The organism is Spirosoma horti, from assembly GCF_054776595.1.
On sequence record NZ_BAAHBQ010000007.1, the window covers coordinates 57,672 to 173,014 of the forward strand.

Sequence of the window (115,343 nt, forward strand, 5' to 3'; positions counted from 1 at the left end):
ATTTAATCAATCAGGCTGGTAATCACTTGGGCTCCATCGATGTCGCTCTCGAAGTTGACAACGAACAGGCTAACTGGTATCTGTATTACCAGCACCCTTTCGAAGATAAGTCGGGCGTGGCTTTCCAAAATATGCCCGATGGTTTGTATGGCGTTCGCTGGAAAAACAAGAAAAACGACGCCTACACAGGCTTCCGGCTTATGCAGGTCACGGCCGAATTTCTGACCACCATGAATCAGACTGACTTCAATTTTGAGATTGGTAGCCGGCTGTATAATGGAGCCGATGACTACTTCAACAACTACCAGTACGTGGATGGGTGGACACACCGCCAACGCGTTATTGGTACGCCTTTTCTGACTCGCTGGCAGGATTCGCGCGAAGATTTGCACAACCTAAAAGGAGGGTTCAAGAATCACGGGCTTATGGCCATCAGCAATAATCGCGTGCAGGTCAGCCACCTTGGCTTGCTGGGCCAGTGGCCTTCCGGTACGCAACTACGGGCGCTGCTCTCGTTTAGCCGAAACTTCGGACGGCCGATCACGAGTGATCCACGGGCGCCTTTTTCCCAGTTTTCGGGTATGGCCCAACTGTCTTTGCCTGTAAACTGGCTGGGCGGCTCCCAACTCAATATGGCCCTGGCCCTCGACCAGGGCCAATGGCTGACCAACAACGTAGGTGGCTGGCTGAGTCTGCGAAAAGTTATTCAGAGACGCTAATAAGAACGCATATACCTCATCTAAATGGTTCCTCATCCAACAGCCTCTAAAGCATATGCCTGGTCTGAACCCCAATGGACGCTGCTCATCAGCGCTGGCCTGCTCCTTGTTCTGGTGTCGCATCTGGGATTTATGCCGCTCGATACGGGCGACGAAGCCCGCCGTGCTCTGGTTTCTCTGGAAATGATGCTCTCCGGGGATTATATAACCCCTACCCTGCATGGCGAACGCTACTTCAACAAACCGCCCCTGTATAACTGGCTGATTATTGGCTCCTACCGCCTGTTTGGCGATTATTCGTCCTTTGCCCTGCGGTTTCCCATGCTTGTTTCGCTGGTACTACTCGGGGTGACCATGTTTGTTTTTGTTCGCAAATACACTAACTCAACGGTTGCCTGGGCCGCAACCCTCATGACACTGACGAATGGCCGGGTACTGCTTTATGACTCCATGCTGGGGCTGCTGGAAATTACGTTCTCGCTGGCAACCTATACGGCCATGATGCTGGTGTATTATTACGACCGCAAGCGTAATTACTGGCTGCTCTACCTCACAACCTATGCCCTCACGGCCGTTGCCTTTTTGCTGAAAGGCTTACCCCCACTCGCGTTTCAGGCATTGACGCTCCTGGGCTGGTTTATCTATACGCGTCAGTTCAGGCTGCTTTTCCACCCGGCTCACGTCGTTGGTATTGGCGCCTTTCTTCTGATTACGGGAAGTTACTATCTGGCTTATTTCACCCGAAACGCCATACCCTTTCAGGATGTAGCAGGTGTTTTGTTTACTGAAAGCGCCAAACGAACGGGCCTTGCTTTCGGTTGGGGGCCAACGCTCCTGCACCTGCTCACGTTTCCGTTTGAGTTCATTTACCACTTCGCTCCATACACCTTGCTGCTTGTCCTGTTCATCCGCCGGGGTATCTGGACAATTTTGACGAGAAGTTCCTTCATTGTCTTTAACGCGCTGACCTTCAGCCTTACGGTGCTCATTTATTGGACATCGCCACAGGCCTATGGCCGCTACCTGATCGGTCTGGTACCGCTTTTCTTTACTGTACTGGCTTATTTATACCACGAACACTCCAGCCCGGCAGATCGGGGGCGCTGGTGGGTGGAGCGGGTCTGGCTGATCCTGACCGTTGTGCTGGCGATTGGCACCTGGACGGCCGTTTTTTACCCAACCACACGGGTTCTACCCGCAGCCTTCTGGAAAACGGCCTTTCTGTCGGGGCTATTTATCGGTTTAGCCTGGCTTATGAGCCGTCCGTCGACAAACCGGCTTGGGCTGTTGATCGCGGTTCTTGTCGTTGTCCGGCTGGGCTTCAACTGGCTGGTCCTGCCGGGCCGGGCCACCAAACGGCAGTTTTATCAGGAGAGTGCCACACAGGCCGCTCTCCTCACGCTCGGACGACCGCTCTACGGTTATAAAACGACCGTGGGCGATGGGCCCGCTACCGACGTTAGCTCGTTTCATATAACAGCCACTCGGGGAGAAATACTGCGCAAAACCAGCCAGAAACTACCGGGTGCTCTTTACATCGGCGATTCGCTCACGCTAGCCAGCGAGCGCTATAAAACGGTTGGCAAACTGGTGCTGTTCGACCGGCACCCAGCCTCTATTGTTCAATTTGAGTAAACTATTCTCACAATGACAATCCTGATCACGGGCGGAGCAGGCTTTATTGGCCATACGCTGACCAACTATCTGCTGAACCAGGGGCATACGGTGCTGTTGGTGGATAATTTTAACGATAGCTACGACCCCGCTATCAAATGGCAGCATATCGAATCCCTCAGGCATTTGCCCAACTGGTCGTTGCTTCAGGGCGATATTCGTGATAAGCGATTTATGCGCCAGGTTTTTCGAACGTATCCCATCGACAGCGTTATTCACCTGGCAGGTCTGGCGGGTGTACGGGCCTCGTTGCAGAATCCGGCCGCCTATTTTGACCATAACGTAACCGGTACCGGCGTGCTCCTGGACGCCATGCGTAACGCGGGCGTCAACCGGCTGGTTTTTGCGTCGTCTTCGTCAGTTTATGGCGTTCGGGCGGGGGGAACCTTCCAGGAAACCGATTCGGCAGAAGACTCGGTGTCGCCCTATGCGCTATCCAAACGGGCGGCCGAGCGATTGTGCCAGCAACACCATCGCCTGTACGGCCTGAATGTCTTTTGCCTGCGCTTTTTCACCGTATATGGTCCGCAGCAACGCCCTGATATGGCGATCTCGCGCTTTATTCACCAACTCCATACGGGCCAGCCCATTTGCCTCTTCGGTGACGGGCGAAGCCAGCGCGATTATACCTATGTCGACGATATTGTCATGGGCATTGCCCGGTCGGCGGAGCGGGTAAACGGCTTTGAAATCATCAATCTGGGCGGTGCCAATCCCGTTACCCTACTCGAACTCATTGCCCTGCTCGAGCAGCAAACCAAACGGCGTGTTCCGCTCAACTGGCTCACGGATCAGCCGGGCGATGTGCCCTATACGCACGCTGACATCCGGAAAGCCCGCCAGCTATTGGATTATCAACCGACCACCGATCTGGCAGAAGGCCTGCGCCGGATGGTCATTAGCTACCAGCAAAACCATGTCTACCTACCAGCCCTTGACTAATCAGCCGATTACGGACCATCCGTATGTATCGGTCGTTGTTTGTGCTTACAACGAAGCTGGCAATAGCAAACCGCTGGTTGCCCAGATAACGTCGGCGCTGCAAACGCTCGACTATGAGATCATCTACGTCAATGATGGGTCAACGGATACGACGCTGGCAGAGCTACTCGCAATTCGGCACGAACGACTGACAGTCCTCGACCTGCAGAAAAACTATGGCCAGAGTGCGGCTCTGGCAGCGGGCATCAGCGCGGCCAGGGGCCAATTCATTGCCACGATGGATGGCGACCAGCAAAATGACCCGCTCGATATCATTCCTATGCTTCAGGTGGCCGAGGAACGCGATGTGGATCTGGTCGTAGGTCATCGGCATAATCGGCAGGACAACGCCTGGCTGCGTCGCTTGCCCAGCCGACTGGCCAATAGCCTCATCCGGCGAGCCGTTGGGCTACCCATCAGCGACAATGGCTGCGCGCTTAAGATCTTTCGGGCCGGCTTTGCCAAACGAATTGGTTTATACGGCGAACTTCATCGGTTCATCGCCATACTGGCTCACTTCGACGGTGCTCGGATCGTTCAGGTTCCTGTGCGCCATCATCCCCGCCGGATCGGTCAGTCCAAATACGGATTGGGCCGCACAGGTCGGGTTTTGAGCGATCTGTTGCTGCTGCTATTCCTCAAACGTTATCTCAACAAGCCCATGCACCTGTTTGGCGGACTGGGCCTTTCCCTGCTGGCGAGTGGTCTGTTTCTGGCGATGCGTTTTTTGTGGGTTACGGACCCAACCGTTACCGGGATGGATCGGTTTGCGGTCGGCATTGTCTGGTTACTGGCTGGTCTGCAATTCCTGGCATTCGGCCTGGTCCTCGATCTCCAGATGCGCACCTATCACGAATCGCAGGGCAAGAAGAACTACATTATTCGGCGCACATACCGTACATCAATATTAACTGATTCCACAGCGCTGTATTGATGATCAATAGTGCTCAGCATCCATTTATAGCTTTGGAACGGCTTCAGAGTAGGTCTGTTAGCCTGCTTTTACCATAGCTAAACGACGTAACACTCGGCCCAAAATAGCTAATTAACATAAATTATACATATAGTCCATTTTTACTTATTTCATGTTACTAATAATTATAATTTTAAACAAATAGTTATTTTTATAAATCATTAGACTATATATTAGCAGTATAAACGGGTGATACACTTGCTATTACTAAGTGTCAGTTGCCCCAGGTGTGCCGATTGTCAGGACAAAAATCTTTGACTCAGCCTGTATATGGCCTCGGTACATCCGTCTTATCAACGCTATTTATTCTGTAATCAGATCGGTCTTTTTCAACCTGCCTTTGACATAACTATGACTAAACAGTTCGCCACAACGCCTTTATTCGGCATCTCCTACGCGTCGGTTGACTATGCATCGGCGACAGACATCATTATTCAGAATGCCGAAAAACGAACAAGTTTCGGCGTATCAGCGCTGGCCGTTCATGGCTTGATGGAATCGAAGCGCAATGAAACAATTAGTGGACACGTATCCCGCATCAACATGGTCGTTCCAGACGGAAAACCTGTTCAATGGGCGCTCAATGCGTTTAACAAAGCAGCGCTAAAGGACCGCGTATATGGCCCTGACCTTACGCGACACGTATTAAAAGCAGCTGGCGAAAAGCAACTCCGGGTTTATCTGTATGGCAGTACGGCCTCAACACTTGACAAGCTCAGTGAATATATACCACGCGTGTTTCCAGGCGTAACGATTTGCGGCATTCATGTAGATCGCTTCCGGGATGCAACACCCGAAGAAAAAGCGGAAGACATAAAAAAAATCAATGCGTCGGGTGCGCATATCGTTCTGGTTGGTCGTGGTTGTCCCCGTCAGGAGATCTGGGTATCCCAGCATTTAGGTGAAGTCAATGCCGTTATGATGGCCGTTGGTGCTGCCTTCGATTACTTCGTTGGTAACATTAAACGCCCCCCTGTCTGGATGCAGCAATCTGGTCTGGAATGGCTTTTCCGTTTATCGCAGGAGCCTCGCCGATTGTTCAAACGATACGCGGTTACAAACTCCTTGTATATTTATTACGTCATGCGCCAGTTTATAACCCAGCGGACGTCTGCGGTCAGCGCTCAGGCATGATCAGCTAACAGTAAAGCTTAAGAACCTAGCGTCACAAACAAATTAAAAAGGTTGGTCGGAGTAAGAACATGTTCTTACTCCGACCAACCTTTTTTTAACGGCATTTTTACACGCTATACGGCTTGTTCCAACCGGGCAACCATGCTATCGTGTATCTGTACCATGGTCTGGTTCAAATCATAGTTCCAGGTCCAGTCTGGATAGTGACTTTTAAATTTATTCAGGTTCGATATATACCAGATATGATCACCGATGCGGTTTGTTTCAGAATAGGTATAATTCATTTTGTTACCCGAAATCTGTTCACACAGGGCAATTGCTTCCAGCATCGAACAGTTTGCATGACGCCCACCACCCGCGTTATATACCTCGCCAACCCGGGGATTCTGGTAAAAATGCCAGAACATATTGACCAGGTCGTAACTATGGATATTATCGCGAACCTGCTTACCCTGATAACCGAATACGGTATACTGCGTTCCTGTAATAGCACATTTCATCAGATACGATAAAAATCCGTGCAACTGCGCTCCTGAGTGATTTGGGCCCGTCAGACACCCTCCTCTAAATACGCCGGTTTTCATACCGAAGTAACGCCCATATTCTTGCACCAGAATATCAGCCGCTACTTTGGAAGCGCCAAACAACGAATGTTTGGTATGATCGATACTCATAAATTCGTCGATGCCATCCTGAAAGTAAGGGTGGCTCTCATCGATCTCCCAGCGCGTTTCCGTCTCAATCAACGGCAGGTAATTTGGGTTGTCGCCATAGACCTTGTTCGTTGAGGTGAAGATGAAAACGGCCTCCGGACAATGCTGACGAGTCATTTCCAGCATATTGAGCGTTCCATTCGCATTCACAGTAAAATCGGTGAAGGGTTCACGGGCGGCCCAGTCGTGGCTGGGTTGGGCAGCGGTATGAACGATCAGCTTAATATCCGTACCGAATTCCCGAAATATGGGATCAAGCTGGCTCACCTCCCGAATATCGGCGGGGCGATGTGTATAGTTTGTGTGAGCTTCCTGCAAACGGTTCTGATTCCACTCGGTCGAGGCATCGGCACCAAAAAAGTACTGGCGCATGTTGTTATCAATACCAACGACTAAATCAAACTTATCAGCAAAAAAGGCAACCGATTCGCTGCCAATCAATCCGGCGGAGCCAGTTATTAGAGCAATACGCATAGATAAATAAATGTTGAGGTTGAACTGAGGAATTTACGGCTAAAAGCGCTTACTGTCGTTTGCAAATTGACCAGTTATGGATTCGGTCCTACCAGCATAACTAACCAAACTTAATAAAAATATTGTTACCATATTTAAAAAAGATAAATTTTAAGTATAATAAAATACATAATAAGATATTTATAGTATTATTTAGACATTATACTGTCTTTAAGCTAGCCCGTGTCTGGGATCTTACTTACAAAACTGCATCACCTGTTATGAAGTAAATAAATGATAAGGAATTAAAAACCATATAAAATTAGTACTGGCCTAAATCAAAGCGTTATAGAACCACGTTCCTATAACAAGCCCAGCCATGGCCGTATCCTTATCTCCTAGAAATTGGGGCACACAACACAATATATACTTAACCTGTTGTTTACTATTTGCAGAAAACTTACAATAATGCAATTTTCGAAAACTACTCACTATCAAGCAAAATGGTAAAAAGTCCGAAAACCGAAAAAATTTGATTCTTATCAGAAAAACCGCTGATCTAGGTCATTCATCGAAAATGGCCAATTTAGGGGGGTGTAGCAGGCGAGATTTGATCATCGAATCAAAAACAACTCGCCCAAATGTTACGGTCTTCTACTTCGAGCAACCAAGTTTCTTCAACTTCTACCTATATCACCCTTATGATTTCTATCATAATATCTGCCCTCCTATCGGCTTGTAGCCCCCAGGATAGCACTATTGCACCAAAGCAAGATAGCTATAGGTATGCCTACATAGAACCTCAACTTGATAGTATAGCAATTGACAGTAACGGTACATTCAAATCTGTAGCTACTTTCCCAGTTGGAATAGCTACTGGGTCGTGGCTACAAAGAAAGTCGCCTAAAGGCTTCAAACAATTAGAGAATCAGTTTAGCTCTAAAACAGTGTACGCCTACATGAATATTGAAGTGTCCCGCGGAAAGTACAATTTTGGCGAGTCTGATTATTGGGTCAAATGGGCGGAAACACACCCCGTAAGGTTACACGGCCATTGCTTAGTTTATCATCAAGCAGCTCCTGAATGGTTGCTTAGCTTTAAAGGTAGCACAACTGAATTTGAACAAATTATTAAGGATCATATCCAAACAGTCGTAAGCCGCTATAAGGGTAGGATTAAAAGTTGGGATGTAATCAACGAAGCTTTTTCAGCCACAACCGGAGGAGTAGCTGGAACTCCTTTCCGTAAGCTATATGATAGCGATGCTTCATATTTAGAATTCGTAAAACGTTGCTTTAAGTGGGCCCACGAAGCAGATCCTGATGCTCTCTTATTTTACAACGATGGTAATTTAGAAAATGTACCATCAAAATTAAATAGCGTAGTTCAGTTTGCTAATAATCTAAAGGCGAATGGTATTCCAATCAATGGTATAGGCTCACAGACGCATATTAGTATTGATACTCCTAACAGTGAAATCAGCAACTTGTTACAACGCTTAGTAAGCACGGGACTTCTAGTCCACATCTCTGAACTAGATATGAGAATAAATCCAGATAAAATACCTGATTTAGTTTTTACTAACCAGTTGTATAAGGCTCAAGGTATGAAACTTCAAACTGTTGCTAAATTATATAAGCAGCTTGTTCCTAAACACCAACAACACGGTATTACATTTTGGGACATCAGTGATGCTGACAGCTGGATAGTTGTACAAATGCAACGGCACGATGCGCCTTGCTTATTTGATGGCTCTTTCAACAAAAAAATGGCATTCTACGGGTTTCTACAAGGCTTGAAATAGCTGCTTATTTAAGTAATTACAGTAAAGGCGGATAGATGACCATCAGCATGGTCATCTATCCGCCTTTACTGTAATTACTTAACAACTACCGTAGTATTTCGTCTTAAGTATGGTTCATATATAGTCCTGCAATACAGCCTATATTATAATTACTTAACAACAAGCGTTGTACTACGCTCTACTACTTCTTCGTAAATAGACAGTAAACGTTCATAGGACTGCTGAGGTGTATAATACCTTTCATAAAAAGCACGCGCACACTGGTGTAATCCATCCATCAACAATTGTTGCTGATCAATTTTACTTATCAATTCGGCTAATGCCTTACCATTACCGACTGGAAATAGAAAGCCTGTTTGTCTATCTTTTACAATTTCATTTAAATTAAGTTGGTCAGAGCAAAGTACAGGAGTGCCTGTCGAATATGCTTCTAATATTGTAGTTGGTAAACCTTCATACCACAAAGAAGGAACAACTAACGCTTTACAGCGCTTTAGCTCTTCAGCAATAACATCTCGAGAGCAGGGCCCTAAGTACTGAATTGTCGGCATAGTAGCGGCTGCTTCTTCAACCTTTTTGCGTAATGGCCCTTCACCAATAAGAGTTATCTTATAAGGATAATGCTTTAATGACTCTAGTAAGACTTCGATACCTTTCTCTGTAGTTAATCGCCCAACAAAAAGAAAATTTTCACCACGTGATTTAGAATCAGCATAGCCCATATCAGAAATGGCATTTGGCTTAACAACAACTTGGTCAGAACGCAGTTGTAGGGATGAGTTTAAGAATCGACTTCGAGCAAATTCTGTAAGTGCTATATATCTATCAACGTGTTGCCATGTACCAGCTAACTTATGCCATGAAGTAGTCATTGTAAGCTGCGCAGACTGTAGCCGAGAATTACGATGGCAGCTGTGACGAATACCAGAAAGCGGTATAATTTTATTTACACATTCTTCACAGGGAATAGCCCCTTCACGCATTAAATAGGTACCAGCACAGAGTAATCTATAATTATGAAGTGTCATCACAACTGGAACCTTCAATTCGCGAATAGCTGTAAGAATAGCAGGCGAAGCTACATAAAACAAATTGTGAACGTGAACAACATCAGGCTGAAAAGTATTTATAACCTCTTTAACTCTCAACACAGAAGTAGAGTTATGAAAGGTCTGATAAATCAATTGAAAGCGAGACAATATCGACTCACCAATTGTATCATTATTAAATAGTAACAGTTCGACCGTATGTCCTTTTTGGTGTAAAAGCTCTTGTTCTTGCTTCACAATAGCATCTTCACCACCAGCTAATTTATATGTATTATGAATTAATAAAATACGCATTTACAAAATAATATAAGGGAAACTTGATTAAAACAACTTTGCAATTATCAATCCAATGAAACAAGTCCTCGAACTAAGAATTATAAATAACATGAAAGTGTTATATTTTCCTAATAATCTTTGCGGGATTGCCGACCACAACCGAATTACTAGGAACATCTTTCACAACTACGGAACCTGCGCCAATAACAACGTTATCTCCAATGGTTATTGGGCCAATAAGGCATACATGGGCTCCAATATCTACATTATTTCCTATTATAGGACATTTCGAAAATGAGCCATCTGAATTTTGTTTATTACCTATAGTAGTACAATGGCGAAGCGTACAGTTACTACCAATCACAGTACCATCGTTAACCACTAAAGACTGACCATGATAAATTACCAATCCCCTATTAATTTTCGTCTTATAAGGTAACTCGATTCCTAATACCCATTCTACTAAAAATCTATACAAGATTAAATAAGGCAGAAGTATAAAAAAAATTAATTTATTCTGCCTTGCACTAGAAGCAGCTCTGAATAATGGTAAAACTATACGGCCTTTTAAACTATTGTGGTTGCGTTTCCAATCTTGGAATATATACATCTTTATTAACCTTAACTTGATTAAAATTAACTATATTCATTTCACTAAAAATAGAAAAAATACCTAAAATATAAACATAAAACATACAATCAAAGTAAATAAATACATTATCAGTAAGAAGTAAAATAAATAGAAAGAAAAAAAGCAGGAGAGAGAAGTGTGTTTTTAGGGAATTTTTAAAAAAAACATACATCCAAATAAAATAAGAAAAAATCCCCGTTTCGAGAAACCATCTAAGTAACTCAGAGTGAAGATTTGCACTATTACCCACGTCTTCACTATGCTTAACTAACAAATTATCTATTGATCCAATTCCTGAACCAATAAACATATTATTATTATTTTTTATAGCAATCTCATAAAATACCTGTCTACCCTGTAGTAAAGCATTAGTATAAAGACCAAACTTACTATATAAATAATCATCAAAATAGCCATTCGCGATATAATAATATAAAGTTATAATTGCTAATGCAAAGCAAGAGAAAGCAAAAGAAGAAGCATTAGGAAATCTTATAGCCTTTGAATATAAATATGGAACAATACGTAAACACATAAACATAATTATTCCTAATATTACAATTCTTTTAAATGAGAGCAATACAAAGAAAAGAATGATCAACGTTTGTATCCACGAAAATTTGTAATAAAAGGAATACAGAAAAATGAAGGCCAAAAGAAAAGGATATATATTACTTTCACTAGCTACTGATGAATCTTCTAAGCCTAACAAAAGCTGTTTCCAGTTTAATACGGTCATCAATATGGAATCATGTTTTTCAATTATATAACCAAGAACTGTAAATAAACAAATAAATTTAAAATAATAATTTATTTTTTCTAACCTAATAAATGGAATTATAAAATATACAAATAAAGCTGGCAGAAGAACGAAAAAGCAATTAGCAAAGAATCTAAACGAAAGAGTATATTGAGATATTTGTATTAAAAAAAAGACTAAAAATATGATACAATAAAATTTCAAAAAAAAAGATATATATTTATTTGATATGTCATTATAAATATCCATCGCATTACCAGTCCTGTATAAAAAAAAAGCCCCTGAAACCGCAGGTAGGGCATATTTTAAATATCTTAATTCTACGTAAAATAACGACAAATATGACATAATAAAGTATATACTCAATAAGAGTAATACAATATCAAAACTGTTTTTCTTGTAATAAATTTGCCTTTCCATTTTACTATCCAATAATAGTTTATCAATATTTAATCTTTCTTCCCAACAAAATACGATTTAAATAGAAGCCCCTTATTTCTTTTTTTCATATTTGCAAATACTTTAAATGCGTTTTCGTATTTCTTCAAAGACAAAAAATACAAAAATGTTCTTTCATTAAATAAATAATTAAAATATGACACATCAAAATTATTACTTAGTTTATTTGATATTGAATAGTTAATGAATTGAAGGTACTTGGGATCAAACTCTGTGTTTAATTTATATCTAATATTAGTTGATATTATACTTAATACATCTATCTCTTCTGAAGACAATTCAACAGACATATTAAATGCAAATAAACCTAAAAGTTTTTGTATGTAATTGTGATCTAAAAGTACATTATCATAATAAGTAGATGTCACATTAGTTGCGTGTCTCCTATATTTTAAAAGGACATTATTTAAGTTATAAATCCCTATTTCTTGACACATACTTATCCAAAGATGATAATCTTCATACTTAGGAAATTCAGCCGAATAATATTTGTTTAGCTTTTCAGTTCTCAACATCACTGTTGGATGGGAGATTGGGTTATAAAATAGAAATGTGGATATTATACGATTAGATAGCTGCGGCCTATATATTATTTTTCTTCTAACACCTTCGCCAAACTGATCCATAGCAGATCCTAATAAACTTATTTGTTTATTCTTTTGTAAAAAGTCATACTGTACCTGAAGTCTATTCGGCATTGATATATCATCAGCATCCATACGAGCGATATATGTGCTGTCACGAGATAACTCCAACCCTTTATTTAATGCATTAATTAGACCTTCGTTCTTTCCATTCTGTACAACTCGAAGCCTTTTATCATTAAAATCGTTTAGAACACTTACTGTTCTATCATTAGAGCCATCATCTATAACGTACAAAACGAAATCCGTAAAGGTTTGATTTAACATACTATTTACAGATTCTTTTATGTACTTTTCTCCATTGTAAACTGGAAGTATTATATTAATCGCTGCCATTATAGTTTTACAAAGCTTTAGCAAATTTACAAATAAACTACTCAGCTATTAATCTAAACTACTTCAGACCTTTGATCGATAGCGAAATATTCCATCTCGAATAAGCCCAAAGCTCCCAGATATTTGAAGTAGTTTAGTCTTCAGTTATACAAGAGATGAATTTTCAAAATTTTTCATCCAAGTATTATAAAGCCTACTGTTCTTACCATAAGAATTATCGATTAAGTGAGCTTTCTTATTCAGAAGAATTGCTAATATATAAGTATGAAGTCTGGTTGAATAAATTTCATCGTATTCATTTATAAAAGAAACACCCATGCTCACGTAATTCTCCCAACTTTTATTCTTATACAAACCATACCTAGAATCAGCTAATTTATCAAGAAGTGGAAGCCTTAGGAGCAGCCAAGCTAATCTTTTTTGCATAGAATATAACTTTTGTTCTACCCACTCTTCTGCAATTCCTATATTAAAAGGTGGCCAATCCTTCACATCAATTTGTAAGCTTTTGTGTTTCAAAATTTCATATATTTTATTACTATTTTTATTCAGCTCTTTATCTTTCCTCTTCAAGAAAAGAACTTTATTTGTCGCTGGTTTAGATTGATAATTCTCGAAATCTAAACAAAACGCCATATCAGGAACTAATAAAATTTTATTTTTCGCAAAATGCTTTTTAAAAAATTCAAAAGAGATAGAGTCCCTGGCACAGATTGTTAAATCAGGATGCTGATTGAATATTTCGGCATCATGATTCAATAATTCATCATTCTCATAATGAACAGTTTGAGGAAATATTATAATTTTGTTCTTCTTAAAATTATTAACTATACTATTTCTAAACTCTTGAACAATTCGCCACAAATCCCCAAAATTACCTCCTCCGTGTAAAAGTATAAGGCTACCATCTTTAACTTTATTTTTTTGAAATAAATGTAGATTGGAAGTATATAGCATTTTGTATGGCAATCTCGACAAATAGTTCAATTCACCGGCCCAAATTAAATTATCACCAATGTTTTTGTGATCAGGTATATCTAACAGGCAATAATCAGAGTCTATTATTGGGTCTAAATTTTCGAAAATAATCTTTCGCAAGCCAAGTATGTTCTCAGTGTTATTCATTGTGTAAAATATTATTTTTAAAAAACAATTTGCTTTTTGCCAAATATTTTGTATTTAGTTTTTATATATTTAAACAAGAACCCTATAAGCTCTTTATTCAAATATGTAAAAAATATTATTGCTGAAACTATCAAAAATAAATCTACACGCCCATCACCTTTAAAAGATAAATAGCAATAAACAAACGTGAGTAATAACAAAGCTATCAAAGTTACGGCGTTAATTTTGATAGGAAAAAAAACTTTTGTTTGATATATTCTAAAAATCCATACACAAATAAATCCTGCTAATGTACCAACAGCAGGGGCGTATAAGCCGATTTTGCTAATTAATATATAAGAAATTACTAAATTAACTACTCCTCCAATTAAGGTTGTATAAAAGATGCCTTTCGTCTTTTTTTCTCTAATATATCCAGTACCTAAAAAAGCGCAAAACGAAGAAAAGGCAACAGATATATATAATAATGGCATGTATTTCCATGCGTCATAAAATTTAGGATCAACTATTAACTTCAATAAATATCTTGACATAGATATCATTATAAAAATTACAGAAAATTCGAACCTTACAAATAAATCAAATATTTTATCATAGTTTACCTTCTTATTACCAACCTCTGCTATCACCTGATCTTGAAATGCTAACATAAAAATCGTATTAACGATTAGTATTATTGACGGAAACCTATTAGCTATAGCAAAGATTCCATTCATTTCTACATTAAGGAAAAGTAATATTAGAAACCTGTTTGAAGCATTTATCATCCACCAGCTGACGGCATTTGGAATAAGTGGCCAAGCGTAATTTAACATATCTTTCAATGTAGACAAAGACACTTTTGAAAGATATACCAATTTATACAATCTTATTTTACAAATTAAAAATATTGCAGTTATAAAATTAGAAATTATAGTTGCAATTAAAAGGCCCTTTAAACCTAGGCTAAAAAAATACAGAAAGCTTACAGAAAATATCAATAAAGTTAATGCATTTATTATACCAGACAAAGAAAAAGAATAGTTGTCACCCAGTCCTCTAGCAGACTGTTGTAGATAAGGTATTAAACAAGAAAGTAATAAGATAAATAAAAAATATATTGCATAATCAACATTTTTAAACTGAATTATAATTACATAGATACAAACAAAAAATATTTCACTTACTAATAGAAATATAAAACTGTTACTGATAGCCAATTTTTTGGTCTCATGATTATTTTCAGAATCCATTAGCCAACGGTAGCAAGCTTCAGAAATCTGTAATGTCACTATTGGAACCAACAAACTTACGAAAGTTAATAATACGTCATAATAACCTAATTCTGACTTGTTCAAAAAAAAAGAATACAACGGAACCATGAAAAATGCAAGAAACTTTGACCCAAGGTTTCCAATTGAATAAATTAAGGTATTTTGTAAAAGTTTATTAGGAGTATTCATTTATCGCAATAAATATTTTCAGATCAATAAGACTTTTAATCTCCGCAACTTATAAAATTTCCCAAAATAATGAACGCTTTAACAACATTATATAAATCGTACAATTTAACAATTAATATACTTGTCTGTAATGTTTATATTATTTCTCATCATACCAGATCAAAAACATTATCAATAATAATATTTTATAAACTGCGCTGATTTTTCTAAAGAGAAATCAAATTTTCGGCTTAAAGCCTAAAAGGATTAAACGATTTTAGGCTTTATTCCTTTTAAGCTTTACCAGGCTTTTGAATCACCCTGCAGCGTCTTAGCTACTGTCCACCAACAGATTTTTAAGTCCAGCCCTATAGACCTTTTGGCGATGTACCAGCGATCCAGGCGAACGCGGTGCTCCATTTTCTGAAGCGTATCCGTTTCACCCCGGCAACCGCGTACTTGAGCCAGGCCCGTTATGCCTGGCTTCACCGCGTAACGTTCCGGGTAATTGGGGAGAGTATACCAGTGCTTAGCATCCAGCGGAATGGGGTGTGGACGGGGCCCGACCACACTCATATCGCCAAGCAATACATTCAAAAACTGGGGCAGTTCGTCCAGATTCGTTTTGCGAAGCACCTGCCCTAATTTGGTAATTCGAGGATCGTTTTTGGTGGCTTGCTGAAACTCCGTTTCCGGGCGGCTGACCATTGTCCGGAGCTTGAAGCACCGGAACTGTTGGCCCCTACGCCCCGTACGCAGTTGAACAAACAAAATTGGCCCGGGCGAATTTAGTCGAATAGCCATCCCCAACATGGGGATGAGCCACGACAAGACAAAAAGACAAATCAGGAATGAAAACCCAATGTCAAACAGACGTTTACCCAGCATATTCTGCTCAGCGGCTGACGTTACTAAAACGTCGTCCTCAGAGTCGATAAATGGCTTGGTATTGGAAAGAGAGGCATTACTAAGCATACTAGTTTCTGGATTTGCTTTTCATGAATACATTCTTGAACTAAGACAGTGCTTTGCGGGCTTTTTTGTCCGACTTATCGTCTTCATAATAGCCACCGTAGCTATAGCTGTAGTAGTAAGATTCACCGTCACCTACGGCATTCAGAATGACGTTGAGGTTATGAAACCGGTTTTCTTTATACAGCGAATCAACCATTTTCAGGTACGTTTTTGGCGTTATGTCATGTCGAACCATATAAAGCGTCGCATCGGCATAAGGGGCTATTACCTGCGCGTCCGTTACCAGTCCGATTGGGGGCGAATCGACAATCACATATTCGAACCGGGCGCGCAATTCCTCAAATAGCTTGGCCAGATAGGGACCATTGAGCAACTCCGACGGGTTTGGCGGCAGCGGGCCGCTACTGATCAGGAAGTAGTTGGGGAATCCCTCAATCGGTTGTAATACATCATCCAGCGTAGCCTCACCAATGAGGTAGTTGCTGATACCAACCGCATTGCGCATACCTAATGACATATGAAGTTTCGGCTTCCGCAAGTCCATCTCCAGGATTACCGTGGGTCGGTCGACAAGGGCTAAACTGGCCCCTATGTTCATCGACATGAACGATTTACCTTCGCCACTGATACTGGAGGTGAACAACAATACCTGGCTGCCATTCGGATTACTGCGCAGGAACTGCAGGTTCGTACGAAGTGCCCGTATCTGTTCGGCAATGACCGAACGACTCTTTGATACCACAACCAGTGCTTTCTTACCATCTGACTGAACAACCTCGCCGAGAATGGGCACTCTGGAGACATCTTCTACATCCGACCGGCGAACGACCCGGTTGTTCAGCATATCTTTAGCCGCTATTGCCCCTACAGGTAGGAGTAAACCAATCAGGCCGAATAACATGTATGTCATTTTGCGCACTGGTTTGATCGGATCTTTTTCATGACGGGGCAGATCGACCGTGCGGCTATCGGGTAGCGTAGATGCGTAGGAGAGTGCGGTTTCTTCCCGTTTCTGCAACAGGTATGTATACAGGTTGTTTTTGATAGCCTGTTGCCGGGTGATGTTCAACAGTGCCCTCTCTTTATGAGGCACGGTGCGAACCATGCTTTCCAGTTTCCGGTTTGTTGAGTTCAACTGGTTTTTCGTACTGCTCAACTGTTGTTTTATCGTCTGGATGTTTTCAGAGATGCTTTCTTTGGTCGACTTGATCTGGCTATCCAAGGATTGCAGAAGCGGGTTACGATCCGAGGTGGTCCGGGCCAGCATATCGCGCTGAAGTTCCAGCTCCGATGTCTTCGTTACTAAACCTAGTAAAACAGGGTCGCTTAAGCTAAGTGTCGCTGGCGTTGTACCCCGGCTGTCAGACTTGCTGTTCACATACCGCTCGATGTCGTTTAACGAGCTAAGCTGAATGTTTACCTGGTTAAGCTGAGCATCGTTGGCCTGAACCGTTTGCAGAAAAGTTTGGGCCTGTACGCTCAGATCCGTAATTCCCTCGCTTGTTTTATACGATTCGACATCTTTCTCTACGTTCGTCAATTCACCTGAGATCAGCCGGAGCCGCTCTTCAATAAAATCGAGCGTGCTGGCCGCAACCAGATTTTTATCGACAACAGCAGCCTGATTATATTCTTCGATCAGTTGCTTTAACAACGCTTCACCTTTAGCCGGTACGGCTTCTTCGAGCGCTATCTGCAGAACGGTCGATGCTTTACTGGTTGTTTCGACGGTCAGTTTTTTAAGGTAACCATTTACCGTTTCGGTACGGGGAGATACAGCCACTTTAATCGGCTCCAGTGACGCTTTTAATGGCTGGCGGGCAAAAATGCGCAGACGACCATAAGGCGTTTTAACGGATTGATTGACCGGGTAAGTCTTATCATTGATTCGTACATGACTGCCGTCTACGAAGCTGAGCTGTAACTTATCGTCATACAGCGATGATAATGGCCGCTCAACGATCAACCGAACCGGTAACTCGCCATATACTTCCTCATCGACGGTTTTGGTTGGTCTGAAGTATTGTACATCCAGATTGAGGTGATTGACCACCTTATCCATCAAAGTATAGGACTTGATGATTTCAATCTCATTTTCGACCGTTTTCTTCGGTTTCAGAATATCCATCTCTTTCAGGATATTCTCGCCGTCGAGCCCCTTTTTGTCATCTTTAATGAGCAGGCTGGCCTGAATTTTATAGATGGGCGTTTGGTAGATTAAATAGATATAGGCTCCGGCCCCAGCCAGTAACAATGACAAGACAAACCACTTCCAATGCTTCAGATACCGAAGCAGTATAACACGCAGGTTGGGCTGATTTTCGGCGCCATAAACCTGATAGGGCGTATATGAGTAGGCATTTTCAGACATATGAGTACTAGTTATAACGACTAAAGATGATAGCTAGAAAAGAAAGCGCACTTAAAGCAATGGGTAATAATTGATAGGTTCGATCGGCAGTGGCGACACGCGCCCGGCCGGGCTCAACATAAATGACGTCGTTGGGATGCAGGTAGTAATAAGGAGAACGAAACAGATCACGGCTCGTCATATCGATGCGCGTGAAGGTTCGCTGGCCGTTTACTTCCCGGATAAGCAGCACGTTATCCCGTCGACCGTAGATGGTAATATCACCGGCCAGACTAAGGGCTTCCAGCATCGTAATCTTCTCATTCGGAATGGTAAAGAGCGATGGCCGGGCCACTTCGCCCATAACCGAAACCCGGAAATTCTGATTTCGAATGTTAACGGTCGGCTCCTTTAAATAGATTTTAAGCTCTTCCCGGATCCGGTCGCTGGCCTGGGCCGTGCTCAATCCACCCACTTTTACTTTTCCAATTAAAGGCAACTCGAGCGTGCCATCCGGATTAACCAGATAACCCGTCAATTCTGGCAGAGCGGTCATGGTTGGCGTCATCATCCGGTCAATCTGCATGGTTGCCGATGGCGGATTGAAAAACGACGTAGCCTCCGGGCTCAAGCTACTTACCCGAACGGTTATAATGTCGCCCGGCTGAATCGTTGGCATGTACCGATCCGTTAGCTTGATTGAATCGGCAGTGGTTGGCTGGCCCTGAAAGTAGACCAGTTTTTTCGATGAAACACATCCCGACACAAGTGAAATGAAAACTAGCCCAATCAGTATAGGTAGCTTTTTAACATACGTGAATGAAACCATAGATGGCAAGCGTAATTAAGAAACGCGGAGTAAAGCAATAGTAAACGATTAAACAGATAAGTATCCAAATTTGGCAGCTGATCGGAGCACGTCCGGTTCAAGTCAGCTAACGGCTCGTATTATTAGTACATCGACCATAAATAATTGATTTTGCTCTTATTTCATTGTTATCACTTTTCAAATATATCTTATCTGAACTGTAGTAGCAAGAGATTATGGTATATATTATATTAACACTTTAAATAAAACATAAACTAATAAGATATTATACTCAAATTTGTGTGTAGGTATCTATGTGTACTGTCTTTACATTCAAGTAGTTACAATTTATCCCCGTATACAGACGCATACTACTTACCATTTGATAGGTATTGTCAATACCTACTTCATAGGTTAGCACCCCAAATAATATAAAAGCTGCATGGGTGTACAGATTTTATATTATTCAGGGAAATTATAATATATAATAAATATCCTATAAAAGAGCCGGTGGGCCAGTTTCAAAAAGTTGCATATTTGCAAAATCCATAAAATATATACTATGAATTTACAATCTTCGATAGATATATTACAAAATAGAAACTGGTCTTTAGTGCACCAGACTAGATTGTGCTGTATATATAGAAGTGAAAAGCAACACTTGCTGCTGCCGCTGAAAAGTGTGGGGAAGATTCCTTCAGGCACATTGGAGGCTATGTTCCGATCACCTTACACACAGAAAGAACCAGCGGCTCCTGGTGAGGCCCCCCCGGTCATCAATGTGATTCTTGAAAAGCAGAGTAGTCAATCCTGGGGCCGGATTGAATGGCAAGGCATGATGGCGATTGCTTCGGGGAACAGCGCCGAAATAGTAACGAAAAAATTAACCGCTCAGCTAAAGGAGTTTGTGACGTATACACGTACGGAATATCAGGGCCATCAAGGGTTCCCCACTGCGTACGTTTTCAATTATCAATATGACCTGACGCGGGTCAGGGAGCTTTTTCAACAATTCAGAATTACCAGTCTGGCCGAACAAACGACGATTTCGCAGGAATTACTCAGCCAGTTTATGACCAACAAACGCTATCCTACTGACCAGCAGGCGCGCCAGATCGAGTCATTGATTCAGAAACTAGGCCGGGAACTGCTCAACTTCTCTCTTCTTTAAGCAGGGGGCCGGCGCAGTCGATAACGCACTGAATAGGCAGCATGGGATATAAAAAAAGCTTCCATATAAGTTGGAAGCTTTTTTTATGCATAGCCATCAAGCATAGACAGAGGTTTTACCATTGACTTGCAGGTTGGGCTTTCGCCTGAGCGCTCAGTTTTACAGCTTGCGAGTCAACGGCCATTTTATTCAAAGCCAGATAAATTACTTTAACCGCCCCCTCAATACGTTGCCATCCCTGTTCGCTTCGCAGGTCGATACCAACCATTGTGTGGTTGTTCTGGGCCTGAATAGTCAAATAGGACAAGGCACCCAGCATTACCGCCGAAACAGCCTGAATGTCCGGCCCTTCAATAAACGAAAGCTGGTTAACCAACCGCATCAGTTCATCGTCCTGTGCTTTGCTGATCACATCGGCCGTTGGATCGTTCTCAACGACATTCGCTTTTAATACTTCACGGGCAGCCTTCGATGTCCGCATGTAACGAAACATCTGAATAGCCTGCCGATACCACACCTTCGCCAGATCATCGTGATGAATCGGGCGAATTTGATCCAGCATAGCTGGTGTGAACTGTGGGAACATCCGCCCCATACGCACGTAATATTCCATTAATCCATCTAAACCACCAAAATAACGGTAGATCAGCACTTTGCTAATACCCGCTTTTTCGGCGATCTGATTGATTCTGGCCCCTTCGAGACCCTGCTCAGCCAATACATCCTCGAGGGCATTTACAATACGCTGTGTGGTTTCTGCGCGGTTTCTTCTAATTTTTTCCATCTATAATCGGAGGCAACATTAGATACTTACTGCTAATGTAGAATTTATAGTTAACAAAAAGTCACCTTAAAACAACTATTTATTTTAAGTACATAACTATAATTAACAATGAACCAACGAATTTAAAGCATTTTTTTAGCATTTATACTCATTGTTTTTGGTATTTTACCGTGGTCACAGGAAAGCCTATAAGCACAAATTTACACAGCGAAACGGTTGCATTTCATTGTCGTATACACCGTTTCGTTTACCTGACGAACAAAGCCAATGCATAAAGAAATGAATTAAAAACGGCCTTCATTCACTCAAAATAGCCATTTCTCCAGTTAATTTCACGAAGGACAAACAACCGTTTTGTTAATTCTTCTGGCAGGGCGTACTTTGAAACCCGTTTCATTTTCAGGCTTATGGCGCTTATTCTTTCCCTCGATACATCCACTACAGTTTGTTCGGTTGCTCTGCATCATCAGAACGACTCATCGGTCAACGCATTGCTCGGCTGTTACGAACTATTTATCGAACGGACCTCTTCCGCAATGCTGACGACCCTGATCAACGACATCGTCAACCAGGCCGGTTTCGCCTTACCTGAACTGGATGCCATCGCGGTAGCCAAGGGGCCAGGTTCGTATACGGGTTTACGCATTAGCGTCTCCACAGCAAAAGGCTTGTGCTTTGCTTTAAACAAGCCCCTGCTGGCTATAAATACGCTGACGGCCATGACTGAACAGGTTCGGCCGTACGTCCTGGAGCATCACTTGCTCTGTCCCATGATCGACGCCCGACGGATGGAGGTTTACTGCGCGCTCTATACGGCTAGTGGACAAGAAGTTCAGCCGACGAGCGCAACGATCATTGACGATCAATCTTTTGCCGACTTGCTGGCCCAAAGGCCAATCGTTTTCTTTGGCGATGGGGCCGCAAAATGCCGTTCCGTGCTGGGGGTTCATCCGAATGCCATTTTCCCCGCATCTACAGTCCTTCCTTCTGCCCGCACGATTGGCAACTTGGCGATGGACGCCTTCGAACAGGGCCTGTTTGAGGATGTGGCTACGTTTGAACCGTTTTATCTGAAAGATTTTATGGCGATAAAGCCCAAAAAGCCGATGTTTTGAGTCGTCAATGGCCTTAAGGAAATGAATGACGGCATCAATAAGGTGTGAATGTGCCGTTTTTCCCCTTATTTCGCCCCGATAACTACTCCCATCACTCCCATCGCTCGTGCAGATTATCGTTGATATTGGCAATACCGATGCCGTTTTCGGATTATATATCCAACCTACCTGGCAGCACATCTGGCGGACACCCGCCCGACGCGATGAGCCCGCACAGGCCTATGAACGTCGGCTTCGGCTGTGGCTGCTCGAAGCAGGGATTCCGCTCAGTGCCATCCAGACAACGGTTCTGAGCAGCGTAGTGCCCGATCTGACGCCAACGATGCGCGCCATGCTGGCCGACTTGTTCGGGTATGATCCTGTTGTTGTCGGGCCGAGCGTTTATCCGCTTTTACCCATTGACATCCTGCGACCGCATGAAATTGGGGCCGATTTGGTTGCCAATGCTCTGGCAGCCTATACCCGCTACCAGCGAACGTGCGTTGTCGTTGATTTCGGAACCGCCCTGACCTTTACGACTGTGTCGGGCGAAGGGAAACTATTGGGCGTCGCCATTGCACCCGGCTTAAAAACCGCCATCCGATCTTTGTTTGCCAATACGGCACAACTCCCCGAAGTGCCCATCGACGTGCCTTCGTCGGCGCTCGGTACCAGCACGACCCACGCCATTCAGGCAGGCGTTGTGTTAGGCTATGAGGGACTGGTGCGTTCGCTTGTTGGCCGGATTCAAACCGAACTTCACGGCGACTGTATTGCCGTCGCCACGGGTGGCTTGTCGGGCCGGATTCCCTCGTTGCGGAACGTGTTCACGGATATTGTCCCGTCGCTCACATTGGATGGTATACGCCTGATTGGCGAGCTGGTAACCGCTTCCCAGTCGTAACCTGGCCGAAATTCGCTAGTCCTCAGCTTCAGCTGGCGGTGTCGTATCCGCTCTGCCCGCTTTAGGTTTCTTGCGCTTACGCAAAGCCTCGTTCAGCAAATACTCAATCTGGCCATTTACGCTCCGGAACTCATCCTGTGCCCAATGCTCCAGTTCCTTCAACGTTTCGGGTTGAATGCGCAAGACAAATGCTTTTTTCTCAGCAGCCATTTTTTTGAGGAACGAGGAGCGAGGGGTAAGAAGCGAGGAGCCATCCGGCAGCTCTCATGCGCCGGTAACTCCTCGCTTCTCACCCCTCGCTCCCAGTAGGGTCTAATTATACAACGTTCCCGCATTGACAACCGGGCTTACCGATTTCTCACCGCAAAGGACAACCAGCAGGTTACTCACCATAGCGGCCTTCCGTTCTTCGTCCAGCGCAATAACACCATTTTTTTCCAGACGCTCCAGCGCCATTTCGACCATACCGACTGCCCCCTCCACAATTAGCCGACGAGCAGCAATCATGGCCGACGCCTGTTGACGCTGTAACATAGCCCCGGCAATTTCGGAGGAATACGCCAGGTGACTGACACGGGCTTCAATAATATCGACGCCCGCCCGTTCGAGCCGTTCGTTCAGTTCTTCTTCCAGAAACACATTGATCTGGCCGGTGCTGTCGCGCAGGGTAACCGATGAAGTTTCATCTTCCATGTGGTCGTATGCGTAGGAATTGGCCAACTTTCGCACGGCGGCTTCGGACTGGATCTGCACGAAATTCACGTAGTTATCTACCTCAAATAACGCTTTGGCAGTGTCTTTTACCTGCCAGACAACCACAGCGGCAATCTCGACGGGGTTACCCATCTTGTCATTGACTTTCAACGTCTGCCCGTTCAGATTGCGGGCCCGCAGGCTGATTTTGACTTTATTATAGAGTGGATTTACCCAACGCAGCCCGGTTTCTTTAATCGTACCGACATAATCACCGAAGAAGGTAGCGGTCATTCCTTCCTTCGGATAAATGATAACGATGCCCTTCAGGATAAAAACACCGACCAATCCCAGCAATATGGCCGGTATTGGACCATAGCTCTGGAATAGCTTAAAGAAAGCAACTCCAGCTAACGCAAAACACAAAAGGGCAACCAGTAAAAACAGGTACCCGGAAACAGACGTAAGCTTTTTCTCCTGCATGACCGTAAAAGTTAGTTCAATAAGTCGATATCATTTTGATATCACAATGATAGATAGTATTCTATTCTCTTTCCAAAAAATTATGGGAATGGTCGGGCAAGTCCATCAGCGGTTTTTCCAACCTATGAGCTTCATTTTTTGGTTATTCAACAAAACGTATTGGTGCCCCTTTCTCGGCCATCACTATAAACGCCAATCCTTTTCACTATTTTTGCCCCTCAAAATACGGGTTAGCTTATTGGCTAACCGACTCATTGACGATCATGCTGCTGAGTGAACAGGAAATAAATCGCCGACAAAAGCGCGAAGAATTGATGCGGATGGGCATTGACCCCTACCCCGCCGAGTTATTTGACGTAAACACAACCATTGCCGATATCCGGGCGGCTTTCCAAACGGACGGTCCCGGCACAGAGGTTGCTCCCGAACAGGATTTTTCCGGCGACGAACGCTGGGGTAATGTTCAGTTAGCGGGCCGCCTGATGGTGTTCCGAATAAGCGGCAGTGCATCATTCGTTGAAATACAGGATTCTACCGGACGAATGCAGTTTTATTTTCGACGCGACGACATCTGCCCCGGTGAGGATAAGACGCTTTATAACACGGTCTTCAAGAAGTTGCTGGACATTGGCGATATCATTGGGGTTCGGGGGCATGTGTTTACCACAAAAACCGGCGAATTGTCGGTCTATGTGAAGGAATTCAAAATCCTGAACAAATCGTTGCGGCCGCTGCCAGTCGTGAAAGAAGTGGTCAATGAGCAGGGTGAAAAAGAAACCTACGACGCGTTTACCGATCCCGAACAGCGCTATCGCCAGCGCTATGTAGACCTGATCGTGAACCCGCAGGTGCGCGATATTTTCGTAAAACGAACGAAACTGGTTAACTCGATCCGGCAGTTTCTGAGCGAAAAAGGGTATCTGGAAGTTGAAACGCCCATTTTGCAACCCATTCACGGGGGAGCAGCTGCACGTCCCTTCCGAACGCACCACAACTCGCTCGACATGACGCTGTATATGCGGATAGCCAACGAGCTATACCTGAAACGGCTGATCGTGGGCGGGTATGACGGCGTATTTGAGTTTGCCAAAGATTTTCGGAACGAAGGCATGGACCGTACGCATAACCCCGAGTTTACCCAGGTCGAGTTTTACGTTGCCTACAAGGATTATCTCTGGATGATGGACACCATTGAGGAAATGGTGGAAAAAGTAGCGCTCGACGTGGCAGGCACCACCAAGGTGACGGTTGGCCAGAATGTAATCGACTTCAAACGACCCTGGAAACGGCTGACTATGTTCGAAGCCATTCAGGAATATACGGGCGTGGATGTGTCGGCCATGGAAGAAGCGGAACTCCGGCAGGTAGCCGAAGGCCGGGGAATCAAGGTAGACAGCACCATGGGTAAGTCGAAGCTCATCGACGAGTTGTTCGGCGATGCCTGCGAGCCCAACCTGATTCAACCCACGTTCATTACGGATTACCCCGTTGAGATGTCGCCGTTGACCAAGAAGCACCGGAGCAAAGCGGGTCTTGTCGAACGCTTTGAAGCCATCTGCAACGGCAAAGAGATCGCGAATGCCTATTCTGAGCTAAACGACCCCATCGACCAGCGGGAGCGGTTTGAGGAGCAGTTGCGCCTGGCCGAACGCGGTGACGAGGAGGCCATGGCACTGGATGAGGATTTTCTGCGGGCGCTCGAATACGGCATGCCACCAACGGCGGGCGTAGGACTGGGCATCGATCGGCTGGCCATGATCATGACCAATCAGGCGTCTATTCAGGATGTGCTGTTTTTCCCACAAATGCGCCCTGAGAAGAAGCAGGAGCAGTCGGACGAAAGCGATTTCGTTTCGGCAGGTGTTCCGGCCGAGTGGATTCCGGCCGTACAGAAACTCGGTTTCATGACGGTAGACCAACTTCAGGCCGCTAATCCCAATAAACTGTTCAACGATTTGGGGGGCGTTCGCAAGAAGCTGAAGTTAGAGGCTAAAATGCCCACGCTCGATGAAGTCAAGGGTTGGCTGAGCCAGAACTAGGCCGTTTCGTTAGTAAAAATCTGACCATAAAAAACCCTCATCTGATATCAGGTGAGGGTTATACGTTTCTGTAAAGACGCGCTATAGACTTAATAATCTGAATCTATCTTTTTCACCTTTACGGCGTTTAGTCCTTTTTTGCCGTCAACCACTTCAAACTGTACCCGATCTTTCTCGCGGATGGTAACCCCATTGAGGCCGGTGATGTGGACAAAAATGTCCCGGTTGGTATCGTCTTCAACAATGAATCCGTAACCCTTACTTTCGTTAAAGAATTTTACTACACCTGTTTGCATAAAACTTAAACAATTTAACAATTAAAAACTTAAAGGGTCAGTAACTAACAAAACCGCCAACCAAACATCAGGATATCTAAATTATTTAGATACATTGTTAAAAATCAACGAGATTTGTCGTCGCAAAAACGGAAATAGCTCGTGAGAACCACCGACGTCGTTACACTACAAAGAAAAGAAAAATGTTCCGACTTCAAGTAGATTTCACCCTTTTTTTAGCTATTTTCACTGCGTTTGTATTGACATTTTGTGTAAACGGCAAACATTCTATCAAGGGTTCTCGTTAATTTTCCTGAATGACGATAAATAACTTTATATAGACTTCGCAAACTAAAGGCATGGATAAAATCAGGTATTTCGTTGAAAGTCAGGCGTTTGGCGTCTGTTCACGGCTGGGCGAGAAAATGAACATTTCGGCCAGCAGTATTCGATTGTATTTTATTTATACCTCGTTCCTTACCCTGGGCTCTCCCGTCATTTTATACCTGATTATGGCTTTCTGGATGGAAATGAACAAGCACCTGCGTCGGCACGCCCACCCGACCATCTGGGAACTGTAAACAAATAATAAAGTATAGATGATAAGTAATGAATAATAGTCAGGACAGAAACCATTACTGGCTTATAAGCTAATTCATCGTTCATCATTCATCATTCTCCTAAATGTTTTCTTGTTTTCGGCGAAGTACTGCCAGACAATACTGTGCGGATAGAGAACAACCTCCGTCGTCTGCTGGCTTTTCAATGCTTTTCGCTGCTGGTGAAGACGCGGCAACTGGCCATAGAAAGCAAAGTGGGCGCGGATAATGGCCCAGATGTCGGGCCACTGCCCAACCTTCAGGAACAAGAGAGAAGATAACCCGTCGAGGATTAACCGCAGCATGATTTTTGGCCATAACCAGCCATCGGCAGGCCAGTTTTTATACAACATAAAGAGGCTGTTGCGGTAATTGAGGTAAGTTTTTTGTGGATTCGATTTGTGGAGCGTTCCTCCGCCCACATGGTAAACTGTCGATTGACCACAGGCCCACACTTCGTGGCCCAGCCGTTGTATACGCCAGCACCAGTCAATTTCTTCCATATGGGCAAAAAAGGATGCATCGAATCCCCCGGTCTGGTGAAACACGTCTGCCCGCATGAACAGGCAAGCCCCCGTGGCCCAGAACACCCGTCGATTGTCGTCGTATTGGCCGATATCGGCTTCAAACGTGGCAAAGACCCGTCCCCGGCAAAATACGTAGCCGAGCCAGTCGACAAACCCACCGGCAGCGCCTGCATGTTCAAATAAGGTGCGCTGGTCGTAGGATCGGATCTTGGGCTGGCAGGCAGCAATTCGTGGGTTGGCCTCCAGCAAGGCTAACATGGGCGATAACCAACCCGGTGTTACCTCAACGTCAGAATTAGGAAGAACGTAGTAATTAGCCCCCCCATATTGCGTTCGAATAGCTTCGAGAGCCAGGTTGTAACCACCTGCATAACCTTCGTTTCGGGGAAGCTCGATAACGCGGACATCGGGAAAGTTGGCGCGCAGAAATGAAACGGATGAATCTGTAGAAGCACTGTCGGCTACATAAACCGGGTGACCATCGGCATTGGCAAGTACCGTGGGAAGAAATTTAGCTAAAAACGGTTGCCCGTTGTAATTAAGGATGACAATGGCAAGGGTATCCACGGAACGGGTTTGTCGTTTATACGTTACGGTTTACGGTTTCTGGTTGGCTGTCGGACCAAAAACCGTAAACTATAAGCCGTAAACTTACAAACACTTTCCTACATTAACCCATCCAGGTTCAGACCGGGAATATTTGGCAGTAGTCCTTCGGTAGCCTGTTTCAGGTGTTCGCGCGCTTTTGTTTCCACATTAGCCATCGCTTTATTGGTAGCTGCCACGATTAGATCCTGCAGCATTTCTCGGTCGGCGGGCGCGTTCGATTTAATCAGGTCAGGGTCAATGTCAATCTTCAGGACATTTTTCAGCCCGTTTACGGTCACCTTCACCAGACCTGCGCCCGATTCGCCCGTCTCAGTAACCGCACTGAGCGTTTCCTGGGCATCTTTCATTCGAGACTGAACTTCCTTCATCTTCCCGAACATATCCATCATATTCATACGCGTATTGGGTTAAGTATAGAGGTGTAAGCTGGCAAGTTAACCACCATTTGCCTAACAACTTATTCCTGCTTCATCGTATCAATAACAACGCACCCGTACGAACAGTTTTCAGCCCCGTCAGGTCTATCAGTTCAATGCGATACATGTATTGACCCGTTGCGGCATTCTGTCCGCCGATTTTGCCATCCCAGCCCTGGCTTTTGTTCGTCGTGCTATACACCACCTCGCCCCAGCGACTATAAATGTTCATGGTGAACTGATCGACATAAATACCCTTCGGCAGAAACTCGTCGTTCATTCCATCGCCATTAGGCGTAAAGGCATCTGGAATGAGGATACGGGCTTCCCGACGAAACGTGTAATAGTTGGAATAACTAATGGTTCCGCCATCGGAGACAGCAATGACGCGGTATTTCTGCGATTGCAGATTTGGGTCATTGGGATCAGGTTCGTAATGGGTATTGCTGCCGAGCTGAATTTCCTGTTTTGTTCCGTTCAGCGAGTCGATCACCTCCAGGGTATAACTGGCCACGGTTTCGGGCGTAAAGGGCGAATCTGTATTCCAGTCAATTCCCGTAGTTGATTTTGCCTCCAGAAACACCGTACAAACGGGCGTCGATGGTTTCGACTGCAGGCCACAACTGTTCTGATACGTTACCTGATAACAATATGAGCCCGCCGACGGGTCAGCGCTTTCGTCCGTATAGGTACTTTTCCGGTCAAGGGTGGCAATGGGCTGAAAATTGCCCGACGAACCCGATGCCCGGCTGACAATCATGGTAAAGCTGTCTGCAGGCCCAATTTCGGTGGGTGGTATGGTAATTAATCGTGGGTGACCATCTTCAATGGAGACAACAGCCGTACTGACATCGCCCGGCACATCGCCGTTGACGCCGTTCACACAAATGGGTGCCGATGTAACAATCGTTTGACCAGCCCCCGAAATCGTAGCGGCAATTGAATAACAGTACTGGGTTCCGCAATCAATAGCCGACGCATCCGAATATGTACTGGTGCGTGGATCGGTTATCGTGCCCCCCAGGGGTGCGTTGTTTCGCAGAATGCGGTAGTAGCGAAATTGTGAGGTTCCCGACAGGGTTCCGGTATAGGGTTTCCAGGTCAGGTTATTCTGTTTATTGGCCGCCTTCACATCCAGAACCAGGCTACAGACTTCATCTGATTTCTGAGAAGCACTGCTGTTACAGGCATCCTGCGTGACGAGCTGAAAACACTGTGCCTGTTTCGCATCCGTCTGAACGGTAAATGTGCCAACGTCCGAACCCTTCTGACCCGTGGCGGTATAGGTCCCGTTTACTTTCTGGTAAAGCTGGACCGAACTTCCTGTGCTGGTCTGATACTTGATCTCAATCGCTTTGTCGCCAGTGGTCGTCAGGGCGGTGATCACCGGCTGGGTTGCGGCTGCTAGCAACGGAATTGGCTGGCTGGTTTGTGGACCATTACAGAGCGGGGATGCAATAGAGCCATATACGCCTTCTACGGTTATGGTAGGTGAAGCCGATGCGCCACTATTATAGGTGTGAGATGGGTTAGCCTGCATCTCGGCCCGGCTTTTTTCATCAGCTACGCCATCGCCCCACCGAATGATGTAGCTATCGTATTGACCTAATGATGAAGGATCTACGGTTACAGTTGCTCTACGGCCAAGACACGCCTGAACGCTAAATTTAACAGGGTCAAGAGGCAGCACAGTAACGATCCTACAGGCCAATGCTCTAGTCCCATTGATGGTACCTACCTGTAAAATAGTGTAAGAACCAGGTTTTGTATATTGAAAAATAGGCCCTGCTTCGATTTCGGCGGTTGGAATTCCTTTCCCATTATATTCTTTTATATAGCCGATATTCTGCATGCCGGAGGGAACACCACCCGTAACCCGAACGGCCGTTCCAATACAAACTCTAACTTTATCAAGTGTAAATCCACCCGTAGCAGCCCCTTGAGGATCTACACAATAATTATTAGTAGGATCCTGGGCAAAAACTAATTCAGTTGGGAAGGAGAAAAGAATAAAGAAAGCCACTAAAAAACCAGCTAACCCGCTAGCCTTCACTCTTGCTCCAAGCAGCCACAGTCGTAAAATTCGCACGAAGAGTAAATTTTTATCGTTCGTATAATAAGTCGGTTCTATACCTGAAAACGGCTTCAGTCGACATTTTCGCATCCCGCGAAACGTATCTTTCTTAAAATCAGTTTTCCATTCAAAATCAAGTGGAATCACTGCACCTCAAAGATACCTGCATAGACACGCATCAACCAATAAGATGAGCAATAATAGTACCAACTCTGAAACCACCGCCCAAAATCCGGGAAATACCATCGAGCCAAATCCTATTCGGCTGGATCGTATCGAAGACGCCATTGCCGATATCAAGGCAGGTAAGATTATCCTGGTGGTCGATGACGAAGACCGCGAAAATGAAGGTGACATGATCTGCGCGGCCGAGATGATAACCCCCGAAATGGTTAATTTCATGGTTCGCGAGGCCCGCGGTCTGATGTGTGCTCCCCTCACCCAGGAACGCTGCGACGAGCTGGGATTAGATATGATGGTGACCAGCAATACGTCGGTGCACACAACGCCGTTTACGGTATCGGTCGATTTGCTGGGAAATGGCTGTACAACCGGCATTTCAGCGTCAGATCGCTCCAAGACCATTCAGGCACTGGTAGACCCCAACACAGCACCCGACGATTTGGGCCGTCCCGGTCATATTTTCCCGCTGCGCGCCGTAGAAGGGGGCGTTATCCGTAGGGCGGGGCATACCGAAGCCGCTGTCGATTTGGCCCGGCTGGCTGGTTTATCGCCGGTGGGCGTGTTGATTGAAGTGCTGAACGAAGACGGCACCATGGCCCGCCTGCCGCAGCTACGCGTTCTGGCCGACCGCTTCGGCATGAAACTCGTCAGCATTCAGGATTTGATTGAATACCGGCTCCGCACCGAAACGTTGATCCGTCGTGAAATCGGTGTCGATATGCCAACCGAATGGGGCCATTTCGATCTGATTGCCTATAAACAAAGCAATACCGGCGACACCCATCTGGCGCTGATAAAAGGCAGTTGGGAACCCAATGAACCGGTGCTGGTGCGTGTGCACTCGTCTTGTGTAACGGGCGATATTTTCGGTTCGTGCCGTTGCGATTGCGGCCCACAACTGCATGCCTCCATGAAAATGGTCGAAGCAGAAGGGAAAGGCATCATCGTGTATATGTTTCAGGAAGGTCGTGGTATTGGTCTGATCAATAAGCTGAAAGCGTATAAGCTTCAGGAAATGGGTCGCGATACCGTTGAGGCCAACCTCGATTTAGGCTTGCCGATGGACTCCCGCGATTATGGCGTAGGCGCGCAGATTCTGCGCGATCTGGGTGTTCGTAAACTCCGGCTTATTTCAAACAACCCGAAGAAACGGGCAGGTTTGATGGGCTACGGACTGGAAATTGTGGACACCGTGCCCATTGAAATCCAGCCGAATCCGCACAATGAACGCTACCTGCGAACAAAACGCGACAAAATGGGGCACACAATTATGAATGAGCCCGTAAACGAAGAACAGTAGATCCGTTTGTGGTTTACGATTTGTGGTTGGCTGACGCGCCCGTTAAGCGAAAAACCGAACGATCCTTTATGAACAAGCAATCATTTAAAGAGCTTATCAACGGCGATAAACCAGTATTGGTTGACTTTTACGCCGATTGGTGCGGGCCCTGCAAGCAACAGGCTCCCATTTTAAAACAACTGACCGAACGCTCCGGCGATAAAGTACGCGTTGTTAAAATTGACGTCGATAAGGCCCAGGCGGCCGCCCAGCAATATCAAATTCGGAGTATTCCGACCATGATCATGTTCAAGGACGGCAAGATCGTCTGGCGCCAGTCGGGTGTTCAGTCGCTAACTACGCTGGAAGGCCTGGTCAGGCAGTTCGGTAGCTAATCTCTCAATCTTAATACAGACAAGCCCTGTCAGCTGTTAAACAGCCGACAGGGCTTGTCTGTATCAGTTGCAATCCTATTATTTTGAATTTTGTGCCAGCCCAAAGTTTTTGAGGTTGGTGAGCGCCGTGACGTTAATAATTTTCCACTGGCCATTAATTTTTTCGACTGTTCGCGACTCTTTCGATGTCGTTTTTCCGTGGCTGTCCACGAGCGTCTGGTCGTAGGCAACAAAGGCCATATTTCCGTTCTGGTGAATGGTGTAGTTCGAATTTTGCACAGTCACCTTATCCGATACTTTAGCGCTTTTGAACTGGCTGGCAAACTGCTTCTCCAACTTATCCCAGCCTTTCACCAGCATAAAATCGCCCCCATACAAATTGGCCGCAAAATGAATGTAGGGCGTATGGGCCCAGGCATTCGACCACTCTGTTTTATCGCGCTTAAAAAAGCCTTCCGTTTCACTACGCAACACATGTTTAATGGCATCGTCGTCAGCCTGAGCCAACACACACACATCGGAACCAAGCAACAGGGCAGTTACCAAAAGGAGCGTTTTCATGACCAGTAAGTGTTTAGTTATCAGTCAAGTTATAGAACTGCATTAAATTATACAAGTATTATTTTGTACTTTTAGCATACACCAAAAAAACTAAGGCTGATTACTTATTAATGCGTCAATTGCCAGTTCAGGTGCTCCGACCTGCATTGGCACCAGTAAAACAGCTGAAAATACGCTGGCCCGACTAGCCATTACCTCGACCAGTTTCTTAATCAGTTTTTATGGAAAGTAGGGAAACACTTGACCTGGTGAATAAAGAAACTCCGTGACTTATTCGCCTTTTCTCGTCTATGAACCTACAAAATCGGATGGATACTTATCCTGCCCGAATGTTTCACTAAATATTCTGATTAATGAAAAAGTTGATTTTCAGCCTGTTACTATCAGTAGCAGGATTAGCTGGTGTGCAAGCGCAAAGTAATACGTTGCTGGTCTATGGAACAGTCAATTACACAACCACGAAAGTAGATGGTAGTAAGAGCAACAATTTCAGTCTTTCACCAGGTGTAGGGTATCAATGGAATGACAACTGGACAGGTGGTCTGAATCTTAGCGTAGGTAGCGCAAAAACAGACATGGATAAAGAGAGTTCCTTTTCTGTTGGTCCCTTCATCCGTTACACGCAGCCGTTGGCGGGTGTTTTTGCCATTTATGGTCAGCTCAATACCAACTATCTATCGGGCAAAGTCGGAAATGTGAACTACAATGGTTTTGGCGCCACCTTATTTCCGGCAATCGGCGTGAACCTGAAAAATAACTTCGCTCTGAACTTCACCTTTGGGTCAATAAATTTCTCGTCTCAGACATTCGATGGAAGCTCCTCAACAGCTACCAACTTTGGCATCGCGTTTGGCAGTGGCGCCGGATTTGGTATTTCGAAAAACTTCGGCTTGAGTAAATAACAGGTTGTAAGCCATTCGTTCACAGATTTCTTAATTAACGTGAACAATGAATTAATGGATTGGCTAATCCCGCTAGGGATGACCTGTTAATAGTTAGTATAGCTTATGTCTTGTCTGAAGCGCCGTAGGTGCGACCTACTCTTGTCTATCTAGGCCGCACCTACGGCGCTTTATATAAAGCTCACTTTCGCTTTTATAGTAACAGGTCGCCCCTGACAGGGCTTTCTGTAAGAAAAAAGACGTGTATGCGCCATAGGGTTAAGGGCCCCATCCACACTTAACCTCATTATTCACGTTAATCAAATGAATGGGTGATAAAGAGCTAGCTTATAAACTAACGTGTAAGTGGCTGATGCACTTGCATTTGTGATGTGTCAGCTACTTACTTGTCACCTACTTCTCGATCAACCTGTCCAGCCGCCGAATGGACTGGACCATCGACCGAACGGTATGGTAGTTAATTTTCCAGGAGTGACTCATGTGCGTCCAGATCGGCACTCCCTGGCGCGTCATTAACGGCCACCACTCCCCCACCTCGTGGTTCACCATTTTATCCAGTACAAACCGGTGGACATTCTCGTAGGCTCTCCAGTATTTTTCGTCTCCAAAAATGCGATAGGCATCTAGAAACCCGATGAGCACTTCGGCCTGCTGCCAGAATTCTTTTTCCCGGTCATACACGGTTCCACTGTGTGACCCTTCGACGAAAACACCCCCAAACTCCCAGTCTACGCCATAATCAGCGGCATGCGATAGGGCTTTGTGCAATTTGTTAAAGTAGGTTTCGTAGGGAATGTCGAGGACGTCGAGCGCGTGAATCAGTAACCAGGCAAACTCCGCATTGTGTCCATAGCTGGTATTATCTTCGGCCTCCCGCTTGACGCCATCTTCGGTAAAACGATCCCATCCCCAGATAACGTCGAATTTGATCTGGGGCGCTACCCGCCAGTCGGCCCAGAACTGCGGCACACCCGTACCATACACGGGATGCATAATTTTTCCAACCAACAGGCTAATCACTTCCAGAAGCTTCCGGCGATGAATGGGCTGACGTGTGCATTCATATAAACTGGTAAAGGCTTCCATGAGGTGCATGTGTGCATCGAGCGTTTTCCGATTTCCCCCGGCGGCACCTGGCCCTTTGAGCGTCCAAGCGCGGTCGAACATCTCAAAATAGCCACCATAACAGGTGTCCGACGCGTATTTCTGAAGCAAATCAAATACTTTTTCGGCGTACTCAACCCCGCGCGAATCGCCCGTTGCCAGCGTGTATTCGCTCAGGCAATAGATGGCAAAGCTCTGCCCATACACGATTTTCTGATCGTTTAACACCTCGCCCTTTCGGTTGGTCATCCAGTAGAATCCACCATGTTCCTCGTCCCACATGCGCGTCAGCAGGTAATCGACGCCATGCCGGGCCAGATCGGCAAGCGAGCCCTGCTCAGATTCACCCCCGCTATAGCCTGCCCGGTGTGCCGACGAATAGGTGTAAATGGAGCGGGTTTGGGCAATCAGGGATTTTTCGTCTTCCCCCGAATCATGCCCATGCTGATCGAAATGGGTAATGAAGCCTCCGTTTACATAATCGGCGGTTCGGGCTGTCCAAAACGGTAACAACTCGGAGGTGAGGTGGGTGTGCAGTTCCTGACGACACTGCAGTAGGGTTTCTTTAGTCATGGTTCGAATGTGTGGCGTGCAACGCCAGAATTTCGGATAAGCTGGCGGTGCCTGTCTGGTTTAGTTTCTGAACGGTTACACCAGCTGCCAGGTTAGCGATTTGACTGGCTTGCGTGGGTGTGGCTCCGGCTCCCAGGCAAGCAGCCCAGGTGGCAACCACGGTATCACCTGCGCCAACGGTATCGAGTTCACCCGCGAGCGGCAAGCCAGCTGCCAGCTGCATCTCGTGTCGGTCCAGGTAAAGTATACCCGCCGGGCCACGTGTGATGAGCAGCGGCCCACCCGACCGCTCCCGAAAGGCGTTCCCGTGTCGAACGCACCAATCCAGATCTGGAAATTCAGGCACATTGATCTGTAGAAAATTAGCCAGTTCGGTGGTGTTCACTTTCAGGGTGGCTCCCCGAACCTGGGTTCCCACATCGCGCATGTCAGCCAGAAACCGAACGGCCGGAAAACGAGCGATTAGGTCATTGATCACGGCCATCCGGCGTTCAGTCAGGAGTGGGCTGGCAAACTGCTGGTTGATCACAACGACATCCAGATCGGCCAGAGCTTCCTCCAGCCCGGTAATCAGTTTAGCGAAAAGATCATCAGCGAGTTGGTTAGCAACGCCAAAATCAATCCGGTTCGCTTCCTGCCCATTCACATTCGGCTTGGTATACAGACACGTGTCCCATCCGGAAGGAACGGTATGCAGGTGTTTCGTATCGACGCCGAGGGCATTAAATAGGTAGTGCATTTCCCGACCAAACAGGTCATTTCCCACACAACCGATCACCCGGCAATTGGCTATACCCAGCGCCATTAAGTTCTGTACAACATTTCCCGCAGCGCCAAGGGACGCCCTGGGATAACTCCCCCAAAATACATCCCGCTGGGTTTCCAGCGAGCGCTCACCAGTTTGGGTTTGCAGGGTAAAATAAAGATCGAGGGCAAAGTCACCGATAACCCCTACCCGTATGGTCGAAAATCGTTGAAAAAGCGCCGTTATGTCGGAAGCAGTCATTCGTTCAGGCCTTGATGTAGCTAGCCGCTATAAAACCAATTTATGTGCCTTGGCTACTCACCATGGCACGATTTGCCGGGCCCAACCGTTATAATCGCCAACTTTATCCCCTAAAAAGCCGTTTCTATTGCTTGATGAAATCATACGAAATCAGGCTCTTTCCGTTGGGCATCCGGTAGGTTTGCCGTCCCTCGAAACGCAAAGCCGGTGCCGTATGGTGTAATAAGGTTTCTTCGGCTATCTCGTGCGCAATGGCAGCTACCGGCTGAAGCGTCGTTACACCCGTGTTGCTCACCCAACCGCTGTCGTTACTTCGTTGAAGCACCACGTTTAGCAGACCTCCCCGCCGGAGCGTTTGACGGATACTGGCAAACGTTCGGTCCAGATCAACATACTCCAGAAACAAATGGCAGATAATCAGGTCGACCGAGTCAGGTGGAATAGGTACGGCATCCTGATTGATATCTGCCTGCACCAGAACCAGCTGATTCAGGATGGGTTCGTAGCGCTCATAGCAAATGGCCAGGTACGTGGAATTGATATCTACGGCATACACCGTCCGGGCCTCCACAAAATGGACGAAGCCGTTACCGGTGCAGGCACCATAAACGGCCACCGTTTGCGGATAACGCTGCTCGACTTTCTCTTTTGTGATCTCGCTCATCAACGCCAGTTGCCCAACCGTCTCGTGGTTCATATGGCGTTCGTAATCAGCGGAAGGAACCTGGTTCCAGGGATTCATAAGTTTTTGTTAATAAAGGGTACGCAGGCCGTAAATCACCTAAGTGGTGTTGCGGTTATTTTCTCAACTTTTACTCAACTGGCGGCCAATTTGTTAAATTATCCACTTAGTTTAGCAGTAAACCCCTGAGACTTTTGCCGTAAGATTGCCATGCCGGCCATTGGAAGCGTAGCAAGACTTACCGTTGAAGCCCTATTCCTATAACCATGAAAAAAAGAACCTTTCTTAAACTGTCGTCTACTCTTTTGGCAACTCCTGCATTATCTCCACTCGTTGGGCTGGTCGCCGACGAAAAGTTGAAAAACTGGGCCGGTAATTATGAATACAGTACCGACCGGCTCTATTCAGCCAATTCAATTGGGCAAGTCCAGGAACTTATCAAGAAATACCCGAAAGTAAAAGTGCTGGGCACGCGCCACTGTTTCAACGGGATTGCGGATAGCAAAGACAACCTGCTTTCGCTCAAGGCCATGGATGACGTGGTTTCCCTGGATACAAAAGCCCATACCGTATCGGTCGATGCCAGTATGAAATACGGCCAACTGGCCCCTTACCTGGATGGAAAAGGGTTTGCCCTGCATAACCTGGCGTCGCTGCCCCATATTTCCATTGCCGGTGCCTGCGCGACGGCAACGCACGGGTCTGGTGTGAAAAACGGGAACCTGTCGACGGCGGTATCTGGCATGGAAATTATTACCGCTGCGGGTGAAGTACAAACATTAACCCGCGCCAAAGACGGTGATGCTTTCCGGGCAGCCGTTGTCCACCTGGGCGCGCTGGGCGTTGTGACGAAGGTTACCCTCGACATTCAACCTACGTTTTTGATGCGTCAGTATGTGTACGAAAACCTGCCCACGTCGCAACTCAAAGACCATTTTGAGACTATTGCGTCGGCAGGCTATAGCGTGAGCCTGTTTACGGACTGGCAAAAGGGCCGTGTCAATGAAGTATGGATCAAACAGCGCATCGACAAGGGCGACAAGTCTGCACCCGCAGCTTCAACGTATTTTGGGGCCACGCTGGCCAAAAAGAACGTGCATCCCATTGTCGAGCTTTCGGCGGTGAACTGCACGGAGCAACTGGGCGTGCCCGGCCCTTGGTACGAACGCATGCCCCACTTCCGCATGGGCTTTACGCCCAGCAGCGGCAAAGAATTACAATCCGAATATTTCGTTCCCCGGAAAAATGCAGTCGACGCCATCCTGGCTGTTGAGCGGCTGCGGGATCAGGTAAGTCCGCACCTGATGATTTCAGAACTACGCACCATCGACGCCGATACGCTCTGGATGAGTCCCTGTTACAAACAACCCAGCCTGGCCATTCACTTTACCTGGAAACAGGACTGGGCCGCCGTGCGGAAGGTCTTGCCGCTGATCGAAAAAGAATTGGCCCCATTTAACCCACGACCACACTGGGGTAAGTTGTTCACGATGGCTCCTGCACAACTTCAGTCACGCTACGAAAAGCTACCGGCGTTTAAGCAGATCGTGCAGGAATATGACCCAAAGGGCAAGTTTCGCAATGCCTTTCTGAGCACGAATCTGTACGGGGTTTAGGCCTGCCCCGCGAACTCACAAACGATCATTACCAACAGTGAACCTCTTTGACTGAAGAGTTAACACCACTTTATCGACCATCGTATCGATGCGCCTGCGCCGATCAGCCAATGCCACCTCTCATGAGAGGTGGCATTTTCTTTTATTGGCCAACTACAGTCACATCAGTTAGTGGCTACTCATCAGCAATCTACACAGGGAAGACAGTTAACGCTACAAAAAAACGCGTTTTTCGTTTGCACTATTTCAAGACAAGGGGAAGCGACCCTATAAATTATGGGCCGTAAAATAAATAGGCGTTTTAGCCTCTGTCTACTCTGAAAACAGAAAAATACAACTCTACTTTCTTCTTCTCCTGTCAATTCTATTCCATCCAGATATAATGAAAAATTAGAAATAGGACAATTTTTTAGCACAAAACAAGGCATCCACTAATCTATTATATTGAAACAAAGGCCAGAACGTCTACCTGGAAACTAAGGGGTGGTTTTTGCGCAATTTCAGTTATACAACCTAAACATTGAGCAGTATGAAAACAGTATACACGTTCATATTTTCGGCATTTTTTGTACTTTTCTCACTTACAAAGGCCAACGCATTTTATCCGAAAGTCATCTGGCATACGGGCCATATCGAGCTTTGGGATAGAACCGACCTAGAGGGTGACTTATCCTATAACTGGGCCGCCGAAATGGTGTCAATCCGTCAGGAAGATGGCCGCATTCGTACCTTCTCCGCCAATCAGGTGGCCCGGTTCGGGTGGTTCGATTATTCACAGCATAAACTGAGAAATTTTATTTCGCTGGTAAAACCCGTTGATAAAGACGTTACTAATCAGGCATTTTATGAAGTCTGCATGGATGGTTCATTAACCGTCATTCGTCGGCTACGCCAGTCGCATGGATTATTGAAACGTCTGCTCAGCCATCCGGCCCACGCGACCGATCAGCCCAGCCTGTCGCAGGATATGGACCACTTTGACTACTTCGTTTATGATGCCGGTCGGCTGCTGGCCTTGAATCGGTTTTACATTGACATTTATGAGCCCCTCATGACGACGTATAAGAAAGAACTGAGCCAGTATGTTCAAACCCATAATATAAACGACCGGTCACTGCCGGGACGCCTGGTGTTGATCGATCGCTACAACTGGTTTGTACAGCACGATTCGAAAGCCGCTTCGGCCAAGGGCATGGCATATGCCCCTAATTGATCAGGTTGTGATGTAGAAGTTCACCGTGGTTCATGAGGACACGAACTACATTCGCGTCAGCAGAACCGGCCAATCAAGTAATGGAGAAGATGCAGACCGGGGACTAGAGAAACTGCCCTCAAAAACACTATTTAAGAAACCGCTAGTATCTTTGGCGTTCCCCGAACTGGCTAATTCGGTCAGTAAACGTAGAACGAAAATGCTCAACACCCCTCAACTCGATCTGGCCCCTATTACGCGACATCTACGGGCTATGTATGGCTCACGCTTATTAGTTGCCGCCGTTCACCACCTGCATGTGTTCGATCAGTTAAACGATGAGCCGCTTTCTTTGGCAGAAATCAGCCATCGACTCGGCCTGCGTGAACGCCCGGCCATGGTTCTCTTTCCAGCCCTTTGCGCCATGGAACTTCTTGCTTACGACGAAGCTGGAAAATTATCCATTACTGAATTGGGCCGTTACCTGACGCAATCGCAAACGCCTAACCTAACGGGTTACACAGGCTTGGAAAAAGACGATACCGGTGTTGTAGAAATGGCCACCCGGCTCCTGAACGACGGGCCAATGGATGCACCAGAGGGCATTTCATTTGTAAAAGAAGGAGAAGGCCCCTCTCCTATGGACGATCCGGAACTGGCCCGCAAATTCACGCTGGGTCTGGCCGGACGGGCCAGACACCTGTCGCCGATTGTGGCGTCAAAGCTCACAAAGCGCGAAGGGCATTTGCTCGACGTCGCTGGGGGAACGGGCTTTTACACCTACGAATGGCTATTGGCCAACCCCAACTCAACGGCAACTATATTCGACCGGCCAGCCGTGCTGGCCGTAGCCGCCGAAATACTGGCCGAATTTAGCCGCAGCGGCCGTCCGGGAGCTGATAACCTGTCGGATCGGGTACGCTTTCTGCAGGGCGATATGCTAACCGACGAGCTTCCGCAAACGGATATTTTATTGGCCGCCAGCCTCTTCCACGACTGGCCTACGCCAACCTGTCAATCGCTGGCGCATCGCTTTGCGTCGGCCCTGCACGCTGGTGGAGAATTGTGGGTACACGATGCCTTTCTGAACGATACACTCGATGGGCCGCTGCCCGTAACCGACTATTCTGCCCAACTTTTCTGGGGAACCAAAGGCCGCTGCTACAGCCGGGCCGAATACAGAGGCTGGCTCACCGAAGCGGGCCTAACCCCAACTGCTGAAAACATCCCGACGCAAATGGATTATGGGCTGATCTGGGCGAAGAAATGAAGCCATTCCTCAATGATCCTTCCCGAACGTCTTCTCTCCGGCTTCAACGGAAACCGTCAGCAGGTTGTTTTTGGGCGGGATTGGGCACGGATACCCCTCCTTGAAAGCGCAGTAGGGATTGTAGGCTTTGTTGAAATCCAGCGTCACGCGGCCGTTCTGAATATCGCCTGTGCGTAAATCAAGGTAACGACCGCCCCCGTAGGTTTCTTTTCCTGACGTAGCGTCCTTAAAGGGTAGAAACAGGTAATCGCGAAATTCCGGTATTCGGATGACATTCAGGTTCCGGTAAAGCGTCAACAGCTGCGGCTTCCCATTGAGCACGAATGACAGCAAGGCATAAGCCACATGTGGCCTCGTCTTGCCATTATAAGTTGGCATCTCGAAAGGTTCTGCATTCGGAATTCGTTCGACCGTAGCGGTTACGCGATAGGTGGAGTCGGCTGCGTAAAACTGGACATACGCTAGATCGGCCTCGGCGGTTAGTGGTCCACCCGCAGAAGCCATAAGGTCTTTTTTATAGGTCTCCCGGTGTTTGGCAAGCGCGTCAGCGAAAGGGGTTTGCCCCATCGCTACTCCGGTTAACAGACTAACCAGCAGAATAACTAGAAGACGCATATAGAATTCAGTCAGGAAGTAAAAACGGGCGATTTACTGCCCACTATTCTGACCAAAGATACGGAATGATCGGGAAGGTCAGCCGAATAGCTTTGTGGCTAATCGGGCTGACCTTCCCGATTTTTATTGTTTAAGTAGTTTCAGACTGGACATGTGTCGGCCATCGGCCTCTATCCGCAACAAGTACAGCCCCGTCTTGAACTGGCTAACATCAACTTTAAGCTGGTTTGCCACTGTGGTATAGCTCAGCGATTGTATCAGTCCATCCATGGTAGCGATACTTACCGTCAACTTCGCTTTCTGATAGGCAGCCGGGATAGTCACCAGCGCATAATCAGTCGTTGGGTTGGGAAGCAGCCGCCAGGCCAGCGCTTCTTCTTCGGCCGATAAGGTAGCCAACCGGGCACCGCCATTGCAGTATACGGTCGTGGTCTGGAACGGATTGCCCGCACCAACAATCTGTAATACAACCTGATGCGGACCAGCGTTTGTCAGATTACCCGGTGCATCGTAACTAAACGCATGTTGCCCATTATCACCAAAAGCCGTTGCCAGATCCTGGCGGTAGGTATTTGCGGTCAACGTTGTTACCAGCGTTCCATCCCAGCTGACGTTCACCTGCACCGGAGCATTGGGCGTGCCGGCATCCCTGGCCCAGCCATACTGCCGGTTGCAGTCCGAAATATCGACCCAACCCTGTGGGCTTACCAGCGTCGTGGGAGCGGGTGTAGGCGTAGGGGCCGGTGTGGTGGGGGCGGGCGTAGTTACAGGGGGCGTTGGTGGTGTAGGATCGGGCGTGGTGGTCGGGGGCGGTACAGCATTTCCGGCACAATTAAGGGTAAATGTACCGCCGTTCAACACATAACTGCTGTTCTGAACGCGCACCATCACATTAATATCACTACCGGTTTTCAAGGCAGCGGGTGTATCAAAATTATATCCGTGGTAGCCATTGCCTTTCCCGGCCGCAACCAGATCGGACCGAAATTGAGAAGCAGTTTGCGTAGAAATAACCCGCCCGCCCGCAACGACCTCAAGAACAACGGCGTCATTGGCCGCTGAACTATTATATACCCAGCCATTTAAGGTAGAACATCCCTTTCCGTCCACATACCCTTCATACGTGCCGTTCGCCGTTATCTGCCCGTCACTAACGACTAATGTCGCTGTTGTTTCCGCATACAGATTGCCGGGGTCAGTGGCGCGGATCCGTATGGTGTAGGTTCCGGTCTCGGAGGGTGTCCCGCTGATGGTCAGACCTGATGCCGACAAACCAGCCGGTAAACCACTGATCGTATATACCAGGGCTGCATTTTCAGGATCGGTAAACGTGTTGGTTGGAATCGTTACGTCATACCGTTGATTCCGCGTTGCAACGCCCAGGTTCACCGAAGCAGTCACCGCTGGGGCCTGGTTCGAGGAGGGGGGCGGTGTTGGGTTTGTTGGGTTCTCCGATGGTCTGTCACCGGTTTTGTGCGCCGTAAATAGTTCCGAGAATTCACCCGTCCAGGCGGGTGAGCTGGATTTTACCCGCACCTTCACCCGGCCATCTGCCCAAACCGGCAGCACAAAATCCAGCACATTACCGACCTGACTGGCGGGTACGTTACCCACCAAATCGCCCCCTTCGGTATACACGTCTATGGTGTACTGATTGCCGGAGTTGATGGGTGCCGTAACCATGTAGGGGAGTTGAATATGCTCACCGCCATTGCGATTGATCGGAAATACATAACCCGCCGTAATGCTGGGTGTGGTGGAAGGTTGGCTTGGCTGGCATTGCGAAAAGAATGAATCGGAAAGCGCCTGATTCCACCAGTCAGCGACCTGAGGGTAGACCGAATCTTTAAAGTGCAACCCATCCGACCGCCAGTCGGGCCCCGTAAAGCCATCTGTCGATATGCCCGGAAAGCAGTTATTGATCTGACCGATAAGCTGCTCCTGGGCGTTGATTATGTTTTGATCGTAGTCATGCCCATTTCCAGGGAAGTACGATACCTTGGAAATGACCCAGCTCAGGGCACCCATACCCGACTGCGACCGGCTCTTGTTAATAACGGTTGTCAGGTTATTGACGTATTCTCCCTGCGAACTGACATTATTATCGGATTCTCCCTGATGCCACAAAACTGCCCGAACGCCACTGCGCTTGATGTAATACATGATGGCCACCCCGAATGGACGATACGGAGACGATTTGTTGAACGAGGCAACATTTTCGGCTCCATTGGCGGCATCACGCCATTCCGATGAGGAAGTCGCCCCGTAGGAAGCACCCAGAAACATGACCGGAACACCCAGACGAGCCACCAGTCGATCGCCCAGACCACCCCAGATGTACATGGCTCCATGCGGGCCCGACTGCGCCCCATTTCCGGCCTGTACCATTTGTTTGGGCAATGCCGTTTCGTCAATATTGCCCGCAGGCCAGTTGTAATAGCCCAGCACCGATACCCGGTCATCCTGCGCGTTGAGGTTATTGGCGTAAGGCGAGCCGTATTGATTCGACTGGCCAGCCGTAATGAAGACTTCACCCACCCCTACCCGGTCGAGCGTCCAGTTTCCCACTTCGGAACCACCGGCCAGCGCCCGAACCTGAAGACTATACCAGCCACCGGTTAGCGTAAGGGAACCGGAAAAAGCACCATTACTGGCCGAGCCAATGGTTGTCCAGTCTACTGATTGACCACCATTGATAGCCGTGGCTTTGACCTGAAAGCTGGAGGCTGATGTTGGGCAATTGCCCTGAACGGGAACCTGGGCGTGGTTGCCATTATCGCGTTGGAAAACCATCCGGGAAAGCGGCATGGTAATCTGTGAGTAGCCAAGAAGGGGTAGTAAGAAGAAGAGCGTAGAGATGGTACAGAGGGCACGATTCATTGGATAAAGCAACCTGATAATGGAAAACAATTAAAAATTAGTCATCAATTGGCTGGGTTAGAAGCAAGAATTTAAAGGGGCCAACGGAGGCTCCGTAATGTATTTGTCGGTTGGTTTTTATTGGCTGCCAGCATGTGGTTACTGGCTCTTGTGAGGCTATTCTACGCTTATTGAAGAATACGACAAGGATAAGGGACCGTAAAAAAAGACACCTAGTTGTACCCAAAACACGTTAGTGCTTTATGCGCTGGTGTCACTTATTTACAGATTGTGTGGAAAGCAAATTCCTAGTATATAGGATTACTGTACATTTAACGCAAAAAACGGCTGTAGCATATATTGATTAAACGGCATAAAAAGCAATAAATCAAATTAGTCAATAAAGGGGCTGGGCAAAACCGCTACTTTCTTTACCCGTTTATTCCAGGAATTTCGTGCATACCAGCGTTTAAACGTATAAAAATGGCTTACCGATAGGTAGCCAATTAAGCTCTCAAATACAACTCAGAATTTTAATAAATTTTTAATACAACCAAGCAGGGCTCTGGCGTTGACCCAAATTATTATGGGTCAACGCCAGAGCCCTGAACGTTTAGATTTCACCTTTACGGGGAGCTATGTCACCCCGTGCTAACTAAGGCAGTTATACGTTTGGCTCGTCAATAAACTCGAGCAACTCGATACGGTTGCCGAACGGATCGCGGAAGAAAAACCGTTGTCGCCCATCAATGTCTGACGAGTATGATATAGCGACTCCTTTCTGTTCCAGCTCATGCTTCGCTCCGGCCAGGTTATCGACTTCAAACGCGGGATGCCGTAACGACAAGCTTGCTGGCGGCTCTTCCCGCAGATGCAACTGAATACCGGCTATGTCGAACCAGATGGCTCCTCCGGGATGCTCACCCGGAATTTCAGTTAGACTCAGTACCTGACTGTAAAAAGCTCTGGCTTCATCCGTTTTTCCTTCCGGAATCGGCAAAAGAATATGATCCAAGCGGGTAAACTGAATCATGTTAGTAGAACGTTGGGGGTGGATTCAACGTCAGGTTCTGGCGTTGGTGCCAATACGGATAAATAGTGGGCACCTCGCTGGCGGCATCCAGTTTCTTTACCTGTTCGATGGTCAGATTCCAGCCGACAGCATCCAGATTTTGCCTGAGCTGTTCTTCATTTCGGGCACCAATGATGATGCTCGATACCGTTGGGCGTTGCAGCAGCCAGTTTAGCGACACCTGTGCCACCGACTTGCCGGTTTCGGCCGCTATTTCTTCCAGTGCATCGGTAATGCTATAGAAGACCTCTTCAGAAACTGCCGACTGCGGCACCGGACTTTTTCCCTCAGACACCCGTCCTTCGGTTGGTGCGGGCTTGTTGCGCCCGTATTTTCCGCCTAAACGGCCACCCGCCAGTGGGCTCCAGATAAAGGCCCCTACTTTTTGGTCGAGACCAAGGGGCATCAGTTCCCATTCATATTCCCGGTTCACCAGCGAATAATAAACCTGGTGAGCCACGAACCGATTCCAGCCGTATTTTTCGGAAATGGCCAGCGATTTCATCAGATGCCAGCCCGAGTAGTTCGAGCAGGCAATGTAACGAACCTTGCCGCTCTGGACCAGATCGTCCAGCGTACGCATCGTTTCTTCCAGCGGAGTAACCCCGTCGAAACCATGCATGTGGTAAATGTCGATGTAATCGGTTTTCAGGCGTTTCAAACTGCCTTCGCACTGCCTCAGCAAGTGAAAACGGGATGATCCCTGATTGTTGGGGCCTTCGCCAAAGGGAAACGTAGCCTTCGTCGAGATGAATAGCTCATCGCGTTTTCCGGCAATGGCTTTACCCAGAATTTCTTCCGAAAGCCCGTCCGAATAAATATCGGCGGTGTCGAACAGGTTTACGCCAGCATCGAGGCACAGATTGACCAGCCGGGTAGCTTCGTCCACCTGAGTACTGCCCCAGCCCTTGAAAAATTCATTTCCACCCCCAAAGGTTGCCGTGCCAAAGCTCAAAACGGGCACTTGTAATCCCGATCCACCCAGTTGTCTGTAGTCCATGTTTACATCATTTTCAGACAAAACTCTCTCGCTCCGGTAAAGGTTGTTTTCCAGGACGTGTTCTTTTCCCGTTTCTTCTACGGCGCGTGCGGACACTAGCCGCTTAGGGCGATATTAATAGATCGAGGATACACATCCATAAACCCGCCTTGAGTCAGGCGGTTGCCCCTTTTTGCAGCTCAGCGTCTTCTTCCCGGAAAGCACACAGGGTTTGTTTCAGCGAAAAGGCAAGCCCATAGCAGGCAATCTGTTTGCGGTACGATTTGTAGGGAGCCACAAACTGGGGAAACGACGTTAAATTCGCAGGGGCCAAAGGCGAAATAGCCAGCACAGACAGTACATCGCCCTCTTTCAGCATCGCCCAGTCGGCATCGGTAAGTTGGGGCTCATCGACCAGATAGTCCTGCCCTTTATCGTCGACGCCCGCTTGCAGGTAATGACCATAAGCCGCCAGCAGAAACGCCAGCGACGATATATCTTTCCCCCGTTCGAGCCGGTCGAGCAAGGTTGGAATGACAAACTCCTGTAGCCTGGATGCTCCGTCGCGGCATAGGCGGCTCAGCGAATCGCCTTCTGTCGGCTTCGACAGGCAATTCAGTAACTGGACAATAGATTCTTCTACATCGTCTGAAAGCGCCAGCGAGGCCAGTGATTTGCCCGTTGTCGTTAAAAACGTACGCAGATAGGTATTGATGTGTCCATCTCCCATAGCTTCCTGCACGGTTCGATGCCCGGCCAGAAAAGCCGGATACGCCAGTACGCTATGCGAAGCATTGACGAGGGGGCGCGTGGAGGCCTCCTGAGTGATTGTAAACATACAGAACGAATGTTGAAGGTTGTTGACGTCGACTTGGTAGGTGCCTGTGTTTACCCTACAGGCCATAGACAGCAACACGAACGCACCGGAGAAATACACCCGCCGGTCTTCGTGCTGTCGTCTACGCCTGATAGGTAAAGAACGTTACTTACGCGAAAAAACTAGGTCTTCCGAACATGCCTGCTGGTTGCCAGCTGGCATCCCGACGGCGCAACGCCTGGGCGATGGTAATTATTTGATCGGCTAGCTTCCCTTGCTCTTCAATATCGGCCTGATTGTAGTTTTTTTGACGACCCGGTTCCCACTCGAACAACTCAGTCTTGGCATCATAGATACCAACGGGAACCCGTTTTGTATTTTTTGAAAGGTTTTGTAAAACGGACATGGCTTCTGAATGAGTAGATGAGCCAATGTGATGATATTGTCCGTTAAGCATATATAAAACAGAGAAACGATTCATGTTGATGAAAATTAAGTGAATACAACGGCTTAGCGATTGCCAGCCAGAAAAGACCCGCCGAATGGGGTCTGGTGACGGGTCAGTGCCTCGAACACCCCGGCATGCCGGTTGATAAATGTTAAAATTGATTCCCGAACCAGGCTCCGCAGATTGCCTGCCGTTCCCTGGGTCGTTGTTGTATGATCGTGTATGATGTTCATCTTTTTGCTTGTTTAACGGTCCATGTCGGCAAGGCCCTTTGTACGTACCCGGGTTTCCCGACGAATGGTCCTGCTGACAGGCCGGTGAATGTCCTTTTTATTGGTTTTCTGAGCGGGCATCTGACTCCTCTACGCTTATACACGCCCTCGATAATCTGCTCTTACTAAGCCAATTCGGATCGACATGCCACTGGTTTGTCAGCTATAAAACCCGAACAAAATTAGTTTGGTTTAAACGTTTCAACCGTTTAGGGCCAAAGCATCAAAAGTTCTTTATATAGCGGCCTAACAATCACAAAATAATACAATTATAAGTGCAATTTTATTCTTTTTCTATGAATATGGTTTATCTGAAAGCGAAGTGTAAACAATCGAATTGTTTAAACGATTAAATTATTTATTGACTTTTTCCTATGTTTGCCACCATGACCAGGAAGACCTCGCTGAAGGATATTGCTCAGTTGGTGGGCGTTTCAACAACGCTCGTTTCATATGTCCTTAATAACCAGAAGATAAACCGAATCAATAAACAAGTGGCCGAGAAAATCAGGGAAGTGGCCAAGTCCTTGAACTATCAGCCCAATCAGATTGCCAAGAGCCTAAAGACCAATAAAACCGCCACGATTGGGCTAGTAGTATCCGATATTTCGAATCCATTTTCATCCTCGCTGGCGCGTATTATTGAAGATGTAGCCGATACCCAGAACTATACGGTTCTTTTTGGCAGCTCAGACGAAAAGCCACAGAAGGCCCAAAAGCTGATTACAACCTTGCTCAACCGGCAAGTCGATGGCCTGTTGATTGCGCCCCCCGAAGGTATTGAGCCCCAGCTAGCCGACTTGCAACAGCAAGGCATTCCGTTTGTGCTAATTGACCGCTATTTTCCGGACCTTAAAACCAATTATGTGGCTTTAGACAATTATGGGGCCATTTATACAGCCGTGCAGCACCTGATCGATTCAGGCTATCGGCGAATTGGCTTGGTCACCTTTCAGACGGGCCTGATCACCCTGCAGGATCGCAAACGAGGTTACCTGTCGGCTCTAAAAGACAATCTTGTTCCGATCCGGAAAACGTGGGTGAAAGAATTAGGCATCGGGTCAATAGAGGCCGATGTCAGAAAGGCCGTGACCGATCTTACCACAGGTTCTAAACCCGTCGATGCACTTCTGTTTGCATCCAATACCATAGCCTTGTATGGGTTGCAGCAGCTCAACGCCTTACAGCGGAGCGTTCCCGAAGACATTGCCGTTGTCAGCATCGATCAGGCCGAAGCCTACAACCTGTTTCAAACGCCGATAACGTACATTAAGCAGCCCCTGCAGGAAATGGGCCAGTTAGCCACTAAAATTCTGCTGGATGCTATCAAGAAAAATAACACCATCACGCAGGCCAATCTGGAGGGCGAGTTGGTCATTCGGGATTCAACACGAGCGATTGTGAAGGAAAACTTAGGTGAGATCATGCTGATGCAATAACAGCTAAAATCTATGGCCAATAAAAGCCGCATGTTGGGCGTAGTTACAAACTACGCTCTAGTGCGATCCGATCAGAGACCAGAATAATGATAATCCTGTATAGAATACTTCGGTCGGAGATCGGATAACGCCAGGACGTAGCCACAGATTACGTTCAACAATAGTTGCTAGGCAGCCCGTTCAACATCTATATAATGTAGAATCGCCCTGCTTTCATCAACTTTCTTAATTTGGTCAACAGTAAGCGTTTCAACAGCTATGGTATCTCCCTTTGCATTGACGAATTCAACTTCGTAGCGGGTACCACTTTGATAAACATGAGCGATTGTCCCAACATCACCCCGCCTTAGGCTAACGGTTGGCAAATCTGTAAGCAGCACAACTAAGTCATTTTCCTGAATCATTGGCGTATTAGTTTGGATAGGCTGTTACAAGTCGGGGGTAAGTATCGGGTGGCTCTATAACCCAGACTGTTTTCAATTCATATTGCTTACCAATAACGACGTACTTTATCCCATCTTCATTAAACTACTCGTTGACAACTACACCCATACGAGCAAGTTCTAATAGTGCTATTCGCAGGTTTTCCACATTACTAAGATCAAAACCAACCAAATTGAAAAACCTTGCTTTACCTCTATTCTGCGGATGGGTGTGATTCAACAAGTAAGTACTCAGTTTTGCATCTGGAATATACGCGTGCTGATAGTTCGGTAAATTCACCAATTTTACTGGTTATTGATAGATAGATATAAAGCTAGTAGTCTTATTCTTGTCTTATAAACTAATGCCATTGCAGTCTAAGGGATATAGAGCAAAAAAGCCCTGATTCCAGGGCTTTTTTGCTTATGTAACTTCATTTTTTCTAGCTTCCGCACATCTCACAACCTTCCGGATCGTCCAGCGAGCAGGTCATGGCGGCATACTGCTGTTCGAGGTCCGTTACCATCGGTACGGGTTGTGGCGTCGCGTTCTGCGCGTGATCCTTGGCGTATTGCACATAATCGAGCGGACGTTCGACGGTGACGGCTTCGGCCATCACCGGCTCCAGTTGTGGCTCGGCTTGTGGCTGCACCACCGTAAACTTCACCGCGTCGGAAGCGGCTTTCGTGCGGAGGTAATACATACCCGTTTTCAGACCCGCTTTCCAGGCGTAGAAGTGCATGGATGTCAGCTTGCCGAAGTTCGAATCCTGAATGTGAATGTTCAGCGACTGCGACTGACAGATGTAGGCACCCCGGTCGGCGGCCATGTCGATGATGTGCTTCTGCTTAATCTCCCAAACCGTTTTATACAGGTCTTTGATGTTCTGCGGAATGTTCGGAATCGCCTGGATCGAGCCGTTGGCCAGAATCAGGTTATTCTTCATGGCATCGTTCCATAGACCCAGTTTAACGAGATCTTTGAGCAGGTGTTTGTTCACCACGACAAACTCGCCCGACAACACGCGACGGGTGTAAATGTTGCTCGTGTACGGCTCGAAACACTCGTTGTTACCCAGAATCTGCGAGGTTGACGCTGTTGGCATCGGAGCCAGCAGCAGCGAGTTCCGAACGCCGTGTTCGACAACGTCCTTCCGCAGGCTTTCCCAATCCCAGCGACCTGACTTTGGTTTTACGCCCCACATATCGAACTGGAAAATACCTTCCGAAATTGGTGAGCCCTTCCAGGTTTCGTAGGGACCTTCCTCTCTAGCCTGCTCCATCGACGACGTCATGGCGCCAAAGTAAATGGTCTCGAAGATATCTTCGTTCAGTCGACGCGCTTCGTCCGATTCGAATGGCATCCGAAGCATAATGAACGCATCGGCCAGCCCCTGTACGCCCAATCCAATTGGCCGGTGACGCATGTTGCTCCGACGGGCTTCTTCGACTGGGTAATAGTTAATGTCGATGATTTTGTTGAGGTTGCGGGTGGCGGTTCGGGTCACCTCATACAACTTCTGGTGATCGAAACGCATGATTCCATCGGGATCACGCTTGATGAACTTCGGCAACGCAATAGACGCCAGGTTACAAACCGCAATTTCGTCAGGCGCTGTGTACTCGATGATTTCGGTACAGAGGTTCGATGACTTGATGGTACCAAGGTTCTTCTGGTTCGACTTTTTGTTGGCCGCATCTTTATACAGCATGTAAGGCGTGCCGGTTTCGGTTTGCGATTCCAGAATTTTGAACCACAACTCCTGGGCTTTGATTGTCCGGCGGGCACGGCCTTCGCGCTCGTAGCGCGTATACAATGCTTCAAACTCGTCGCCGTAGCAATCAGCCAGACCGGGGCACTCGTGGGGGCAGAACAACGACCAGACATCGTCATCTTCTACCCGCTTCATGAACAGATCGGGCGTCCAGAGCGCGTAGAATAAATCGCGGGCACGGCCTTCTTCTTTACCGGAGTTCTTTTTCAGATCCAGGAAATCGAACACATCGGCATGCCAGGGCTCCAGGTAGATTGCAAACGAACCTTTCCGCTTACCACCACCCTGATCCACGTAACGAGCTGTGTCATTAAAGACGCGCAGCATCGGTACGATCCCGTTCGATGTGCCGTTGGTGCCTTTGATATACGTACCCGTTGCCCGCACGTTGTGAATGCTCAGACCAATGCCGCCCGCCGATTGCGAAATCTTGGCCGTTTGTTTCAGCGTGTCATAAATACCGTCGATGGAGTCGTCCTTCATCGTCAGCAGGAAACAGCTCGACATTTGTGGTTTTGGCGTTCCGGCATTGAACAGGGTCGGCGTTGCGTGCGTAAACCACTTTTCGGAGAGCAGGTGGTACGTCTCAATGGCCGCATCGATATCTTCCTGGTGAATCCCAACGGCTACGCGCATGAGCATGTGCTGCGGACGTTCGGCAATCCGGCCGTCCAGCTTCAGCAAATAAGATTTTTCGAGTGTTTTATACCCGAAGTAATCATAGCCATAATCCCGGTCATAGATGATCGTCGAATCCAGAAGGGCTGCATGCTGACGCACAACGTCATACACCTCTTTGGAAATCAGCGAGGCATTTTCACCGGTTTTGGGGTCTTCGTACTGGTAGAGTTTTTTAATCGTTCCCGAAAATGACTTATTGGTCTCCTTATGCAGGTTCGAGATAGCAACCCGGGCAGCCAGAATAGCGTAATCCGGGTGCTTGGTCGTCATCGACGCGGCTGTTTCGGCAGCCAGGTTATCGAGTTCCGTGGTTTTCACCCCATCATAGAGACCACTAACGACCTTTACAGCGACCTCTACGGGCTGTACATAAGCGGGGTCGAGGCCATAACATAGTTTCTCGATCCGAGCGGTGATTTTGTCGAATTTAACCGACTCCCGGCGGCCATCGCGTTTAACTACAAACATGAGCGTTTGGGTTAGTTTTAGAGTATAAAAAAAATGACTAATTCAATTTCAGATAGACTTATACTGCGTACAGGCTTAACGGTAAGGTGTTTTTGCTCTTTCTGGAGGCTATCGATGCATACCATATCCGAATAAGATCAACTATAGCCAAAGGCTATTGCTGAATCGAATGGCGTTCTAAAGTTCTTTTGAAATAGACGGAAAAGCAACCCGGAAGGTTCGGGCATATTGATCAATCCTTGAAAGGTGCAACTCTACCAGGCAGGTTAAGAAATTGTTAAGGCGTCAGCGTTAGACACTTAGCAATATCCCATTGGAGAGATGATCTGGGAAATAAAAAAAATAGATTTTATTAATCGGGCGGCTGGACAAACTCCGTCCCGCCCTGTTCATTAGAGGAAGGATATTTTACTGGAAAAATAAGAAGAAAGAAAGAGAGCCACAAGGCTTTGTTACCGAATTATTAGGAAACGGCACAGATTTAGTTGCCTCATACTCACCTTATAAAAGAAGCTAAAAAAGGCTTTGCTATTCCAGTGAAAGACCGTACATTTGCAGTCCTTTTCGGTCGGAAACCGAGAAGATGATAAGAAACTGAGATTAATCATGAAAAAGGGCATTCACCCGGATTACCGCGAAGTGGTATTCCACGATCTGTCGAGCGATTATAAATTTCTGACTCGCTCGACCGTTCAGACCAAAGACACTATCGAGTATGAAGGCCAGACCTATCCGCTCGTAAAGATTGAAGTTAGCTCGCAGTCGCACCCTTTCTACACGGGTAAAAACGTACTGCTCGATACCGCCGGCCGTGTGGACAAGTTCCGCAAGCGTTACGGTACCAAAGAGAACGCAACGCCAACGTCGACTGCCCAGTAGTCATTTCGTTAGCAAGAAAAACTCCCCTGCTGCGGTCAACGCAACGGGGGAGTTTTTTTATGCCCTTTGATTCTTTTTTCACCATAGCTTTCATTAAGGCAAAAACTGTATTCATTACTTGTAGGCCATCCTTTAAAACAGATGACCATGGAGACCCGACTACCTCATGGATTCATATTAGTCGTAGTTTTACCGCATGGCTTTTATTCAGACAGACACCTTCACGCTGCGTGGCTACGAATGCGATGCGTTCGGGCGGATGAGCATTCCGGCCCTGATGAACCTGATGCAGGAGTCGGCCAATCGCAACGCCATTGATTATGGGATTGGTATTGCCGACCTGGCCCAAAAGGGCTTTGGCTGGATGCTGATGCGCTTCTGCCTCCGGATGCACCAATATCCGCGCTACGGCCAGACGATCCAGTTGATGACCTACCCTACGACGGTCGAAAAGTATTTTATTCATCGCGATTTCCGGGTCGTTGCGGAAGATGGAACCCTGTTGGCCGATGCCAGCAGTACGTGGCTTGTCTTCAGTATGGAAAAACGGAGTATGGTTGCGCTACCCGATTTTATTCGGAGCCTGAGCCCACCAACCAACGTTGATCCGTTACCCACTTTACCCACCAAACCCGATTTTCAAATGGCTGCGTTTTCGCCCACGGATACTAAACGGGTGGAGGTCGGTTGGTTGAGTATTGATCAGAATAAACACGTTAACAATGTGGCGTATGTGCAATGGCTGCTCGAAGCCGTTGACCCAGATATATTGCAGACGCGGGAAATCGCCGAAATTGACTTAGTTTACCGTACCGAAAGCCATTGGCACGATTGGCTGGAAATTCAGTCGATGGACGAGACTGGTTCGTCGATACGTCATCGGATCGTCCAGACCGAATCGGGCAAAGATGTTATCCTGGCCAGAAGCCGGTGGCGGGAAAGTTAAGTGGTTGTGGTTTATAGTTTGTAGTGGGCGGACCTACGAGATAACTATAAACCATAAATGATAAACCCACAACTGAAACACATGACCACTTCACCAACGACCACAACACTCGACGCTGTGATGAGCGGCCTGATGCGCCGATACAGCGAACGCGTTCCTGATGTACAGAAGGTGCTGGACGCCATGCTTGATGCGGGCGTTATCCAGTCGCCGGACGAGATTGAGAATGACCATATTGCCTTTCGGACAATGGGCGTACCCGACCTCGGCCTAGCCTCGTTCGAGAAAATATTCATGCATCTTGGCTACGAACGGCGCGATAGCTACAATTTCGTCGAGAAGAAATTGTCCGCTTACTGGTACAGCCCGCCTAGACCAGACTTACCCCGCATTTTTGCCAGCGAGCTGCGCGTCAACGAATTGTCGGAAGAAGCCCAGCGGATCATTCATCGCTACACGGACACGGTAACCAGCGATCCCGTCGACTCGCTGGACCTGGACGACGCCAAGGCAGTCGATCTGTTTCTGCACCAGCCACTTTGGGAAACGCCCACCCTGGCCGACTATCAGGCGCTGCTGAAGGAAAGTGAATACGCGGCCTGGGTGATTTATAACCGTTATTACCTGAATCATTTTACCATCAGCGTGCACAACCTCAAGCCGGGTTACAACACCATCGACGAGTTTGTGGCTTTTCTGCAGGAACGGGGTTTACGGCTCAATTCGGCGGGCGGCATCATTAAAGTTAGCCCGGACGGCGACCTGCGACAAGCCTCTACCGTGGCCCAGATGATCGATGCGGAGTTTGCCGATGGTGCAGTTTTCCGTATTGCGGGTTCGTATGTGGAGTTTGCCGAACGGCGTATTTTGCCCCCTTTCCGGCATCTCCCGGCCGATCAGATCACTCGCCAGCACCGGCGCGAAGGGTTCGAAACCGGCAATGCTGACAAAATTTTTGAAAGTACGTTCACCACCCAGACGGGTAAATAGATTATGGTTTAAAATTAGTTTGTAGTTTGTCGTTCGAAACGTAGAGCCCAGACAGACAACGAACGACAAACCACCAACGACAAACGAAGATGAACTCAAAATTTACCTGCTTACTCGCCGGACTACTCCTGAGTTGTTTGGTGGTACTGGCGCAAAAACCAGCCCCTGTGGGCCTACAACTGTACAGTTTCCGCACGCAATTCGCGAAAGATGTTCCGGGAACGATGGCGAAAGTAAAGGAAATGGGCTTCCGGGAAGCGGAGATTGCCGGAACATACGGACTGAGTTTACCTGATTTTCGCAAGTTGCTGGATCAGAATGGCATTAAAGCTATTAGTACGGGAGCCAGCTATGAAGACCTGGACAATAATGTACCAAAGATTATTGCCGAAGCCAAAGCACTGGGCGCTAAATACGTGGTTTGTACCTGGATTCCTCACGCGGGCGATGCGTTCACCATTTACGATGCCGACCGGGCCATCGATGTGTTCAATACGGCCGGTAAGCTCCTGGCCGAGAACGGGATAACGTTCTGCTACCACAACCACGGCTATGAGTTCCAGACCTACAAAGACGGTACATTTTTCGACTATTTAGCCGAAAACCTGGACCCCAAATCGGTTAATTTCGAGATGGACGTTTTTTGGGTGAAAGCACCCGGCTATGATCCGGTGGCCCTGTTGCAGAAATACCACAAACGGTTTCTGCTGATGCACCTGAAAGACCGGAAACCCGGCACTCCCGATAGTAACAATGGCCACTCCGACGTTGAGTCAAACGTGACGCTTGGGCAGGGCGATGTGAATATTGCAGCCATCATGAAGCAGGCCAAAAAATCGGGCGTGAAGCATTTTTTCATCGAAGACGAATCGTCGCGCTCGATGGAGCAAATGCTCCCAAGCCTGGCCTTTTTATCGGGGCTGAAATAATTAAAAGTAGAGCAAGTTGGCGCTATGACAAAAGGCATCGTCAGTAACCATTTTATTGCTTTTGTCCGGCGTAAACCTCCCGGTAAGTCGTGCCCTGATCTGTATAGGAATAGTCGATGGTAAACGTTTTCCCATCTGTAGTGCCTACTTTATTCAATCCGTAATAAATATCATAGGGAGCCGACGTGCCCTGCAGCTTTAGTTGGCCAAACGTATCGCTATAATCACTATAGCCCGTTTGTTTAATGGTGTAGGTCGTATAGATGACCGTAGCGGAGTCGCGCCGAGCTACAATTGTCCCGGATATCGCGTTAGCGGGTAATGTAATGTTATAAACACTTACACCGGCCGAATCGTAACGCAGATTAGTCATAGTATACGTACCGGATACTACCGTGGCCGGATCAGCGGGTGTAACGTCTGACTTTTTGCTACAGGCGGCAAAAGCCAGTGTAACGAAAATAAGGAGGGCGTACCGTTTTTTCATAGTTGATAACCTTTGTTTTGCCCTATACACCATATCGGCGTCTTTTGTGGCAATCTATGTAAGATTATTAGAAAACGGGATTATCCTGATGCGTCCTCGAACGTCGTTACGGATAGAGTAGGTATTTCTTACGAAGGGTTTTAAAGCCTGAAAGACCTGGCTCCCAGCTTTTACGGATCTCCGCTTCCGGCGTACCCGCTATGATTTGCTTTTTCAGGTTTTCGGTGCCCGCCAGTTTATCAAAATTATTTATCTGCTTGCTTTGGCTGGCGTCGAAAAAGCGTTCCTTATCCGGATAAGCCTTGTATAACTCCATGAGCCAGGCCAGATTAAGCTGCTTGCTTTTGCGAAGTTTGGCCGTGTCATACTGGCGCAGATCGAGTCCATAACAATCGGTATCCTGATGCAGCGGTGTCTCACTCATCCCCTTTAAGCTCACCGGCTTGAATGAGAACGAGTATTTCCCTTTAAGCGCCGGGGCACCCAGCACCGTAAACGGCATGTAGGTGCCCCGCCCCTGGCTAATGATCGTCCCCTCGAACCAACAAATACTGGGATATAGTAAAATGGATTGCTGCGTATTCAGATTGGGCGAGGGGAACACGGGTAATTCATAAGGCATGTCGTGGGTGTAGTTCGCCACCTTAACAATGCGCAGCTTACACTGGGCCCGGTTAGGCAGCCAGCCTTCCCCATTGATCAGTTGCGCAAACTCAGCAATGGTCAGGCCGTGACTGATCGGAATGCGATGCATGCCAATACCCGAATGCAGATGATCGTCCAGAATAGGCCCATCGACCAGATAGCCATTGGGGTTAGGCCGGTCCAGAATCATGAGCTCCTTGCCATTTTCGGCGCAGGCCTCCATAACATGATCCAGCGTATTGATGTACGTATAAAAACGGGCGCCCACATCCTGAATGTCGTAGATAACCAGGTCGACGTCGGCTAGCTGTTCGCGGGAGGGCTTCTTGTTTTTGCCGTACAAGGAGATAACGGGTATGCCGGTTTTTGCATCCACTTCGTCGCTCACCTTGGCGCCATTGCTGGCGTTTCCCCGAAAGCCATGTTCAGGCCCGAAGACTTTCACGATCTTGACGCCCCGACTCAGCAAACTATCGACACTGGGTCGAGTACCGATGATCGACGTCTGATTGACAACCAGAGCAACCCGCTTGCCTGCCAGATAAGGCAAATAACGATCCACCTGATCCGCTCCCGTTAGAATGGGCGCGGCTGTTCGCTCATACGTAGCCAACGGTGTGGCGACGGGAACCGTTGACAGCCCGAAGGCAACGATAATGAGGACTAGTAACGGCGATACGAGCAGGTTTTTGGTTGGTGGATTCATAATGATTTTTTTATGTAAGCTACTCGTTTTCAATTCACTAATCAGAAATCGACTCCGCCAGCCGTTCAATATCAGCCACTTCATGAAAAGCACTGATTACGATACGGGTGTTGGCCCGGTCGGCCGCCGTGGGGTAAGCAAAGGAGTAAATCAATATATTTTTCTGAAGCAGATGCGCATACAACGCATCGTGTTCCGTAAAAAACACCGGGTAGTCAGCCGCATGATGAAACAAGCCGGTCGGCAACAGTACTTGCTCAGCCAGTTTTATGTTTCGTTGAAGCCGCTCCTGCCCTTCCTCGTATAAGGCATCCGCGTGCAAAAAGGCGTCCAGACAGGCAGGCGGCATCGGCGAACAAGCGCCAAAGAAAGCCGTTTGCCGAATGGATTGTATCGTGGCAGCATCTCCGAAAACCACCCCGCCCGGCAACCCCATCCCTTTTGCCAGCGATCCGGTGCCTACGATACGGACGGATGCACGATCAGCAACGGATTCATGCGGAATGGATGGCCAGATTCCCCTCCCGTTGTTCAATACGCCCAGGCCATGCGAATCATCGACAACAAGCGTAATTGGCCGGTCAGCTGGCAACTGGTTGACCCAGTCGAAGTCGTAATAGTCGGAACAAACGGCATCCAGCGAATTGACCAGGATAGCCACTGGCCCCGGAGGGAGCGCGCTTAGCTGGTCGGGTAGCTGGGCTGTCCAGTCGGCAAAGGCCAGTTGAGGTAGCGTGACCATCGGTGCATGCCAGAGCGCTGGATGGGCTTTGGGCGCATACACAAACGTGTGGGCCTGACTTCGTAACCAGTTGGTAACAACCTGACCGGCCATCATTCCCGATGAAAGTGTCAGGGCGGATTCAGCCCCAATTCGGGAGGCCAGCTTTGATTCGGCTTCTTCATACACACCAATGCGCACGTTTCCATTTCGGGAACTGCCAAAAACCGTCCCGTATCGGCGCATGCTTTCCATCATTAATTGATGAAAATCCGGATGCTGAGGTATGCCCAAATAAGCGGTTCCGCTAAAGAACAGGTACGCCTGACCATCGTGGTCTATGGTTCGGTTGGGGAGTTGATCTATGTGGAAAATCGCACTCATTTGTTCATCAATAAAGTGACCCCGGTACCATTCTCGGGCGGATAGACAACTTTACCATAGTCGAAGGTGACCCCCCTGGCTGGGTCATTGCCAATGAGCAGGGCGCCGTCCAGGTCGGCATAATCGAGCAGGGGCAGCAGTTGCGCAATGGCCGAAATACCAACGCTCGATTCGGTCATGCAGCCAACCATGACACGCAAGCCCAGCTCACGTGCCCGGCTGATCATACGCCGGGCGGGGGTTAGTCCGCCACATTTCGTCAGTTTGATGTTTACGCCATGGAAATAACCCGCGCACCGGTCAACGTCGCCTTCAACAATGCAGCTTTCATCGGCAATAATGGGCAAGGCGCTCTGTTCATACACTTGTTTAGCTCCCTCCCAATCGTCGGCAGGGAGCGGCTGCTCGATAAACTCAACACCCAATGCTTTCAATTGGCCGGATTTAGCCACGGCATCGGCCGCCGACCAGCCACAGTTTGCATCCACACGAAAGACGGCATCAGTGTGCTGGCGTAAAGCCCTGACAAGTGTTAAGTCCATTTCAGGCCGTCCTAGCTTAATTTTATACAGCGGCCAGGGGCGCTCCTGCATTTTCTCAACCATCCGTTCGGGCATATCCAGCCCGATCGTGTAGTCGGTTAACGGGCTTTTGGCCGGGTCCAGCTGCCAGAGTTTATAAAGTGGTTGGTGCTGCTTTTTTGCCCACAAATCCCAGGCTGCCTGGTCGAGCGCACAGAGCGCAAAGGGGTTCTGCGCCAGATAGGGCTGTGTAGCCGCCCAGAAGTCAGCGGGATCCTGTAAAGAATACGCTTCGATATGACTTCTTATAGCATCAAGAGCGGCTACCATGCCATCAATGGTAATTCCATAATAGCGGGTGGCCGTAGCCTCGCCAAACCCACTGTATTCGCCATCCCTTAATTCAACGATCAGGGTCGGCTGAACATCACGGCTATCATGCGCAATGGTAAATGTATGATTCAGCCGAAGATCGACCCGGTGAAAGAGCAATTCCATCGGGTAAAGATAGGAGAAGGACACGTCTATAATGTAATCAATCCGCGTCGGAGTCCTTCAATGACCATCCCTATGTGCGTTTTTACGTTCATTTTCTGAAAAATAACCTCCCGGTAGCCATCTATGCATCATCACGAAAGCAATGGGAGCGCCCGTTATGAGCAGTAAAAACAGCGTAGCGATACTACCGATTTCTGAAGATTGTAAGACCGCCGGGTTAGTGCCCGGCGATCTGTTTTTAACAGTACCTGGGCTGAATTTGCCGGAAGACGCCAGTTGAGTCGTGTAAGTAGCGATTGAACTGTTATCTTTGTGTATTACTTTGATTTAGCAATTCTTCCGCTATGAAATTTGGCGTTGTTGTTTTTCCCGGTTCCAACTGCGATCAGGACGCAGTTGACGCACTGGAACTGATGGACCAGGAAGTTGTCAAACTCTGGCATAAAGATCATGATCTGCAAGGTTGCGATTTTATCATCCTGCCCGGTGGATTCTCTTATGGTGATTATCTGCGCACGGGAGCCGTAGCCCGCTTTTCGCCCATCATGAACGAGGTTATTGCCCATGCCAACCGGGGTGGTTACCTGATGGGCATCTGCAATGGTTTCCAGATTTTGGCTGAAGCCCGGCTGGTTCCGGGTGTTTTACTTCAGAATAACAGCCAGAAATATGTTTGCAAGAACATTTATCTGAAACCCGAATCGACCGATGCTCTACTAACCGCCGAGTTGACCAAGCCAGCCTATAAAATACCAATCGCCCACGGCGATGGTCGGTACTTTGCCGATGCTGATACGCTGAAAGCACTCAATGACAATAACCAGGTGTTATTCCGCTATTGCGACGCAACCGGCGCCGTAACGGAAGAAGCCAATCCGAATGGCAGTCTGGAAAACATTGCGGGTGTCACCAATAAAAGCAAAAACGTATTTGGTATGATGCCCCACCCCGAGCGCGCTGCTGACCCAGCCCTAGGCAACACAAACGGGCGGCTTATTTTAGAACAAACCTTAAAGGCCGTTCTGGTCTAGTTCTCAAAAACCTAGACCTATAAGGTTTCTAAAACCTTAGGTATAAACTATAAACGTCGAAAGCGTATCATAGAGCCCTGAAACGAGGGGCTACATGATACGCTTTCGACGTTTATTCTATATTGATACTGCTCAACAAACCTACGCTACGAATGGAGCGAACAGGTCGTTGACGGTAATCATAAAATCAGGTAAAACAGGCGTAGCGAAACAAACGTCATCGTCCAGGCAGATCGTTACCTGCTTACGAGAGGTGTAGACATAAACAACCTCCTGCTCTGGAATGATATTCCAAACTACCTGAACAACTGCATTGAAATATTCGACAATTTTTTCCTCAATTCGGTAGGCTTGATCCGTTTCAGATAGCACCTCGACAACAAAAGCAGGAATGACATCCTCCCCTCGCCGGCCCTGTTGTATTTGTTCTTTCGTAAAATAAGCAATATTGGGTCGGCGCATCTGAATGGCAGTAAGCATTACGTCTGGTTCAGCCATAAGGGTTCCTGTCCGATGATACTCTTTCTCAATAAAAAGAGTGTTCAATACATCATAGATGTAGTATTGCCTTTTCTTCATACCTGAAAATCGAATAACTTCCCCATCGTTCCATTCGTATTTGTATCCATCGAGGGGTTCCCAATTCACAAATTCATCGAGTGTATGAGGAAGTGCCGCAGCAGAGGCTTGTAGCATGGCGATTATCATTTGAGCGAATATACTTAAAACGCTACAATTGAGGGCTCGGTTCAACGAAAACGCAAACCTATTATACCAACACACCCGTCTGACTAGTCAGACGGGTGTGTTGGTATAATAGCTAACTGGAATCAGAATTATGCCTTTGCTTCTTCCAGCACTGGATAATCAGTATAGCCTTTTTCACCGGGCGTGTAGAACGTCTCAAAATCAGGTTGATTGAGTTCCGCACCAGTTTTCAACCGTTCTACGAGATCGGGGTTGGCAATGAATGGCCGGCCCATGGCCACCAAGTCCGCTTTCCCGCTTGTCAGATCGGCTTCAGCCCGGTCAGCATCGTAGCCTCCGCTCAAAATCAGCTTACCTGTATACTTCTCGCGGATAGCCTCCACAATAGCTGGATCAACGGCCGGTGCGCCCATCGATTCGTGATCGACGAGGTGGACGTAGACTACATAATCAGACAGCTTCTCCGCTACGTAATGATAGATTTTGTCATCGTCCGGCGAGTAGGGCATGTCGTTGAACACCCCATAAGGCGACAGACGGATACCCGTCTTTTCTTTTCCAATAGCCTGCGCGATTTGCTCGGCAACTTCCAGGGCAAAGCGGGCATTATTTTCGGCCGAACCACCGTACTCATCGGTCCGCTGGTTGGTTGTCGAGCGCAAAAACTGCTCTACCAGATAGCCGTTGGCACCGTGAATCTCTACACCGTCGAAACCAGCCTCAATGGCATTCTTAGCGGCCTGCACAAATTCCTGTACCGTTTGTTTTACCTCATCGGTTGTCAGGGCACGGGGTGTTGGGTGATCCAGCATGCCATCGGTATCGGTGTAAATCTGCCCAGCAGCAGCAATGGCAGAAGGAGCAATAACCTCACCTTCTTGGTGCATGTTAACAGGATGCCCAACGCGGCCCGAGTGCATCAACTGGGCGAAAATTTTACCACCTTTTGCATGAACGGCATCCGTCACGTTTTTCCAGCCAGCAACCTGGTCAGCGGTATACAGACCCGGCACGCGGGCGTACCCGTTGCCATTGGGCGATGGTGCAACTCCTTCCGTTATAATCAAACCAGCCGAGGCCCGTTGCGCATAATAGGTTGTCATAATAGGCGTTACGGCATGATCGACGGTGGCGCGATTACGCGTCATAGGAGCCATAACGATGTGGTTCTGAAGCGTCAGATTACCAAGGGTAGTTACTGAAAAAAGTTTTTGTGCCATTTGCTGATATCCCTGCGGATACGGATTTAGCGTGTAGTATTCAGGCAGGACAACGGTTTGATATATTTAAAAGTTTGAATGTTTCTGATTAAATTTTTATGTCAGCTCCGCCAGAAAGGTTGATAATTGCCGAACCTTCTCTTTATTCAGGCGCAAATGCACATTACGTCCTTCTTTAACCGCAAAGACCAATTCACTCTCGGTCAGCAGCCGAACATGGTGCGACACACAAGGCTGCGACAAACCCGTTAACTCCTGAATATCAGACGGTGTCATGCTCGCCCGTTGGGCTAATTCCAGTATGATCGAGAGCCGGTACTTATCGGCCATAGCCCCCGTGGCTTTCTCGCATGATTTAGAATCCATAGTACAAACGTAGTAAAAAACGACTGGTTAAGGTCTTACGTGATCAGGTTCGATTCTTGAGGAAATGGCCGACTGCACAGGCTTTGTAAAAACCGACAGGTCCTGTTAATAACGTAGAAAACCTGTCTTTAGCCTGACAAGCCATCAAGCAGAAATTAAAGATACGTTGATTATCAATAGCGTACCTTATATACATAACCTTAGGCCTATCTCCGCAGTTGATTAGTTGTCAGACTTATATCAACTGTCTGCCACAACTAAATTCTCAACGTATTAACGAACAGATTATGGAAACGCAGCAACGATTGCAGGGAAAGAAGGTAGCGATTCTGCTAACCGATGGATTTGAACAGGTCGAAATGACCGAACCACGCAAAGCGCTCCAGGACGCAGGAGCCACAACGCACCTTATTTCGCCGAAGGGCGGTGAGGTGAAAGGCTGGGACGAAACAGACTGGGGCGACAGCTTCCCGGTCGATCTGCCCCTGGCCGGTGCTGACCCCAGCCAGTATGATGCCCTGCTATTACCCGGTGGCGTCATGAACCCGGACACACTCCGGACAGAACCCAAAGCTGTGCAATTTGTCCGGCATTTCTTTGAAGCACAGAAGCCCGTGGCGGCCATTTGCCATGCGCCGATCATGCTCATTGAAGCCGATGTCGTTCGCGGCCGGAAACTAACGTCGTACCCATCTATTCAGACGGATCTGAAGAATGCCGGTGCCAACTGGGTAGATGAAGAAGTGGTAACCGACCAGGGGTTAGTGACCAGCCGCAAGCCCGATGACATTCCGGCCTTCAATCGGAAAATGATTGAAGAGATCAGAGAAGGAAAACACCAGGGGCAACACGCCTAACCAGCGAGGCCGATCCAACAGGGTCGGCCTTTTTCATGCGTTCTGCTGAACAATCTATAACGTGTATACCTTTGTAGAACCAGTTAAAAACAAGGCATATGGCACTCAAGCACCTGAACCTATCTGTGGCCGATGTGGCCGAAACAAAGGCTTTCTTTGAAACGTATTTTGGTTTCCAGTGTCTGGACGTAAAGGGAGATAACATCATTGCTATTCTTAAAGACGAGAATGACTTCATCTTGTCGATCAGCAACTTTCACAAAGACCAAACAGTGCAGTATCCTGCCGATTTCCACATTGGCTTTGTGCAGGAAACACCCGAGAAGGTTATGGCCATCTATCAGAATTTGAAAGCGAACGGCATCGACGTTGGTAAAGAACCTCATACTTATGGAGGGCGGGGAACCATGTCATTTTACGTTACAGCACCTGGTAGTTTTCTTATCGAAGTGTTGTGCGTAATTTAACCTCAGCCCAACAACGGCCATTAACTAAATTGGATAGCGTCTATGTGGCTGACAACGTGTAGTTTTCCGGGAAAAGTAGCTAATCCAGGCCTGCTTAAAATTGCTTTTCCTGAACCATGTCCCACCTTAATCAACTCCTCGAAGAAGTAGCTTTAGCCCGAGTGCGCTACAGCAACGCCGTCAGCAACCTCACCGACCAGCAAGCACAATGGAAACCCTCGCCCGACGTATGGAGCGCCTTAGAAAACACAGAACACCTGTACTGGGCTGAACACGGTGGCATTTGGGGGATGTGGCGTGCCTTTTATGCCAAGCGGGCAGGCACGCCCATTTGGGAAGGGGAGTTGATTCATAAAGGGTTACCCATCGAGACCATTATTGAGCGCACCTGGCAACCGAAGGAGAAAGTACCCGCTATTGCCGCTCCCCGCATGGGTGGACCGCTGGCTTTTTGGCTATCGGCCTTTAATAGCTTGCAACAGCCTCTGCACGACCTAGCCGTTGCCTTAGCTGACGAAGATCATGAATCGGTTATTCATCCTCATCCACTTTCCGGGCCTTTAGACATTCACCAACGGTACGAATTTCTACGTTTCCACATCGACCGGCATAAAGATCAGGTACTGGCGTTGGAATTGGGATAAAACAAGTTGGGCAAAGATACCAAACTATCCTCGCCCAACCGAAAACCATAAATTAAAAAACCGCCCCCCTAAGCTTCCTCCGTCTGCAACTGTTTCTCATACAGTTCGCGGTAGGCGCCATTTCGGGAAATCAGGTCGTCGTGGGTGCCTTGTTCGACGATCGTTCCTTCGTCGAGCATGATGATAAAGTCGGCCAGTTTTGCCGACGATACCCGGTGCGAAATTACGACTGACGTACGGTCGGCCATAATGCGCTGAAGGTTATTGAGAATGATGTTCTCCGTATTTGTGTCTACCGCCGAGAGGCAGTCGTCCAGGATCAGGATTTTAGGATCGCGGGCAATGGCACGGGCAATACTCAACCGCTGCTTCTGCCCACCCGACAAGGTAACCCCACGTTCGCCCACGCGGGTATCGAACTGTTCGGGAAACTCCAGCACATTCTGGTATAAATCGGCATCACGGATGGCCTGTTCAACGCGCGCCTGCGGCAGTTCGGGCTTGCCAAAACGGACGTTGTTGCTGATGGTTTCCGAAAACAGAAATACATCCTGAGGCACGTAACCCATCTGCTCCCGCAGCGACGTCAGGTTATAGTCTTTAATCGGAATGCCATCCACCAGAATTTCGCCGGAAGTTACATCATACATACGGGTCAGCAGATTCGCCAGGGTGCTCTTGCCCGATCCGGTCGTTCCCAGAATCGCCACCGTTTCGCCCGCCCGAACGTGCATCGAAAAGTCCTTGATGGCTACGATACCCGAATCAGGGTAAACGAAGCGGACATTTTTAAACTCAATCTCCCCGTTGACCGTACGTTGAATATCCTTTTTCGAGACGATATCCGTCTTGATATTGAGAAACTCGTTGATGCGCTCCTGCGAAGCAGCTGCCCGCTGGGTTTGGCTCGTAGTCCAGCCAAGAGCCATTACGGGCCAGGTCAGCATATTTACGTACAGGATAAATTCGGTTATGTTTCCCGGTGTGAGTCGCCCGGCCAGAATTTCCTGACCACCGACGAAAATGACCAGCACGTTGCTCAGTCCGACCAGAATGGCCACGATGGGAAAGAACAGGGAATCTACCCGCGTCAGGCTCAATGACTTGTTCCGGTATTCATCGCTCTCAATCTCGAACTTAGCCGCTGAGTTCGTTTCCTGCACAAAGGCCTTCAGGACGCGAATACCCGAGAAAGCTTCCTGCACATAGGTCGAAAGCCGTGATAGGGAGCGCTGAATCTCTTCCGATCGCTGAATGATGATGTTGTTGACAATGTAAATGGCAATCGACAGAACCGGCAACGGCAACAGCACATACAACGAGAGACGGGCGTTGATGCTAACCATGTAGGTAATGACCAGAATGAACAACACGATCAGGTTCAGGCCATACATGATACTCGGCCCGACGTACATCCGAACCTTGCTGACATCCTCCGAGATACGGGCCATCAGATCGCCGGTATTGTGCTGGCGATAAAAACTCAGCGGCAACGTCTGGTAGTGATTGTAGATCTCATTTTTGAGGTCGTATTCTACATGCCTGGACATCACGATGAGCGTCTGACGCACCAGAAACAGGAAAAATCCCTTCAATAAGGCCAGTACGAGCGTCATTATGCCAAACAGCAGAATGCTGAAGGTAAATACTTCATAAAGACCCGATTGTAAAGGAGATTTATCGTAGAGATAATAGATATCCAGCGTTTCCCGAACCAGATCGAGTGCATAGCGGACCAGTTGAGCCGGGAAAATACCAAACAGATTGGAGATAACTGTAAACAGCGTCCCCAAAATCAGGTACCATTTATACTTAACGAGGTATTTATTGAGGTAAGAAAGTGATTTCACAGTACAGCCAAACAGCGTTTTATTCGTAACCGCCCCAACCGGCGAAAAGTTGCAGGAGGCTGATGGGAACAAAGATCCGGACTTAAGGATCCAAATCACTGTATTACGGACGTCATAACCCACTCATCACCACATGCTTTTTACACCATAGCTTGCCTTTTCCCCGAATAAACCGTACTTTTGCACCCAATTCAAGAAGTTCTTTTCTTACTGGTAGCAATTAGACTTAGGCGGGATGCTCAATCGGCGACTACTCCGAATAAAGGTCATGCAGGCGTTATACGCGCTTCGGCAGGCCGAATTTTCCAATCAACAACTAGCCATAGACGGCATCAATGACCTCTTCCAACCCGACCTGAACTCGATGCTGCCGCAGAACAAGCGGCAACTCGAAGGCTACCGAAAACTTGCCGGTCTGCTGTTTGAAGAGGCCGTAAAAAACAATCAATCAGCTCAGGACGACGACGCACCCCGGAATGTGCTCAAAGCGGCCAACGACGGGTTTGTTTTCTATCAGATACGTACCCGAAAAGATCGCCAGCACCTGGCCCAGATGATGATCAAGCAGGTCAACGGCATCTACGATGACTACCTGCGGGTAATGCTCCTCCTGGTCGAACTTGGCCATACGGCCCAACTGGATAGTGAACGTCAGTATCGTGATGTCGATGAAGCTGCCTTTCCATTTGAATCGAACTTAGGCGACAACCGGGTGATCAAAGCCCTGGCCGAACACCAGCCGCTCACCAACGAGGCCGTTCGCCACGGAATTTCCTGGGTCGACGATCAGCCATTTATCCGCAAAGCGCTTCGCGAAGCACTCAAAACCGACGATACCTACCGCGCCTATTGCGACCAACGGACTCATACGGCCGATGAAGATCAGGCATTGGCACAACATGTGCTACGTACCCTGATATTCAAGCATGAGGTTATTCGGGATTATCTGGCTGAAATTGATTTGAGCTGGACCGAAAACAGCGAAGTGGTACGGGGATTGGCCATTCGAACATTGAAATCGGTTCAAAGCCCAACGGGCCTTAAACTCGAACCACTCACCGACGATTGGGAAGAAGACGAATTGTTTCTCAACACCCTGTTCGAGAAATCAATTGAAAACGATGCGGAATATGAGCAGTTACTGGCCGATCAACTCCAAAACTGGGACGTTGAACGAGTGGCCATTATCGACAAAATTATTCTCAAACTAGCCGTTTGTGAGTTGCTCAGTTTCCCAAACATTCCGGTTAAAGTAACGATTAATGAATATATCGAGTTGGCAAAGGCGTACAGTACGCCTAAAAGCGGTAAATTTGTCAATGGAATACTCGATAACCTGTCCGAGAAGCTAGTAGCCTCGGGCCGTCTGCGTAAAAGTGGACGCGGGTTGTTGGACAATAAATAAAAGAGTTTGCAGTTTACGGTTCGCAGTAACGTTTGCGCACGAGGTTTATCAACGTGCCAGCCACCGTAAACCGTAAACTAAAAACCACAAACATTAAAGAAATGAGCAGAACTGGACGTGATTTAACCTTTTTGCTGACCGGTATTGCCGCCGGTTCTCTTGTTGGCTTATTGTATGCGCCCGATAAGGGCAAGATTACCCGAGATCGGCTATCGTTCCGGCTGTCGAAGTACAGAGAGCAAATTAATCAGTTGCTGGACGATCTGAGCAACTCAGCCGATTTACCCGAAAACTCATCGAAAAACGAAGGACAGCGTGTTGTCAATGACGCCCGCGAGAAGGCCGAACGTCTGTTAGAAGATGTCGATAAGTTGATGGCTCAGATCAAGCAACAAAACGCGTAATTTCGGTTTGTAGTTTGTGGTTTACGGCGGTCCGTCGCACGGTTGGCTAACCGACAAAAGCAATACAGACGCGTCAGCCAACCGTGCGACGGACCGCCGTAAACCACAAATCGAATCCCGTAAACCTCGAACCAGAAATGTACCTCAAAAATTGGCTGGTGGTGGTAGCCCTGGCCGGAATCAGTTTCGGTCAGCTTAGCTGCGATAACCGGAAGCAGGGCCAGGCTTCCAAGGAAACGGCTTCGGCCAAGATGCCCAGAATTACATTTGCGGAAAAAGGCATCTACGATTTTGGAACGCTCACCGAAGGCGATACCGTTGAACATACCTTCGCCTTTACCAATACAGGGGAATTTCCACTGATTATTAACAATGTTACTGCGTCCTGTGGATGCACTACTCCCGACTGGCCCCGTGAGCCAGTAGCGCCCGGCTCCAAATCGTCGGTGCGGGTCCGTTTTAATAGCCGTGGCAAAATGGGTGAACAGAATAAAACCATCACCATCTTTGCCAATACGGAACCGGCCATGACCGATCTGCAATTCAAAGCCCTGGTAAAACCAAAGGCCGATACCACCAAAACGTCGTAAACTCACCAATTCTATGTTGACCATTCTCTTACAGGCCGCAACTGGCTCCAATACCTCAATGATTTATAACGTGCTGCTTTGGGTAGCTATCATTGGCGTATTTTATTTCTTCATGATCCGCCCGCAACAGAAAAAGCAGAAGGACCAGAAGAGTTTTGTCGACAATCTCAAAAAAGGGGACAGTGTCGTGACGATTGGTGGTCTGCATGGCCGGATCGCTTCGGTAGAAGGGACAACGGTTACGCTTGAAGTGGATCGGGGCGTTAAAATGACGTTTGAGAAAAGCTCTATCTCCCGTGAAGCAACAGTGAAACCGGTTGAAGCTGAGAAGCAATAACGTGTGAACACCACCCAAAACGTCCGCTCGTTTCAACCCACCAAAGCGCTGCTTTGCCTGGGGGCCGCTGCGCTATTCTGGTTTCTGAACGCTCTGAACAAACCGGGCTATACGCTCAACGTGGAGTATCCCGTGCGGTTTGTGTACGACGATTCCCTGTTCATTCCCACCTCGCCCCTTCCCCACGCTGTTCGGGTCAATGTATCGAGCGATGGCTGGGGACTACTGCGTCATTCGTGGCTGCCTTTCCGGGTCGAACCCGTCGACTACATTGTGTCGAATCCGTTGCGGGCAACCGTCATCAATACGTCTTCACTGGCTGCCGCTCTGGCCGAACAGGTCAAAAAACTGCATGTGAATTACGTCGTTGCTGATACACTCGCGATGAGTTTCGATCGGCGTATGACCAAAACAGTTCGCCTGGTTCCCGACAGTCTGCATTTGAATCTGGCGCCCCGATTTATGGTGTCGAGTGTCATAAATATGACGCCCCGCACAATAGAGATCGATGGCCCGGCGAAGCTGGTTCGGGGCCTTCCCGATACAATATGGGTCAAGATTCCGCGCAAACGGATCTCCGATAATTATGATGAAGAGATTCCGCTGAATCAATTACGTCACCCGCTCCTTCACACCAGCGCCGACCGAGTGGCCGTTAGCTTTGAAGTTGGCGAATTGTTATCACCTCAATAAAAGAGCGAAAGAGCGGATTATCAGCACATAGCAGACAGATAATCCGCTCTTTCATTCTTTCACCGCTACGGCGGACCGCTCTTTATGAAAACTCCCCTCCAGATTGGCGTAACGGGTGGCATTGGCTCGGGAAAAAGCGTTGTTTGCGCTGTATTTGCGGCATTAGGTATTCCTGTCTATGCCGCCGACGAACGGGCCAAATGGTTGACTGAACATGACTCAATCCTGAAGGCAGATATCCAGCGGGTTCTCGGGCCAAATGCCTACGATGCGCTGGGTCGTTACAATCGAGCGTGGGTAGCCTCTCAGGTATTTTCAAATCCGGCTTTGCTGACGGCGCTTAATTCGGTTATTCACCCCAGAGTGCTTGCCGACACGGCAGCCTGGGTCAATGAGCAGAGCGACAAGCCCTATGTTATCAAAGAAGCCGCTCTGATGAAAGCCGCTGGCTCCGGAAATTCACTCGATAAAGTAATTGTTGTTCAGGCACCCGTTGCTGTTCGCATCGAACGTATTCGGAAGCGTGACCCGCAACGCTCCGAAGTGGAAATTCAACAAATCATCGACCGGCAGATTAGCGATACCGAACGCTTACAACTGGCTGACTATGTCATCGAGAACGATGAAAGCCAGTTACTCTTACCACAGATAATTCGGCTCCACGAGGATTTTTTACAACAAGCGGCCAAGTAATCTTCATTCTGCCGTAATTTGGCTTATTACTTTATCGATAAGCCAAATTGAATGAAACGAACCCTCCTTGTCCTTGCTGCCTGTGCTGGCAGTTTTCTACTCGGTGCCTTTGTCACCAACGATGACCCCAAAAAGCCCATTACTGCCGACATGGTTGCCGTAGCATCTAAGCTATTCGACCTGGAATTTACCGCTGCAGAGCGTGATTCGATGCTCGATAATCTGAACAATGCCCGCACCAATTACGAAGCGCTACGCAAAATTGATTTGCCCAACGATGTAGCGCCTGCGCTGTACTTCAACCCGCTCCCGGCAGGTTTCACCATACCAACCGGACCATCGTCGTTCAAAGCGTCCTCGCCAGGGAAAATTACGCTCCCCACAAATCGGGATGAACTGGCCTTTTATACCGTCGAGCAATTGGGCGAATTGATCCGCACAAAACAGATTTCATCGGTCGAACTCACCCAATTTTTCCTGAATCGCCTTAAAACGTACGACCCTAAATTACACTGTGTCATTACCTTGACCGAAAAATTAGCCCTGAGCCAGGCCAAACGGGCCGACGATGAACTGAAAGCCGGTAAATATAGGGGCCCTCTCCACGGCATTCCATATGGAGCCAAGGATTTGCTGGCGAAAAAAGGATACAAGACAACCTGGGGAGCCACTCCCTACAAAGACCAGACGCTCGACCTCGACGCAACGGTCATTCAGCGACTCGAAAAAGCGGGAGCCGTCCTCTGCGGCAAAATGACCCTCGGTGCCTTAGCGATGGGCGATGTTTGGTACGGCGGCATGACCCGTAATCCGTGGAATACCACAGCGGGCTCCAGCGGCTCGTCGGCAGGGTCGGCGTCCAGTGTATCGGCGGGGCTGTTGCCGTTTGCCATTGGTACCGAAACCCTCGGTTCTATTGTCTCCCCGTCAACGGTTTGTGGAACAACCGGCCTACGCCCCACTTTTGGGCGAGTGAGTCGTCATGGCGCTATGGCCCTGAGCTGGAGCATGGATAAAATTGGTCCCATTACTCGATCGGTGGAGGATTGCGCGCTGGTCTTCAACGCCATCTATGGACCCGATGGCAATGACCCTACCGTTATGGCGGCACCGTTTCGCTATGCCCCGCTAACTAGCCTTAAAGGCATTCGGGTTGGCTTTGTCAAAAAAGCCTTCGAAAGCAACTACCCCAACCGGGCGAACGATTCGCTCACGCTCCAGACGCTGCGCCAATTAGGCGCTGAACTCGTGCCGTTTGACTTACCAACGAGTGTCCCGGCAGGTAGAATATCCTTTCTGTTATCTGTTGAAGCCGCAGCCTCATTTGATGAGTTGACCCGTTCGGGCCGCGACGATCTGCTGGTTCGTCAGGGCAAAGGTGCCTGGCCGAATTCGTTTCGTTCGGCGCGTTTTGTTCCGGCAGTGGAGTATATTCAGGCCAATCGCGCCCGTACCAAACTCATCAATGAGATGGCTACTCAGTTAAAAGCGGCTAAGGTCGATGTGTACGTATCGCCCGCGTATGCCGGGGGAAATCTCACCTTAACCAACCTCACGGGTCATCCGTGCGTGGTGTTGCCCAATGGCTTTACGAAGCAGAACCTTCCTACCAGCATTACCTTTATGGGTCAGTTGTTCGAAGAAGGAAAAGTATTAGCGGTGGCAAAAGCCTACCAGGATGCTACTGAATGGAACAAAAAACACCCGGTTCTTCAATAGTCATTTCCCTCACAAAATTAAACTGGCAGCCTAAAAACACGGTTGGTAGAGTGAACAAAACAACTCTACGTTATGAAGCGCTTACTTAGTATCGTTACTTTTTTAGCCTTAGTTTACGGCTGTGCACCACGAGTCACCGTCGATCGAAACACGCGGACCGACTTCAGTAAATACAAGACGTTTGCCTGGATGGACAGTGATGTAAAAGCCGGGCAAAACCCGTTGTATTACAATCAGATAGCTACCGAAAGTGTCGAAAATACAATGGGAGGTGTCTTACAGCAAAAAGGCCTCAAGGAGACTAAAGCCAAGCCTGATTTGCTCATAGGGTATCACTTTTTTGTCGAAAACAAGACCCAGACAGTGGCAAATCCATCTCCGGCATACGGCCCGTACATGGGTTGGGGCCGGTGGGGTTACGGTGGTTGGGGACCCGGCTGGTGGGGCTACGGTGGCCAGCAATACACCCAGCAACAATATCAGGCCGGTACGCTGGTTGTCGATATGGTCGATGCCCGTACCCGTAAATTGGTTTGGCGCGGCTCTGTCCAGAACGCCGTTGGCGATCCAGCCCGCATTGCGGCTCAATTACAGAAAGAAGCCGAGCGAATCGTGGAGAAGTTTCCTGAACGCACCAGCTAAAATGATGACTTTTGGATTAACCAAAGCGGCCCAACTAACTTCGTGTTAGTTGGGCCGCTTCTGTTTTTGCTATACAATGGCGCAAGGCCGGGCCACGTTGGCTCTAGCCTTGTGCCTGTTATTATCCGGCCTCCGGCCGGAATGTAGAGCTAATAATTTTACCGGCCAGAGGCCGGATAATAACAGGCACAAGGCCGGAGCCGACGTTGGCTCCGGCCTTGCGCCATCCCGACTACCACAATTTAGCCGGGTAGGCTCCTTCGTCGTGTAGTTCTTTCAGGGCAGCCTGAACGACGGGCTTGTCTTCGGGATAGGTTACCCCAAACCAGGCCGACTGACTCCGGAATACTTTGCAGTGACCCGTGTCGGTTTGAATCAGGTTCGACATCACGGTCGGGATATAAAATTCGGCTTTGGGCGAATTGATATTCGCAAAGGCATAACTCTCAAACTGGTGTTCTACCAATGGAAACACACTTGGCTTAAAGCCCCAGAAGTTCATGGATACGGGCGTATTCGGCTCCAGTGGCGTCAGGGTACCGCCCTCTTCAAAGACAATCTTCTTATCGGCTGATCCGTTTTCCTCCTCGTAAATTTTGGTGCGCTCGATGACCGAGATCAAATTGCCATTCTCGGCGACTTCGCACACTCCTCTGGATACCGAACCATTCTCCGACAAGGTATTTTTCACTTCGTAGCCCACCATAGCATGAAGTTGATCGTCAGTATCAGTCCTCAAAAAGTTACTGATCAATTGAAACGCTTCGAGACCGTAAAAATCGTCGGCGTTGATGACCGCAAAAGGCGTGTCCGTATGGTTTTTGGCGCACAACATGGCGTGCCCCGTTCCCCAGGGCTTTGTCCGAGTCACTTCGCCCAATTCTTCCGGTACAAACGAATCGAGCGCCTGAATAGCGTAATCAACTTCGATTTTACCGGTCAGCTTTCCAGCGAAAACCTCTTCGAAATCCTGCCGAAGCTCTTCGCGGATAATAAAGACGACCTTGCCGAAACCCGCTCGTATAGCGTCGAAAAGTGAATAATCTATAATCGTTTCGCCATTTGGGCCGAATTGGTCAAGTTGTTTGACACCACCGTAACGGCTGCCCATACCGGCCGCTAAAATCAAAAGGGTAGGTTGCATTTCAGTTATCACCGGAACGCCGGTGCGTTAAACAGTTATCAATCGTCAGCTGTGGCAAATATTGCCCCTCAAAATTAAAAAAAGGCAGTGGGCTTTACTATTTAAACTAATGATAAGGCCCTAATCCCCCAATCCACACCTTTTAATAAAATTTAATCTAAACAATATACAATTTTTGATAGTTGTTGTTATAATTGTATGCCAGACAATAGTTGTCTTAACAAACAACAAAGGCTTTTCTCTTAACAACTCCCAATAACCTGATCGCCCGGTTGGTTTGTTGGAAAAACGGTGATAAAGCGATGCCCTTTTATCAGACACTCGGTCAGATTCCGCTCAAACGCCACACGCAGTTTGCCCGGCCCGATGGAAGCACCAGCCCAGGCGATGGCCCCTTTTATTATGAACAGTTGTTCGGCACCATTGGCTTCGAGGGCATGTCGTCGCTGCTGTATCATGTGCATCGCCCAACGATGGTGCGTGATGTGCTGGACAGTGTCGATATGACGCCGAAACTGGCTGTCGCCAAAAATATGCTGTCACGGAAATTACTGGGATTCGGGATCGAGCCTGCCGATGATTTTCTGGACAGTCGGGTGCCGTTATTGGTTAATACCGACTTGACTTTTGGGCTGGCCGCTCCACGACAGTCGCTGACGGACTATTTCTACAAAAATGCCGATGCGGATGAGCTTCTGTTCGTGCATCGTGGCTCCGGCAAACTCAGGACGCTGTTCGGAACGATTCCTTTCCAGTATGGCGACTACCTGGTTATTCCGCGCGGGGTGATTTACCAGATCGAATTCGATTCGGCCGACAATCGACTTTTGTATGTCGAGTCGCATTCGCCGATTTATACACCTAAACGTTACCGAAACCAGTTCGGGCAGTTGCTCGAACAGTCGCCTTTCTGCGAGCGGGATATCATTCGTCCGGGCAATCTCGAAACGCATGACGAAACGGGCGATTTTCTGATAAAAATCAAAAAACAGGGTTCGCTGCATTCACTCGTTTATGCATCGCATCCATTCGACGTGGTTGGCTGGGACGGCTACAACTACCCGTATGGCTTTTCAATTTTCAACTTCGAGCCCATTACAGGTCGGGTTCATCAGCCACCGCCGGTGCATCAGACTTTCCAGACCGATTCGTTTGTGGTTTGTTCTTTTGTGCCGCGCCTGTATGACTACCATCCCCAGGCTATTCCTGCTCCGTATAACCATTCGAACATCGACTCCGATGAGGTCATTTACTACGTCGATGGCGACTTCATGAGCCGCAATGATATTGCTCCCGGTCATATTACGCTGCATCCCGGCGGCATTCCGCACGGCCCGGCACCCGGTGCCATGGAGCGCAGCATTGGCAAAAAAGAAACGCAGGAATACGCCGTCATGGTCGACACGTTTCGCCCGCTTATGCTGACTGAACAGGCCGTGGCGCTTGACGATGGGAAATATTATAAGTCGTGGCTTGTGTAACATGGTGGTACGGCATACCGACATCCCGTCCGCGTAGCCGTAGGCTAAAATGGTTCATAAGCTATAGCCCCGTTCGCTAAAACCTGACTATCAATAATTTATAGCCCATGCGGACAGGATGTCGGTATGCCGCATTACCACGTTACACAGCATCAACAAACAACTATGGAAACGCTCGAACTAGACCAACCCGTTAAATCTTCGGGTGAGGACTTCTTACCGCTCAACGGCACGGATTATATCGAATTATATGTCGGCAATGCCCGGCAATCGGCGCACTATTTTCAGACGGCCTTCGGGTTTCAGCCAGTGGCGCACGCGGGACTGGCAACGGGTCTGCGCGACCGGGAATCCTATGTCATCCAGCAGGGTAAAATCCGGCTTGTGCTGACCTCGCCCCTGCACGGCGACAGCGACATTGGTCGTCATCTCGATCAGCACGGCGACGGCGTTCGGGTGGTGGCCCTGTGGGTAGATGATGCCACCCAGGCGTTTAAGGAAACAACCCGGCGGGGCGCAAAGCCTTATCTGGTGCCCATTCGTGAGCAGGATGAACACGGGTATGTGGTTCGGTCAGGCATTCATACCTATGGCGACACGGTGCATGTATTTGTGGAGCGCAACGACTATTCCGGCGTGTTTTTGCCGGGCTATCAACCCTGGACACCCGCTTATCGTCCGGCCAGCGTGGGCCTGAACTATGTCGATCATATGGTTGGGAATGTGGGCTGGCACGAGATGAACCAATGGATGACGTTCTACCATGATGTCATGGGTTTTCAACAGCTTGTATCGTTCGACGATAAAGACATTTCCACCGATTACACGGCCCTGATGAGTAAGGTGATGAGCAATGGGAATGGTCGGGTGAAGTTTCCGATCAACGAACCGGCCGAAGGCAAAAAGAAGTCGCAGATTGAGGAATATCTGGACTTTTACGGTGGCCCCGGCATTCAGCATATCGCCGTTGCGACGGATAACATTGTGGAAACGGTAATGGCGCTTCGGGATCGCGGAGTTGAGTTTCTGACAGTCCCCGAAACGTATTACGAGCACCTGGCGGACCGTATCGGGCAAATTGATGAAGAAATAGACACGTTACGGCAGCTCGGTATTCTGGTCGACCGGGACGACGAAGGTTATCTGCTCCAGATCTTCACGAAGCCTGTTTGCCCACGCCCCACGCTCTTTTTCGAGATCATCCAGCGGAAAGGCGCCCGGTCGTTTGGGAAAGGAAATTTCAAAGCCCTGTTCGAAGCCATCGAACGCGAACAGGCGTTGCGGGGAACGTTATAATATTAGCGAAAGAGCGAATGGGTGAACGAGCGAATTGCTGACGCAGAAGTGCTCATGACCAATTTACCCGTTCACTCATCCGCCTTTCGCTCATTCGCTCTTTCACTCTTTTTACAATGACATACTCCAACTACCCCCCCGACGATCAGGCGGTTTGGCAGCTTTTGTTCTCGCGGCAACTGGCACAGTTGCCCGGAAAAGCGAGTCAGGCCTATCTGGATGGTATTACGGCAACGGGCTTCCGGGCCGACCGCATTCCCGATTTTGAGCGTGATCTGAACCCCCGTTTGCAGCAACTGACGGGCTGGCGAGTGCAGGCCGTAGATGGACTGATTCCGAACCGTGATTTTTTTGAACTGATGGCCAACCGGAATTTTCCGGCGACGACCTGGCTGCGTCAGCGGAATCAGCTGGATTATTTGCCGGAGCCAGATATGTTTCATGACACCTTCGGGCATGTGCCTATGCTGTCGAACCAGGCTTTCTGCGATTTTCTGGCTGCGCTGAGTCAGATTGCCCTGCGTCATATCGACAGTGAGGAAGCGATTGCGATGATCTCCCGATTGTACTGGTATACCGTTGAGTTTGGGTTGATTCGGGAAGGGAACCAGGTGCGAATTTATGGCGGAGGAATTTTATCCTCCCCCGGCGAGACAACGTACAGTTTGTTTAGCCAGGAGCCGAAGCGCATTCCCTATTCGGTCGGGACATTGCTCAAAACGCCTTATATCATCGACCATTTTCAGGAACAGTACTTCATTATCGAGTCGTATGAACAGCTTTATCAATCCGTTCCGCAGATCGAAGAGACGCTGGAGAGCTTGTTAGTAAGTTAGATTGGTTATTTTTGTCAGTTGCACTCGTTGCATTCTGCTAACCGACTCTGATTACGGCCAATGACTCACCCATCTGATACGCGTGCCTATTTTTTCAAGATTGATACGACGATCAAGAAAATTCGGAATGCGCTGCAAAAGCAATTTACCGATGCGGGCTTCGACCTGACCGTCGATCAATGGGTAATTATTGACCACTTGTATCGAAATCCGGGTATCAGTCAGAATACGATTTCGGAAATGACGACTAAAGATGCCCCCACCGTTACGCGCATCATCGACCTGCTCAGTCAGAAAGGGTTGACGGAACGTCGGATGGCGGATACCGACCGGCGCAAGTTTCTGGTTTACCTGACCGAAGCTGGTGAAGCAAAATATGCCGAAGTGCTACCCGTCGTATCGGCCATGCGACGCAAAGGCTGGGGCGACCTGAGCGACGATGATTATCAGCACTTTGTTCGCATCATGGACTCCATTTACAGCAATATCAGCGAGTGAGAATGGCTCCCGGGACACCGGAATGCTACTTCAAGGGCAACGTCAGCCCAACAGCCTGTTGATTTCGCATAACAGTTACGGGCAAACGTCCCGTCCAGTTTATCTGTTGTTGAACAGCGATTAGCCGACCTATGGTTGACACCTCTTCGTTGTTGGCTGTCCGGATCACATCCCCTTTTTGTAGGCCTGATGTAGCCAGCAGACTTTCTTTCGGAATATCAACGACAATAACGCCCTTTTCATCAGGCAACCCGAAAGCCGACCGGTCACCCAGGCCCTTTACATTGCGGATGGTGGCCCCGAGCCAGACCATTTCGGTCACTTTTTCTTCCAGTTGGGCGGTTAACGGCACGGGTAATCTGGGTGTTTCGGCGATGAAGCGCAAGGCTGGTCGCTGTACGCCAAACTGGTTCATCGCAAAATTCTGAAACCCGATTTTCAGTGCCGGGCTGTCGGGCATCACCCGATAATCGCCCTTCGCGGCACCCATAAATTGAGGATCGCCCGCCAGACTACGCGCGTCGGTACCATTTTGCTGTGCTTTCTGTAAGGCCGCCTGATCGGGGAACAGATTGAAGTCTACCTCCTTTCCCCAGTCGGTAATGCCAATGGGGGCGTAGGGCCGCATGACGATATTTTGCCGAAACACATCGCCACTGTTTTTGAACCACACATGGGGGTGAAAGGAATTGTTAACCAGAATATTGTTTTCGGCTACCCGGTTGAATCCCTCCCGAAATTTGAGTCCCCCGTTCAGGCAGACGTTGTTGGTGATAAAGTAATTACTGCTGCCGTCGTCCAGGTCAATATCCCAGCCGTGGTCGCAGCGAAATCGGTTATTTCGGATAATCGTCGTCGCTCTGGCATCCAGGTCGATTAGTTCAGGGTGGGCCGCTACCAGGCTGTCCATTGTGGCCCTATTGGGGTGCCAGAACCGGTCGCGGCCCCAGGAGTTGAACGAGCCGTGGTCGCCCGTTTCGAGTACGGTATCGAACACATCGTTGTATTCCAGCAGGTGCCCGCCCCAGCTGCCTTCGCTGATGTTTATGCCAGCCCGGGGCACCTGGTAAATGGAATTATGACGAACCACAATGCCGGAAGCCATCGAAATCTCAACGCCAGCGGCTTGTTTTTCGAGTTGTCCAATATGATGAATCAGATTATCTTCGGCTATACACTGGGCCGGATAAGCCTCGTTTTTGGGACCGGGCTGCCGGTCCTGTTTTGCATAGGGTACAAATTCTTCATACCGAAAAGCCGGTGAGCGAACCGCCGATGAGTCGCCCACAAAACAAACGGCAGTGGCACCGATGGCATGAAAGTGAGATCCTTTGACCACCGAATTCCGGTTGTAGCCACTCATAAACAAGGCATTACCACCCAGTTCGGTGAACTCGCAATTGGTAAACTGACAATTTTCGGTGTTTTCCAGAAAAGCGGCTGCTCCCCGATAAATCATCCAGTCGCTCCGTAAAAGCGGCTCATTAGTGCTCATAAATGTTCGCTCGGCGTTGACGAACCGAATGCTGTGAACATGCACGTTTTTGAGTGGAGCTTCCAGGCTTCCTTTCAGTTCGATCAGCCCTTTCAAGCGGGATACGTCGATGCGGGCGGTCGTCAAGTTTACGCCCGCTGGCGGCATGAGCGACAGCACGTGGGTTGTTCGGTTATAAAACCATTCACCGGGTGCGTCCAGTTCTTCGGCAATGTTCTCGACAAAGCGCTCCTGCGGGTGCATGGGTGCCGGACGGTTGTTTTGCCAACCGCCTTCCAGTTTCAGCTGCCCGGCCTCCTTCCCCGTTATTCGGTAATGGAAATCGCCCCATTCGCCTTTGTGCAAGGCATGGACGTAGCCTCCTTTGGGGGCCTTCCACCGGCTAACGCGTTCATCACTCAACGCATCGGCGGCCGTACCGTTGTAGACCCGCGCTTTAGCGTCGTAATTCGGGTAGCGGGCCAGTACCTGTTTCTGGCCATTGACAAACAATTGCTCGAAAGCGGGCCCCGTAACGGCGGCTGTCCAGATACCATTCGAGTTCTTTTTCCACTGAAGTTTCAGCCGCCTTCCGCCACTTAACTGGGCCGTTTCTGTTTGGTAGTTACTGATGGTTAAACTCTTTCCCTGCGTGATTTGCGGATCGATATAAACCGTTTTGGGCAGGTAGTAAATGCCTTTGCGTAAAAAAATCTGAACCTTGTCTGTGGGAGCGTTTTTTATTTTCGTCAGCGCTTTTTCCAGGCTCGCCAGCGGCCGGGCGAGCGTGCCTGGATTGGCATTGCTGCCCGACGGCGCGACAAACAACTGCGTTTGTGCGTAGAGCGTCGATGTCGCCAGATAAAGAACAGGAAGAATCAGGTTTTTCATACGTATGCGAAACGGCATAAGGCAAGGCCCTGTAAAAAGAGAAGGGTAGTGAATTTATTCAGATTAGGTTATCATTACCACGCATTAGCCGCACTACCCGTTCGATTAGGCAAACATAATAAAGACTACTGTTATTAGGTAATTGACTACGCGCCAACAAATACGACGGTCAACGTTGGAGCCTAGTTGTCCACCAGCCATTTTTTCTTATGCTTTACGGCATTTTCAGTTACGACACATCGACCCCCAGAGTGGGCTTTAAACACAAGGATCATGTACTTGACCTTGAAGTTGTGGGGCTGCTTGGTTATTTTGACAGTCTCGGCATTGATCCCGGGGTATTTACCAGGCCAGTTCTGAATGAGTTCATCGCCCTGGGCAGGTCGGCTCATCAGGCGATTAAGCAGCGACTTAGGGAGTTGCTGGATAACGAAGCCAGCGCTCTTGCCGACGTTCACGACCAGGTTTTCATTCACGAATCACGGGTGCACATGCATTTGCCCGTCCGCATTGGTGACTATACCGATTTCTACGCGGGCATTCATCATGCCGAAAATGTAGGCCGTATGTTCAGGCCATCCAATGATCCGCTGTTGCCGAACTACAAACATCTGCCGGTAGCCTACCACGGTCGGGCATCGTCCATTATCGTATCGGGAACGCCCATCCGTCGCCCGACTGGGCAGTTTCTGGAGGGCGGTACCGTCACATTCGGCCCAACGAAAGCACTGGATTTCGAACTGGAACTGGGCCTCATCATTGGCAAGTCATCGACCCTTGGCCAGCCCATTTCCATTGACGACGCCGAAGACTACATCTTTGGCCTTACGCTTTTCAATGACTGGTCGGCGCGGGATATTCAGCGCTGGGAATACCAGCCGCTGGGCCCTTTTCTGGGTAAAAACTTCGCGTCGAGTTTGTCGGCCTGGGTATTGCCGTTTGACGAGCTGGAGCCGTTTCGTAGGGCGGGCATGCCGCAGGAACCAGCCCCGCTCCCTTACTTACAAAGCAGCAAGCCGGGCCATTTCGACCTCGATTTATCCGTCTGGCTACAACCCGCCGATGGCGACGAAGTCTGCATTACGCGCTCCAATGCCCAGTATTTGTATTGGAGCTTTGCCCAGATGATCGCGCATCATACCATTGGTGGCTGCAATCTTACCCTTGGCGACGTACTGGCCACCGGCACCATTTCGGGGCCAGACCCCGGCAGTTACGGGTCGCTACTCGAAATAAGCTGGAATGGCGAACGCCCGCTCCATTTGTCTCATTCGTTAACCCGGACATTTTTAGCCGATGGCGATACCCTGACCCTGCGGGGTCGGGGTTTCCGACACGGCTTTCTGGCCGATCTGGGTGATGTAACAGGAACCATTCACGTATGATAACCATCAATCCAGCCGACTTGAAACCCAATGAATTTTATCGGTTCATGATCGGTACCATTGGGCCCAGACCCATTGCTTTTGCCAGCACGATAGCGGCCGATGGGTCCGTCAATTTGAGTCCCTTCAGCTTCTTCAACATTTTTGGCTATAACCCAGCCACGCTGGTTTTTGCCCCCAGCCGGAACCGCCACGGCCACAAAAAGCACACACTTCTGAATCTGGAAGAAGTGGGCGAAGTGGTGATCAACATCGTTAACTACGCCATGGTCGAGCAGATGTCGCTGGCCAGCGCCGAGTTCGAACAGGGTGTCAATGAGTTCGATAAAGCGGGCTTTACGGCAATCGCGTCGGATCGGGTACGCCCGCCCCGCGTGGCTGAATCACCGGCTGCGTTTGAGTGTGTTGTGAAACAGATTATTCATACGGGCGACGGACCCGGATCGGGCAGTCTGGTTATCTGCGAGGTGGTTATGGGCCATTTCCACGATACAATTTTTGACGCAAAAGGGGCCATCGATCCAAACCAGTTGGACCTCATTGGCCGCATGGGTGCTGACTGGTACTGCCGCGCCCACGGTGATGCTCTTTTTGAAGTAGCCCGGCCACAAGTTGGGATTGGTGTCGATCAACTGCCCACCGACATTCGCAACAGCGCCATCCTATCCGGTAATGACCTGGGCAAGCTCGGTAGTTTTCAAAGCTTCCCTACGGCCGATGAAGTAAAGGCTTATCGGGAGTCGGGTGTATTGACGGAGCTGGTCGATGAAGCCCGGAACGGTTGCCAGTATCTACCTGATCTGCTGCATGTAAGAGCTAAACAACTCCTTACTGAAAACAAGGTAAAAGAAGCCTGGCTAACACTGCTGGCGACCCAGACTTAATAACGATATCCTCGAACGTAGCCTACGGCACCACATGCTTATTTCAGCACATTGGGCAAAACCAAGTCAGCCATTGCGGGTTTGAATTAATAAGTGCCCAGGCACAGGTGGTCTTATCTGGACCAAGCTCTGGCTTGGCCCAGATAAGACATTTCAAAGCCGTAGTCGTCGCTACACGCTGCGCGCAAATCCCAAAGCTGTTACAGCCCTCAACGAATGACCGGATCAACTCATAAATACCTTTGGTGGCAGGAAGGAATCATTTATCAAATCTACCCTCGGTCCTTTCAGGATAGTAACGGCGATGGCATCGGCGATATTCCCGGAATCTTGACCCGGCTCGACTATCTGCAGTCGCTGGGCGTTACGGCTATCTGGCTATCGCCGATCTTCCCCTCGCCCATGGCCGATTTCGGGTATGACATTTCTGACTACCAGGACATCAATCCCATCTTCGGTTCGCTGGCCGATTTTGATTTATTACTGACCGAAGTCCATAGCCGGGGGCTGAAATTGATTCTCGATTTGGTACCGAACCATACCTCCAGCCAGCATCCCTGGTTTCTGGAATCTCGCTCCTCGCGGGATAACCCGAAGCGGGACTGGTATCTCTGGCAGGATGCCCGTTTTGATGGATCGCCACCCAACAACTGGCTCAGCGTATTTGGTGGCAGCGGCTGGGAGTGGGATGAGTTAACGCAACAGTATTACTACCACGCTTTTCTAAAAGAACAGCCGGATCTGAATTGGCAAAATTCAGCCGTACAGGAAGCCATGTTTAGGGCCATGCGCTTCTGGCTGGACAAAGGTGTCGACGGGTTTCGGGTCGATGTGATCTGGCATTTGATCAAGGATGATCAGTTGCGGGATAACCCCATAAATCCCGATTATCAGCCATACATGGCTACTTACGATCAGTTGCTACCTGTCTACTCCACCGATCAGCCGGAAGTTCATGACCTGATCCGGCAAATGCGGCAGCTTGTGGATAGGTATGACGAACGGCTGTTGATTGGCGAAATCTACCTGCCGGTTCACCAGTTGATGGCCTATTATGGCGTCGACGGCGATGAAGTGCATCTTCCCTTCAATTTCCAGTTGTTGCTTTTACCCTGGGAAGCCCCTCAACTTGCCACGGCCATTACGGAGTACGAACAGGCTTTGCCCGTCAACGGCTGGCCCAATTGGGTGCTGGGCAACCACGACCAACCGCGGATTTCGAGCCGGGCGGGAACAGAACAGGCTCGGGTAGCGGCCCTTCTGTTGCTAACACTTCGGGGCACGCCTACGCTATATTATGGAGATGAAATTGGCATGCGGGATGTTCCGATCCCCTTTAATGAAGTGCAGGATCCGCAAGGACTGAACATGCCGGAAAAGAACCTGAGCCGGGACCCCGAACGAACACCCATGCCATGGAACGGTGAACCCAATGCCGGTTTCTCGAAAGGCAACCCCTGGCTTAGGCTGGCCCGCGATTTTGCCCGGCATAACGTTGACCAACAGCAGGCAGACCCCTACTCCATGCTTACGTTCTACAAACGGCTGATCAAGCTACGGCAGCAGGAACCCTCACTAAACGTTGGTGATTATTTACCGGTTTATTCAGATGCGCAACTCATTGTCTATCTTCGGCAAGCGGAGAATGCTCCTCGCTTTCTGGTTGTACTGAATCTCAGCCATAGCCCCGCCTATTTTACGCCAATGAACAGCTCATTTGAGGGAATAGTCGAAATCGCTACGTTACCCGAATGGGAAGGCAACTCGATTGGCGAAACAATCAGTTTGGGTGGTGATGAGGGTATTCTGGTCAGGCTAACTACTTGAGCGCCTGCACCCATTCAGTATGCCCGCAATTAGCACAGGCATCTGTTTTCGGACCAGATTGCGGCTGTAGGTTTCCGCAATGGTAGCAAACACACTGCTCCGGAGCTTTTTCCTGTTCATCCATAAACTCGGTATCCCATTCAGGCAACAGCGAAAGACCTGGTTTTGGCTCCGGCTCTTTAACAAGTGTGAAAGCCCCGTTTGCTTCGATATACAGCCGCTTTACGTGGCCCAGATGAATCAGTCCGCTTGAACGAAGCTGCGCAAAAAGCAACTCACGGGTCATCCGGGCATCTTTCATGGCGACCAGTTGGATAACGGCGTTCTCAACCAGCGTGCTGCTTATATCCTGGGAAATACCCTCGAAAGTCTCATTCCTGGCGGCCCAGTACGAAATAATTCGTTGTATACAGACCACAACCAGCGCAATAATAACGGCAGGCAGAAGGCCTCTGCTGGCATCCAGAATGGGGACGCCAATAGCGGCTGCCATCGAGACCATGGCAGCCATTTCGTTCCGGCTGAGCTGCGACGACATCCGGCGGCCCATCAGGCGCATCGACACAACCAGTATGAGGTAGACGACAAAGGCCCGAATGACAATTTCAATGTAAAAACTTCCCGGCACTTCCCCAAAAAGGATCCGCTGCCAGTCGGCCAGATAAATATCATCTTTTTTCATAATGAGGTTAGAGAATCGCTTCTACCCAGTTATTTGTTTGACAGATGGCACAAGGGCCGGGTGTTGGCAAGGCAGGAACGGTATTCCCGCAGTTTGTGCAGGCGAGTTGTCGGTCGCCCCCATGTTCATGAATAGTCCGCACTTCGTCATCTGAGGGAGGCAGCACCGACAGTCCGGGTTTAGGCTGTTCATTCTCATAAATACTAAACTCCCCGTAAGCCTCCAGATACAACCGTTTTATCTGGCCCAGATTGTACACATCCTCGCTCCGCAAGGCGGCAAAGATCTGTTGATGCGAAAGCCGATTTGATGTTAACTGCTCCAGTTGAATGATGCCGTCTTTAACCAGAACCGTTTCGGTTCCCTGAATTAATTTTTCGGCTTTACTACTTTTGAAGCCCAGTAAGTTCGTTCCCCTCAGAAAGGTGAGCGCGCACACCAGCGCCAATACCGCTGGCAATAACCCCCGATCTGGTATCTGCATCCCTGGAGCCATAATCCCGCCCATGGTGAGCATGACGGCCAGTTCCAGATTGGTGAGCTGCCCGTTCATCCGTTTCCCCAATAAGCGCATAATGACCAGTAAGACCAGATAAATCAGTGATGTGCGGATGAAGACTTCCAGCATAAATTCGACGGGAGCATCGCCAACGATTATTCGTTGCCAGTCTTCCAGCCAGATATGTTCCTTTTTCATTCCCGCTTAACTCCACGTACTATTGAATTGATTGACTATTAGGAAAAAAGTTATCTTTTTTCCTTTAACCTTTCTGAACGGTTATAACGCGTTGGCTCTGGCTCCACAAATCCCCTAAAGGGGTTTTGTGGAGCCAGAAAAAAGGAAGCCAGACAATCAGGAAATAAACAAAACACCAACAGGATTGCTCATTAACTGGTTGATGTAAGAATCGGGCTATTCTTACATCTCCATGAAGCAACTCATTTTCGCTTTCTTTATCAGCATTCTTGCCTCCTGCCAAACCAGCACGACTAAAACAGAATCAACTAAAACGCCCCCGGCCCCGCTTCCAACCGATTTTATGGAAGAGCTGTGGTATAAAAATGGGCTCGTCTATAGTGTCGATGTAGAAGTATTTAAAGATTCCGATAATGATGGCGTCGGTGATTTTAAGGGGCTGACCCAGCAACTGGATTATCTAAAAACGATAGGCGTTGAAACCATCTGGCTGGCTCCTTTTCAGCCCAGTCCCAACGAAGACGATGGCTATGACATATCAGATTTCTACGGTATAGACAAGCGGTTAGGCACCAGCCAGGATTTTACCGAATGTATCCAACAAGCCAGCCAGCGAGGTATTCGGGTGATGATGGATTTAGTTACGAACCACACGTCCGATCAGCATCCTTGGTTCCAGCAGGCCCGACAGCGTAAAGATTCGCCCTACCGGTCGTGGTACATATGGGCCAAAGAGCGACCGAAAAAATGGGATAAAGGCATGGTGTTTCCCGGTGTTCAAAAAGACATCTGGACCTACGACAAACAGGCAGGCGAGTATTATTACCACCGCTTCTATGAAGCCCAGCCTGATCTGAACATGCAGAATCCGGCGGTTCAGCGGGAAATGCGAAAAATTATCCGGCACTGGCTCGACAGAGGAATAGCCGGTTTTCGGGTCGATGCAGTTCCGTTTCTGATCGAGGTGGCCAACGCAGACTTCGACCCCGACAACCCCGAACACCAGTTTGACATGATCACCCAACTGCATCAGTACAGTCAGTGGCATAAACGAGATGCTATCCTGCTGGGCGAAGCGAACGTCGACCCTAAAGAACAGGAGCCCTATTTTGGGAAAGACGGGCAGGGCATGCAAACGATGTTCAACTTTTTTGTCAATCAGCATCTGTTCTACGCGCTGGCTACCGGCGAAACGGCCTCGTTAAAAGAGGCTATAAACGCCACGAAGAACATTCCACCCACAGCCCAATGGGCCAATTTTCTACGCAACCACGATGAAATCGACTTAGGGCGGTTGAGCCCAACAGATCGCGATAAAGTATACGCCCGCTTTGGCCCCGATACCACGATGCAACTCTATGACCGGGGCATTCGTCGCCGGTTGGCCCCTATGCTGAGCGACAAGCGTCTGATCCACCTCGCCTATAGTGTGCTTTTCTCGTTGCCCGGTATGCCGGTCATCCGATACGGCGAAGAAATTGGTATGGGCGATGACCTCAGCCTGAAGGAGCGCCTGTCGGTCCGAACGCCGATGCAGTGGTCAGCTGAGCCAAATGCTGGCTTTTCAACAGCGGCAAAACCCGTCCGGCCCATCATTAGCCAAGGACCTTACGGCTATAAAACGGTTAATGTAGCCGCTGAACGCGCTGATTCGTCTTCGCTCCTGAATCAGATTACCCGTTTTGTTCGTCTGCGGAAACAATGTCCCGAATTTGGGTGGGCAAATGGGAAGCTCCTCGATACAGGTTCGGATCATGTGCTGGCCATTCAATACGACTGGCAGGGGCGCTCCCTAGTAACGGTTTATAATTTCAGTTCGGACCCACAGCAATGTCAGTTAAAAAGCACCCTTAAAACCGGTTTAACACTGGTCAATTTGTTTGACAAGACAAACAATACGATTGGCGACAACGGGGCTGTTCCGGTTAAATTGGCCGGGTATGGCTCAGCCTGGTATCGCCTGAAAAAATAATCCTGAGCGATAGGGTTGTACCCATGGGCTTCAGCCCGTGTTGCCTGTCTATTGAGTTAAACACGGACTGACGCCCATACGTACAATCAACTTAACAGAGCTCTTTCGTATCATACAAAGCCAGGCCTTTCTGGGTCAGCAGGCCGCGAACGAAATGGTGCTTCATGGTCGTTTCGGCACCCGTATACGGTATATCCCACTGGCTTTGGGTAGCCCAGAGCCAGGCAAGCGTGGGTTCGTCTACATCAGGCCGGTATAAGCCTTGCTCTATACCCGCCCGAATGTTGGCGACCAGAATTGTATTGATGTAGGTTGTCCGAAGTGTCTCAAATACCCGCCAGACAGTTGGGTAATGGCGTTCAATATCACGCAGCAAATTGGGGTTCGTTGTTTGGCGGTAGGCAATAAGCCGGTCCCAGATGCGTAAGGCACCAATAATTGGATTCGAGGCCAGCGTATGAATAACCCGGGCTTCGCGTAAATTTTCATCCAGTTGCGTTTCCAGTACCAGCCTCACCAGTTCTTCCTTATCGACAAAATGCTGGTAAAGTGTCTTCTTGGAAATACCCAGTTGCCGGGCTACGTCGTCCAGACGAACGGTGCGTACACCAAATTGATTAAATAAATGCCTTGCCTCGGCGATGATCCGGTCTTTCACGTCCTATAGTTAGCCATTGTCTGTACGACAAACTGCGGATTTAATCACTATGTTCTGAGGGGCGTTTCGTTTGAACGATGAGCGTATACGTAAGCACCCCCCCAGCTGAACTCTTGATGTCTGGAGTCCCTTTAAGCAAACAAGCCGCCGATCACAGCTTGACTGGATCGGCGGCTCAGCATTATGTATGCAGGATAACCCAGCTTTGCTTACGATAGGAATGGCGTAACAATGGCCGTTACCTGTTCGCGGGTTAATGGCTCATCGAAGGCTTCGGTAATGCCCTCCAGCGGTACCTGGCCCGACAGCAGTTCTGCCAGGTTGATTCCTTTCTGAACAACGTTATCCTCGCCCATGTAGACCATGGAACCAACCGATTGCGGTAAGCCCGATGGGCTGGCCAGCGGAACCCAGCCTTTCTGCCCGCGCATGTACCGAATCCGGGCAGCGTGGGCTGCTTCGGTAGCGTGAATACGCAGGGCCGTCTCCAGAATGGGTTTGGCGTTCATCAAATTGGGTGCCTGCCCTTTGTAGGCTCGTACACCTGTATCTTCAAATGCCTGCGAAACGGCCGCAAACGTCTGGAAGTTGGTAAATGTATCCGTAAACATCCCTTTGGCCGAATAGTCGAAAGGGGGTTTAGCGATGGCTTTTGGCCCCAGCACCGACTTCAGCAGCTTGACGTGTAACTCTTCATGCCGCCGGATGTATTCAAAAGCGAGCTTAAATTCGTTGGGAATCAGGCCGGGCACGTTGGTACCGAATTCGTAAAAATTCGATTCCAGATATTCCAGCAACAGCGCAAAGTTCAGCACATCCACAACATTCTGTGGCAATTCACTGCTTTGGCCATAGGCTTTGGTCAGCGCCGAAGCCATGATAGCCGGAGCCGCTACGGCTACTGTTTTGCGGGTTAGTGTACTAAATAAACCCCGGCGCGACACGTGTTCCAGCCGGTCAAAAAACTCTTCGTCAACCTTGTCGAGTTCGGTAAAAATAGATTGGAGATTCATAGGTATTGAACAGGTTTAGGCGACGTTGGTCGGCAGGTTGCGGGCATCGATTATCTCACGTACGTATTTCTGGGCTTTAGGCAGCACTTCCATCGGTTCCAGTTTGATGAACAGACCGGCATCCACCACGATGTTATCGCCCGCAAAGGCTGTTTGATTCATGTACTCCATTTCGCGGATGATGGACACGTGCCGGGCTTCGACAGAAACGATTTTACCGGCCAGCGCCAAGTTTTCAGGGTCGGTCAGGTATTTGCCCCCCCCATTATAAGCCGCCGTTCCAATTTCAGCAAACATCCGCGATGCCTCCAGCACGTCGGTACGCTGCCGGAAATTGATACTACTGAAATCGAGCGTCAGGTCTGGTATGCCAGCACTGCCCAAGGCAGCACGGTAAAATGCCCGGTGAGTTACTTCATGGTTACGCAGGTCCTGAAACAGCTGCAATTCCATTGCTGTAATCTTCTCGTAGGGATTAGCCAGCACTAATTCGTAAAAGCGGGATTCAATCTGTTCCAGCACAAAGGCGTAGTTCAGAATGCCAAGATCTCCGCCTGGTAGGGTAATGACGTCGCCCGGAGCGGCAGCGCGCGCTCCATCGGGACTAACCTGAAGATCGGCGGTGGAGCAGGCAGTCAGCAGGCCGCCCGTTACCGCAGCCGCCCCGACCGTTCGCAAAAATGACCGCCGGTGAGCATTCACTGCCACCTCTGTCGGCCCCATTAATTCGTTGAGTTTTTTCATGGAAAAAGTAAATAATAAGTAGTACTATAGATTTACTGCCACGTAAGACATGCGACAAATAGAAAAGTTTCATATAATGAGGTAATGGCCTTCTGGCTACCCGGCAGACCCCTCTCTTTTACTGACTGACAGGCAACTCACGTTTCTGGTTAACGGACGGTTGCTGAGCTAAAAAGTTGTATTGGTTGATCAGCATCAATTGCGCCAGCGTGCTGGAAATAGTTGACTGAATGCGCATGGAGTCAATCGGGCCTGATTGATTACCCGACAGGCAGCGTATGGAAAAATATATGCCAAGAAACCAGCGTAGAAACAGGAATAGGGCTGGCACAGAAGAAACGCTCTAGGACAAGGATAGCCTTTCGCCTGATCATCCTATTGAAAAACTGACTTTATTCGTCAACATGCCTCCTTTATGGGGGTGGTCCTTTCTTTACATGAACAAACGGTGAGCAATGGATTCCTCATCTTGTTGGTTGCGTTCAACAATGGCAACACTTGCCTGCTCTGTCGTGAGGGCAGCCTTCTGACTGGCCGTCTTTCGGGCTCAGTTATGTTGGCGGGTAAAGCCTTGTCCCTCCTGCCGGATAGCCATACGAATTCGAAAGAGTGTTCCTCGGCCGGGCTGGCTTTCAATTTCAAGATTCGCTTCCAGCAGGTCACACAACCGCTTGACAATCTGCAGACCAACACCTTCTCCACCTGTACGACCCCGCTCTTTGGCTAACGTTGGGCCGGGCGGTATCTCCTGATCATTGTTGGGCAGAACCGTAACCGGTTCTGCCTGATCAATTCCCGTGGTGCTGGTGGCATCGACGGTTGGTTTAAGTTGCTTCACCAGGAGGCTGGTCAACCCCGACGGTAAACCCGGCCCTGAATCCTGAATACCGATCACCCAGCGTGCATCACCCTGTTGTGACCAGGAAATGGAGATAAATCCGCTGGCCGTATACGTCAGTGAGTTAACCAGTAAATTCTGGACAATTCGCTGAAGTTTCATTTTGTCGCTCTCAACCAGCAAAGAGTCCGGGCCGCTGGCTTGCACGACCAAGCCTCGCTGGGTGGCCATTGGCTGAGCATTTTCTATAATTCCTTTCAGCAATTCGCTGGCATTAAATTGTTCCACCTGAAGCGTTTCTTCACCGGCTTCCAGCCGGGCCAATGCCATAAGACTATCCAGCATGGACTGCACATTGGTCAGGTTACGACTCAGCATATCCGCATACTGCTCTCGTTCCTGATCGCTTATATTTTCGGCTTTGAGCAGGTAAGCGGCACTATTGATAATACCAAAACTCCCCTTCAAATCGTGTGAAGAGGTACGAAGCATATCTCCACGCTGGCGCGAAAGTTCTTCCATCTGGTTGAGAGCCTGCTGCAGCGTAGCCACCCGGTTGGCGGCCTCAAGCCGCTGGAGTTCATCATATTTTTTTACGCTACCGTGCATCGTTTCGGTCATGACCCAAACAATCTGCTGCTGTACCTGAAGCAGTAGCTGAGCATCCGTTTCCGGAAATAATTCCAGATACGCCTTTAGCTCATTGAACAGGCTCTGTGTCAGATGATTAATCTCCCGTATTGTCTCTGCCAAAGCAAGTGCTTTTTGCCAGCGGTGCAGTCCATGGGATGTAGCCGTTAGGCTTAAATCAGCCTCTGGTTGCTGATTTAACAGACGCTGTTCCAGTATATCCAGAACAATGGGCAGCAAGTCATTGAATTCCTCCCGGCTAAGAACGGAAACTTTACTTAATGCCGGATCTTGTTCGCAGGCTAGCCGCCAGTTTTGTAAGATGGCTTCCCGTCGGGAAAATAAGTACCTGACGAGTTCTTTGGTAGATGAAAGGTGGTCTAAGGCAGGGGTATCCATAAAAACATCTGGTTGTACAGCTCGTTTTCAACCCCAGCAAAATTGCTGGACAGAACGGTAATAACTAGTTACCTGTGTTCTTTACAGATTAACAGCCTTTTAAAGTAAAGGTTATGAAATTTGGCCCAGCGGTTGAAAAGTTCGAGTAATGTATTACAGTACATATTGTAAAGGAGGCAAACTAACGGTTTCCCACCAATAGGTCCGTAACTCCTGAAAATAGGTAAGCCAACCGTCAAACGTTGTTGGTTTTACCAGGTAGGATGAAGCGCCTAAGGCATAGGCTTCCAGTATGTCGTTACTATCATCCGACGAACTCAGCATAATAACCGGAACCTGACAAAACGGAACAGGCAGCTGTTTAATCTGCCTGAGGAGTTGCCATCCGGCCATACGATTAGGTACATATAAATCCTGTATGATCACCTTAGGAATTTCCCACTCCTGATGCTGCCACTCCTGCATAAACGCGAGTGCCTCCTGTGGACATACCGCCCGGATAGGCGTCACTTCGGAAAGACACTGTTGCATAGCGCCTTTAATCAAGAGCCAATGATCATCATTGTCCTCAATGATCAGTACTTTCGCTCGTTTGAAATTTGATTTAATCCTTACTTGATCGTGGAAACTTTTCATCTATTACATAGGGCGTTGTTGGCACTATAAAGTTACTATAAATCCGTTTAATAAATGTCTTTTTACGAGTAAGTTTATATATAAAATATTTGTATACTTAACAGGCAACTCACTTAATTTATTCATATAAATAATAAGCAATATTTTTAACCATATTTTAATAAAAATATCAGTTTTAGTAATGTACTATAATACGTAATTAATAGCATTACAAGCAGATAGGGCATACACGACACCGAAGGCGCAACAGCTGTTATATCAATTAATTATGTATAAAATAATCAAGAATAATAAGGTAATTACATCTTGTTATACAAGTTAGTCAATAAAATTTACACCCGCTTCAACGCTCATTCTAGTTACCTATTGAAAGCAAGCTAAACTGTTACGAAAATGGGTACCATAAATCTATTTTTACTTAATTAAATTCGGCCCATTAGCTCATTATTTTAGCCTATATTATTATAATTCTTACTTAGTAAGTTACTCATGAGCATACACAGATAAATTAAGCATAAACGGTAATCTGATCGATGGAACCAGAAGAGCCAAGTAAGCCAAACATTCGAAGAAAAAATCAGGAGATAGTTGAGCCTGATATCGCAGCAAGTAATTCCAGCAGGCACTGGCTGGCCTTGTATCGTAGCCGGGTCTATGAGTTATGTTATCCCTTCGAAAAGCCCTCTCCAGAGCGAAACACGAGTTGCATTAACCCCAGGAATACTCCTAAATGAAGCTGGCCTAACAATTCATTGGCCTTTATGATTGGCTGAACCGGAGCCACTCAGCTGGCATCCTGGAACAGTTGTTTATAGGCCACCTCCCCGGCAATTAGCTGCTTTTGCGGCCTCTCTGGCACGGCCTCCGCCCTAGCGTCCCATTCCCGTACTACCACGTTAGTTTCCGTCTATTTCCCAAAAAATGGCGGTTTCTCTTCAGCAATAATGCCTCATGCAGGGCATGTCAATATCAATTCTATGTCCAACAATTATGAAAAACAATTAACGATGGCTAGTGGACCGAAGCCATTATTGCAGCGACTCAGGTGTTGACTAGTACTTTATATCAGTTATCACCAACGTTTAACAAAGTATTCCCGTTGGAGAACAAGATCGAGTCAATTTTTGAGGTGCAGTTTGCGGGTACCGCCGATGGTGGCTTCATCTTTCCCGACTTGCTGTTACCATCGCCACCGGCGACCTACTCGTTCCCGAAATTCAATATCCCAACGGCCGAGTTACTGGCCTATGCCGACACCCTCAATGACCAGCGCTGGCGGTTTACGGGCGAGGTGACCCAGGCGGGTCGGAATCACGCCAGTTTCGGGATGGCTACCTCTGCAACTGCCAATGAAAATGGGCCGAATGAGCAAAGCGGGCCCAGCCAGGCTGCACTCAGCCGCCTGAATGCGGTGCGTACACGGGCGGGCCTGCGGGCATTGGTCTTATCCGATGTCGCCACGCAGCAGGCCTTCCGAAATGAGGTTGAGCGGCAACGACGGCTGGAGCTGGCTTTTGAAGGGGAACGGTGGTTCGACTTGCTCCGCTACGCCCGACAAACACTGGCCAACCCGACCCAGGTTCATCAGGTTATAGCGCTGGATATTATTCAGCAGATGCGGGGCACACGGGATGTCAATTACCTGCTGTTTCCGTTTCCACAGACGGAAATCAATAACAATTCGCTGTTGCAACAAAATCCAGGTTACTAGAGCCCATATAACCTAAGCTAATGCCTGCTCATTAAGAAAGCCGCGCCGGTTGATTCCAGCGCGGCTTTGTTTGGCGTTGTTTAGAATAATTTTTTGGGCAATTTACCTCTGAATCCCCTGAAGGGGATTCAGAGGTAAAGTTGGCCGATGACAAGCATATTATGAGTTGAACGTGCAGCTCTAAGCAGCCTCTTTTTTACGGACAAAGTCAATTAATAGCCCCGCGCAGTGTTGTCGGCCCGTGGGTCGGAGGCTCCTTCGTAGGATCCATCGGGCCGAATCAATACGCAATCCATCCGGCCTAGTGTATTCGTCAGTTTTTCCAGGATATACCCCCGGTTTTTCAGGGCGTCTATGGTAGCATCGGAGAAAGCGCCATTCTCGAATATCGTCTTATCGGGCAGCCATTGGTGGTGAAACTTCAGGGCATTCACTGCCTGCTGCATGGTCATGCCATGTTCGATTACGTTTAGAATCGTTTGGTAGACAGATGTCATAATGGTCGATCCGCCGGGCGTACCCACCACCATAAATAGTTTCCCGTCTTTCTCCAGAATCGTTGGTGTCATAGACGACAGCATCCGTTTGTTGGGGGCGATAGCATTGGCCTGGTTTCCAATTAATCCATACATATTTGGTGCACCGGGCTTCACGCTGAAATCGTCCATTTCATTGTTCATGAAGAACCCCGCCCCGCCAATCACGACACGGCTGCCGTAGCCTCCGTTAAGGGTTGTCGTGATACTCACCGCATTGCCCTCTTTATCGACAACCGAAAAGTGGGTCGTTTCCAGACTCTCATAGCCGGGAATCGATCCGCCCTTTATAGCCCGGCTGTCGGTGGCTTTCGCCCAGGAGAAATCGGTCCAGCGGGTACGCAGGTAGTCCGGGCTCATCAGTTGGGTAGCAGGCACCTTCACAAAATCGGGATCACCCAAAAACTTGGCCCGGTCGGCATATACGCGCCGTTCGGCTTCAATCATGACCTGTACCGTACTATCGCGGTTCCAGCCCCATTTACGCAGGGGAAAGGGCTCGGTAAAACGCATCATCTGCACCAGCGCGATGCCTCCGCTGGAGGTAGGCGGCATGGTAATTACGTTGTAGTTTTTGTAGGTTGCCTGAATAGGATCGCGCCAGACAGCGTGGTAATTTTTCAGGTCTTCTTCGGTAATCAGGCCCTTGCCGCGCATCATTTCCTCGGCCAGTAAGCGCGCGGTTTCGCCTTCGTAAAAACCGGCGCGCCCCTGCGCCTGGATTCGTTGCAGGGTTCTTGCCAGATCCATCTGCACCAGCAAGTCGCCCTTATGCCAGCTAACGGTATCGGTTACGGCGGCACTTTTCAAGAAATAGGCTTTCCCGGGATTGATGGTCGTGAGGTCTGTTTTGATTCGGTTCAGGCCAACAGCATCCCGTTCAGTGAGCGCGAAGCCTTTCTGGGCCAAGTCAATGGCGGGCTGCAATACCTGTGCCCAGGGCAGTTTCCCAAAGCGTTTGTGCGCTTCGGCCATCCCATCCACCGAACCCGGCACGCCACTCGCCAGGTGGCCGCTGATGCTGAGACCCGGACGAACGTTGCCCGCCGAGTCAAGGTACATGTTTGGAGTAGCCCGGCCGGGCGCTTTTTCCCGGTAATCCAGCGTATAGGCTTTGCCAACATGTTCGCGATAAACCATGAAGCCACCCCCACCAATATTCCCCGCTCCCGGATAGACCACAGCCAGGGCAAACTGCACCGCCACGGCGGCATCGACAGCATTACCACCTGCTTTCAAAATAGCAAGACCAACCTGGGAGGCCTCCGGATGGGCCGATGCTACCATACCATTTCGCCCGATAACCCCCACCCGATCCGAGAAGAAAGGTTTAACGGTGGGGTCTTCGTCGCGGTATTGATAAACGCCCTGGCTCTGAGCTACCTTCGTATCGGCAGTCGATGAGGTCGTCGATTGGGTTTTACAAGCACCGACCGCTATCACCAGAAGGAGCCATAGGAAATGAGGAGTGACACGTTTATGCATAGAGTGTTCAGATTGCGGTTGTACAGTAATTTACAAAAATAACGTTATCCCGATGATACCCAAATCAGCCACTTATCCGCCTGAAGGTCACACTTGTCCGAAATGGTTTGGTGGATACTGACCGATGTCGTACTTTCCGATGGTGAAGTCGTTCCGTTGTGACGCACTTTCCTCTATTCACTCTTTCGCTTTTCAATCCGCGTGAAGTTCATTCGTCAGACCTTTGAAAGTTTTCGATTTGCGTGGCAGGCGCTGCGATCGAATCTGCTGCGTACCATGCTCTCGCTGCTGGGCGTGACCATTGGTATTTTTGCCATTATCGCCGTGTTTACGCTGGTCGATTCGCTGGAGCGGAATATTAAAGAAAGTCTGTCATTCATCGGCGACAAGGTCGTGTATGTCCAAAAATGGCCCTGGTCGTTTGGGAGTGGTGAATACCAGTGGTGGAAGTACTTTCAGCGGCCAGAGCCTTCTTATAAAGAATACAAATTCCTGAAGGAAAAGCTCGAAAATGCGCAGGCCATTGTCGCCATGGACTTCAAAGGGCGCGTGACGATCAAAAACGGAAATAACAGCATGGCCGCGCTTATTCAGGGCACCACACTCGACTATAATATAATTTCTGATGTGCCCATTGAAAAGGGCCGGTATTTTACCCAGCAGGAAATCGACGTGGCGCGTAATGTTACCATCATTGGCTCCGATGTGGCCGAAAATATTTTTCCCGGCCAGGATCCCATCGGGAAAACATTCAAGATTAGCGGACTGAATTTTACCGTTATCGGGCTGCAGCGCAAAAAAGGCGAAAGCATTATCAATGTGGGCGGCAACCCCGATATCAAATGCCTGATTCCCTACGGTGCCTTTGCCAAGATGTTTCACTCCATTAACCCCAGTATCGACATTGCCATAAAAGGGTACGATACCGACGAGGGTCTGCTCGAACTGGAAAGCGAAATTAGGGGCCTGATGCGTACCCGGCGTGGTGTGCGCCCCCTTCAGGACGACAATTTTGCCATCAACCGTCCCGAAGCAGCCGCCCAGGCTATCAGCGGAATTTTTGTGGTACTTACCCTGGCGGGCTGGGTAATTGGTGGTTTCTCCATTTTAATCGGCGGCTTTGGTATCGCTAATATCATGTTCGTCAGCGTGAAAGAGCGAACCAACATCATTGGCATTCAAAAATCATTGGGAGCCAAAAATTATGTCATCCTCTTCCAGTTTCTGTTCGAAGCGGTCCTGCTGAGTCTGGTGGGCGGCCTTGTTGGCATTTTATTGGTTTATCTGCTCACGTTCATGAGCCTGGGTAGCCTTGTGCTTCAGCTCACGGCAGCCAATATTATTCTGGGATTAGGGGTTTCGAGCGTCATTGGTATTCTGTCCGGCATCATTCCGGCCTTTTCAGCCGCTCGTCTCGATCCCGTCATTGCCATACGAGCCAAATAAGGGTTCATGCGTTTCCTGGTCTAAGTAGCAACGGGCAATCCCGATTGCTCGCAGACACGTATGTGTACAAATACTTCCTACCAGCTGAATTCGTAGTTTTTTCAAAAAAGTCCTCATGCAGGTAGTAACCATAAGAAACTATTAAGTAATTTAAAACAATTTCGGCAAAATATTTATTTAGTTATTAACTTAATTTGGCAAATATTATTTTACTTTGCCTAAAAGTAAGGAACTTACCTGGGGGTAATCAAGTTACCTCTATGATAGTGCTCATATGCTCCTCCTCTTCCAGTCATTATTATCAGTACCGAGTATATCTGGTAGCTAATCTTCTTCCTTCGTCTGGTTTATTGCTGAACGAACTCATTACATCCCAGAACAACGCGTATAACCTGTTTTTCTATTCAGCAATTTTAAAATTCAAGGCTACAAGTTGAGTGAACCAGTCTGGCAATCTATCCGTTCGGGCCAGTCTGACCACCCAGCGGTAACCGATTCCGTTCATAACGACTCAGCCTGCCCGATATCACTGTTTCGGTTCTGTTATCATTTATACCAAAATGTCAAAAAGTAACCGAAACGAGCTATCTTTCGAGCCTGACCTTCTTTTGATTAGCAATGCCCTGGTGATCGTCTCCGGTAAATGGCGACTTTATATCATCCTTGTCTTAGGCGAACAAACGCTCAGGTACAGTCAACTCAGCGACAGACTTCCGGGAGTCAGTGAAAAAGTTTTAGCGGGCGAATTAAAAGCCCTCGTTACTTTAGGCGTTATGAAACGGGAGGCTTTCGCTGAAGTTCCTTTACGGGTTGAATATACACTCACCGAACGAGGCCGATTGATTTTACCTATTCTCCAACAGGTACAGCAAATTGGCCAAATTTTTAACTGATATATATTGATGTCAAATCCATTAAAATTCAAAGACAAAAACCGATCACAATTTTTCTCAACTGTTCGTAAACGAGTCGACGCCTATTTTGTCGAAAATGATCTTTCTACTCACGCCAACGGGGCCATGTGGGCCAAGGCAACCTTCTTTCTAATTGGCTATGCAACCCTTTATGGCCTGATCCTATCCAACCAGTTTGGGTTATGGACAATGCTCGGGTTAGCCATGGTACTGGGTATGTTCGCGGCTTTTATTGGCTTCAATGTCTCACACGATGGCTTGCACGGCTCTTTTTCGGGGCGTAGTTGGGTCAATCGGCTTATGGGCAATAGTTTTTATCTGCTGGGAGCCAACCCGTATATCTGGAAGATAACACACAACATCGTTCACCACACGTATACGAACATACCCGGCCATGATGAAGACATCGAACTGGCTCCGGGCCTCGTGCGCCTGGACCCCCAGGAAGACCTTCGGCCCTGGCACCGGTATCAGCAGTGGTACACGTTTCCGCTCTATGCGCTGGCGTCGCTGTCATGGGTGCTGCGTAAAGATTACGTGAAATTCTTCAAGAACGAGATCGGGCATCACGATAACTCATCGCACCCTCAGGCCGAATATATCAAACTGTTTGCCTCCAAAACGATCTATTACATTTGCTTTCTGGCGTTGCCATATGTGCTTCTTGACCTGACCTGGTGGCAATTGGTCGTAGGGTTTGTGATGATGCACGTAGCCGAAGGGCTGGTTCTGGGGCTTGTTTTCCAACTGGCCCATGCCGTAGAAGGTACGGATTTCCCAATCCCCGACGAACGGGGCGATATTCAATCGGCCTGGGCTGTACACCAAATGCATACGACGGCGAATTTCGCACCCGACTCGGCAATGGCAGCCTTTCTGTGCGGTGGTCTGAACCGCCAGATCGAACACCATTTATTCCCGAAAGTTTGCCATATTCACTATCCGGCAATCGGTAAAATTGTCAAGGAAACAGCGCATGAATTTGGCCTGCCTTATCTGGAAAACCGCAGTTTTGGCTCGGCGCTTGTCTCTCACTTCCGTCTGCTACGAACATTAGGGCAGGCTGAACCAACTAAACCAGTAGAACATACTCTATTACCGCTGACTCAACGAGTGCCTGAACCTTCTTTATAAGGGCAGGCTTGCCATAAAACGTATGTATTCCTTCCCTTTTTCCGATTATGGCATCACAGCAAGACCTCGATTTTACCTACACTACGATCGACAAAGTTTTCCGCCTGAGCATTGGGCAAACCGGCGATTATAGTGGTGCTATGTACAACGGCGACTTTTCGCTGACACTAGAGCAAGCCCAGGAACAGAAGCATAAATTCATTGCCGATAGCCTGGGCATACGAGCTGGTTCGAAAGTGCTCGACATGGGGTGCGGCTGGGGCCCTTTTCTGACATACATTAAAAAACGCGGAGCCGATTGTCGGGGGGTAACACTTTCCAGAGGACAGGCAGAAGCTTGCCGGGCTAATGGGTTGACCGTTGATGTCAGGGACTGCCGTACCATTACACCCGCCGATTATGGCGCTTTCGATGCGGTAACCTGCATTGGTGGCATGGAGCATTTCTGTTCCATCGAACAGTATAAGGCCGGTCAGCAGGATCAGGTATATGCTGATTTCTTCAAAAAGCTGTATGACCTGTTACCGGTGGGTGGGCGGTTTTATATGCAAACGATGGTCTTCTCCAAGAACATGATTCCTATTGAAGACATCAGCCTGCAAGCCCCTAAAGATTCCGACTCATATGCGCTGGCGCTGATGATTGCTCAGTTTCCGGGTTCCTGGCTCCCCTATGGCCCCGAACAGGTGATCCGGAATGCCCAGCCTCTATTCAAACTCGTATCCCAAAGCAGCGGCCGGCTCGACTACATAGAAACGATTGGCCAGTGGCGTAAGCGGTTTCGAGCCTTCAACCTGAAAAAATACCTGCTGTATTTATCACTCCTGCCTAAATTGTTAACCAACAAGCCTTTTCAGGATCTGATTGCCGTTTTTCGGGTTAGTCCGAACCGGGTGTGCTTCCAGCGGGAAACGATGGACCACTACCGACTGGTTTTTGAAAAAGTATAACTCAGCCAGCCATCACCTCTTTCTTAACCATGCCTACCCGCGTTGCGATTCACCACCATACCCAGTATGATTATGATCGGATGGTTTCTCTGTCGCCCCATTTAATACGGCTCCGGCCCGTGGCGCACAGCCGGGCTACGATCGAGTCCTATTCATTGACGATCCAGCCCGCCAATCATGCTCTTCACTGGCAGCAGGACCCGTTCGGCAATTTTGTTGCTCGTATTGATTTTTGGGAGCCCATGCAGTCGATGTCCATTGATGTGGACATTGTTGCCACCCTGGAGCCAATCAACCCGTTCGATTTTTTTCTGGACACCTATGCGATCTCGTTTCCGTTCGACTATGAGGACCAGTTGAAAAAAGACCTTGCGCCTTACTTGGACGTTACCGAACAAGGTACTCATTATGAACAGTGGCTTCAGTCGATTGACCGAACGCCACAGGGGACAATCGACTTTCTGATTAATCTGAACAAACGGGTATTCCAGGATATTGCCTACACGACGCGCATGGAACCCGGCGTGCAAACAGCCGAAGAAACGCTTGACCTGGCCATTGGCTCCTGCCGCGATTCGGGTTGGCTACTGGTACAGACGCTGCGAAAATTTGGGCTGGCCGCCCGGTTTGTTTCCGGTTATCTGGCCCAGGTCGTACCAGAAGGCCCTTCTGAACTAACGGAGAATTCGCTGGCGCTGCATGCCTGGGCCGAAGTGTTTATTCCGGGTGCCGGCTGGATCGGCCTCGATCCAACATCGGGTATGTTAGCCACGGAAGGTCACATTGCGCTGGCCTGCACCTCCGAACCTATGGGTGCTGCCCCCGTAACGGGCACGTCTGAAATAGCCGAGACCACGCTTTCGTATTCAAATACGTTGGTAAAGCTGTGAGTGTACCTGAATCTGGGGTTATATACACTCATTATCAAGACTATAGTGCCGTAGGCACGACATGTGTGTAGAAAAGACCAAGTTACCCATCCATCGTTCAGCGTGCCGTAGATACGCAATAACAGCCTGGTTATGGACCTACGGCACACTCAAAACGAACTGGACAAGCTTTTCTACAAACATTCAGTCGCTACGCGACAATGCTAATCTCAAATTCACATTCGTATTGCTTCGCTATAGCTCAATCCGCAGCAAGTGCATGGGCAACACGTAAGGATCCAGTTCAACGTAATTCTGTTCTCCCTGCCAGGTGTAATACGCGCCGGTGAGCAGGTCGTGTACTTTATACGGTTGATCATATCCGATGCCCAGTTGCCAGATCGGCACCTGCACCATACCAGCTCGCCGTTGATAGGCATCCGTATTGACCACAATCAGCAGGCGATTAGTGCCCGTAATTTTCAGGTAGGCCATAATGGCGTCGTCATTGACCGTACAGAACGTTAGGTTATTGGTCGTTTGCAACGCCACATTTTCGCGCCGAATCCGGTTGACCAGCGTGATCAGGTACGTCAGCTTGTTCGTTTTGTCCCAATCCCAAAGCCGTATTTCGTACTTTTCTGAGTTCAGGTATTCCTCTTTATTGGGGAAGGGCACATGCTCCATCAACTCGAAAGATGGGCCATAGATACCATAATTACTCGATAGCGTAGCCGCCATGAAGTAACGAATCAGAAACTGTGGTTCATGGCCCGATTGCAGGCTGTAGGGGTTAATGTCGTGCGTAGTAGGCCAGAAGTTAGGGCGGAAATAATGTCTCATTTCTCCCTGCGTCAACTCCGTCATGTATTCCTGCAGTTCCGCTTTCGTATTACGCCAGGTATAATAGGTGTACGAATGGGCAAAACCCCGCTTAGCCAGTTCCTGCATCACCTTCGGCTTAGTAAACGCTTCGGACAGGAAAATCATATCCGGGTATTCTTTCTTGACCTCGGCAATGATCCATTCCCAGAAAACGAATGGCTTGGTATGCGGATTATCGACCCGGATAATGCGAACGCCCCAGGATCCCCACACCAGCAATACCCGTTTTAATTCCTCCCAGAGGTTTTGCCAGTCGTCCGTTTCGAAATAAACCGGGTAAATGTCCTGATACTTTTTGGGTGGATTTTCGGCGTACTGGATCGTGCCATCGGGCCGTTTCTTAAACCATTCCGGGTGTTCTTTAGCCCAGGGATGGTCGGGAGAGCATTGAATAGCCAGATCCATCGCGATCTCCATATCATAATTCTTGGCAATGGCAATCAGGTGTTTGAAGTCATCGACCGTCCCCAGTTCAGCATGAATCGTGTCGTGTCCCCCTTCTTCGGAACCAATGCCATAGGGTACACCCGGCTCGCCCGGCTGGCAGATAACCGAATTATTTTTACCCTTCCGATGGGCGGTCCCAATGGGGTGAATAGGCGGCAGATAAAGTACATCGAAACCCATACCCGATATACGGGGCAGCAGGGCTTCTACATCCCGAAATGTACCGTGCCGCCCCTCCTGGCGCGACGCCGAGCGGGGGAAAAGACAATACCAGGTGCTGAATCCGGCACGCGCCCGATCCACTTCTACGCCCAATTCATGCCCATATCGGGTAGTGTGGGTGCGTTCCGGATAGCGGTTGGCATAAAATGTAAACTGATCGCTCTCGGCCACCGATACCGCTTCGTTGTACTGATCTCCGTCCGGCGCGTCCGATCCGGCCCGAAAGAGAGCCGCCAGTTCCCGAAGTACCTTCACATCGGGCGTTTCTTCGATAAGCTCCACCTTCTTTTTACTCTTCGATTTTACAGTCGGCACTTCGGCTTTCCTGCCCCCGGCTCGTTCAAGCATACCATCCAGATAGGTTGCTCCGGCCAGTAGCTCGCTGGTGATTCGCTGTCCGTCGGCGACTTTCAGATGAATTTCATGCTGCCAGGAAGCGGGATGGTTAATCCACGCTTCGAAAGTATAGAGGTAACGGCCCTGTTTTTCCACGACGAAGGAAGCACCCCAACGATCATTGACGAGTGGAGCCATCGCCATTTCGGTCCAGTTGGCATCGTCGATATGTTTATACAGCAAAACGGCCGTCAGGTAATCGTGGCCATCGGCAAAGATGTCGGCTTCTACGGCCACAACATCGCCAGGAATAGCTTTTATTGGGAATTGACCACCGTCCAGTTCGGGGCTGACACGTTCGATAACAACACGGGACCGACCAAAATCAGGTTGTCCAGAAAGCGAATTAGGTAGGCTCATTACAAAATCGTTTGATTAGTTAATCATAAACGGCTAAGCAATGTTATAAAAAAGCTGGTTCTTCAAGGTCAGGAGTTTCGGCAAAGCTACTCCACAACTTACCTGCATACGATAAGACGGGTGGACTAAGTACCTTTAAAAGGCCGATTCAATAGGCAACCTTTTGTCAGTTCAATGGTAAGTACATCAGAAAGGTAGCGCCCTTGCCCGGCTGGCTACGGGCCGTCAGGTAACCGCCGTGATTGTCGACAACTTTCTTGCAAATAGCCAGACCAATGCCCGTTCCGGCGTATTCAGTACGGCCGTGCAGTCGTTGAAACAGGTTGAAAATCCGGTCGACATATTTATCATCGAAGCCAATCCCATTGTCAACCACACTCACCTCAAGATAGTGAATTGATTTCCCGACATTGGGTATGGGCAGTTGATCGGCGGGAATCGTTCGCGTATTGACCCGGACAATGGGTGAACGGTCGGGTGGAGTAAACTTCAGCGCGTTACTCAGCAGATTCTGAAACAGTTGCCTCAGTTGCAGGGTATTCCCCTGAATGACGGGCAGCGAATCAATCTGTATCTGCGCATTTCGATCCCGGATGGCGGTTTCCAGATCGCTCTGCACTTCGGCTACCAGGGCCGAAAGAGACACGGCCTGGAATGAATGTTTTTCGGTATTGAGCCGCGAATAGGCCAGAAGCCCCCGGATTAACTCCTGCATACGACCCGTAGCCATCTGCATCCGGCGAATGATATCCTGCGCGTTTGCATCGAGTGCCGGACCATACTGTTCGGTTAGCATGCTGCTAAAGGCCTGAATCTTGCGCAGGGGTTCCTGCAAATCATGGCTGGCTACGTAGGCAAACTGCGACAGCTCGGTATTGCTCCGGCTCAGCTCACCAATATCGTCGGCCAGTTGTTGCTGGCTGGTTTCCAGCTGGCTCTTGTTTTGTCGTAACTCTTCGTTATCCCGCAGCGTCTGTTCAATGCCTTTCTGCACATCAATATCGGCCAGGAACCCAGTCCAGTGCATCACTTCCTGATTGGCATTTCGGAGTGGCGTAGCCGAAACCAGATGCCAGACATACCTACCGGTCAGACTACTATGCAGGCGCCATTCGCCTTTAAAAGGAATACCAGCGGCAATACTGTCTGCCCAAATCCGCTTTACGTCGGTATAGTCATCTTTATGAAAATGACGAAGCCAGCCTTCTTCATTCAGTTCTTCCATCGATTTACCCAGAAAATGGGTAAATCCCTGATTGACGTACGTTAACGTCCCCGTCGACGTCATCGAAAAAATCAGCAACGGTAGTGAGTTCGTTACCTGTTTGTACTGCTGTTCACTCTGGCCGAGCCGTTCGGCCAGTTCCTGAAGCTGGCTGTTTTTACGCTTGATATCATCATAGGGGGATGCAGGCGGCTCACTCAGAAATAATTTTTTCCAGCCGTTGATACGGTCCGAATTAACCGATTTCGAATCCTGAACGGCGCAATACAATTGAATCTCGGTTCCTTTGCCATTCACGTCAATGCACAGCTCATCGACCAGCCGCCGGGCATGGTTCAGGGCCGCTTCGAAGGTACCGGCTGCATAGGGTCGGCGGTCGTGTAAGCAGGCAAAAATACGCCAGCCTTTTGTGTCATTACTTCTCACACCCAACCGCAACGATGCATGATCACCACTGATTACCGCCAGTCTGGCAACTTCCGAGACGGCCGTTGCGAAAGTTGTTTGGGCGGCCAGTGAGAGTCCTGCCAGTTCGGCTAGTTTCATGCTGCGCTTATGAACCAAAATCAGGTCCATTTCATTATCCAGCATTAATTTTGTCAACTCATGCATAACGTTAGTACAGCTTACTCACCACTACAGACATGTCATCGGTATGGCGGGCACATTCTTTATAAATTATAGCCGCCAAAATAGACGGATCATAATTTCCAATACCCGGATAGCGCGCGGGATTCCACCGCGTGTGTAGTCCGTCGGAGGCCATCACCAGCAGTTGATTTCGCTCATAAGGCATTTCCTGAACAAGGAGTCTTCCGGGAATATTATGTCCCAGAATACCATTCTGAGGCATATAGCCTTTCACACCCAGCGAGCCGCTAAGCCTGGTCGTGATATTGCCAACTCCACAAAATTTCCATTTCCGACTGGTAAAATCAAACACAGCGCAAGTTCCTACCAGCCCCCTCGTACCGACAGAAGCCTCATGAATAGCGGAGACTAAGGTACTGGGGCTAGCGTCCAGGCCCTGCCTCAGGGCTCGAATGGCCTGTTCAACAGCGCGTTGCGCCAGCAGGCCATGCCCCAAGCCATCCCCCAAAAATACCGTTAATGATGAACCTGTCTGTTTACTGTAACAGGCATCGCCACAAACTGTTTCGCCCTCTTTTGGCACGCAAATACAACGAACTTCAGCCCGGGAGGCCAGAGCAGCAGGCTGATGCGCGTTTTCATAGATCCGCACCAGCACAACCGTTCCACGCTTCGGCTGTGAATAGAGCTGGAACTCACTGGAAAGTCGCTTGATAGCACCCAGTCCCTGCCCCAGCGATCCTCCAGTCGATACGCCGTCGATCAGCATTCGATTCGCATCGATCATACCGGGTCCACTATCGACACTGATCAATTCCAGGCTGGCATTATGGGAGTTGGGAATGACCTTGACTAGCAATTCCCCGTCAGTAGCATATTTAACTAAGTTGGATAGCAGTTCGGCAAGGATAATATCGAGCTCACCCATTTTTTTTTCGTTGAACCGAAGCCTGCTTGCCATTAAGCGTATATCTCGTTTAATGGCTGCCCCGTAGCTGCGATCAGGTACGATAAACGAGCGGTGGGGCGTGTTATCCATTTGTCCATTTAATAATCGTTACGGTTGTTCCCTGCCCAACCGTACTGTCAATTGAAAATTCACTCACCAGCCGCCGGGAGCCGGGTAGCCCTAAACCCATCCCTGAACCAGTTGAATAATCATCCTGCATGGCCAGGTTTATATCAGCGATACCAGGCCCTTTATCCGCAAAAATCAACCGTATACCCGTTTGTTTATCCCGATTCACCAGATCAATTGTTACGTCGCCCCCTTTTGCATAGTTAAGCATGTTGCGGGCTAGCTCGCTGGCGGCTGTGAGTAATTTGGTTTGATTAAGCAATGACATCCCGATCAGCACAGCCTGCATACGGACATAGCCCATAAGATGGATCACGTCTCGTTCAACTCCTATTGCCATTGTTTCAGTAGCCGTAACCTTAATCGTCGGAGTCGGCATCGTTGGATACTGTCTTGCTCTGCAGAAGTTCCATGCCTTTCTCCACGTTTAACGCTGTGTAAACGCCTTTTATCGGTAAACCCAGCTCCACCAATGTAATTGCAACGGCAGGTTGCATACCCACCACCACCGTTTCGGCATCCAGCACACGGGCCATGCTGGCAATGTTGCTCAGAATGCGACCCATAAACGAATCGACAATAGAAACAGCTGAAATATCAATCAGGACCCCGCTCGCATTGTTTTTAGTGATAGCCCCAATAATATTGGCTTCCAGATCGAGCGCCAGCCGATCATAGAGATCAACCTGAATCGTTACCAGCAGAAACCGGCCCATTTTTAAAATAGGAATTCGCTCCATGACCGATCTTGATTAAAAAAGGTTGGATTCTTCGGATGACCTTGTCCCCGATGGTAGTTTTCTCACCTCCAGGCGTAACACCCGAAACGCATATTTAAGCGCACTGGCCAGCGTGGCTTTGGTCACCACATTCGATAGGTCGATGCCCAGGTGCACCATTGTCTGGGCAATTTCGGGCCTGATACCGCTGATGATACACTCAGCTCCCATCAGGCGAGTTGCGTTTACGGTTTTTATCAGGTGCTGGGCAACCATTGAGTCGACCATCGGCACACCTGAAATATCCAGAATGGCAATATCACTACTGGTATTGACAATCTCCTGCAGGAGGTTTTCCATCACAAGCAGGGTGCGGGAACTGTCCAGAGTGCCAATAATCGGCATAGTCAGAATACCATCCCATACTTTTACCACGGGTGTCAATATGCTGGCCATCTCATCGTTCTGGCGCAGAATGATATCCTCCCGGCCCTGAATGAACGTTTCAAAGGTGACAATGCCCAGATTATCAAGGAACTTACTGATTTTCAAGCTTTCCAGATAAAGCCGTTGTGGATCATTAGTCAGTTCAGCCTGTATCGTTTCCAGCAGCGCGTCTTTTAAGCTAAAAATATACACGCCTGTTTCACGGGGTGTGTAGCCCTGCCGGGCACGCGACATGGAAATTCCCGACAGCATGGTAACCAGCGGTTCGAGATCGGGCGCATCTAAATTTGCAAGGTTAGCATCAGTCAGGACTGCGAAGAGGGTATTCAGAAGCTCACTCGATTGGTTCCGAAGCTCATCATTTGGCATTAGATCGTCCCGAAGGCTATCATCGGCCAATTGAATACGCATCCAGGTAGTTAAAATTTGTTTCTTCTTTTGCCGAAGCAGGTCGACGATCGAATCGGTCATGTTGACAAATGTTGCTGTTTTAACAAATATACGCATTTACCCGATAAGCCGATTGAGTAACAAGGTTAGCATTTCATCAACAACGACATTGCTTGATGAAAATCTCAAAAGTCACTGAAGCGGGGCAAATTCATCGACCCTCAAGTCGCCTGACTCCCTCTATTTCGCGCCGTCAGCCTTGGCGCCAGCAACGGCCGTTTGCCCAATAAACGTGCCCAGTTTCGATCCGGCCTCCGTATCGAATCGAAAGCTCGTACCGCCATACAGTTCCGCCATCGCCGACTCGGTGGCCTTCGCGGTCAGGTCAGTCGACTCATCCGGAAACAAATAAGCCAGCACGGTGGTAGCAGCCGCAGCAACGGCGGCCTGATCGGACACGTAGCCGGGTGTGTTGGGAATGACGGTTGCCGTTTTAATGCCCGCGTCGACCTGCGAAGGGCGTGGGGTGAAATACGTGTATTTTATAGACCAAGCCGCCGTTGTGGCATCCTGCATCGCCCGGTTCATGAGTGCATACGTACGAGCTGTCCGAAGCTCATTCTGGCTATTCTGTCGAATGAGGTCTTCTGCCAGAAAATTCCACTGACCTGATTGCGAATAGGTATTGGTACCGTTGTCCCAATAGTTGGCAATACGCCATTGATCACGCGTGCGCGTCGCGGCCATATCGCGCACTTCGCTGAGCGCTTTCTGAATATCAGCCGAACTGGTAGCGGGGGGCGCAGCCGGAATGGCGCGAAAAATAGCCGTCGAATCGAACCAGGTTTTCACCGTACCCGCCAGCGGCAGAACGGGCGAGCGGGCAGGCAACTCCAGACTGCGCCACTTCTGGTCGTAAGGAGCCGATGCACGCTTTGCTTGCCAGCTATTCGTTGCGTCAATAGACAAACTAAAACGGTCGGTTTTAGCCCGGTCGATGACTTTAGCCGCTATAGCAGCCGCCAGTTCTTCGCCCGCTTTCACATCGCTGGGCACGTTGGTGCCCGCCCAAACCCGGCTTTGCTTGTGCTCAGCCGCTTTGGCCTTCAAGAAGGGTACTTCAGACGGAAATAAATAGGCCAGTACCTGACACGATGCCTCGGCAATGGCCGCGTCTTCCGACGGATATGATGGCACATCGACCACCGGAATCCGTGTAATAACGCCCTGGCTTTCCAGCGAGGGCCGATTGTACTGGTATTTGGCCCGCCAGGCAACAACCAGCGCGTCGTATTGCGCGACGCTCAACAGGGCATATACCCGAGCCGCATACGGTGATCCGGCATATGGGTTAGCCGCATCAGACGTGACAACCTGCCCCGTTGCATTGTCATAACCGGGGGGGGTGTTGTATTTGGCCACCAGTTGCCGGGCAATCTGATTCCAGCGCAAAACGCCCCCGGCTGCCCAATAGTTGACCGCCGTGTTCTGTTCGGGATTGGCACTCAGCAAGCCATTTTTAATATCGCTTAGCTCCTTCTGATACGCATCGGACGTAATGGCGGTCGGCTGTGGCACCGTAACGTCGGCGACCGATTTCAGCACGATCGTTCGCCAGTTGCCACCGTCGGCATCGGGAGAGCCGGGGGCAGTGAAGGGCAGAATACCCTCGTCGATGGTCGGCTCTTTACAGCCCCCGGCCCATATCAGTAGCGTACTCAGAAGTATAGACGAAAAAAGCGTTTTCATAGTTGTAGAACATTCGCCCGGAGCCAAAGTCCGGGCTGGTAGGATCAGTCAAAAATCACAAAAAACTAATTATTGGCGGTCCAGTGACCAATAACGATGCCGCCATTGACTTGTGTCGTTTTGCCAATATTACGCCCATCCAGGGTAGCGCTGTAGCCTGCCAGCAGACCAAATTGCTTGAGCAGGCGCACATAGGCGGTTGCTCCTACCCGGGTGAAGCCAACCGCATTGGTCGGAAAAGGAACCCCCGGACCGATATCCGTACCCTTGTTATGGGGCGTTTGCTGCTGTCCCCAAACGTCGATGTTGAACACCTTCGATACGATTCCGCCACGAACAATGATCTCGGTTACGTCGGGTACGTTAACGACTGAACCGCTGTTTGGGTTAAGCTGGCTGGGATCGTAATAGTTGACGGTATGGTCGAGTGTTACCTGCCCATTTCGGATATAGCCGTACTGACCCGTTATAAAAAATGAACGGGCTTTAAAATGCAGCATGGTGCGCCCATCGAGGTTACGTGAGCCCCGGCCAATGGCCACCAGCGCATCGTTCACATAATTTTCTACCGGAACCGAATAACCGACGGCGAACAGCCAGGAGAGCTTTGTCTTCCCAAATTTGTAGTCGAAAGCTTCCCAGCGAAGCGTAGCCGAGGCATCCTGAAAGCCTTCCTGTTTGGGTGAATAGCCAGCACTGGCCTGGGTACGAACATAAGGAACCGCCACAATCAGGTCGAGGTCGTAGCCGAGTCCATAGGTACCAACAACGGTCAGGGCCTGAGTCGTTACGGTGCCAAGGTTGGGATTTTTTGTTTCGGTTTTATTGACATAATACGTGTCGAAGGTCGACTGGGAACCGATTATGGCTAAACTGGCCTTTCGCTGGCCACGCATAAATCCGTCTATTAAACCCTGCGCCTGGGTTTTCGAAGCGAGGATCAGAAGTACCAGGACACTGGCAGTAACGGCTATAAATCGCATAAATCCATTTTAGGTTGAACAAAAGTAGTCGTTCAGGAGGAGCATATCCTATGAACGACCGTTTTCCTTGTTAGTGGTTAACCGAACACCGGAATTCTTCACTTTTCTTACAGGTGCTTAGTTTCTGTGATGTCAGCGGGTCGCCCGCGCGGTTCTTAAAACTGACAAGCAAGGTTTCTTAAAACCGCATTGACCAGCATTAGCCGGTAGCTTTTGAGAATCGCAACGGCGAACCATCATTCCAGCGTCGGGTTCTTAAACCCGATGTCACAGAAACTCAGCAACGTTCAACCTAACAGGCAAAAAAGTACCCCAGCCATAAAATGACTGGGGACTATCAACCTAACCTATGATAAAAGCGTAAAAATTCGATTATAAGCCCGAGCCATCAGCCTTGCCGCGTACTACGGCATAAGAACCAATGTTTTTGCCACAGGCGAGCCCCGCTGAACAGTCGAACCGATAGTGGATCAAGCCATACACCCGCGAGTCAGATGCTTCCTGCGCTTTGGTCCAGAAATCATCGGCCTGATCGGGGAAAATGCTGGCCAGCACGACAGCGGCTGCTGCCGAAAAAGTTGAGTGTCCTGATGTATAAGACGGGAAATTAGGTAGCCCTACGGATGTTTTCATACCAAACTGCTGGGGCCGTGGATAATAGTAAAACGACTTTGTATCCCAGCAGCAAACACCCGCATCCATCAGCGCTGTACTGACCAGCGCCAGTGTCCGAGCCATGCGTACTTCGCTATATTTAGCATCATTAGCGGCATTGGCGGCCGTCCGCATCCAGTGGCCGGGGGGCGTATAACTGCCTGCGCCATCGGCCCAGTAATTGGCAATGCGAGCCTGTTCGCGGGTCTGGCCTTTGTTAATTGTTTTGAGTTCGTCCAGTGCCGCATTAAACTCCGGACTACCAATGGCCGGTGGCGGGCCGGGACGAAGTTTAACTTTCGTTGCGGCATCGAAATTCCAGTTCTGTACAGCGCCATAATTGGGCAGCATCGGCGGACGAGCGGGGATTTCCTGGCTCACCCATACTTCACTCAAGCCCCGCGCCTTGGCATCGGCCGCCATACCCGCCGTGAGGGTTTGGTTGTTCGCGGCACTCATACCGTCGGTTTTAGCCCGGGCCATCACTTTGGCCGCTACCTGATTTCCCAGATCACTACCGGCATTCAGGTCGCTCATGACATTCATGCCCGCCCATAAACGACTGTTGCGGTGTTCGGCCAGTTTCGCGTCTAGAAACGGCACTTCACCGGGAAACATAGCCTTCAGCACCGTGTAGGACGCAGCCGCAACAACGGCATCTTCCGATGGGTAGGCGGGCAAAGATGAAGTAGGCAAGGCAACCCGAATGGTGGCATCTACTTTCGACGGCGCTGCCCGCTTAAACATGTACTTATAATTCCAGGCGGCCACCAGCGCATCGTACTGTGCCACGCTCAGGTAGGCAAAAACACGGGCGGTATACGGCGGGTTGGCAAACGGAAACCGAGGGTCGGCCAGTGGATTGGCGGCATCGGGCACCGGGTATTTCCCATCGGCCGTCGACGCGGGCGGCACGTTATAGCGGGCAGCCAGTTCACGGGCAATTTCGTTCCAGCGATAAGCGGCTCCGGTGCCCCAATAGGCGACAGCCTCCTGTTGCTCCTGCGTCAGGCTGGCTGACTTCGACTTAAGATCGGCTACTTCAGCCAGATACGCGGTCGAGGTTACCGATGCAGGCGTCGCTACAGTCACGTCGGTGGGCGCCGTGAGTACGTAGGTTTTCCAGGTACCGGCTTTTTCATCTACGCTGGCCGGGGTGTAGCCGACGCGTAACGGTTCGGAAATGCTCTTGTCGCAGGAGATAACGGCGGCCGACAAACCAACCAATGCGCAACTGAGTAATAATAAATGACTATATTTTTTCATGACGC

At 48.8% G+C, this 115,343-nt stretch carries 107 protein-coding genes (1 of these 107 only partly in view); 48 read left to right on the plus strand and 59 right to left on the minus strand.

The genetic code is table 11. The features are described 5' to 3' along the window. The 5 genes from ACYVAM_RS21795 to ACYVAM_RS21815 all read left to right on the plus strand — a co-directional run. On the plus strand, positions 1–719 hold the 3' end of the coding sequence (locus ACYVAM_RS21795) for a capsule assembly Wzi family protein (RefSeq protein WP_461070976.1). The gene continues 796 nt to the left of window position 1, outside the view; only the last 719 of its 1,515 coding nucleotides appear in the window; the start codon falls outside the window, past its left edge; the stop codon is at positions 717–719. A gap of 24 nt (positions 720–743) precedes the next feature. Beyond that, a complete protein-coding gene (locus ACYVAM_RS21800; protein ID WP_461070978.1) occupies positions 744–2,354 on the plus strand; it encodes an ArnT family glycosyltransferase in 1,611 nt (536 codons plus the stop codon). Positions 2,355–2,366: 12 nt separating this feature from the next. Next, entirely contained in the window at positions 2,367–3,335 is a 969-nt protein-coding gene (locus tag ACYVAM_RS21805; protein WP_461070980.1) for an NAD-dependent epimerase/dehydratase family protein, read from the plus strand. After that, positions 3,310–4,308 (plus strand): glycosyltransferase, encoded by a 999-nt coding sequence (locus tag ACYVAM_RS21810; RefSeq protein WP_461070982.1) that lies wholly within the window; start codon positions 3,310–3,312, stop codon positions 4,306–4,308. Before ACYVAM_RS21805 ends, ACYVAM_RS21810 begins: the two co-directional genes overlap by 26 nt. A 390-nt stretch (positions 4,309–4,698) precedes the next feature. Further along, entirely contained in the window at positions 4,699–5,481 is a 783-nt protein-coding gene (locus ACYVAM_RS21815; RefSeq protein WP_461070984.1) for a WecB/TagA/CpsF family glycosyltransferase, read from the plus strand. A gap of 113 nt (positions 5,482–5,594) precedes the next feature. Here the strand turns inward: ACYVAM_RS21815 and ACYVAM_RS21820 are convergent, their stop codons facing one another. Further along, positions 5,595–6,668: an NAD-dependent epimerase/dehydratase family protein gene (locus tag ACYVAM_RS21820; RefSeq protein WP_461070986.1), complete on the minus strand. Its 1,074-nt coding sequence runs from the start codon at positions 6,666–6,668 to the stop codon at positions 5,595–5,597. Between the two features lie 680 nt (positions 6,669–7,348). Between ACYVAM_RS21820 and ACYVAM_RS21825 the strand changes: the two genes are divergently transcribed. Beyond that, positions 7,349–8,452, plus strand: a complete 1,104-nt coding sequence (locus ACYVAM_RS21825) for an endo-1,4-beta-xylanase (protein WP_461070988.1) — start codon at positions 7,349–7,351, stop codon at positions 8,450–8,452. 149 nt (positions 8,453–8,601) lie between these two features. On the opposite strand, the gene ACYVAM_RS21830 is transcribed toward ACYVAM_RS21825, so the two are convergent. The 9 genes from ACYVAM_RS21830 to ACYVAM_RS21870 all read right to left on the minus strand — a co-directional run bounded on the left by ACYVAM_RS21830 (position 8,602) and on the right by ACYVAM_RS21870 (position 19,307). Next, complete coding sequence (locus ACYVAM_RS21830; RefSeq protein WP_461070990.1) at positions 8,602–9,795, minus strand: glycosyltransferase; 1,194 nt, start codon at positions 9,793–9,795, stop codon at positions 8,602–8,604. A gap of 100 nt (positions 9,796–9,895) precedes the next feature. Further along, positions 9,896–10,387, minus strand: coding sequence for a serine O-acetyltransferase (locus tag ACYVAM_RS21835; RefSeq protein ID WP_461070992.1), 492 nt, complete (start codon positions 10,385–10,387; stop codon positions 9,896–9,898). Further along, on the minus strand, positions 10,350–11,588 hold the full coding sequence (locus tag ACYVAM_RS21840; RefSeq protein ID WP_461070994.1) for a hypothetical protein: 1,239 nt from the start codon (positions 11,586–11,588) through the stop codon (positions 10,350–10,352). The genes ACYVAM_RS21835 and ACYVAM_RS21840 overlap by 38 nt, the downstream gene beginning before the upstream one ends. A 29-nt stretch (positions 11,589–11,617) precedes the next feature. Further along, positions 11,618–12,607 carry a glycosyltransferase gene (locus ACYVAM_RS21845; protein WP_461070996.1) on the minus strand — a complete coding sequence of 330 codons (990 nt, stop codon included), beginning with the start codon at positions 12,605–12,607 and terminating at the stop codon, positions 11,618–11,620. 144 nt (positions 12,608–12,751) lie between these two features. Further along, on the minus strand, positions 12,752–13,732 hold the full coding sequence (locus ACYVAM_RS21850; protein WP_461070998.1) for a polysaccharide pyruvyl transferase family protein: 981 nt from the start codon (positions 13,730–13,732) through the stop codon (positions 12,752–12,754). 17 nt (positions 13,733–13,749) lie between these two features. Beyond that, positions 13,750–15,174, minus strand: a complete 1,425-nt coding sequence (locus ACYVAM_RS21855; protein ID WP_461071000.1) for an oligosaccharide flippase family protein — start codon at positions 15,172–15,174, stop codon at positions 13,750–13,752. Between the two features lie 279 nt (positions 15,175–15,453). Beyond that, complete coding sequence (locus ACYVAM_RS21860) at positions 15,454–16,128, minus strand: sugar transferase (protein WP_461071002.1); 675 nt, start codon at positions 16,126–16,128, stop codon at positions 15,454–15,456. A gap of 40 nt (positions 16,129–16,168) precedes the next feature. After that, positions 16,169–18,499 carry a GumC family protein gene (locus ACYVAM_RS21865; protein WP_461071004.1) on the minus strand — a complete coding sequence of 777 codons (2,331 nt, stop codon included), beginning with the start codon at positions 18,497–18,499 and terminating at the stop codon, positions 16,169–16,171. Positions 18,500–18,506: 7 nt separating this feature from the next. Then, a complete protein-coding gene (locus ACYVAM_RS21870; protein WP_461071006.1) occupies positions 18,507–19,307 on the minus strand; it encodes a polysaccharide biosynthesis/export family protein in 801 nt (266 codons plus the stop codon). Between the two features lie 694 nt (positions 19,308–20,001). On the opposite strand from ACYVAM_RS21870, the gene ACYVAM_RS21875 reads away from it, so the two are divergent. After that, positions 20,002–20,457, plus strand: a complete 456-nt coding sequence (locus ACYVAM_RS21875) for a hypothetical protein (RefSeq protein WP_461071008.1) — start codon at positions 20,002–20,004, stop codon at positions 20,455–20,457. A 115-nt stretch (positions 20,458–20,572) separates the two neighbouring features. Here the strand turns inward: ACYVAM_RS21875 and ACYVAM_RS21880 are convergent, their stop codons facing one another. After that, entirely contained in the window at positions 20,573–21,241 is a 669-nt protein-coding gene (locus ACYVAM_RS21880) for a TetR/AcrR family transcriptional regulator (RefSeq protein ID WP_461071010.1), read from the minus strand. 407 nt (positions 21,242–21,648) lie between these two features. Between ACYVAM_RS21880 and tsaB the strand changes: the two genes are divergently transcribed. Next, positions 21,649–22,356, plus strand: a complete 708-nt coding sequence (gene tsaB / locus ACYVAM_RS21885) for a tRNA (adenosine(37)-N6)-threonylcarbamoyltransferase complex dimerization subunit type 1 TsaB (RefSeq protein ID WP_461071012.1) — start codon at positions 21,649–21,651, stop codon at positions 22,354–22,356. Positions 22,357–22,462: 106 nt separating this feature from the next. Then, positions 22,463–23,239, plus strand: a complete 777-nt coding sequence (locus tag ACYVAM_RS21890) for a type III pantothenate kinase (RefSeq protein WP_461071014.1) — start codon at positions 22,463–22,465, stop codon at positions 23,237–23,239. Between the two features lie 15 nt (positions 23,240–23,254). Here the strand turns inward: ACYVAM_RS21890 and ACYVAM_RS21895 are convergent, their stop codons facing one another. Next, on the minus strand, positions 23,255–23,449 hold the full coding sequence (locus ACYVAM_RS21895) for a type II toxin-antitoxin system antitoxin (RefSeq protein WP_461071016.1): 195 nt from the start codon (positions 23,447–23,449) through the stop codon (positions 23,255–23,257). Positions 23,450–23,551: 102 nt separating this feature from the next. After that, complete coding sequence (locus tag ACYVAM_RS21900) at positions 23,552–24,415, minus strand: SPFH domain-containing protein (RefSeq protein ID WP_461071018.1); 864 nt, start codon at positions 24,413–24,415, stop codon at positions 23,552–23,554. Positions 24,416–24,678: 263 nt separating this feature from the next. On the opposite strand from ACYVAM_RS21900, the gene lysS reads away from it, so the two are divergent. Next, positions 24,679–26,454 (plus strand): lysine--tRNA ligase, encoded by a 1,776-nt coding sequence (lysS, locus tag ACYVAM_RS21905; protein ID WP_461071020.1) that lies wholly within the window; start codon positions 24,679–24,681, stop codon positions 26,452–26,454. 89 nt (positions 26,455–26,543) lie between these two features. Here the strand turns inward: lysS and ACYVAM_RS21910 are convergent, their stop codons facing one another. After that, positions 26,544–26,750, minus strand: coding sequence for a cold-shock protein (locus ACYVAM_RS21910; protein WP_046576608.1), 207 nt, complete (start codon positions 26,748–26,750; stop codon positions 26,544–26,546). 338 nt (positions 26,751–27,088) lie between these two features. Here ACYVAM_RS21910 and ACYVAM_RS21915 point away from each other — a divergent pair, with 338 nt between their 5' ends. Beyond that, on the plus strand, positions 27,089–27,310 hold the full coding sequence (locus ACYVAM_RS21915; RefSeq protein WP_461071022.1) for a PspC domain-containing protein: 222 nt from the start codon (positions 27,089–27,091) through the stop codon (positions 27,308–27,310). A gap of 74 nt (positions 27,311–27,384) precedes the next feature. Here ACYVAM_RS21915 and ACYVAM_RS21920 read toward each other — a convergent pair whose 3' ends face one another. From ACYVAM_RS21920 to ACYVAM_RS21930, 3 genes are all read right to left on the minus strand, one after another. Further along, the gene (locus tag ACYVAM_RS21920; protein ID WP_461071024.1) at positions 27,385–28,422 is read right to left on the minus strand and encodes a glycosyltransferase family 2 protein; all 1,038 of its coding nucleotides are present in this window, start codon (positions 28,420–28,422) and stop codon (positions 27,385–27,387) included. A gap of 98 nt (positions 28,423–28,520) precedes the next feature. Then, on the minus strand, positions 28,521–28,859 hold the full coding sequence (locus ACYVAM_RS21925; RefSeq protein ID WP_461071026.1) for a YbaB/EbfC family nucleoid-associated protein: 339 nt from the start codon (positions 28,857–28,859) through the stop codon (positions 28,521–28,523). Between the two features lie 73 nt (positions 28,860–28,932). Next, entirely contained in the window at positions 28,933–30,969 is a 2,037-nt protein-coding gene (locus ACYVAM_RS21930) for a T9SS type B sorting domain-containing protein (protein WP_461071028.1), read from the minus strand. Positions 30,970–31,144: 175 nt separating this feature from the next. Here ACYVAM_RS21930 and ACYVAM_RS21935 point away from each other — a divergent pair, with 175 nt between their 5' ends. Together ACYVAM_RS21935 and trxA are read left to right on the plus strand one after the other, a co-directional pair. Then, the gene (locus ACYVAM_RS21935) at positions 31,145–32,437 is read left to right on the plus strand and encodes a bifunctional 3,4-dihydroxy-2-butanone-4-phosphate synthase/GTP cyclohydrolase II (RefSeq protein ID WP_461071030.1); all 1,293 of its coding nucleotides are present in this window, start codon (positions 31,145–31,147) and stop codon (positions 32,435–32,437) included. 68 nt (positions 32,438–32,505) lie between these two features. After that, entirely contained in the window at positions 32,506–32,811 is a 306-nt protein-coding gene (gene trxA, locus ACYVAM_RS21940; protein ID WP_461071032.1) for a thioredoxin, read from the plus strand. Between the two features lie 78 nt (positions 32,812–32,889). On the opposite strand, the gene ACYVAM_RS21945 is transcribed toward trxA, so the two are convergent. Next, complete coding sequence (locus ACYVAM_RS21945) at positions 32,890–33,372, minus strand: hypothetical protein (protein ID WP_461071034.1); 483 nt, start codon at positions 33,370–33,372, stop codon at positions 32,890–32,892. A gap of 353 nt (positions 33,373–33,725) precedes the next feature. Here ACYVAM_RS21945 and ACYVAM_RS21950 point away from each other — a divergent pair, with 353 nt between their 5' ends. After that, entirely contained in the window at positions 33,726–34,274 is a 549-nt protein-coding gene (locus tag ACYVAM_RS21950; RefSeq protein ID WP_461071036.1) for an outer membrane beta-barrel protein, read from the plus strand. A 393-nt stretch (positions 34,275–34,667) separates the two neighbouring features. On the opposite strand, the gene ACYVAM_RS21955 is transcribed toward ACYVAM_RS21950, so the two are convergent. From ACYVAM_RS21955 to ACYVAM_RS21965, 3 genes are all read right to left on the minus strand, one after another. Then, complete coding sequence (locus tag ACYVAM_RS21955) at positions 34,668–35,951, minus strand: AGE family epimerase/isomerase (RefSeq protein ID WP_461071038.1); 1,284 nt, start codon at positions 35,949–35,951, stop codon at positions 34,668–34,670. Next, positions 35,944–36,957: a bifunctional heptose 7-phosphate kinase/heptose 1-phosphate adenyltransferase gene (locus ACYVAM_RS21960; RefSeq protein ID WP_461071040.1), complete on the minus strand. Its 1,014-nt coding sequence runs from the start codon at positions 36,955–36,957 to the stop codon at positions 35,944–35,946. Before ACYVAM_RS21960 ends, ACYVAM_RS21955 begins: the two co-directional genes overlap by 8 nt. Before the next feature lie 124 nt (positions 36,958–37,081). Beyond that, positions 37,082–37,699, minus strand: a complete 618-nt coding sequence (locus tag ACYVAM_RS21965; protein WP_461071042.1) for a class I SAM-dependent methyltransferase — start codon at positions 37,697–37,699, stop codon at positions 37,082–37,084. Positions 37,700–37,905: 206 nt separating this feature from the next. Here ACYVAM_RS21965 and ACYVAM_RS21970 point away from each other — a divergent pair, with 206 nt between their 5' ends. The 3 genes from ACYVAM_RS21970 to ACYVAM_RS21980 all read left to right on the plus strand — a co-directional run bounded on the left by ACYVAM_RS21970 (position 37,906) and on the right by ACYVAM_RS21980 (position 41,717). Continuing rightward, positions 37,906–39,255, plus strand: a complete 1,350-nt coding sequence (locus tag ACYVAM_RS21970) for a D-arabinono-1,4-lactone oxidase (protein WP_461071044.1) — start codon at positions 37,906–37,908, stop codon at positions 39,253–39,255. A 529-nt stretch (positions 39,256–39,784) separates the two neighbouring features. Next, the gene (locus tag ACYVAM_RS21975; protein WP_461071046.1) at positions 39,785–40,468 is read left to right on the plus strand and encodes a hypothetical protein; all 684 of its coding nucleotides are present in this window, start codon (positions 39,785–39,787) and stop codon (positions 40,466–40,468) included. Positions 40,469–40,667: 199 nt separating this feature from the next. Continuing rightward, complete coding sequence (locus ACYVAM_RS21980) at positions 40,668–41,717, plus strand: methyltransferase (RefSeq protein ID WP_461071048.1); 1,050 nt, start codon at positions 40,668–40,670, stop codon at positions 41,715–41,717. Between the two features lie 9 nt (positions 41,718–41,726). Here ACYVAM_RS21980 and ACYVAM_RS21985 read toward each other — a convergent pair whose 3' ends face one another. The 7 genes from ACYVAM_RS21985 to ACYVAM_RS22015 form a co-directional block, all read right to left on the minus strand. Further along, complete coding sequence (locus tag ACYVAM_RS21985) at positions 41,727–42,332, minus strand: DUF1684 domain-containing protein (protein ID WP_461071050.1); 606 nt, start codon at positions 42,330–42,332, stop codon at positions 41,727–41,729. Between the two features lie 123 nt (positions 42,333–42,455). After that, positions 42,456–45,212: a sialate O-acetylesterase gene (locus ACYVAM_RS21990; protein WP_461071052.1), complete on the minus strand. Its 2,757-nt coding sequence runs from the start codon at positions 45,210–45,212 to the stop codon at positions 42,456–42,458. A gap of 643 nt (positions 45,213–45,855) precedes the next feature. After that, complete coding sequence (locus tag ACYVAM_RS21995) at positions 45,856–46,224, minus strand: VOC family protein (protein WP_461071054.1); 369 nt, start codon at positions 46,222–46,224, stop codon at positions 45,856–45,858. A 1-nt stretch (position 46,225) separates the two neighbouring features. Beyond that, positions 46,226–47,263, minus strand: coding sequence for an aldo/keto reductase (locus ACYVAM_RS22000; protein WP_461071056.1), 1,038 nt, complete (start codon positions 47,261–47,263; stop codon positions 46,226–46,228). 154 nt (positions 47,264–47,417) lie between these two features. After that, positions 47,418–48,080 carry a mannitol dehydrogenase family protein gene (locus tag ACYVAM_RS22005; protein ID WP_461071058.1) on the minus strand — a complete coding sequence of 221 codons (663 nt, stop codon included), beginning with the start codon at positions 48,078–48,080 and terminating at the stop codon, positions 47,418–47,420. A gap of 148 nt (positions 48,081–48,228) precedes the next feature. Continuing rightward, the gene (locus ACYVAM_RS22010) at positions 48,229–48,540 is read right to left on the minus strand and encodes a hypothetical protein (protein WP_461071060.1); all 312 of its coding nucleotides are present in this window, start codon (positions 48,538–48,540) and stop codon (positions 48,229–48,231) included. 29 nt (positions 48,541–48,569) lie between these two features. Further along, positions 48,570–48,740: a hypothetical protein gene (locus ACYVAM_RS22015; protein WP_461071062.1), complete on the minus strand. Its 171-nt coding sequence runs from the start codon at positions 48,738–48,740 to the stop codon at positions 48,570–48,572. Positions 48,741–49,165: 425 nt separating this feature from the next. On the opposite strand from ACYVAM_RS22015, the gene ACYVAM_RS22020 reads away from it, so the two are divergent. Then, the gene (locus ACYVAM_RS22020; protein WP_461071064.1) at positions 49,166–50,218 is read left to right on the plus strand and encodes a LacI family DNA-binding transcriptional regulator; all 1,053 of its coding nucleotides are present in this window, start codon (positions 49,166–49,168) and stop codon (positions 50,216–50,218) included. A 167-nt stretch (positions 50,219–50,385) separates the two neighbouring features. Here the strand turns inward: ACYVAM_RS22020 and ACYVAM_RS22025 are convergent, their stop codons facing one another. The 3 genes from ACYVAM_RS22025 to ACYVAM_RS22035 form a co-directional block, all read right to left on the minus strand. Then, a complete protein-coding gene (locus tag ACYVAM_RS22025; RefSeq protein ID WP_461071066.1) occupies positions 50,386–50,622 on the minus strand; it encodes a DUF4926 domain-containing protein in 237 nt (78 codons plus the stop codon). Positions 50,623–50,746: 124 nt separating this feature from the next. Next, positions 50,747–50,941, minus strand: coding sequence for a DUF6883 domain-containing protein (locus tag ACYVAM_RS22030; protein ID WP_461071068.1), 195 nt, complete (start codon positions 50,939–50,941; stop codon positions 50,747–50,749). A gap of 142 nt (positions 50,942–51,083) precedes the next feature. Continuing rightward, complete coding sequence (locus ACYVAM_RS22035; RefSeq protein ID WP_461071070.1) at positions 51,084–53,564, minus strand: ribonucleoside-diphosphate reductase subunit alpha; 2,481 nt, start codon at positions 53,562–53,564, stop codon at positions 51,084–51,086. Positions 53,565–54,170: 606 nt separating this feature from the next. Between ACYVAM_RS22035 and ACYVAM_RS22040 the strand changes: the two genes are divergently transcribed. The 4 genes from ACYVAM_RS22040 (at position 54,171) to ACYVAM_RS22055 (ending at position 57,308) form a co-directional block, all read left to right on the plus strand. Beyond that, the gene (locus tag ACYVAM_RS22040) at positions 54,171–54,443 is read left to right on the plus strand and encodes a type B 50S ribosomal protein L31 (RefSeq protein WP_460937723.1); all 273 of its coding nucleotides are present in this window, start codon (positions 54,171–54,173) and stop codon (positions 54,441–54,443) included. Positions 54,444–54,639: 196 nt separating this feature from the next. Next, positions 54,640–55,389, plus strand: coding sequence for an acyl-[acyl-carrier-protein] thioesterase (locus ACYVAM_RS22045; protein ID WP_461071072.1), 750 nt, complete (start codon positions 54,640–54,642; stop codon positions 55,387–55,389). Positions 55,390–55,470: 81 nt separating this feature from the next. Next, complete coding sequence (locus ACYVAM_RS22050; RefSeq protein WP_461071685.1) at positions 55,471–56,379, plus strand: 2-oxoadipate dioxygenase/decarboxylase family protein; 909 nt, start codon at positions 55,471–55,473, stop codon at positions 56,377–56,379. 89 nt (positions 56,380–56,468) lie between these two features. Next, complete coding sequence (locus ACYVAM_RS22055) at positions 56,469–57,308, plus strand: sugar phosphate isomerase/epimerase family protein (RefSeq protein ID WP_461071074.1); 840 nt, start codon at positions 56,469–56,471, stop codon at positions 57,306–57,308. Positions 57,309–57,360: 52 nt separating this feature from the next. Here ACYVAM_RS22055 and ACYVAM_RS22060 read toward each other — a convergent pair whose 3' ends face one another. The 4 genes from ACYVAM_RS22060 to ACYVAM_RS22075 all read right to left on the minus strand — a co-directional run bounded on the left by ACYVAM_RS22060 (position 57,361) and on the right by ACYVAM_RS22075 (position 61,270). Then, positions 57,361–57,795 (minus strand): hypothetical protein, encoded by a 435-nt coding sequence (locus ACYVAM_RS22060; protein WP_461071076.1) that lies wholly within the window; start codon positions 57,793–57,795, stop codon positions 57,361–57,363. 106 nt (positions 57,796–57,901) lie between these two features. Then, positions 57,902–59,230: an exo-beta-N-acetylmuramidase NamZ family protein gene (locus tag ACYVAM_RS22065; RefSeq protein ID WP_461071078.1), complete on the minus strand. Its 1,329-nt coding sequence runs from the start codon at positions 59,228–59,230 to the stop codon at positions 57,902–57,904. Next, on the minus strand, positions 59,184–60,251 hold the full coding sequence (locus tag ACYVAM_RS22070; RefSeq protein WP_461071080.1) for an aminotransferase class I/II-fold pyridoxal phosphate-dependent enzyme: 1,068 nt from the start codon (positions 60,249–60,251) through the stop codon (positions 59,184–59,186). The genes ACYVAM_RS22065 and ACYVAM_RS22070 overlap by 47 nt, the downstream gene beginning before the upstream one ends. Then, complete coding sequence (locus ACYVAM_RS22075; RefSeq protein ID WP_461071082.1) at positions 60,248–61,270, minus strand: dipeptide epimerase; 1,023 nt, start codon at positions 61,268–61,270, stop codon at positions 60,248–60,250. Before ACYVAM_RS22075 ends, ACYVAM_RS22070 begins: the two co-directional genes overlap by 4 nt. A gap of 344 nt (positions 61,271–61,614) precedes the next feature. Between ACYVAM_RS22075 and purQ the strand changes: the two genes are divergently transcribed. Continuing rightward, positions 61,615–62,301: a phosphoribosylformylglycinamidine synthase subunit PurQ gene (gene purQ, locus ACYVAM_RS22080; protein ID WP_461071084.1), complete on the plus strand. Its 687-nt coding sequence runs from the start codon at positions 61,615–61,617 to the stop codon at positions 62,299–62,301. A gap of 141 nt (positions 62,302–62,442) precedes the next feature. On the opposite strand, the gene ACYVAM_RS22085 is transcribed toward purQ, so the two are convergent. The 3 genes from ACYVAM_RS22085 to ACYVAM_RS22095 all read right to left on the minus strand — a co-directional run bounded on the left by ACYVAM_RS22085 (position 62,443) and on the right by ACYVAM_RS22095 (position 64,595). Continuing rightward, positions 62,443–62,997, minus strand: a complete 555-nt coding sequence (locus ACYVAM_RS22085) for a Uma2 family endonuclease (RefSeq protein WP_461071086.1) — start codon at positions 62,995–62,997, stop codon at positions 62,443–62,445. 140 nt (positions 62,998–63,137) lie between these two features. Continuing rightward, a complete protein-coding gene (locus tag ACYVAM_RS22090) occupies positions 63,138–64,229 on the minus strand; it encodes an alkene reductase (protein ID WP_461071088.1) in 1,092 nt (363 codons plus the stop codon). Positions 64,230–64,325: 96 nt separating this feature from the next. After that, complete coding sequence (locus tag ACYVAM_RS22095) at positions 64,326–64,595, minus strand: ArsR/SmtB family transcription factor (RefSeq protein ID WP_461071090.1); 270 nt, start codon at positions 64,593–64,595, stop codon at positions 64,326–64,328. A gap of 287 nt (positions 64,596–64,882) precedes the next feature. Here ACYVAM_RS22095 and ACYVAM_RS22100 point away from each other — a divergent pair, with 287 nt between their 5' ends. The 3 genes from ACYVAM_RS22100 (at position 64,883) to ACYVAM_RS22110 (ending at position 66,563) form a co-directional block, all read left to right on the plus strand. After that, on the plus strand, positions 64,883–65,452 hold the full coding sequence (locus ACYVAM_RS22100; protein ID WP_461071092.1) for a type 1 glutamine amidotransferase domain-containing protein: 570 nt from the start codon (positions 64,883–64,885) through the stop codon (positions 65,450–65,452). A gap of 98 nt (positions 65,453–65,550) precedes the next feature. Further along, positions 65,551–65,919: a VOC family protein gene (locus ACYVAM_RS22105; RefSeq protein WP_461071094.1), complete on the plus strand. Its 369-nt coding sequence runs from the start codon at positions 65,551–65,553 to the stop codon at positions 65,917–65,919. Positions 65,920–66,035: 116 nt separating this feature from the next. Then, positions 66,036–66,563: a DinB family protein gene (locus ACYVAM_RS22110; protein WP_461071096.1), complete on the plus strand. Its 528-nt coding sequence runs from the start codon at positions 66,036–66,038 to the stop codon at positions 66,561–66,563. 68 nt (positions 66,564–66,631) lie between these two features. On the opposite strand, the gene ACYVAM_RS22115 is transcribed toward ACYVAM_RS22110, so the two are convergent. After that, positions 66,632–68,413 carry an ABC transporter ATP-binding protein gene (locus tag ACYVAM_RS22115; RefSeq protein ID WP_461071098.1) on the minus strand — a complete coding sequence of 594 codons (1,782 nt, stop codon included), beginning with the start codon at positions 68,411–68,413 and terminating at the stop codon, positions 66,632–66,634. 268 nt (positions 68,414–68,681) lie between these two features. Between ACYVAM_RS22115 and nusB the strand changes: the two genes are divergently transcribed. From nusB to ACYVAM_RS22155, 8 genes are all read left to right on the plus strand, one after another. Further along, a complete protein-coding gene (gene nusB / locus ACYVAM_RS22120) occupies positions 68,682–69,818 on the plus strand; it encodes a transcription antitermination factor NusB (protein ID WP_461071100.1) in 1,137 nt (378 codons plus the stop codon). 101 nt (positions 69,819–69,919) lie between these two features. Then, positions 69,920–70,222: a YtxH domain-containing protein gene (locus ACYVAM_RS22125; protein WP_046576673.1), complete on the plus strand. Its 303-nt coding sequence runs from the start codon at positions 69,920–69,922 to the stop codon at positions 70,220–70,222. A 137-nt stretch (positions 70,223–70,359) separates the two neighbouring features. Then, the gene (locus ACYVAM_RS22130; RefSeq protein ID WP_461071102.1) at positions 70,360–70,812 is read left to right on the plus strand and encodes a DUF1573 domain-containing protein; all 453 of its coding nucleotides are present in this window, start codon (positions 70,360–70,362) and stop codon (positions 70,810–70,812) included. A gap of 13 nt (positions 70,813–70,825) precedes the next feature. Then, positions 70,826–71,149 (plus strand): preprotein translocase subunit YajC, encoded by a 324-nt coding sequence (gene yajC, locus ACYVAM_RS22135; protein ID WP_461071104.1) that lies wholly within the window; start codon positions 70,826–70,828, stop codon positions 71,147–71,149. Between the two features lie 3 nt (positions 71,150–71,152). After that, positions 71,153–71,842, plus strand: a complete 690-nt coding sequence (locus tag ACYVAM_RS22140; RefSeq protein WP_461071106.1) for a hypothetical protein — start codon at positions 71,153–71,155, stop codon at positions 71,840–71,842. Positions 71,843–71,926: 84 nt separating this feature from the next. Further along, positions 71,927–72,535 (plus strand): dephospho-CoA kinase, encoded by a 609-nt coding sequence (gene coaE, locus ACYVAM_RS22145; protein WP_461071108.1) that lies wholly within the window; start codon positions 71,927–71,929, stop codon positions 72,533–72,535. A gap of 51 nt (positions 72,536–72,586) precedes the next feature. Further along, the gene (locus ACYVAM_RS22150; RefSeq protein ID WP_461071110.1) at positions 72,587–74,254 is read left to right on the plus strand and encodes an amidase; all 1,668 of its coding nucleotides are present in this window, start codon (positions 72,587–72,589) and stop codon (positions 74,252–74,254) included. A gap of 72 nt (positions 74,255–74,326) precedes the next feature. Next, positions 74,327–74,896: a DUF4136 domain-containing protein gene (locus tag ACYVAM_RS22155; protein ID WP_461071112.1), complete on the plus strand. Its 570-nt coding sequence runs from the start codon at positions 74,327–74,329 to the stop codon at positions 74,894–74,896. Positions 74,897–75,128: 232 nt separating this feature from the next. Here the strand turns inward: ACYVAM_RS22155 and ACYVAM_RS22160 are convergent, their stop codons facing one another. Next, positions 75,129–76,040, minus strand: a complete 912-nt coding sequence (locus ACYVAM_RS22160) for a nucleotidyltransferase family protein (RefSeq protein ID WP_461071114.1) — start codon at positions 76,038–76,040, stop codon at positions 75,129–75,131. A gap of 302 nt (positions 76,041–76,342) precedes the next feature. On the opposite strand from ACYVAM_RS22160, the gene ACYVAM_RS22165 reads away from it, so the two are divergent. The 4 genes from ACYVAM_RS22165 to ACYVAM_RS22180 all read left to right on the plus strand — a co-directional run bounded on the left by ACYVAM_RS22165 (position 76,343) and on the right by ACYVAM_RS22180 (position 80,151). After that, positions 76,343–77,521 carry a homogentisate 1,2-dioxygenase gene (locus tag ACYVAM_RS22165; RefSeq protein WP_461071116.1) on the plus strand — a complete coding sequence of 393 codons (1,179 nt, stop codon included), beginning with the start codon at positions 76,343–76,345 and terminating at the stop codon, positions 77,519–77,521. Between the two features lie 165 nt (positions 77,522–77,686). Continuing rightward, the gene (gene hppD / locus ACYVAM_RS22170) at positions 77,687–78,817 is read left to right on the plus strand and encodes a 4-hydroxyphenylpyruvate dioxygenase (RefSeq protein WP_461071118.1); all 1,131 of its coding nucleotides are present in this window, start codon (positions 77,687–77,689) and stop codon (positions 78,815–78,817) included. 116 nt (positions 78,818–78,933) lie between these two features. Continuing rightward, on the plus strand, positions 78,934–79,653 hold the full coding sequence (phhA, locus tag ACYVAM_RS22175) for a phenylalanine 4-monooxygenase (RefSeq protein ID WP_461071120.1): 720 nt from the start codon (positions 78,934–78,936) through the stop codon (positions 79,651–79,653). Positions 79,654–79,713: 60 nt separating this feature from the next. Continuing rightward, complete coding sequence (locus ACYVAM_RS22180; RefSeq protein WP_046576692.1) at positions 79,714–80,151, plus strand: MarR family winged helix-turn-helix transcriptional regulator; 438 nt, start codon at positions 79,714–79,716, stop codon at positions 80,149–80,151. A gap of 25 nt (positions 80,152–80,176) precedes the next feature. On the opposite strand, the gene ACYVAM_RS22185 is transcribed toward ACYVAM_RS22180, so the two are convergent. Next, positions 80,177–82,516, minus strand: a complete 2,340-nt coding sequence (locus ACYVAM_RS22185) for a right-handed parallel beta-helix repeat-containing protein (RefSeq protein WP_461071122.1) — start codon at positions 82,514–82,516, stop codon at positions 80,177–80,179. A gap of 209 nt (positions 82,517–82,725) precedes the next feature. Between ACYVAM_RS22185 and fahA the strand changes: the two genes are divergently transcribed. The 3 genes from fahA to ACYVAM_RS22200 all read left to right on the plus strand — a co-directional run bounded on the left by fahA (position 82,726) and on the right by ACYVAM_RS22200 (position 86,612). Further along, the gene (gene fahA / locus ACYVAM_RS22190) at positions 82,726–83,901 is read left to right on the plus strand and encodes a fumarylacetoacetase (protein WP_461071124.1); all 1,176 of its coding nucleotides are present in this window, start codon (positions 82,726–82,728) and stop codon (positions 83,899–83,901) included. After that, complete coding sequence (locus ACYVAM_RS22195) at positions 83,898–84,785, plus strand: flavin reductase family protein (RefSeq protein ID WP_461071126.1); 888 nt, start codon at positions 83,898–83,900, stop codon at positions 84,783–84,785. The genes fahA and ACYVAM_RS22195 overlap by 4 nt, the downstream gene beginning before the upstream one ends. Before the next feature lie 216 nt (positions 84,786–85,001). Further along, positions 85,002–86,612, plus strand: coding sequence for an alpha-amylase family glycosyl hydrolase (locus ACYVAM_RS22200; protein WP_461071128.1), 1,611 nt, complete (start codon positions 85,002–85,004; stop codon positions 86,610–86,612). Here ACYVAM_RS22200 and ACYVAM_RS22205 read toward each other — a convergent pair. Beyond that, positions 86,605–87,294, minus strand: a complete 690-nt coding sequence (locus ACYVAM_RS22205; RefSeq protein WP_461071130.1) for a DUF421 domain-containing protein — start codon at positions 87,292–87,294, stop codon at positions 86,605–86,607. The genes ACYVAM_RS22200 and ACYVAM_RS22205 overlap by 8 nt on opposite strands. A gap of 7 nt (positions 87,295–87,301) precedes the next feature. Next, positions 87,302–87,991 carry a DUF421 domain-containing protein gene (locus ACYVAM_RS22210; protein WP_461071132.1) on the minus strand — a complete coding sequence of 230 codons (690 nt, stop codon included), beginning with the start codon at positions 87,989–87,991 and terminating at the stop codon, positions 87,302–87,304. Between the two features lie 232 nt (positions 87,992–88,223). Here ACYVAM_RS22210 and ACYVAM_RS22215 point away from each other — a divergent pair, with 232 nt between their 5' ends. Further along, positions 88,224–89,963, plus strand: a complete 1,740-nt coding sequence (locus tag ACYVAM_RS22215) for an alpha-amylase family protein (RefSeq protein WP_461071134.1) — start codon at positions 88,224–88,226, stop codon at positions 89,961–89,963. Between the two features lie 91 nt (positions 89,964–90,054). Here the strand turns inward: ACYVAM_RS22215 and ACYVAM_RS22220 are convergent, their stop codons facing one another. The 6 genes from ACYVAM_RS22220 to ACYVAM_RS22245 form a co-directional block, all read right to left on the minus strand. Further along, positions 90,055–90,621, minus strand: a complete 567-nt coding sequence (locus ACYVAM_RS22220; protein WP_461071136.1) for a TetR/AcrR family transcriptional regulator — start codon at positions 90,619–90,621, stop codon at positions 90,055–90,057. Between the two features lie 209 nt (positions 90,622–90,830). Further along, complete coding sequence (locus ACYVAM_RS22225) at positions 90,831–91,634, minus strand: ferritin-like domain-containing protein (protein ID WP_461071138.1); 804 nt, start codon at positions 91,632–91,634, stop codon at positions 90,831–90,833. Between the two features lie 15 nt (positions 91,635–91,649). Continuing rightward, positions 91,650–92,378 carry a ferritin-like domain-containing protein gene (locus tag ACYVAM_RS22230; protein WP_461071140.1) on the minus strand — a complete coding sequence of 243 codons (729 nt, stop codon included), beginning with the start codon at positions 92,376–92,378 and terminating at the stop codon, positions 91,650–91,652. Between the two features lie 118 nt (positions 92,379–92,496). Continuing rightward, a complete protein-coding gene (locus ACYVAM_RS22235; protein WP_461071142.1) occupies positions 92,497–92,709 on the minus strand; it encodes a hypothetical protein in 213 nt (70 codons plus the stop codon). A gap of 216 nt (positions 92,710–92,925) precedes the next feature. Continuing rightward, positions 92,926–94,245: a sensor histidine kinase gene (locus ACYVAM_RS22240; RefSeq protein WP_461071144.1), complete on the minus strand. Its 1,320-nt coding sequence runs from the start codon at positions 94,243–94,245 to the stop codon at positions 92,926–92,928. A 153-nt stretch (positions 94,246–94,398) separates the two neighbouring features. Next, positions 94,399–94,881: a response regulator gene (locus ACYVAM_RS22245; RefSeq protein WP_461071146.1), complete on the minus strand. Its 483-nt coding sequence runs from the start codon at positions 94,879–94,881 to the stop codon at positions 94,399–94,401. 1,099 nt (positions 94,882–95,980) lie between these two features. On the opposite strand from ACYVAM_RS22245, the gene ACYVAM_RS22250 reads away from it, so the two are divergent. Further along, positions 95,981–96,592: a RagB/SusD family nutrient uptake outer membrane protein gene (locus tag ACYVAM_RS22250; protein ID WP_461071148.1), complete on the plus strand. Its 612-nt coding sequence runs from the start codon at positions 95,981–95,983 to the stop codon at positions 96,590–96,592. 212 nt (positions 96,593–96,804) lie between these two features. Here the strand turns inward: ACYVAM_RS22250 and ggt are convergent, their stop codons facing one another. Further along, positions 96,805–98,613 carry a gamma-glutamyltransferase gene (gene ggt / locus ACYVAM_RS22255; RefSeq protein WP_461071150.1) on the minus strand — a complete coding sequence of 603 codons (1,809 nt, stop codon included), beginning with the start codon at positions 98,611–98,613 and terminating at the stop codon, positions 96,805–96,807. A 201-nt stretch (positions 98,614–98,814) separates the two neighbouring features. Between ggt and ACYVAM_RS22260 the strand changes: the two genes are divergently transcribed. From ACYVAM_RS22260 to ACYVAM_RS22280, 5 genes are all read left to right on the plus strand, one after another. Further along, a complete protein-coding gene (locus ACYVAM_RS22260; protein WP_461071152.1) occupies positions 98,815–100,059 on the plus strand; it encodes an ABC transporter permease in 1,245 nt (414 codons plus the stop codon). Positions 100,060–100,619: 560 nt separating this feature from the next. Next, a complete protein-coding gene (locus tag ACYVAM_RS22265) occupies positions 100,620–100,952 on the plus strand; it encodes a winged helix-turn-helix transcriptional regulator (RefSeq protein WP_461071154.1) in 333 nt (110 codons plus the stop codon). 9 nt (positions 100,953–100,961) lie between these two features. Further along, positions 100,962–102,107, plus strand: a complete 1,146-nt coding sequence (locus tag ACYVAM_RS22270; RefSeq protein ID WP_461071156.1) for a fatty acid desaturase family protein — start codon at positions 100,962–100,964, stop codon at positions 102,105–102,107. 47 nt (positions 102,108–102,154) lie between these two features. Then, positions 102,155–103,057 (plus strand): SAM-dependent methyltransferase, encoded by a 903-nt coding sequence (locus ACYVAM_RS22275; protein WP_461071158.1) that lies wholly within the window; start codon positions 102,155–102,157, stop codon positions 103,055–103,057. A gap of 29 nt (positions 103,058–103,086) precedes the next feature. Further along, complete coding sequence (locus ACYVAM_RS22280) at positions 103,087–103,947, plus strand: transglutaminase family protein (protein ID WP_461071160.1); 861 nt, start codon at positions 103,087–103,089, stop codon at positions 103,945–103,947. A gap of 234 nt (positions 103,948–104,181) precedes the next feature. Here the strand turns inward: ACYVAM_RS22280 and ACYVAM_RS22285 are convergent, their stop codons facing one another. From ACYVAM_RS22285 to ACYVAM_RS22325, 9 genes are all read right to left on the minus strand, one after another. Continuing rightward, on the minus strand, positions 104,182–106,236 hold the full coding sequence (locus ACYVAM_RS22285) for an alpha-1,4-glucan--maltose-1-phosphate maltosyltransferase (RefSeq protein ID WP_461071162.1): 2,055 nt from the start codon (positions 106,234–106,236) through the stop codon (positions 104,182–104,184). A 166-nt stretch (positions 106,237–106,402) separates the two neighbouring features. Then, on the minus strand, positions 106,403–108,073 hold the full coding sequence (locus ACYVAM_RS22290; protein ID WP_461071164.1) for an ATP-binding protein: 1,671 nt from the start codon (positions 108,071–108,073) through the stop codon (positions 106,403–106,405). A 4-nt stretch (positions 108,074–108,077) separates the two neighbouring features. Beyond that, positions 108,078–109,091 carry an ATP-binding protein gene (locus tag ACYVAM_RS22295; protein WP_461071166.1) on the minus strand — a complete coding sequence of 338 codons (1,014 nt, stop codon included), beginning with the start codon at positions 109,089–109,091 and terminating at the stop codon, positions 108,078–108,080. Further along, on the minus strand, positions 109,084–109,470 hold the full coding sequence (locus ACYVAM_RS22300; protein WP_461071168.1) for an anti-sigma regulatory factor: 387 nt from the start codon (positions 109,468–109,470) through the stop codon (positions 109,084–109,086). The genes ACYVAM_RS22295 and ACYVAM_RS22300 overlap by 8 nt, the downstream gene beginning before the upstream one ends. Positions 109,471–109,489: 19 nt before the next feature. Continuing rightward, a complete protein-coding gene (locus ACYVAM_RS22305) occupies positions 109,490–109,870 on the minus strand; it encodes an STAS domain-containing protein (RefSeq protein WP_461071170.1) in 381 nt (126 codons plus the stop codon). Positions 109,871–109,882: 12 nt separating this feature from the next. Beyond that, positions 109,883–110,767, minus strand: coding sequence for an STAS domain-containing protein (locus ACYVAM_RS22310; RefSeq protein ID WP_461071172.1), 885 nt, complete (start codon positions 110,765–110,767; stop codon positions 109,883–109,885). Positions 110,768–110,926: 159 nt separating this feature from the next. Further along, complete coding sequence (locus tag ACYVAM_RS22315) at positions 110,927–112,435, minus strand: PA-phosphatase (RefSeq protein WP_461071174.1); 1,509 nt, start codon at positions 112,433–112,435, stop codon at positions 110,927–110,929. 65 nt (positions 112,436–112,500) lie between these two features. Then, the gene (locus ACYVAM_RS22320; protein ID WP_461071176.1) at positions 112,501–113,418 is read right to left on the minus strand and encodes a hypothetical protein; all 918 of its coding nucleotides are present in this window, start codon (positions 113,416–113,418) and stop codon (positions 112,501–112,503) included. A 372-nt stretch (positions 113,419–113,790) separates the two neighbouring features. Further along, entirely contained in the window at positions 113,791–115,338 is a 1,548-nt protein-coding gene (locus ACYVAM_RS22325) for a vanadium-dependent haloperoxidase (protein WP_461071178.1), read from the minus strand. Between the last annotated feature and the right edge of the window lie 5 nt (positions 115,339–115,343).

What these genes read in the sequence shown, in the direction of transcription:
- ACYVAM_RS21800 (WP_461070978.1), top strand. Translation starts at nt 744, where the DNA reads ATGGTTCCTCATCCAACAGCCTCTAAAGCATATGCCTGGTCTGAACCC.
- ACYVAM_RS21805 (WP_461070980.1), top strand. Translation starts at nt 2,367, where the DNA reads ATGACAATCCTGATCACGGGCGGAGCAGGCTTTATTGGCCATACGCTG.
- ACYVAM_RS21810 (WP_461070982.1), top strand. Translation starts at nt 3,310, where the DNA reads ATGTCTACCTACCAGCCCTTGACTAATCAGCCGATTACGGACCATCCG.
- ACYVAM_RS21815 (WP_461070984.1), top strand. Translation starts at nt 4,699, where the DNA reads ATGACTAAACAGTTCGCCACAACGCCTTTATTCGGCATCTCCTACGCG.
- ACYVAM_RS21820 (WP_461070986.1), bottom strand. Translation starts at nt 6,668, where the DNA reads ATGCGTATTGCTCTAATAACTGGCTCCGCCGGATTGATTGGCAGCGAA.
- ACYVAM_RS21825 (WP_461070988.1), top strand. Translation starts at nt 7,349, where the DNA reads ATGATTTCTATCATAATATCTGCCCTCCTATCGGCTTGTAGCCCCCAG.
- ACYVAM_RS21830 (WP_461070990.1), bottom strand. Translation starts at nt 9,795, where the DNA reads ATGCGTATTTTATTAATTCATAATACATATAAATTAGCTGGTGGTGAA.
- ACYVAM_RS21835 (WP_461070992.1), bottom strand. Translation starts at nt 10,387, where the DNA reads ATGTATATATTCCAAGATTGGAAACGCAACCACAATAGTTTAAAAGGC.
- ACYVAM_RS21840 (WP_461070994.1), bottom strand. Translation starts at nt 11,588, where the DNA reads ATGGAAAGGCAAATTTATTACAAGAAAAACAGTTTTGATATTGTATTA.
- ACYVAM_RS21845 (WP_461070996.1), bottom strand. Translation starts at nt 12,607, where the DNA reads ATGGCAGCGATTAATATAATACTTCCAGTTTACAATGGAGAAAAGTAC.
- ACYVAM_RS21850 (WP_461070998.1), bottom strand. Translation starts at nt 13,732, where the DNA reads ATGAATAACACTGAGAACATACTTGGCTTGCGAAAGATTATTTTCGAA.
- ACYVAM_RS21855 (WP_461071000.1), bottom strand. Translation starts at nt 15,174, where the DNA reads ATGAATACTCCTAATAAACTTTTACAAAATACCTTAATTTATTCAATT.
- ACYVAM_RS21860 (WP_461071002.1), bottom strand. Translation starts at nt 16,128, where the DNA reads ATGCTTAGTAATGCCTCTCTTTCCAATACCAAGCCATTTATCGACTCT.
- ACYVAM_RS21865 (WP_461071004.1), bottom strand. Translation starts at nt 18,499, where the DNA reads ATGTCTGAAAATGCCTACTCATATACGCCCTATCAGGTTTATGGCGCC.
- ACYVAM_RS21870 (WP_461071006.1), bottom strand. Translation starts at nt 19,307, where the DNA reads ATGGTTTCATTCACGTATGTTAAAAAGCTACCTATACTGATTGGGCTA.
- ACYVAM_RS21875 (WP_461071008.1), top strand. Translation starts at nt 20,002, where the DNA reads ATGTTCCGATCACCTTACACACAGAAAGAACCAGCGGCTCCTGGTGAG.
- ACYVAM_RS21880 (WP_461071010.1), bottom strand. Translation starts at nt 21,241, where the DNA reads ATGGAAAAAATTAGAAGAAACCGCGCAGAAACCACACAGCGTATTGTA.
- tsaB (WP_461071012.1), top strand. Translation starts at nt 21,649, where the DNA reads ATGGCGCTTATTCTTTCCCTCGATACATCCACTACAGTTTGTTCGGTT.
- ACYVAM_RS21895 (WP_461071016.1), bottom strand. Translation starts at nt 23,449, where the DNA reads ATGGCTGCTGAGAAAAAAGCATTTGTCTTGCGCATTCAACCCGAAACG.
- ACYVAM_RS21900 (WP_461071018.1), bottom strand. Translation starts at nt 24,415, where the DNA reads ATGCAGGAGAAAAAGCTTACGTCTGTTTCCGGGTACCTGTTTTTACTG.
- lysS (WP_461071020.1), top strand. Translation starts at nt 24,679, where the DNA reads ATGCTGCTGAGTGAACAGGAAATAAATCGCCGACAAAAGCGCGAAGAA.
- ACYVAM_RS21910 (WP_046576608.1), bottom strand. Translation starts at nt 26,750, where the DNA reads ATGCAAACAGGTGTAGTAAAATTCTTTAACGAAAGTAAGGGTTACGGA.
- ACYVAM_RS21915 (WP_461071022.1), top strand. Translation starts at nt 27,089, where the DNA reads ATGGATAAAATCAGGTATTTCGTTGAAAGTCAGGCGTTTGGCGTCTGT.
- ACYVAM_RS21925 (WP_461071026.1), bottom strand. Translation starts at nt 28,859, where the DNA reads ATGAATATGATGGATATGTTCGGGAAGATGAAGGAAGTTCAGTCTCGA.
- ACYVAM_RS21935 (WP_461071030.1), top strand. Translation starts at nt 31,145, where the DNA reads ATGAGCAATAATAGTACCAACTCTGAAACCACCGCCCAAAATCCGGGA.
- trxA (WP_461071032.1), top strand. Translation starts at nt 32,506, where the DNA reads ATGAACAAGCAATCATTTAAAGAGCTTATCAACGGCGATAAACCAGTA.
- ACYVAM_RS21945 (WP_461071034.1), bottom strand. Translation starts at nt 33,372, where the DNA reads ATGAAAACGCTCCTTTTGGTAACTGCCCTGTTGCTTGGTTCCGATGTG.
- ACYVAM_RS21950 (WP_461071036.1), top strand. Translation starts at nt 33,726, where the DNA reads ATGAAAAAGTTGATTTTCAGCCTGTTACTATCAGTAGCAGGATTAGCT.
- ACYVAM_RS21955 (WP_461071038.1), bottom strand. Translation starts at nt 35,951, where the DNA reads ATGACTAAAGAAACCCTACTGCAGTGTCGTCAGGAACTGCACACCCAC.
- ACYVAM_RS21960 (WP_461071040.1), bottom strand. Translation starts at nt 36,957, where the DNA reads ATGACTGCTTCCGACATAACGGCGCTTTTTCAACGATTTTCGACCATA.
- ACYVAM_RS21965 (WP_461071042.1), bottom strand. Translation starts at nt 37,699, where the DNA reads ATGAATCCCTGGAACCAGGTTCCTTCCGCTGATTACGAACGCCATATG.
- ACYVAM_RS21970 (WP_461071044.1), top strand. Translation starts at nt 37,906, where the DNA reads ATGAAAAAAAGAACCTTTCTTAAACTGTCGTCTACTCTTTTGGCAACT.
- ACYVAM_RS21975 (WP_461071046.1), top strand. Translation starts at nt 39,785, where the DNA reads ATGAAAACAGTATACACGTTCATATTTTCGGCATTTTTTGTACTTTTC.
- ACYVAM_RS21980 (WP_461071048.1), top strand. Translation starts at nt 40,668, where the DNA reads ATGCTCAACACCCCTCAACTCGATCTGGCCCCTATTACGCGACATCTA.
- ACYVAM_RS21985 (WP_461071050.1), bottom strand. Translation starts at nt 42,332, where the DNA reads ATGCGTCTTCTAGTTATTCTGCTGGTTAGTCTGTTAACCGGAGTAGCG.
- ACYVAM_RS21990 (WP_461071052.1), bottom strand. Translation starts at nt 45,212, where the DNA reads ATGAATCGTGCCCTCTGTACCATCTCTACGCTCTTCTTCTTACTACCC.
- ACYVAM_RS21995 (WP_461071054.1), bottom strand. Translation starts at nt 46,224, where the DNA reads ATGATTCAGTTTACCCGCTTGGATCATATTCTTTTGCCGATTCCGGAA.
- ACYVAM_RS22000 (WP_461071056.1), bottom strand. Translation starts at nt 47,263, where the DNA reads ATGGACTACAGACAACTGGGTGGATCGGGATTACAAGTGCCCGTTTTG.
- ACYVAM_RS22005 (WP_461071058.1), bottom strand. Translation starts at nt 48,080, where the DNA reads ATGTTTACAATCACTCAGGAGGCCTCCACGCGCCCCCTCGTCAATGCT.
- ACYVAM_RS22010 (WP_461071060.1), bottom strand. Translation starts at nt 48,540, where the DNA reads ATGAATCGTTTCTCTGTTTTATATATGCTTAACGGACAATATCATCAC.
- ACYVAM_RS22015 (WP_461071062.1), bottom strand. Translation starts at nt 48,740, where the DNA reads ATGAACATCATACACGATCATACAACAACGACCCAGGGAACGGCAGGC.
- ACYVAM_RS22020 (WP_461071064.1), top strand. Translation starts at nt 49,166, where the DNA reads ATGACCAGGAAGACCTCGCTGAAGGATATTGCTCAGTTGGTGGGCGTT.
- ACYVAM_RS22025 (WP_461071066.1), bottom strand. Translation starts at nt 50,622, where the DNA reads ATGATTCAGGAAAATGACTTAGTTGTGCTGCTTACAGATTTGCCAACC.
- ACYVAM_RS22035 (WP_461071070.1), bottom strand. Translation starts at nt 53,564, where the DNA reads ATGTTTGTAGTTAAACGCGATGGCCGCCGGGAGTCGGTTAAATTCGAC.
- ACYVAM_RS22040 (WP_460937723.1), top strand. Translation starts at nt 54,171, where the DNA reads ATGAAAAAGGGCATTCACCCGGATTACCGCGAAGTGGTATTCCACGAT.
- ACYVAM_RS22045 (WP_461071072.1), top strand. Translation starts at nt 54,640, where the DNA reads ATGGCTTTTATTCAGACAGACACCTTCACGCTGCGTGGCTACGAATGC.
- ACYVAM_RS22050 (WP_461071685.1), top strand. Translation starts at nt 55,471, where the DNA reads ATGACCACTTCACCAACGACCACAACACTCGACGCTGTGATGAGCGGC.
- ACYVAM_RS22055 (WP_461071074.1), top strand. Translation starts at nt 56,469, where the DNA reads ATGAACTCAAAATTTACCTGCTTACTCGCCGGACTACTCCTGAGTTGT.
- ACYVAM_RS22060 (WP_461071076.1), bottom strand. Translation starts at nt 57,795, where the DNA reads ATGAAAAAACGGTACGCCCTCCTTATTTTCGTTACACTGGCTTTTGCC.
- ACYVAM_RS22065 (WP_461071078.1), bottom strand. Translation starts at nt 59,230, where the DNA reads ATGAAGTGGCTGATATTGAACGGCTGGCGGAGTCGATTTCTGATTAGT.
- ACYVAM_RS22070 (WP_461071080.1), bottom strand. Translation starts at nt 60,251, where the DNA reads ATGAGTGCGATTTTCCACATAGATCAACTCCCCAACCGAACCATAGAC.
- ACYVAM_RS22075 (WP_461071082.1), bottom strand. Translation starts at nt 61,270, where the DNA reads ATGGAATTGCTCTTTCACCGGGTCGATCTTCGGCTGAATCATACATTT.
- purQ (WP_461071084.1), top strand. Translation starts at nt 61,615, where the DNA reads ATGAAATTTGGCGTTGTTGTTTTTCCCGGTTCCAACTGCGATCAGGAC.
- ACYVAM_RS22085 (WP_461071086.1), bottom strand. Translation starts at nt 62,997, where the DNA reads ATGCTACAAGCCTCTGCTGCGGCACTTCCTCATACACTCGATGAATTT.
- ACYVAM_RS22090 (WP_461071088.1), bottom strand. Translation starts at nt 64,229, where the DNA reads ATGGCACAAAAACTTTTTTCAGTAACTACCCTTGGTAATCTGACGCTT.
- ACYVAM_RS22095 (WP_461071090.1), bottom strand. Translation starts at nt 64,595, where the DNA reads ATGGATTCTAAATCATGCGAGAAAGCCACGGGGGCTATGGCCGATAAG.
- ACYVAM_RS22100 (WP_461071092.1), top strand. Translation starts at nt 64,883, where the DNA reads ATGGAAACGCAGCAACGATTGCAGGGAAAGAAGGTAGCGATTCTGCTA.
- ACYVAM_RS22105 (WP_461071094.1), top strand. Translation starts at nt 65,551, where the DNA reads ATGGCACTCAAGCACCTGAACCTATCTGTGGCCGATGTGGCCGAAACA.
- ACYVAM_RS22110 (WP_461071096.1), top strand. Translation starts at nt 66,036, where the DNA reads ATGTCCCACCTTAATCAACTCCTCGAAGAAGTAGCTTTAGCCCGAGTG.
- nusB (WP_461071100.1), top strand. Translation starts at nt 68,682, where the DNA reads ATGCAGGCGTTATACGCGCTTCGGCAGGCCGAATTTTCCAATCAACAA.
- ACYVAM_RS22125 (WP_046576673.1), top strand. Translation starts at nt 69,920, where the DNA reads ATGAGCAGAACTGGACGTGATTTAACCTTTTTGCTGACCGGTATTGCC.
- ACYVAM_RS22130 (WP_461071102.1), top strand. Translation starts at nt 70,360, where the DNA reads ATGTACCTCAAAAATTGGCTGGTGGTGGTAGCCCTGGCCGGAATCAGT.
- yajC (WP_461071104.1), top strand. Translation starts at nt 70,826, where the DNA reads ATGTTGACCATTCTCTTACAGGCCGCAACTGGCTCCAATACCTCAATG.
- coaE (WP_461071108.1), top strand. Translation starts at nt 71,927, where the DNA reads ATGAAAACTCCCCTCCAGATTGGCGTAACGGGTGGCATTGGCTCGGGA.
- ACYVAM_RS22150 (WP_461071110.1), top strand. Translation starts at nt 72,587, where the DNA reads ATGAAACGAACCCTCCTTGTCCTTGCTGCCTGTGCTGGCAGTTTTCTA.
- ACYVAM_RS22155 (WP_461071112.1), top strand. Translation starts at nt 74,327, where the DNA reads ATGAAGCGCTTACTTAGTATCGTTACTTTTTTAGCCTTAGTTTACGGC.
- ACYVAM_RS22160 (WP_461071114.1), bottom strand. Translation starts at nt 76,040, where the DNA reads ATGCAACCTACCCTTTTGATTTTAGCGGCCGGTATGGGCAGCCGTTAC.
- ACYVAM_RS22165 (WP_461071116.1), top strand. Translation starts at nt 76,343, where the DNA reads ATGCCCTTTTATCAGACACTCGGTCAGATTCCGCTCAAACGCCACACG.
- hppD (WP_461071118.1), top strand. Translation starts at nt 77,687, where the DNA reads ATGGAAACGCTCGAACTAGACCAACCCGTTAAATCTTCGGGTGAGGAC.
- phhA (WP_461071120.1), top strand. Translation starts at nt 78,934, where the DNA reads ATGACATACTCCAACTACCCCCCCGACGATCAGGCGGTTTGGCAGCTT.
- ACYVAM_RS22180 (WP_046576692.1), top strand. Translation starts at nt 79,714, where the DNA reads ATGACTCACCCATCTGATACGCGTGCCTATTTTTTCAAGATTGATACG.
- ACYVAM_RS22185 (WP_461071122.1), bottom strand. Translation starts at nt 82,516, where the DNA reads ATGAAAAACCTGATTCTTCCTGTTCTTTATCTGGCGACATCGACGCTC.
- fahA (WP_461071124.1), top strand. Translation starts at nt 82,726, where the DNA reads ATGCTTTACGGCATTTTCAGTTACGACACATCGACCCCCAGAGTGGGC.
- ACYVAM_RS22195 (WP_461071126.1), top strand. Translation starts at nt 83,898, where the DNA reads ATGATAACCATCAATCCAGCCGACTTGAAACCCAATGAATTTTATCGG.
- ACYVAM_RS22200 (WP_461071128.1), top strand. Translation starts at nt 85,002, where the DNA reads ATGACCGGATCAACTCATAAATACCTTTGGTGGCAGGAAGGAATCATT.
- ACYVAM_RS22205 (WP_461071130.1), bottom strand. Translation starts at nt 87,294, where the DNA reads ATGAAAAAAGATGATATTTATCTGGCCGACTGGCAGCGGATCCTTTTT.
- ACYVAM_RS22210 (WP_461071132.1), bottom strand. Translation starts at nt 87,991, where the DNA reads ATGAAAAAGGAACATATCTGGCTGGAAGACTGGCAACGAATAATCGTT.
- ACYVAM_RS22215 (WP_461071134.1), top strand. Translation starts at nt 88,224, where the DNA reads ATGAAGCAACTCATTTTCGCTTTCTTTATCAGCATTCTTGCCTCCTGC.
- ACYVAM_RS22225 (WP_461071138.1), bottom strand. Translation starts at nt 91,634, where the DNA reads ATGAATCTCCAATCTATTTTTACCGAACTCGACAAGGTTGACGAAGAG.
- ACYVAM_RS22230 (WP_461071140.1), bottom strand. Translation starts at nt 92,378, where the DNA reads ATGAAAAAACTCAACGAATTAATGGGGCCGACAGAGGTGGCAGTGAAT.
- ACYVAM_RS22240 (WP_461071144.1), bottom strand. Translation starts at nt 94,245, where the DNA reads ATGGATACCCCTGCCTTAGACCACCTTTCATCTACCAAAGAACTCGTC.
- ACYVAM_RS22245 (WP_461071146.1), bottom strand. Translation starts at nt 94,881, where the DNA reads ATGAAAAGTTTCCACGATCAAGTAAGGATTAAATCAAATTTCAAACGA.
- ggt (WP_461071150.1), bottom strand. Translation starts at nt 98,613, where the DNA reads ATGCATAAACGTGTCACTCCTCATTTCCTATGGCTCCTTCTGGTGATA.
- ACYVAM_RS22265 (WP_461071154.1), top strand. Translation starts at nt 100,620, where the DNA reads ATGTCAAAAAGTAACCGAAACGAGCTATCTTTCGAGCCTGACCTTCTT.
- ACYVAM_RS22270 (WP_461071156.1), top strand. Translation starts at nt 100,962, where the DNA reads ATGTCAAATCCATTAAAATTCAAAGACAAAAACCGATCACAATTTTTC.
- ACYVAM_RS22275 (WP_461071158.1), top strand. Translation starts at nt 102,155, where the DNA reads ATGGCATCACAGCAAGACCTCGATTTTACCTACACTACGATCGACAAA.
- ACYVAM_RS22280 (WP_461071160.1), top strand. Translation starts at nt 103,087, where the DNA reads ATGCCTACCCGCGTTGCGATTCACCACCATACCCAGTATGATTATGAT.
- ACYVAM_RS22285 (WP_461071162.1), bottom strand. Translation starts at nt 106,236, where the DNA reads ATGAGCCTACCTAATTCGCTTTCTGGACAACCTGATTTTGGTCGGTCC.
- ACYVAM_RS22290 (WP_461071164.1), bottom strand. Translation starts at nt 108,073, where the DNA reads ATGCATGAGTTGACAAAATTAATGCTGGATAATGAAATGGACCTGATT.
- ACYVAM_RS22295 (WP_461071166.1), bottom strand. Translation starts at nt 109,091, where the DNA reads ATGGATAACACGCCCCACCGCTCGTTTATCGTACCTGATCGCAGCTAC.
- ACYVAM_RS22300 (WP_461071168.1), bottom strand. Translation starts at nt 109,470, where the DNA reads ATGGCAATAGGAGTTGAACGAGACGTGATCCATCTTATGGGCTATGTC.
- ACYVAM_RS22305 (WP_461071170.1), bottom strand. Translation starts at nt 109,870, where the DNA reads ATGGAGCGAATTCCTATTTTAAAAATGGGCCGGTTTCTGCTGGTAACG.
- ACYVAM_RS22310 (WP_461071172.1), bottom strand. Translation starts at nt 110,767, where the DNA reads ATGACCGATTCGATCGTCGACCTGCTTCGGCAAAAGAAGAAACAAATT.
- ACYVAM_RS22315 (WP_461071174.1), bottom strand. Translation starts at nt 112,435, where the DNA reads ATGAAAACGCTTTTTTCGTCTATACTTCTGAGTACGCTACTGATATGG.
- ACYVAM_RS22320 (WP_461071176.1), bottom strand. Translation starts at nt 113,418, where the DNA reads ATGCGATTTATAGCCGTTACTGCCAGTGTCCTGGTACTTCTGATCCTC.
- ACYVAM_RS22325 (WP_461071178.1), bottom strand. Translation starts at nt 115,338, where the DNA reads ATGAAAAAATATAGTCATTTATTATTACTCAGTTGCGCATTGGTTGGT.